74 protein-coding genes, 2 tRNA genes, 1 other RNA gene and 2 pseudogenes are annotated in these 92,435 nt (G+C 59.4%); 34 read left to right on the forward strand and 45 right to left on the reverse strand.

Annotation, left to right across the window (positions count from 1 at the left end; genetic code table 11):
* From GOB90_RS11655 to GOB90_RS11695, 9 genes and pseudogenes are all read right to left on the reverse strand, one after another.
* Positions 1 to 292 (reverse strand): annotated as a pseudogene (locus GOB90_RS11655) (hypothetical protein); the annotation flags it as partial.
* Positions 293 to 364: 72 nt separating this feature from the next.
* Positions 365 to 796 carry a DUF6538 domain-containing protein gene (locus tag GOB90_RS11660; RefSeq protein ID WP_173572067.1) on the reverse strand — a complete coding sequence of 144 codons (432 nt, stop codon included), beginning with the start codon at positions 794 to 796 and terminating at the stop codon, positions 365 to 367.
* 63 nt (positions 797 to 859) lie between these two features.
* Positions 860 to 950, reverse strand: a tRNA-Ser gene (locus GOB90_RS11665).
* Between the two features lie 55 nt (positions 951 to 1,005).
* Positions 1,006 to 1,647, reverse strand: coding sequence for a phosphoribosylanthranilate isomerase (locus GOB90_RS11670; protein WP_146892424.1), 642 nt, complete (start codon positions 1,645 to 1,647; stop codon positions 1,006 to 1,008).
* Complete coding sequence (pyrF, locus tag GOB90_RS11675; protein WP_146892422.1) at positions 1,647 to 2,354, reverse strand: orotidine-5'-phosphate decarboxylase; 708 nt, start codon at positions 2,352 to 2,354, stop codon at positions 1,647 to 1,649. The genes GOB90_RS11670 and pyrF overlap by 1 nt, the downstream gene beginning before the upstream one ends.
* 13 nt (positions 2,355 to 2,367) lie before the next feature.
* On the reverse strand, positions 2,368 to 2,700 hold the full coding sequence (locus tag GOB90_RS11680) for a lipopolysaccharide assembly protein LapA domain-containing protein (protein WP_146892419.1): 333 nt from the start codon (positions 2,698 to 2,700) through the stop codon (positions 2,368 to 2,370).
* Positions 2,701 to 2,901: 201 nt separating this feature from the next.
* The gene (locus tag GOB90_RS11685) at positions 2,902 to 4,359 is read right to left on the reverse strand and encodes a hypothetical protein (protein ID WP_261766030.1); all 1,458 of its coding nucleotides are present in this window, start codon (positions 4,357 to 4,359) and stop codon (positions 2,902 to 2,904) included.
* 1,372 nt (positions 4,360 to 5,731) lie between these two features.
* Positions 5,732 to 6,349 carry a peroxiredoxin gene (locus GOB90_RS11690; RefSeq protein WP_261766029.1) on the reverse strand — a complete coding sequence of 206 codons (618 nt, stop codon included), beginning with the start codon at positions 6,347 to 6,349 and terminating at the stop codon, positions 5,732 to 5,734.
* Between the two features lie 139 nt (positions 6,350 to 6,488).
* Complete coding sequence (locus tag GOB90_RS11695; protein WP_146892417.1) at positions 6,489 to 7,991, reverse strand: lytic transglycosylase domain-containing protein; 1,503 nt, start codon at positions 7,989 to 7,991, stop codon at positions 6,489 to 6,491.
* Between the two features lie 227 nt (positions 7,992 to 8,218).
* Here GOB90_RS11695 and GOB90_RS11700 point away from each other — a divergent pair, with 227 nt between their 5' ends.
* The 4 genes from GOB90_RS11700 to GOB90_RS11715 all read left to right on the forward strand — a co-directional run bounded on the left by GOB90_RS11700 (position 8,219) and on the right by GOB90_RS11715 (position 12,741).
* Positions 8,219 to 9,157, forward strand: coding sequence for an ABC transporter permease (locus tag GOB90_RS11700; RefSeq protein WP_242011979.1), 939 nt, complete (start codon positions 8,219 to 8,221; stop codon positions 9,155 to 9,157).
* A gap of 4 nt (positions 9,158 to 9,161) precedes the next feature.
* Positions 9,162 to 10,004 carry an ABC transporter ATP-binding protein gene (locus GOB90_RS11705; RefSeq protein ID WP_146892412.1) on the forward strand — a complete coding sequence of 281 codons (843 nt, stop codon included), beginning with the start codon at positions 9,162 to 9,164 and terminating at the stop codon, positions 10,002 to 10,004.
* The gene (gene trhO, locus GOB90_RS11710; RefSeq protein WP_146892409.1) at positions 9,997 to 10,938 is read left to right on the forward strand and encodes an oxygen-dependent tRNA uridine(34) hydroxylase TrhO; all 942 of its coding nucleotides are present in this window, start codon (positions 9,997 to 9,999) and stop codon (positions 10,936 to 10,938) included. The genes GOB90_RS11705 and trhO overlap by 8 nt, the downstream gene beginning before the upstream one ends.
* Positions 10,939 to 11,178: 240 nt before the next feature.
* The gene (locus tag GOB90_RS11715) at positions 11,179 to 12,741 is read left to right on the forward strand and encodes a S53 family peptidase (protein WP_146892406.1); all 1,563 of its coding nucleotides are present in this window, start codon (positions 11,179 to 11,181) and stop codon (positions 12,739 to 12,741) included.
* Positions 12,742 to 12,992: 251 nt separating this feature from the next.
* Here the strand turns inward: GOB90_RS11715 and GOB90_RS19800 are convergent, their stop codons facing one another.
* The 11 genes and pseudogenes from GOB90_RS19800 to GOB90_RS11770 form a co-directional block, all read right to left on the reverse strand.
* Complete coding sequence (locus tag GOB90_RS19800) at positions 12,993 to 13,178, reverse strand: transposase (RefSeq protein ID WP_146892426.1); 186 nt, start codon at positions 13,176 to 13,178, stop codon at positions 12,993 to 12,995.
* A 512-nt stretch (positions 13,179 to 13,690) separates the two neighbouring features.
* A complete protein-coding gene (locus GOB90_RS11725) occupies positions 13,691 to 14,218 on the reverse strand; it encodes a hypothetical protein (protein WP_146892399.1) in 528 nt (175 codons plus the stop codon).
* Between the two features lie 163 nt (positions 14,219 to 14,381).
* Entirely contained in the window at positions 14,382 to 15,566 is a 1,185-nt protein-coding gene (gene hemW / locus GOB90_RS11730; RefSeq protein WP_146892397.1) for a radical SAM family heme chaperone HemW, read from the reverse strand.
* A gap of 163 nt (positions 15,567 to 15,729) precedes the next feature.
* Positions 15,730 to 17,787, reverse strand: coding sequence for a potassium transporter Kup (locus GOB90_RS11735; RefSeq protein ID WP_146892395.1), 2,058 nt, complete (start codon positions 17,785 to 17,787; stop codon positions 15,730 to 15,732).
* A gap of 206 nt (positions 17,788 to 17,993) precedes the next feature.
* Complete coding sequence (locus tag GOB90_RS11740) at positions 17,994 to 18,692, reverse strand: YggS family pyridoxal phosphate-dependent enzyme (protein WP_146892392.1); 699 nt, start codon at positions 18,690 to 18,692, stop codon at positions 17,994 to 17,996.
* Positions 18,693 to 19,573: 881 nt separating this feature from the next.
* Complete coding sequence (locus tag GOB90_RS11745) at positions 19,574 to 20,098, reverse strand: RcnB family protein (RefSeq protein WP_173572068.1); 525 nt, start codon at positions 20,096 to 20,098, stop codon at positions 19,574 to 19,576.
* A 143-nt stretch (positions 20,099 to 20,241) separates the two neighbouring features.
* Positions 20,242 to 21,586 (reverse strand): annotated as a pseudogene (locus GOB90_RS19805) (MFS transporter).
* A gap of 275 nt (positions 21,587 to 21,861) precedes the next feature.
* The gene (locus GOB90_RS11755) at positions 21,862 to 23,154 is read right to left on the reverse strand and encodes an NAD(P)/FAD-dependent oxidoreductase (protein WP_146889125.1); all 1,293 of its coding nucleotides are present in this window, start codon (positions 23,152 to 23,154) and stop codon (positions 21,862 to 21,864) included.
* A gap of 248 nt (positions 23,155 to 23,402) precedes the next feature.
* Positions 23,403 to 24,794, reverse strand: coding sequence for an NAD-dependent succinate-semialdehyde dehydrogenase (locus tag GOB90_RS11760; protein WP_146889122.1), 1,392 nt, complete (start codon positions 24,792 to 24,794; stop codon positions 23,403 to 23,405).
* A 239-nt stretch (positions 24,795 to 25,033) separates the two neighbouring features.
* Positions 25,034 to 25,630, reverse strand: coding sequence for a TetR/AcrR family transcriptional regulator (locus GOB90_RS11765; RefSeq protein ID WP_146889119.1), 597 nt, complete (start codon positions 25,628 to 25,630; stop codon positions 25,034 to 25,036).
* Positions 25,631 to 25,999: 369 nt separating this feature from the next.
* Positions 26,000 to 27,622: an ABC-F family ATP-binding cassette domain-containing protein gene (locus GOB90_RS11770; protein ID WP_146889115.1), complete on the reverse strand. Its 1,623-nt coding sequence runs from the start codon at positions 27,620 to 27,622 to the stop codon at positions 26,000 to 26,002.
* A 443-nt stretch (positions 27,623 to 28,065) separates the two neighbouring features.
* Here GOB90_RS11770 and GOB90_RS11780 point away from each other — a divergent pair, with 443 nt between their 5' ends.
* Positions 28,066 to 28,995, forward strand: coding sequence for an alpha/beta hydrolase (locus GOB90_RS11780; protein ID WP_146889111.1), 930 nt, complete (start codon positions 28,066 to 28,068; stop codon positions 28,993 to 28,995).
* Positions 28,996 to 29,133: 138 nt separating this feature from the next.
* On the opposite strand, the gene GOB90_RS11785 is transcribed toward GOB90_RS11780, so the two are convergent.
* Positions 29,134 to 30,144 (reverse strand): AraC family transcriptional regulator, encoded by a 1,011-nt coding sequence (locus GOB90_RS11785; protein ID WP_146889108.1) that lies wholly within the window; start codon positions 30,142 to 30,144, stop codon positions 29,134 to 29,136.
* Between the two features lie 560 nt (positions 30,145 to 30,704).
* On the opposite strand from GOB90_RS11785, the gene GOB90_RS11790 reads away from it, so the two are divergent.
* The 3 genes from GOB90_RS11790 (at position 30,705) to GOB90_RS11800 (ending at position 34,645) form a co-directional block, all read left to right on the forward strand.
* Complete coding sequence (locus GOB90_RS11790) at positions 30,705 to 32,315, forward strand: globin-coupled sensor protein (RefSeq protein ID WP_146889104.1); 1,611 nt, start codon at positions 30,705 to 30,707, stop codon at positions 32,313 to 32,315.
* 397 nt (positions 32,316 to 32,712) lie between these two features.
* The gene (locus GOB90_RS11795) at positions 32,713 to 33,972 is read left to right on the forward strand and encodes an aminopeptidase (protein ID WP_146889100.1); all 1,260 of its coding nucleotides are present in this window, start codon (positions 32,713 to 32,715) and stop codon (positions 33,970 to 33,972) included.
* 142 nt (positions 33,973 to 34,114) lie between these two features.
* On the forward strand, positions 34,115 to 34,645 hold the full coding sequence (locus tag GOB90_RS11800; RefSeq protein ID WP_146889097.1) for a hypothetical protein: 531 nt from the start codon (positions 34,115 to 34,117) through the stop codon (positions 34,643 to 34,645).
* Between the two features lie 108 nt (positions 34,646 to 34,753).
* Here GOB90_RS11800 and GOB90_RS11805 read toward each other — a convergent pair whose 3' ends face one another.
* Positions 34,754 to 35,089: a 4a-hydroxytetrahydrobiopterin dehydratase gene (locus GOB90_RS11805; protein ID WP_146889094.1), complete on the reverse strand. Its 336-nt coding sequence runs from the start codon at positions 35,087 to 35,089 to the stop codon at positions 34,754 to 34,756.
* A 285-nt stretch (positions 35,090 to 35,374) separates the two neighbouring features.
* Here GOB90_RS11805 and GOB90_RS11810 point away from each other — a divergent pair, with 285 nt between their 5' ends.
* Positions 35,375 to 35,863: a DUF523 domain-containing protein gene (locus tag GOB90_RS11810; protein ID WP_146889090.1), complete on the forward strand. Its 489-nt coding sequence runs from the start codon at positions 35,375 to 35,377 to the stop codon at positions 35,861 to 35,863.
* A gap of 64 nt (positions 35,864 to 35,927) precedes the next feature.
* Here the strand turns inward: GOB90_RS11810 and GOB90_RS11815 are convergent, their stop codons facing one another.
* The gene (locus tag GOB90_RS11815) at positions 35,928 to 37,532 is read right to left on the reverse strand and encodes a GH39 family glycosyl hydrolase (protein WP_146889087.1); all 1,605 of its coding nucleotides are present in this window, start codon (positions 37,530 to 37,532) and stop codon (positions 35,928 to 35,930) included.
* Between the two features lie 199 nt (positions 37,533 to 37,731).
* Entirely contained in the window at positions 37,732 to 38,028 is a 297-nt protein-coding gene (locus GOB90_RS11820; RefSeq protein ID WP_146889082.1) for a SelT/SelW/SelH family protein, read from the reverse strand.
* 575 nt (positions 38,029 to 38,603) lie between these two features.
* Here GOB90_RS11820 and GOB90_RS11825 point away from each other — a divergent pair.
* Positions 38,604 to 39,701 carry a glycosyltransferase gene (locus tag GOB90_RS11825; protein ID WP_146889079.1) on the forward strand — a complete coding sequence of 366 codons (1,098 nt, stop codon included), beginning with the start codon at positions 38,604 to 38,606 and terminating at the stop codon, positions 39,699 to 39,701.
* 710 nt (positions 39,702 to 40,411) lie between these two features.
* Here the strand turns inward: GOB90_RS11825 and GOB90_RS11830 are convergent.
* The gene (locus tag GOB90_RS11830; RefSeq protein WP_146889147.1) at positions 40,412 to 41,650 is read right to left on the reverse strand and encodes a multidrug effflux MFS transporter; all 1,239 of its coding nucleotides are present in this window, start codon (positions 41,648 to 41,650) and stop codon (positions 40,412 to 40,414) included.
* Positions 41,651 to 42,049: 399 nt separating this feature from the next.
* Between GOB90_RS11830 and GOB90_RS11835 the strand changes: the two genes are divergently transcribed.
* From GOB90_RS11835 to alr, 5 genes are all read left to right on the forward strand, one after another.
* A complete protein-coding gene (locus GOB90_RS11835; RefSeq protein ID WP_261765973.1) occupies positions 42,050 to 43,231 on the forward strand; it encodes an efflux RND transporter periplasmic adaptor subunit in 1,182 nt (393 codons plus the stop codon).
* The gene (locus GOB90_RS11840) at positions 43,224 to 46,337 is read left to right on the forward strand and encodes an efflux RND transporter permease subunit (RefSeq protein WP_146889076.1); all 3,114 of its coding nucleotides are present in this window, start codon (positions 43,224 to 43,226) and stop codon (positions 46,335 to 46,337) included. The genes GOB90_RS11835 and GOB90_RS11840 overlap by 8 nt, the downstream gene beginning before the upstream one ends.
* On the forward strand, positions 46,330 to 47,910 hold the full coding sequence (locus GOB90_RS11845) for an efflux transporter outer membrane subunit (RefSeq protein WP_146889073.1): 1,581 nt from the start codon (positions 46,330 to 46,332) through the stop codon (positions 47,908 to 47,910). Before GOB90_RS11840 ends, GOB90_RS11845 begins: the two co-directional genes overlap by 8 nt.
* A 465-nt stretch (positions 47,911 to 48,375) precedes the next feature.
* Complete coding sequence (locus GOB90_RS11850; RefSeq protein ID WP_146889070.1) at positions 48,376 to 49,398, forward strand: NAD(P)/FAD-dependent oxidoreductase; 1,023 nt, start codon at positions 48,376 to 48,378, stop codon at positions 49,396 to 49,398.
* A gap of 71 nt (positions 49,399 to 49,469) precedes the next feature.
* Positions 49,470 to 50,606: an alanine racemase gene (gene alr / locus GOB90_RS11855; RefSeq protein ID WP_146889140.1), complete on the forward strand. Its 1,137-nt coding sequence runs from the start codon at positions 49,470 to 49,472 to the stop codon at positions 50,604 to 50,606.
* Here the strand turns inward: alr and GOB90_RS11860 are convergent.
* Entirely contained in the window at positions 50,582 to 51,106 is a 525-nt protein-coding gene (locus GOB90_RS11860; RefSeq protein WP_146889067.1) for a hypothetical protein, read from the reverse strand. The two genes, alr and GOB90_RS11860, sit on opposite strands and share 25 nt — an antisense overlap.
* A gap of 879 nt (positions 51,107 to 51,985) precedes the next feature.
* Here GOB90_RS11860 and GOB90_RS11865 point away from each other — a divergent pair.
* The 3 genes from GOB90_RS11865 to GOB90_RS11875 all read left to right on the forward strand — a co-directional run bounded on the left by GOB90_RS11865 (position 51,986) and on the right by GOB90_RS11875 (position 56,868).
* Positions 51,986 to 54,418, forward strand: coding sequence for a membrane-bound PQQ-dependent dehydrogenase, glucose/quinate/shikimate family (locus GOB90_RS11865; RefSeq protein ID WP_146889064.1), 2,433 nt, complete (start codon positions 51,986 to 51,988; stop codon positions 54,416 to 54,418).
* Positions 54,419 to 54,716: 298 nt separating this feature from the next.
* Positions 54,717 to 55,961, forward strand: a complete 1,245-nt coding sequence (locus GOB90_RS11870) for an MFS transporter (RefSeq protein WP_338077525.1) — start codon at positions 54,717 to 54,719, stop codon at positions 55,959 to 55,961.
* Between the two features lie 112 nt (positions 55,962 to 56,073).
* Positions 56,074 to 56,868: an FkbM family methyltransferase gene (locus tag GOB90_RS11875; RefSeq protein WP_146889058.1), complete on the forward strand. Its 795-nt coding sequence runs from the start codon at positions 56,074 to 56,076 to the stop codon at positions 56,866 to 56,868.
* 34 nt (positions 56,869 to 56,902) lie between these two features.
* Here the strand turns inward: GOB90_RS11875 and GOB90_RS11880 are convergent, their stop codons facing one another.
* Together GOB90_RS11880 and GOB90_RS11885 are read right to left on the reverse strand one after the other, a co-directional pair.
* Positions 56,903 to 57,574, reverse strand: coding sequence for an SOS response-associated peptidase (locus GOB90_RS11880; protein WP_146889055.1), 672 nt, complete (start codon positions 57,572 to 57,574; stop codon positions 56,903 to 56,905).
* Positions 57,575 to 57,655: 81 nt separating this feature from the next.
* Complete coding sequence (locus GOB90_RS11885) at positions 57,656 to 59,791, reverse strand: TonB-dependent receptor (RefSeq protein WP_242011980.1); 2,136 nt, start codon at positions 59,789 to 59,791, stop codon at positions 57,656 to 57,658.
* On the opposite strand from GOB90_RS11885, the gene GOB90_RS11890 reads away from it, so the two are divergent.
* Positions 59,769 to 60,122: a hypothetical protein gene (locus tag GOB90_RS11890; RefSeq protein WP_206752478.1), complete on the forward strand. Its 354-nt coding sequence runs from the start codon at positions 59,769 to 59,771 to the stop codon at positions 60,120 to 60,122. The genes GOB90_RS11885 and GOB90_RS11890 overlap by 23 nt on opposite strands.
* A 356-nt stretch (positions 60,123 to 60,478) precedes the next feature.
* On the opposite strand, the gene GOB90_RS11895 is transcribed toward GOB90_RS11890, so the two are convergent.
* Both GOB90_RS11895 and GOB90_RS11900 read right to left on the reverse strand, forming a co-directional pair.
* Positions 60,479 to 61,891 carry an MFS transporter gene (locus GOB90_RS11895; protein ID WP_146889052.1) on the reverse strand — a complete coding sequence of 471 codons (1,413 nt, stop codon included), beginning with the start codon at positions 61,889 to 61,891 and terminating at the stop codon, positions 60,479 to 60,481.
* A 137-nt stretch (positions 61,892 to 62,028) separates the two neighbouring features.
* Positions 62,029 to 62,487, reverse strand: a complete 459-nt coding sequence (locus tag GOB90_RS11900) for a hypothetical protein (RefSeq protein WP_146889048.1) — start codon at positions 62,485 to 62,487, stop codon at positions 62,029 to 62,031.
* 294 nt (positions 62,488 to 62,781) lie between these two features.
* On the opposite strand from GOB90_RS11900, the gene GOB90_RS11905 reads away from it, so the two are divergent.
* Complete coding sequence (locus GOB90_RS11905; protein ID WP_338077526.1) at positions 62,782 to 64,134, forward strand: D-amino acid dehydrogenase; 1,353 nt, start codon at positions 62,782 to 62,784, stop codon at positions 64,132 to 64,134.
* 63 nt (positions 64,135 to 64,197) lie between these two features.
* On the opposite strand, the gene GOB90_RS11910 is transcribed toward GOB90_RS11905, so the two are convergent.
* The 5 genes from GOB90_RS11910 to efp form a co-directional block, all read right to left on the reverse strand.
* Positions 64,198 to 65,184 (reverse strand): peptidoglycan -binding protein, encoded by a 987-nt coding sequence (locus GOB90_RS11910; protein ID WP_146889043.1) that lies wholly within the window; start codon positions 65,182 to 65,184, stop codon positions 64,198 to 64,200.
* A 10-nt stretch (positions 65,185 to 65,194) separates the two neighbouring features.
* Positions 65,195 to 66,250, reverse strand: coding sequence for a flagellar motor protein MotA (locus GOB90_RS11915; protein ID WP_146889040.1), 1,056 nt, complete (start codon positions 66,248 to 66,250; stop codon positions 65,195 to 65,197).
* 33 nt (positions 66,251 to 66,283) lie between these two features.
* Positions 66,284 to 67,093: an OmpA family protein gene (locus GOB90_RS11920; RefSeq protein ID WP_206752477.1), complete on the reverse strand. Its 810-nt coding sequence runs from the start codon at positions 67,091 to 67,093 to the stop codon at positions 66,284 to 66,286.
* A gap of 131 nt (positions 67,094 to 67,224) precedes the next feature.
* Positions 67,225 to 68,055 carry an inositol monophosphatase family protein gene (locus GOB90_RS11925; RefSeq protein ID WP_173572075.1) on the reverse strand — a complete coding sequence of 277 codons (831 nt, stop codon included), beginning with the start codon at positions 68,053 to 68,055 and terminating at the stop codon, positions 67,225 to 67,227.
* A gap of 93 nt (positions 68,056 to 68,148) precedes the next feature.
* The gene (gene efp / locus GOB90_RS11930) at positions 68,149 to 68,715 is read right to left on the reverse strand and encodes an elongation factor P (RefSeq protein WP_146889031.1); all 567 of its coding nucleotides are present in this window, start codon (positions 68,713 to 68,715) and stop codon (positions 68,149 to 68,151) included.
* Positions 68,716 to 69,090: 375 nt separating this feature from the next.
* On the opposite strand from efp, the gene hisG reads away from it, so the two are divergent.
* The 9 genes from hisG (at position 69,091) to aldA (ending at position 76,291) form a co-directional block, all read left to right on the forward strand.
* Entirely contained in the window at positions 69,091 to 69,777 is a 687-nt protein-coding gene (hisG, locus tag GOB90_RS11935; protein ID WP_146889134.1) for an ATP phosphoribosyltransferase, read from the forward strand.
* A gap of 50 nt (positions 69,778 to 69,827) precedes the next feature.
* Entirely contained in the window at positions 69,828 to 71,132 is a 1,305-nt protein-coding gene (gene hisD, locus GOB90_RS11940) for a histidinol dehydrogenase (RefSeq protein ID WP_146889027.1), read from the forward strand.
* A gap of 112 nt (positions 71,133 to 71,244) precedes the next feature.
* The gene (infA, locus tag GOB90_RS11945; protein WP_146889024.1) at positions 71,245 to 71,463 is read left to right on the forward strand and encodes a translation initiation factor IF-1; all 219 of its coding nucleotides are present in this window, start codon (positions 71,245 to 71,247) and stop codon (positions 71,461 to 71,463) included.
* A gap of 35 nt (positions 71,464 to 71,498) precedes the next feature.
* Positions 71,499 to 72,116, forward strand: coding sequence for a Maf family protein (locus GOB90_RS11950; protein WP_146889131.1), 618 nt, complete (start codon positions 71,499 to 71,501; stop codon positions 72,114 to 72,116).
* Complete coding sequence (locus GOB90_RS11955; protein WP_173572071.1) at positions 72,113 to 73,219, forward strand: ribonuclease E/G; 1,107 nt, start codon at positions 72,113 to 72,115, stop codon at positions 73,217 to 73,219. The genes GOB90_RS11950 and GOB90_RS11955 overlap by 4 nt, the downstream gene beginning before the upstream one ends.
* Positions 73,209 to 73,385: a DNA gyrase inhibitor YacG gene (locus GOB90_RS11960; protein ID WP_173572072.1), complete on the forward strand. Its 177-nt coding sequence runs from the start codon at positions 73,209 to 73,211 to the stop codon at positions 73,383 to 73,385. The genes GOB90_RS11955 and GOB90_RS11960 overlap by 11 nt, the downstream gene beginning before the upstream one ends.
* A gap of 78 nt (positions 73,386 to 73,463) precedes the next feature.
* Positions 73,464 to 73,539 (forward strand) — tRNA-Phe (locus GOB90_RS11965).
* 181 nt (positions 73,540 to 73,720) lie between these two features.
* Entirely contained in the window at positions 73,721 to 74,590 is an 870-nt protein-coding gene (locus GOB90_RS11970; RefSeq protein WP_146889018.1) for a LysR family transcriptional regulator, read from the forward strand.
* 252 nt (positions 74,591 to 74,842) lie between these two features.
* Complete coding sequence (gene aldA, locus GOB90_RS11975; RefSeq protein WP_146889015.1) at positions 74,843 to 76,291, forward strand: aldehyde dehydrogenase; 1,449 nt, start codon at positions 74,843 to 74,845, stop codon at positions 76,289 to 76,291.
* A gap of 283 nt (positions 76,292 to 76,574) precedes the next feature.
* On the opposite strand, the gene GOB90_RS11980 is transcribed toward aldA, so the two are convergent.
* The 4 genes from GOB90_RS11980 to GOB90_RS11995 form a co-directional block, all read right to left on the reverse strand.
* Positions 76,575 to 78,749, reverse strand: coding sequence for a M3 family metallopeptidase (locus tag GOB90_RS11980; RefSeq protein ID WP_146889012.1), 2,175 nt, complete (start codon positions 78,747 to 78,749; stop codon positions 76,575 to 76,577).
* 53 nt (positions 78,750 to 78,802) lie between these two features.
* A complete protein-coding gene (locus GOB90_RS11985; RefSeq protein ID WP_146889009.1) occupies positions 78,803 to 79,003 on the reverse strand; it encodes a hypothetical protein in 201 nt (66 codons plus the stop codon).
* Entirely contained in the window at positions 78,996 to 79,904 is a 909-nt protein-coding gene (thyX, locus tag GOB90_RS11990) for an FAD-dependent thymidylate synthase (RefSeq protein WP_146889006.1), read from the reverse strand. The genes GOB90_RS11985 and thyX overlap by 8 nt, the downstream gene beginning before the upstream one ends.
* A 119-nt stretch (positions 79,905 to 80,023) precedes the next feature.
* Positions 80,024 to 80,596 carry a Dabb family protein gene (locus GOB90_RS11995; protein ID WP_146889002.1) on the reverse strand — a complete coding sequence of 191 codons (573 nt, stop codon included), beginning with the start codon at positions 80,594 to 80,596 and terminating at the stop codon, positions 80,024 to 80,026.
* A 133-nt stretch (positions 80,597 to 80,729) separates the two neighbouring features.
* Between GOB90_RS11995 and ssrA the strand changes: the two genes are divergently transcribed.
* From ssrA to GOB90_RS12015, 4 genes are all read left to right on the forward strand, one after another.
* Positions 80,730 to 81,061: a transfer-messenger RNA gene (ssrA, locus tag GOB90_RS12000) on the forward strand.
* Between the two features lie 169 nt (positions 81,062 to 81,230).
* Positions 81,231 to 81,767, forward strand: coding sequence for an SspB family protein (locus GOB90_RS12005; protein WP_146888999.1), 537 nt, complete (start codon positions 81,231 to 81,233; stop codon positions 81,765 to 81,767).
* A 137-nt stretch (positions 81,768 to 81,904) separates the two neighbouring features.
* Entirely contained in the window at positions 81,905 to 83,533 is a 1,629-nt protein-coding gene (locus GOB90_RS12010) for a fumarate hydratase (protein WP_261765974.1), read from the forward strand.
* A 131-nt stretch (positions 83,534 to 83,664) separates the two neighbouring features.
* Positions 83,665 to 84,057: a VOC family protein gene (locus tag GOB90_RS12015; protein WP_146888992.1), complete on the forward strand. Its 393-nt coding sequence runs from the start codon at positions 83,665 to 83,667 to the stop codon at positions 84,055 to 84,057.
* Between the two features lie 15 nt (positions 84,058 to 84,072).
* Here GOB90_RS12015 and tyrS read toward each other — a convergent pair whose 3' ends face one another.
* Together tyrS and GOB90_RS12025 are read right to left on the reverse strand one after the other, a co-directional pair.
* Entirely contained in the window at positions 84,073 to 85,353 is a 1,281-nt protein-coding gene (tyrS, locus tag GOB90_RS12020; RefSeq protein ID WP_146888989.1) for a tyrosine--tRNA ligase, read from the reverse strand.
* Between the two features lie 155 nt (positions 85,354 to 85,508).
* Entirely contained in the window at positions 85,509 to 86,174 is a 666-nt protein-coding gene (locus GOB90_RS12025) for an alpha/beta hydrolase (RefSeq protein ID WP_146888986.1), read from the reverse strand.
* A gap of 616 nt (positions 86,175 to 86,790) precedes the next feature.
* Between GOB90_RS12025 and GOB90_RS12030 the strand changes: the two genes are divergently transcribed.
* Entirely contained in the window at positions 86,791 to 87,891 is a 1,101-nt protein-coding gene (locus GOB90_RS12030) for a cysteine desulfurase family protein (protein ID WP_146888982.1), read from the forward strand.
* Here the strand turns inward: GOB90_RS12030 and hpnK are convergent, their stop codons facing one another.
* The 4 genes from hpnK to GOB90_RS12050 form a co-directional block, all read right to left on the reverse strand.
* The gene (gene hpnK / locus GOB90_RS12035) at positions 87,892 to 88,737 is read right to left on the reverse strand and encodes a hopanoid biosynthesis-associated protein HpnK (protein WP_146888979.1); all 846 of its coding nucleotides are present in this window, start codon (positions 88,735 to 88,737) and stop codon (positions 87,892 to 87,894) included.
* A gap of 18 nt (positions 88,738 to 88,755) precedes the next feature.
* A complete protein-coding gene (hpnJ, locus tag GOB90_RS12040) occupies positions 88,756 to 90,180 on the reverse strand; it encodes a hopanoid biosynthesis associated radical SAM protein HpnJ (protein WP_146888973.1) in 1,425 nt (474 codons plus the stop codon).
* 175 nt (positions 90,181 to 90,355) lie between these two features.
* Entirely contained in the window at positions 90,356 to 91,549 is a 1,194-nt protein-coding gene (gene hpnI, locus GOB90_RS12045) for a bacteriohopanetetrol glucosamine biosynthesis glycosyltransferase HpnI (protein ID WP_146888970.1), read from the reverse strand.
* An 85-nt stretch (positions 91,550 to 91,634) separates the two neighbouring features.
* The gene (locus GOB90_RS12050) at positions 91,635 to 92,279 is read right to left on the reverse strand and encodes an ABC transporter substrate-binding protein (protein WP_146888967.1); all 645 of its coding nucleotides are present in this window, start codon (positions 92,277 to 92,279) and stop codon (positions 91,635 to 91,637) included.
* Positions 92,280 to 92,435 lie beyond the last annotated feature (156 nt).

The raw sequence follows: 92,435 nt of genomic DNA on the forward strand, positions 1-92,435 counted from the left end.
CCCGTGGCTCAATCTGCTGGATGCCAATAAGCCGGAGGGCGTCCATGGGTGAGGCGTTTGTATTTGATGCGCAAAGCTCTGATGCTCCACACGAATCTCTGGGTGTCTTGGCTTCGATTACATATTCAGCAAAGTGATTGAAAGCAGCCTGATCCATGGCCCTGCTGGCCTTTGAGATCATCCGCTCCCTGTCCTTGTCCCAGCGGTCCAGCAGGCCCCCGAGAGGCGTCAGGGTGCCTTCAATGATCCCCATGGCTGCACGGTAATAACGGCCTCCGGCAGCCGGTGGCATTGCCTCAGCCTTATCCTGCACTTCTCTCTTACAACATCTGCCAGCCGCTCTCTCTCGGTGTCTGGCAGGCCATCATGAGACTGATATGGATTGTCTCTTACTATATACTCCCCGGAGGCAGCTTGCAGGTCCTGCCGGTAAGCCAGCCCGTCCACCAACCACAGCCTGTTCATCCGGTGATGAAGGGCACCAAGCCTCCGTGGGGCACCATTCGCCATGGAGAGGGAGGAGGCCAGCCTGCACCAGCTTTGCATCCAGCTCAGCCCGCATGGTCTCCAGCATCTTCTCCCGGCGTCTGATGGCCTCCCGGTGATCCCTTGTTCCCAGCGTCCTCACGACTTCCCTGCGGATGCCTGACCGGCAGCCCATGACCTTACCGGCATCCTGCCAGCGATCCTGCGGGATAATCAGGCGGGCATAATAACCCTGTCCACGCTTCACCAGATTACGCATATCAACCGCCGCCTCAGTGGTGGACGGTGTAACGTTAGACCTGTAACGCACAGTCACGGCACCTGTAACGTTAACATGCTATAAGTCGCTGATTTCATTGGATTTCCAGCGGTCTGGCGGAGAGAGTGGGATTCGAACCCACGGTACGCTATTAACGCACACACGCTTTCCAAGCGTGCGCCTTAAGCCGCTCGGCCATCTCTCCGACGCTGGGAAGGCTACATACCAGTATCCGGCGCAGACTCAAGAGGAAAACACCATCATCCGGAGACAACCTGACGCGCAGCAATGACGAAGCTTGCGATAGCCGCTGAGTCTTTGACACCTGGAGCGGCCTCGACACCGGATGAGACGTCGACCGCTTTTGCGCCACTTTCGACAATAGCACGCGCCACGTTACCCGGGTTCAGTCCACCAGCCAGAAGCCAGGGAGCCGGTGCTTTCCAGCCATGGGCCAGACCCCACGGAAAGATGGCACCATTGCCACCGGGACGACTGGCTTCAGGAGGAGGGCACGACTCTATAATCAGCGCATCCGCACCGGTTGTCAGCGGCAAATCTGCCTCTGAAGAGACCGGGCAGGACCGCCAGACTTTTCGCCCGAATTTCGTCCGGATCTCACTGGCCCGCTCGGCAGAAGTATAGAGCTGCAAAACATCCAGCGGCACCTCACGCAATGCCTCCGCTATCTCTGCATCGGACGGCTCGACAAACAGCCCTACACACCCTGGAGGCGCAGCGGGTATCCGGACCAGACGAATGAGTTCAGCTGCTCGTGAGAGCGTCACATATCTTGGCGAACGGGTGAAAAAGTTAAAACCCAGCCAGTCGACGCGATGCTCCAAGCATACTCTGACACCAGCCTCATCGGTAAGGCCACAGATTTTGACTTTGACAGTCACTACCCGGCCAGTTCCGCAACTATGGCCGCCGCCGCCGCCGCAGGGTCCTGCGCCTGGGTAATCGGACGACCGACGACAATCCAGTCAGCTCCGGCCTCACGGGCCTCCGCCGGCGTCATCACGCGTTTCTGGTCGCCTGCAACCGCGCCGGAAGGTCGTATCCCGGGTGTGATCAGAACAGGGCTGTCGCCAAATTCGCCACGTAATGCAGCCAGCTCATGTGCGGAACAGATCAGACCATCCGCTCCGTTGTCCAATGCCAGTTCGGCGAGCCGCAGAACCTGAGCATTGACCCCGTCCCGCACGCCTGTTTCAGCGAGAACCTCATCATCGAGACTGGTCAGAACCGTGACCGCCAGCAACAGCGGTTTGCGCCCGGCGGGGAAGTTTTCGTCACATGCTCTGCGGGCCGCCTGCACCATTGTACGCCCGCCGCTGGCATGAATGGTCAGCATCGCGGGATTTATGCGGCTCAGACTGCCAACGGCTGCACCAACGGTGTTGGGAATGTCATGGAACTTGAGATCCAGAAACAGCTGCCTGTTTGCGGCAACCCTGGAGACAGCCTCAAAACCTGCGGCACAGGTAAATTCGAGACCGAGTTTGATCGCGGATACATGGGCGGCGACTGCGTCCGCCCACCGCATCGCCTGAAGCGGATCACACGTATCAAGAGCGGCAATCAGGCGTGTTTTGCGATCTGCCATGACGGCTGAACCTTTATAGCGGCGGCGGAGTCGTCGGAATACTGCCGGGAACCGTCGGCGCTGCCTGCGGCGGCATAGGCCGGGGCGCTTCATGAACCGCCAGGGCCGCCTCCAGTTCGCGCACACGAGCCTCGGCACGCCGTGCGCGCCGCCGCTGCCCCAGCTCAACAATCCACACGGAGAACGCGCCAAGCAGGAAGGACACTACAGCCACGAGCAGGGCTAGGACGCCAATGGAACAGGACCAGCCGTAAGCCAGCAGCCACATTTGCGTGGCCTCCTGGTTGCTCGCCGCAAAGAACACGAGCGCAAGAAGGAACGGAACGATGATGATAAGCCGGATCATACGGGGTTCGTAGCCTTACGAGAGACCAAGAGCAAGAAAATGCGTCTCCTTTCCCATGTCTTTATCAGCCTCGCAGCCGTAAAATTGTGGATACGTCTTTTGCCAACAGAGCCTAGCAAAAATTGCAACTATAGTGCTAATGGAGTCATCAAAGTATTTCGAGAAACGAATAAGTAACTGAGATCAGGAATAGTCTTAAAGTTAGTTCTGGAATGGATAGTATCTGAACGTAACAAATACGGTATTACCGGATGTCATGGGTCTTATTGTTTGTCCGGCATCATCTATTCCCTTAAATGCAAATTTTTTGACGTATGTGTACTGGAGACCTGTCATGACGCTGCCATAGCGACCGTCGAGAAGATGCCACCAGCCACCAAGAGTATAGGAAGCCAGGGTCTGAGTTTCAGCATTGCAGGTGCCCAGCATAATAGCGCAACCGGAGAGATTCGTGGTGGGGGAGCCATAGCCATAATAATTGCCGTCAGCCCCGAGATAAGTAGAGCGACCAGCACTCTCAATGCCGCCATAAGTGTAGAGCAGAATACTGCCTGTCGGGTGCCCGATCAGACCAAGAGAACCATTGATCTGCTTCAGAGGGGAAGGGCCACCCTGACTGTTGAATGTCATGTCAGGAAGCTGGCCAGGCCCGTAGCGACCGATTCCTTCACCAGCCAGGACATCTCCGACCAACTGAATTTTATCTGAAAAAAGGGGAACTGCCATAGAGCCACCGACTCCGCCACCGAATGCGACGTGCGACTTGGCCCGACCACCGTAACCACTCCCTGTAACAGTGACGGTCCGAAACCAGCGGGCAAGGCCGAAAATTTCGTAATGGCCGACCGACGTATCGACGGCACCTTTAAGGACTATATCCGGTGCAACATCCAGGCTGTAATGGGCTTCCGGATCAAGCATACCGGAGCCTGTGCTGTTATAAATAACGTATGGACCAACGGTCTGACCGGCGGCGGCGGGAAGTCTGCTTCCGGATGTGAAAGTCGTATCATCGAAGCCGGTTGTAGCCTGAGGTGCTTCGACGGACAGGCCAAGCCACCATTTACGGTTGAAATCCTTGATGAAACGTACCTGCGGAACGCGGGTGAAAGTCACGCCCGGGATAAGGTTACTGTCGACGACGGGTGGAAGCTGCTCGTGACGTCTCAGCAGAGTTTTTGAATAACCGGTAGCCAGACTCCAGGCCTGACCCGCGAGAAAATGAAGGCCGAGATTATTGTCGTCGGCAGCGATGTAGGCCTGCCGCATACGGGGGACATAACTATTCGTCTGAACACCGTTAGAATTACTGCCAGAGCCGCCGAAATCACCCTCGACATAGGCTTCGACCGTAACATTGTGAGACGGCTTGCCTTCGATAAGCATACTGAAACGGCTGAGCTGAGCTGATGGACGATACTCCGAAACGTGTGCATTCGGATTACCTGAGTAAGGAAAAGAGCCCCAGGGCGTAGCTGGGCCGGCCGTCAGATTTTTATCCCGAAAAATATTCGACATATCAATGAATCCACCAAGTTTGACGGAGACGGACCCTATTCTGAATACAGCAGGTGCCGTGTCGACGCCGGTCTGGGTCAGAAAGGCCGGACTGGACGAAGACAGATTAATATCGGGGACGGCGACTGGTTCACCGGCCACGGTGAAAGGTAATCCTGCAAAAGTGACAGGCGCAGGATCCATATCGGTTGAATATGGCAGAACAGGCTGACCATCAATACGCAATGGCCCGGCGAATCCTTCTGTTTCGCGTTGTGCAAGAACAGGTGTTTCCGAAATAAAGCGAGAACCGGGGTGACCTGCCCTGATATTGCGGCCAGCAGATACGTGCCGTGAAGTGACACGAGAACTTCCCGACGAATGCTGTTGCTGAAGCTGCTTTACCTGATCCTGCAACTGAAGGACCATTTTGCGCAATTGAGCGAGTTCGATGCTGCTGTTATCTGCGCGAGCATAATCAGAACCTGAACCGAGCAGTATTATGCCGAAAAAGAAGAATGGCCCTAATGAGAAGTGCCCGGTAATCACTGACCGGAAGAAACGACGGCGCCTGTTCACCTCGCGATGATCCCCAATGTCTGACTGCTCCGGCCCATTCCGGGGTCAGCCACTGACCGAAAACGAGTTTACCGAAAAATATTCTCACGAAGACGTGTCAATTCCGGAGATCAGATGGGCGATATGGAAAATACGACATCAAGGTAAGTCTTACAAAAAATCTTTTTAAATATACGCTAAATACATAGAGAATTACTTATTATTCAGTGTGGATAATTATAAATATATGGAACTGTCTAGATTAACTCGAAAAATAATCTCATTACCATAATTATACATTTTCTGAAAATTGTATATATCTGCACATCAAAATAAATTAAGAAATTATTTTTCATGAACAAAGGTGTATGTTGAATAAATATGGATTACAGAGTAAAAATATAAGAAAATATACTGTATTGTATTATAATAAATAGAAGAATTTTTTTAAGTATTTTTTAATATTATAGCGAGGACTTTCGGATATTAATTGTAATAATGCTTTAATTTCGTTTTTCTTTGATGAAGTGTGGGTTATTTATCTGGCCAGCAAAAAAATCGATGTGTTGCTCTCTCAATGCAATGGTCAGCGATCTTCTCTGTTCCCATGACAAACCCACTTAATAGAATGTCTGCGTGTTTTTGGAAATTGCTGATCCAGTCCGCCACAATCAGACGAAGACGAACAAGTTATCTCAGGAGGCATCCATCGACTGCCTCCCTTTCTTCTGATACTCGGCTAAAATGCTGGTACACTGCCTTTCGGTATTCATGGTCTCAGGCCTGTTCTGTGCATGTCGCCAGTTAAGTCCGATGATTACGGAGACAATCTGGATGACCGTGAAAAAGCGTCGATCTCATTTCTCTTTATTATAAATGAGAAACTGATTTTCCGTGGATTGCGGCAGTTCTTTTCTGATGTAACGACTGCCGTAAATTGGCGAACTTCGAGCGCATTAATGAACGGTCACCAGCCTTAATTTTTCTGCGCAGTTTTCCACTCACGCACAGCGGCAAGGGCACGACTGACATGTTCGTCAGGAGAGCGATCTGTGTAACTCATCCGGATTTTTCCATCCGGGACAATGACATACGATATGCGGTTTGCGTGAGTGGCACCGACTGTTTTTGCGTCATATTCCGCAGTCACAATGCCTTTGGAATCAGCCGCCACAGGGAATTTGCTCCGACATTCGCTAACTGAAAACCGACGAAGCTTGTCGAGATCATCCATTGATACACCAATGACGGTGGCACCGAGCGCGTGAAACTCATCTGCCGCTTCAGCAAAATCATGAGCTTCAACAGTGCACCCGGGTGTAAAAGCAGCGGGGTAAAAATAAAGCACGACCGGCCCCTTTTTCAACGCCTCTGTCATAGAGAAAGTAAAATCTTTCCCGCCCATGCTTGCCTCAAGTGTAAAGGGGGGCGCCGCCTGCCCGACCGGGAGTTCAGCATGTGCAGATCGGGCGCCCCCGATCATCATGGAAACTAAGGCAGCGGCGACAAGAGGTTTCATAATTGTTTTTCGCTCCAAAGATCCAGACATGGATATTACAGGCGCCAACGATCTGCAGAAGGAACCGTTGCGCACAAGCGAGAAATAGCTCCCGCTCTAGCTTAAGCCGGCCCTGCGGACTCAGATATTTGATGAAATTATAAACTCAATGCCGGCTTCACGCCGCAGTACTGATTTTTTCGTATGATTTGCTTGTTCAGTGAAATGGAGGCCTTTACCGGATCGCTTCCGGTGAGACGATGACGCAGCTAGATGACCCGGCATCAAGTCGGTGACAGGCAGATACAGCTTCCGCCCTTGAAATCCCGGTCAGGCGGGCCCGATACAATTCTCCTCGTGAAATTTTAACGCTCGCAACCTGGGCATGAGCCCCGGAAAGATCGCTGGAAGCACGTGCACGAGCATGAGATGCGGCTTGTTGAGCCAGAGAGGAGGAAGAAAATGCCCCGACCTGAATGGCCCAGTTTCGTGCACCTGCTGCGATGGCCTCATTCCCGCGAGCTAACCCGGTACGAGCGGGACTGGTCGGGACTGGAGTGCTCGCCGCTTCAGCCCGTGAGATGAGCGTGAAACGCGCAGAGCCGGCCCGTGAGGTATGCTGAGGTGCCGGCGCCGCTGCCGGCTGTTTCTGTGTGTCATCAACCTGGCTGGGGGCATCCGCTGATTCTGCAACGCCTACAGGAGTAGTATCTGCAGTCTGAAGGCGGGACTGCCAGACTGCACTGGTCTGTGCCGTCCCGGTCGGGGCGCTGTCGGCGCTATTGCTGCCCGCGTCTCTCGATGCCAGACGGGATTGCCAGGCCGCGCTGACAGACTGAGGTGATTCCGGATTGTGTCCCACGGGAGCCCAGGCGCGCGTATACGTCGGAGCGGCGGGCTGCGAGGCCGGATCTTCCACACCAGCCGACGGTGCTTCCGCTACCTGTACAGGCTGATCAGCGTCAGCGCTGTTACGATGCGCCCAGGCGGAACGAATGCTGTTTGCGCCAGAGGCTGGCATAGCCGCTGAGGCGTAAGCCACATTGCCGGGCGACTCATGACTGGCCACCAGCAGATCAGCTGCGGAGCGGTTAGCAGGCCACGAGCCTGCGATCTGGCGACCGATGGAGGCAACATAATTACGCGTTTCGCGCGGCAAAGTACGATTGTGGCTCAGGAAATCTTCAAGACGACCGGGGCCGGCATTATAGGCGGCCAGAAAGCCAGGAGATCCATAAATATCGTAAAGCTCACGGATATAGGCGGTGCCGGCGAGAATGTTATCATGCGGATCGTAAGGATCATCGCCCAGGTTTTGCTGTCCTTTGATCTCATCGTAGGTCGGAGGCATAAGCTGCATGAGCCCCATGGCACCTGGCGCCGATGTGACGAGCTGCCCGTTATGAAATAATCTGCCGCCGGATTCACGTTGAATAACACCGCGAATCCATAGTTCCGGCACATCGAATCGCTGGGATGCTTCCTGAATATAAGGCCCCCAGGGATCGTCGCCAGAACCTGGCGGAGCATAATATGATTTGGCGTGCGCCCGGTATTGCGCTTCTTCCTGTGCAATCGGAATCTGCATATCTGAACCGGGCGTCTGTCCGGCACAGGCCGAAAGGAGAGCTAGCAAACCCGTGAGAACGGCGACACGAACAGGTCGCAAAGAGCGGATGGCTGGGGTTTCAGACCGGGTCGTCAGAGACTTGCGGCACAATTCAGGCCTTGCATTCATTGATTTATTCGTCCCGTCCGCAAGGCTGAAGCCTCCCGCTCAATTCATTCCATGTGGAAGAATTATCGTCCAACGCCTTCAATTGCACGTATTTTATCTGCGTGCCGTTTCGATATGTCTTCTGACTGACTGGAACATGAAGGTAAATTATGACCCGAACGTGGCAAAGACGGTACCCGGCCACAGCGGTTGCGAGGGCATCCCGGATTGGGTTACGCGGGCACATCATGAACACATCCATCGGCCAGACTGTTATATCAGACGGCAGAGAAGCATCTGCCGCCGCCGCCGTTTTACCTGAGGCCGAAGCAGAGAATGCCGCCATCGGGCACAATATGGGACCTTCCGGTGACGAAGATGAGCCGGTTATCTACCGCTCACGGGTTATACTGGCTTTTGAAGATATTATCGAAGGAGCCCGACTGTGGCGTCTGGCGGTCTCGCTGGGCTGGCTCGATATCAGGCTTCAGTTCCGCGGGTCGACCGTAGGTCCACTGTGGCTGACGCTCGGCACAGCTGTGATGATCGGATCAATGGGCATGATCTACGGTCGGTTGTTCCATCTTGTCCTGCGGGATTACCTGCCATATCTGTCGATTTCGATGATCCTCTGGCAAGTGGGTCTTGCCGGTGTAATGCAGGATGCCTGCACCTGTTTTACCAGCGCAGCGAACTCAATCCGCTCGACACGCCTGCCTTTCTCGCTGCAGGCTTTCCGAACGCTTGTGCGCAGCGCCGTAACATTCAGCTATAATATTGTTGTTCCTATTGCTGTTTATGCGATTTTTGGGTTGCTGCCGGGGCCGGAAGCATTTCTGGCGGTTCCGGGACTGATGATCTGGGCGATAAATGCATTTGCACTCTGTCTGCTTTTTGGCTCGATCGGAGCGCGGTATCGGGATATTCCGCCTATCGTCGCAAGTGGAATACAGGTCGCGTTTTATGTAACGCCGATCATCTGGAACGCGCATCAGCTTGGTAAACGAGGCAACTGGCTGATTCTCAATCCGTTCTATTCGCTGCTTGAAATTGTTCGCGAACCGCTGACGGGTCAGGCGCCCCGTCTGGAAATGTGGATCGTGGCCCTTTCGATCAGTGTCGGGCTATGGATTCTGAGCCTGATGGTCTTTTCGCGTTCGCGCGCGCGTCTTGCATTCTGGATCTGATGCCATGCCTCCCCGTTCCCCGCATTCTTCCGCTGCTTCCAACACGGATCAGGCCATGATCCGCGTCAGCCACCTGACAATCGACTTTCCGATTTTTCATGGTGGGGCGCGGTCACTGAAGAAAACCCTGTTCCGGCGCGCGAAGCGACCGCTGGCAGCGGTGCGCGGACCCCGGACCGGTGGTGAAGTCATAGTCGGCGATAACGGCTCCGGCGTCGTGCATGTCCGGGCTCTTAATGATGTTTCATTCACGATCCGGGGCGGTGAACGTATCGGTCTGATCGGGCATAACGGAGCAGGTAAGAGCACATTGCTTCGGGTCTTGGGGGGGATTTACGTGGCTCATCCGGGGATGGTGACCGTCAAAGGCTCAGTAGAAACACTGATCGACACCAATTCCGGAATGAATCCGGAACTCACCGGCAGGGAAAACATCTTCCTCCAGGCACAACACAAAGGCTTGCGAACGGCAGAGCTGAAACAACTGGAGAAAGACGTCGAAAAGTTTGCGGCACTTGGCGAATTTATGGATTTACCTGTGCGACTCTACTCAAGCGGTATGGCGATACGGCTGGGCTTTGGACTTGCAACGGCGATCGCACCGCAAATCCTGCTGATGGATGAATGGTTCATGGCCGGGGATGCAAAATTTCAGGAAAAAGCGCTTCAGCGTCTGGCAGGTATTGTGCATGGAGCCGAGATTATGGTGATCACGTCGCACTCTCTGTCGATTATTGCCGAATGGTGCACAAGGGTAATCTGGATGGAAGGAGGGCAGGTGCAGATGGATGGTCCGGCAGCGGATGTTCTAGATGCTTACAATCAGGCGATGAACAATCATGGCTGATTCCTCTGTACTTCCTGTACGGGTTGCTGCTCTTTATCGGTTTACGCCATTTAAGGATTGCGCGGAAATCCGCCCGCCTCTGGCAAAGCTATGCTGCTCGCTTGGCGTAAAGGGCATTCTGCTGCTCGCACCGGAAGGAATTAACGGAACAATCGCCGGAAGCGATGATGCGATTGACCGGGTGCTGGCATATCTGCGCAACCTTCCAGGTTGCGCAGACCTGGAAGTGAAAAACTCCCGTGCGGAAAATACGCCATTCCTTCGTATGAAAATCCGGCTGAAACGTGAAATCGTCACGATGGGCGTCGAGGGAATTGATCCCTTAACGGAGGTCGGTGCTTATGTGGAGCCAGCGGACTGGAACGCGCTGATCTCTGACCCTGAGATGATCGTGATTGATACGCGCAATGATTACGAGGTTGCGGTCGGCACTTTCCAGGGAGCGATTGATCCTGACATTGCAACATTTCGGGAATTTCCGGCCTGGTTTCGCGCCAGACGAAAGGAACTGGAAGCCTCAGGGCGAGTGCCAAAAATAGCGATGTTCTGCACGGGGGGCATTCGCTGTGAAAAATCAACCGCCTTTGCCAAAGCAGAAGGTATTGATGAGGTTTTCCATCTTAAAGGCGGCATCCTGAAATATCTGGAGACAATTCCAAAGGAGGAAAGTCTCTGGAATGGTGAATGCTTTGTTTTCGACCAGAGGGTGACAGTAAAACACGGTCTGGAACCAGGTAGTTACGATATTTGTCATGCATGCCGCAGACCAGTGAGCGATGAGGCCAGGGCATCACCCCTGTTTGAGGAAGGAATTAGCTGCCCGGCCTGTCATTCCGAACGCTCGGACCAGCAGCGCCGCCGCTACGCAGACCGCGAGAAACAGACGCGCCTGGCGAAGGTACGAGGCATACGTCATCTGGGGACGAGCGAATAAGCGACCGGATTGCCCTGTCGGAATGGAAAGTGTTCAGGCGGTTCTGTCTGCAGAAATCCCGATAAAATGAACGGTCATCAGGCGCAGACGTTATTATTTTAGTGATGTCCGGTGCCGGGACATTCATGAATGTCCCGGCACCTAATTCAGGCACCTGCCGGGATGACATTTTCTCGTCGTCACACACCGATGCGCGCAGTCATTCAGCAGCCTGAATAAAACAGCGGGGAGACTGGATATATGACGGCTTTCAGGACAGTAAATTTCGCGAAGAGCTTTGCCCGCCCTGTCGCTCACACGCATCCGGATGCGGTTCGTGTTGGCGAAGTTCCGACCGACCTGCCCATTCACCTTACAATCGTCATGAAACCTTCTGTTCCGATTGACCCTGAAGGCATACCGATGAGTCGCGAGGAATTCGCCATACGGCACGCGGCCAGCCCGGATGCAATGGCCCGGGTCGAAGAATACATACAGGCGCACGGTCTAAAGGTAGATGAGGCAGACGCCGCACGTCATATCATTCGTATTTCAGGAACGGTAAAGCAGGCCTGTGCTGCTTTTCAGCCGGAAAAGCTGGGAATGTTTCGTTTCGCGGGCAAGGCAGAACCATGCATGGCCCGGGAGGGCAATCTGTCCCTGCCCGCATCAATCAGTTCTGATATCGTGGCCGTAATGGGATTTGATGAACGCCCTGTCGCACGGGCGCATTTTCGTCGTCGCAAAGAAAGAGCAGGCAACCCGCAGCAGATTGCTTCGGCAGCGCAGGCTGCAATTTCGTGGTCTCCGGTCGCCGTGGCGAAGCATTATGGCTTCCCTGATGATGTAACCGGCGCAGGACAAACGATCGGGCTGATTGAACTGGGTGGTGGATTCACAAGCGAGCAGATGACCTCATATTTGCAAAGTCTGAATATAGGCCGGACAGGGACACTTCTGGCTGTTAGTGTCGATAATTCCACAAACGCACCGGACGGAAATCCGGACGGCGCAGACGGAGAAGTTCAGCTTGATATTGAAGTTGCCGGATCTGTCGCGCCCGGTGCAAATATTGTTGTTTATTTCGGGCCGAATCAGGGAAGTGGCTTCTTTGATGCTCTGAATACTGCCGTGCATGATAGTACAAACAGGCCGTCGGTGATTTCCATAAGCTGGGGTGGACCGGAGAACGGCTGGGTTGCACAGGATATGGATGCGATGGACCAGACCATGCAGGCGGCAGCGGCAATGGGTATTACGGTAACGGTCGCCTCTGGCGATAACGGGGCTTCAGATGGGAGTGACCAGCCTCTGATGGTTGATTTTCCAGCATCCAGCCCACATGCGCTGGGATGCGGTGGTACACATCTTCCCCGGATCGGTGCAGAGACAGTCTGGAATGATGGCACTTCCGGCGGAGCGAGCGGTGGCGGCTACTCGACGCATTTTGACCGACCTGACTGGCAATCCGGAAACAGCAATATCGGTCGCGGAGTACCGGATGTGGCGGGAAATGCTGATCCTGAGAGCGGCTATGACGTTTCGATCGACGGTACGGCGACAGTAATCGGCGGTACAAGCGCGGTGGCCCCTTTGTGGGCGGCCCTGCTTGCGCTTGCTAATCAGAAAAATGGTAATCCTGCCGGGTTTATCAATCCTAAACTTTATGAAACGCCCTCCGCACTTAACGACATCACAGAGGGGAATAACAACGGATACCAGGCCGGAAAAGGCTGGGACCCGGTGACGGGACTTGGAAGTCCCAGAGGCCAGGCTGTCGTAACCATGATCAGGGAAAGCGGTTCAGATCCGGCGACATCCTGATATTACCAGAATGAATACTATCTGATATCATATGGCTGATTCTTCTGTAACGGGCCGTTGGATGTTAGCTCGACAGCTTTGCCCCAGGCTCAGGACTCATTCCTTGAGATAGAAGATAAAGCTTGCTGCGATGCGGATTGCGGACATGAACGTATGAGCGCAGCGATCATATCGTGTTGCGATGCGTCGCCAGTCTTTGAGTTTTGCGAACATGTTTTCGATGAGATGTCGCTTTTTATAAAGGTGCCGGTTTAAACGGGCTTTTCTTTTCTGTTTTTCTTCGGCGGAATACAGGCGGTTATATCCTGCTCTGCGAGGGAGTGTCTGAGCCTGTTGCTGTTGTAGCCCCGGTCTTTGATGACCTCTTCTGTCTCAGCAGGAAGATCTGCCAGCAGAACATCGGCTCCTTTGAAATCACTGATCTGCCCTGCAGTCAGATGAAGGCGCTTCGATCACCCTGACTACTCCTTCAGGGCGGTGAAAATCTGGTTAAAGACACCCAGGCCGCTCAATCGGATGAAAAGTCTTGTGCGGACCATACCCTTTCGGTGCATCTTTCCACTGAAGACCGTTGCGGATCATGTAAATAATCCCGCTCAGTTCAATAAATTAACAAGCTCCGAGCTTGGGTTGTAATTCACATTAATATCCACCCAATTTGTTACCCTGATGCTCCTGTTCGCAAATTGGTCAGAATCCCATATCTCAAATGTTTTTACTGCAGGTCGATGCATTTACTATGTGTCTTCCCGATCTCATGTGGTCCACAGCGGAAGAGTCATTGCACATTTATTCTTTTTTCCGGACTCTGGCAAAATGTTCTCCCAATGACCGTCCAGTATTCGATTTCTTGTCAAACCTAAGCCACGATAACTGCTCTTTCTGTATAGCAATGTTGCTTCATCTCCGGCCAAATTACATGTGTACATGTGCCCTGACTATGAAGGGTTTATCGTAAACCCCGACGAGCCTTGGTCCTTAGCCACTCGAGCTCCAGCACATTCTCCAGACGCCGCCCTTCTTTCGTCGGAAGCAATACTCGCCTATCATTAGGCTCGATGAGACCCCATTGCCTCAGGTCATCCCGAATTTTCATATTATCGTAATCGTATTTATTCTCAATAATCGTTCTGAGCCGCTTAAAAATATGGGCCAGCATTACGAGATCATTTGCGTGGCGAGCTTTACATTTGCGATTCTCTTCCTCTACTGCTGCGGTGGTAGTTTCCTGAGCCGCTTTTGCCTCGACCAGCGGCGTAATCGTATAGCCGAGTATACGGTACCGCTCAGGGTTGTCGTCAGTCACCCAGCTTCTTCCGGTGGGTGGCGTCACCATCCACCCAACCGTCTGTAGCGGAGCAGGGGAATGAGCAGCGTCAACAATAACCGGGCCGTCAGACTTTTGACTTTCTCGTGTCATGTCAGCTGAAAAAACTTCCTTCGGAGGTACATACGAAATGCTAGGAATATGCATCATGAAGCAATTCTGCTAAAAATTGCCGCCTTTCTTTCGTAGCCGATTTTCAAAACCGGGCAATACATTTCGATCTGTTTACTTTATTATTAACCAATCAGCCCAACATGCTTGCATAAATTTGTCAGATTTTTGCCCGCAGCCTTATTGTTTAAGAAATCTGGTCTTATACTACCAATCGCGGAAGGATCGCTTCCAGCCGCAGTCTTCCCTCGGGCGTCGCCCGCAATCTGTCGTTTCTTCGTTCCAGATATCCTTCCTGCAGGCACATCGTGAGAATTTCATCGTCAATTGCTTCGTCGAGAGTCATTCCCGTCCTCGTTCGGAACCATGCTCCCTCTACGCCCTCCGACAGCCGCAGACCCATCAGCAGCATCTCCCGTGCCCGGTCTCCTGTTTCCAGCAACTCAGCATCTGTCTGGCCCGAACCCGTACGTTCCACCAGATCCGCCCAGATTTCCGGTGCCCGATGCCGTCGTGTTGCTCGGAGCTCATTGCTTCGCGTTACGCGTCCGTGTGCTCCTGGCCCGATTCCCAGATAATCTCTGTAATGCCAGTATGTCAGATTATGGCGGCTCTCAGCTCCGGGAGACGCGTAGTTTGACACTTCATACGCCATGAGCCCATGCCGCGCGGCTATCTCACCCGTTTCCGCATAAAGCGCCGCAGCCAGATCCTCGTCTGGCAGTACAATCCTTCCTTGCCGATGCAGCCCCTCAAACCGCGTGCCCTGCTCAATTGTCAGCTGATAAAGCGACACATGATCCGCTACCAGCGTCAGCGCCTGATCCAGTTCTGCACGCCAGTCAGTCAGCGACTGTCCGGGGCGCGCGTAAATCAGATCAAATGTTACCCGCGGGAACAGGCCTCGTGCCATCTCCAGCGCCGAAATTGCCTGCCTTGCTGAATGTTCTCGGCCCAGAAAGGCCAGTGCATCGTCCCGTAACGACTGAATACCGAGTGAAATGCGATTTACTCCCGCATCTCTGAACCCACTCAGACGTTCCGCCTCCACGCTTGTCGGGTTAGCTTCCAGTGTGATTTCAATGTCGAATGCTGCCTTAAACAGTGTTTGAGCATCACTGATCAGGGCTGCCACACCCTCCGGTGGCATCAGCGACGGCGTTCCGCCTCCGAAGAAAATTGAAGTCAGCTTTCGTCGTCCGAGCAGATTTGCTTCGTAAGCCAGTTCCCGCCGCAGTGCCGCAATGAATCGTTCTGTCGGGATTCGTTCCCGGACATGGCTGTTGAAGTCGCAATACGGACATTTGGAGAGGCAGAACGGCCAGTGAATATATAGCGCGAGCGATTCCTCTGCCTGCGCTCGCGGTGGTGAAATCGATGTGATCATGATCAATCCGCCCAATAAGCCCGCGCAGTTCGATTACAGAGCGTTGCCCGCATCAGGTGAAGTTCTTCGCAGGCGCCCGAAACTCGGGACGCAAACAAAAATGGTTTGCGAAGCCCGTGATATTTAGCGGATTTCAGAGCGGGCTCCTGAGCCTTGTCGTCTCTCAGATTGCCACCTTAACACCAAGCTCTACCACACGGTCCATTGGAATCCGGAAGAATTCCGTCGCTGGTGTCGCGTTTCGCGCCATGAACAGAAACAGTGATAGTCTCCATCGCGCCATCTTTGGAATGGAAGAACGTGTCACCAGTTCACGTGAGATGAAGTAGGAGGCCTGCAACGGGTCGAAGTCGACGCCATTGGCCTTAAGTTCCACCAGCGCGCGCGGAATATTTGGCGTCTCCATGAAGCCGTAACGCAGAATAACCCGATACATATCGTGCGCCAGTTCTTCTACGGCCACACGATGTCCGCGATCGGCTTCCGGCTGATCCAGGTTCTCGATTGTTACGAACAGAACGTGATCGTGCAGAACCTTATTGTGTTTCAGGTTATGAAGAAGACATGGCGGTACAAACTCTGGCGTGGCTGTCAGGAAAACGGCCATACCGGGGACGCGAATGGTGCGGGACTGGGGCAGGCGGGCGATGAAGGAGCCCATGGGCAGGCTGTCCTGTCCCTGGCGGGCGATGATGAGGCTGCGGCCGCGTTTCCACGTTGTCATCATGAGGGTGAGGACGCAGCCGAGCATCAGGGGCACCCATCCGCCGTCGGGAATTTTCAGGGCGTTGGCTGAGAAGAACGTTGCGTCGATGAGGAGGAGAGGGGTGAAGGTGGCGAGAGTGGCCTGTTTTGACCAGCCGAAATGGCGGCGGAACACGATGAAGCAGAGGAAGGTTGTGCAGATGAAAGTTCCGGTGACGGCGATTCCGTAGGCGGCGGCGAGGGCATCGGAACTGCGGAAGGCGATGACCAGAAGGATGGCGCCGACGGCGAGGAAGCGGTTGAAGTCGGGCAGGTAGATCTGGCCTTCTTCGTCTGCGTTGGTGTGGACGATGCGCATACGGGGCAGGTAACCGAGCTGGATGAGCTGGCGGCAGACCTGGAAGCCGCCGGAGATTCCGGCCTGGCTGGCGATGACGGTTGCGAAGGTGGCGAGGATGACGAGCGGCACCTGCATGCTGTGTGGTGCGAGCATGAAGAATGGGTTTGCCAGCGCGCCGGGTTCGGAGATGATGAGGGCGCCCTGGCCGAAATAGTTCAGCACCAGCATGGGCAGAACGAAGAAGTTCCAGGCGTAGCGGATGGGTTTGGCGCCGAAATGGCCCATATCGGCGTAGAGGGCTTCCGCGCCGGTGACGCACAGCACGACGGAGCCGAGCGCCATGAAGGACAGCACACCGTGGTGGATGATGAACATCAGCGCGTAGGTTGGCAGCAGCGCGAAGAGGATTCCGGGGTGGTGCAGGATCTGGAAGCCGCCCATCAGGCCCAGTGATCCGAACCAGAGCAGCATGACCGGTCCGAAGATGGCGCCGACTTTGCCGGTGCCCATCCATTGGACGCTGAACAGCCCGATAATGACGGCGATGGCCATGGGGATCACGAAGTCTCTGGCGCCGGGGAGGCTGACTTCGACGCCCTCGATTGCGGAGAGGACGGAGATGGCGGGTGTGATGACGCCGTCGCCGAAGAACAGGCAGGCTCCGGCGATGCCGGTGAGGCCGAGTGCCAGGCGTCCTTTCGGGTTGGAGACGACGCGCTGGGCCAGTGACGCCAGCGCCAGAATGCCGCCTTCGCCGTTATGGTCGGCCCGCATCACCAGCATGACGTATTTGACGGTCACCACGATAATCAGGGTCCAGAAGATCAGGCTGCAAATGCCCATCACTTCTGAATCCTGAATCGGGTGATGGCCGGTTACTACTTCAATGGTGGATCGCAGCGCGTAGAGCGGACTTGTGCCGATATCGCCGTAAACAACACCGAGGACACCCAGGAGGGCTGCAAATCCGACCGGGGCGGCCGCGTGTTGCGGTGCGTCGGCATCGAATTCGGTGATGTGCGGGATGCGCTTTGCCGGCGCGCCCGTGTGCGCGGCATCCGGGTGTTCGGGACCGTGCGCGCCGGCAGTTTTGTCAGCAGCGCCCTTGTCACCTGCGGCGACGCCCGAAATGGACGAAGCCCCGGGATCTCCAGGGGGTGTCGCGGTTTCCGTCATAGTTCAGTCAGACTCCCTCGCGCGGCCATGCAGCGCCCCGGTCCACGCTCGCGGTAAATTGCGCCACGATCGACTTACGGCCAACGGTCCTCTGACGGCAACCCCGGCGTTTCCGTCCGGGCCGTTCCGGTGTGCTACTGCCTGCATTCTCAAAACACGTTCTTCAGTCCTGCCGGGGCACGGCGGACGGGCAACGACTGCGTGCCTTATCCCGGTGGACGGGTTCCGAAAATTGCTGTCCCCACGCGCACCAGGGTTGCGCCTTCCGCAATGGCGAGCGGAAAATCAGCTGACATCCCCATGGAGCGTACCGGCAGACTGTGTTCATCCGCCAGAGAGTGGAGGAATCGGAAATGCGGTGCCGGGTCTTCGCCCGCCGGCGGAATGCACATCAGCCCGCGCAGTCGCGCGCCGAACCGTGTCTGGCAGTCTCGTATGAAGGCGTCGGCTTTTTCGCGCGGGATGCCGAATTTCTGTGGCTCGTCCCCGGTGTTCACTTCGATCAGCAGGTCCGGCAGGTGTCCTTCCTGGTCCGCGGCCCGGGCCAGCGCGTCTGACAGGGCGGGGCGGTCCAGACTTTCGATCACGTCTGCCAGGCGGACTGCTTCCCGCGCCTTGTTGGTTTGCAGGCCGCCGATCAGGTGCAGTTTCAGATCGGGATAGCGCTGGCGGAGCGCCGGAAATTTGGCAGCGGCTTCCTGGACCCGGTTTTCACCGAACACGCGCTGTCCGGCGGCGAGGGCGGTTTCGACGGCTTCCCGCGGGTGGAATTTGGAGACCGCGACGAGGGTAACGGAGGCGGGATCGCGTCCGGCATTCGTGGCGGCTGCGGCGATCTGTGCCCGGACATGTGTAAGCGCGCTGCCGATGGTCGTGTCTGTCGCTGGTGTGGTCTGTTCGTTCATGCCTGGGAGGATGCCTCAGCGGAACGATCGGTCAAGGGATGGTTTTGCAGACGGGGCGGGCGGGTGGGGCAATCCTTTGGGTGGTGGGTCTGGTTTGTCCCGGGACTGGCGGGTTTTTGACCGGAACGGGCGCGGGAGGCTTTCTGGCGGGGGAAGTTTTCCGGAAGGCCGGGGGGTGGTTTCTTTTCGGGTCACGGATTGTTTCGGGCCTGTGTTCCAGGACGGAATCGGTGTGTGCGGGTGGTGGGGCGGCTGAGTTGGGGTGAGGCTGGCGGTGGAATGGCGGCGGAAGAGATTGGGCCGAGACGATCCGCGACTGAGCCTGTCTCTGTGCGGAAAGAAGAAAATTTATTTTGTTCCGGGCGTATTGAGCGGGTGTGGGGACGGACGGGATTCCAGAAAGTTCCGGACAGATATGGTTTGGTTCCGGAATGTTTTCAGGCTGATATCCGGGGCTGGTTTTCAGGCTGTGGGTTTAGGGAGGCTACATTAATGGCCGGGGGCGTGAAGGCTTAAGCGCCGGCACGATGGAATCTCGCGTAATGGTGCCGGGGAGCCGTTCGTCTGCTTCCATGTGTGGGCGTGTCAGGTGATGAACGCGTTGTGGCCGTTTTCTGCGGTCTGTGGTGTGGTGTGGATGTCGGTGGGTTCGTGCGCGGTGCGCGGGCGATCATTGCGAGGCTGAGGGGGCGTTTTCGGTTACAGGCGTGGGAGCCGGGAAGGATGCATGCGGACCGGGGCGGCATTATCTGACGCGGCGCAGCATGCTGTTCGCTTTTGGGGAGGATGTGGGGCAGGTCATCCCGACGGGGGTCGGCTCTGGCTGTGGGGGCGCCTTTTCACGGCGCCCCGCTTTCGCTGTATTCCGTCTCTTTGAAAAATCAGTAGCCGGGAGCGGCCGGATAAGGTGTTGGCGCGACAGGGTACTGGGCTGGTGCGGCAGGGTATGCGCCATAGGGCGTGGCCGCCGGGTAACCGGTTGTGGCCGGGTAGGCGGTGCTGGCTATGACGCTGCTTATGATGCCGGAGGTAACGGCCGCGAGGAGAAAGCTGCCGCCGTAATCTATCCAGCGGTATCCCGGAGGTGGTGCGTACAGGCCACGGTAGCCGCGCCAGTTATCAACGAACACGCCGCCGCCGTTATAGTGGTCTCCGGCACGCCACATGCCGCCGTGCGGGCCGCCGCCGCCGCGAAAGTTGCCACCACCACCGCGCTGACCGCCGCGCCCGCCGCCGCCGCCGCCGCCGTCCCGTCTGCCATCGCCATGGCCACCGTTTTGATGTCCGCTTTGATGTCCGCCGCCGCCGCCACCGCCGGGGCCGCCCTGAGCATTCGCGGCGACGGGAGCTGCGACCATGGTCAGCCCCAGAAGAAGCGCCATGGAGCGTTTCATTTTTATGGACATTAAAATCTCCTTTTCTGCGGAGTCATCAGGCTCTCCTGATGTGGCAAAAATTTGCCTGTCTCGTAACAGATGGCGGAGCTTGTAAGCGCCTCTGCGGAAGGAAGCTATATTTCTGTTTATGTCCGCGTTTCGGGGGCGTTTTTTCAGGCTGTTATCCGGGGTTCCGGCTGGGAATCCGGGCTGTCCGGTTTCCCCGTGTGCCAGGCCAGAAGGCAGAGGCCCTGCATGAACACGGCCCCGGCGGCTGCCAGATGAAGCCGGCGGCGATCCAGAAGGTCAGTTCCGGCGGTTCCGCGATATTGCCGGCGATGTAGTGCCCGCAGGCCAGGAACTGAGCGAGGACAAAGCCGGTCAGGCCCATGGCCAGCTTTGTGACCTATGTGCTGACTGAATACGCCAGCCCCGCGGTGCCTGTCGATGCGCGTGCGTTGCCGGCATCCACGGCTTCGGCCAGCAGCGTGTAATAGAGGGGTGACATCGTGCCCTGTGCCAGGGCCAGAAGTGTGATCGACAGGAAGAAGCCGGCATGGAGGCGCCCGCCGCTGCCATCAGGATAGAGGCGAGGGCCTGCGCGAGCAGGCAGGCGATCCCGGTGCGGACGGCGCCCGGTCGTTCGGTCAGGGGGAGGCAGGCCGGCACGCCGGCGAACAGCAGGATGGTGACAAAGGTAATGATATTGGCGCCCGACTGCTCCGTGCCGACGGGCACGATGCGTGCATAATACAGCGCGAAGCCGAACAGCGCGGCCTGGCCCACGAAATAGAAGAAGGCGAGAAGGTTGCTCAGGACCCAGGGGTGGTTGGCGAGCAGGTTACGCAGCGTGACCAGCAGGTTCTGCCGGACGGGGGGCGGGCGGATATCGCACGACGCATCCGCGCGCCACGCAGAGCCACAGGATGCTGCCGATCACCGGGAGCGCCAGAACGTAGAGCGCCATGCCGTACTGATGCTGCGTCATGCTTTCTGCCGCCGCCGAGCCAGGTGATGGCGGGGGAGGGCCACGAGGAGCGATCCGGCCGGCCTGGCAGCCCGTCATGCGAAAGGCGTTGAGTTCGACGCGATCGGCGGGGGAATGGCTGATCATGACGGCCAGGGCGCCGCAGGGTGTGTTGACGAAGGAATAGATGGCGCCGAACACGATATAGGTCAGTCCGGCCCGGAGGATTTTACCTGTCGGAGACAGAGGCAGGGCGAGAAAGCAGAAGAAGCCGGTTACACCGAACGGGATGGCGAGGGTTCGGATCAGGCGCGGGGGATGAACAGGCCGCCCATACGATCGACGACGTAGCCGGTGGCCGGGTCACAGAAGGCATCGACGACACGGGCGATCAGGAGAATCCAGGACACGGCGACCAGGGGCAGGCCATAGATGTCGGTGTAATAATACATCAGGCAGGACGAGGTCATGCCCTGCATCATATTGGATGAGACGTCTCCGCAGCCCTAGGCCATTTTTTCTTTCAGGGAGAGCTGTCGTCTTTCATCCATGACGTGTGTTGTCCTGAACATTCCGGGGTGTTCTGCTGGTATCACGTGTTGTCGGAATGGAAAACGTGTCGGGGTATTGGAGAGTCTGGTTCTGGTTTGGGGGGCGGAGGTCCCGTCATTACGATAAACTAACAGGTTTTGAGTCTGAGGCTGTTCGGGGGCTGTCTGTCAGAGAACTGAAGTATTCGTCGAAAAGGATGGCAGGCCGTGTCTTAGCTCCGGTCCGCATGCGGGGAGGGGTTTTCCGGTCCACGCCCCTCCGGCCCATGCTGATTTCAGTCCAGTCGGACAGAGGGGCGTACGAATGTTTCCATCCAGTCCGAAAGACATGAGATCAGGCCACGAAAAAGACCAAAAAGGGCGATCTGGTGCTGGCGGTAGAGCATAATATGGGCGAGACGGGCTGACAGGCCGTGTGTAAAGCCTCCGCCCCAGACGGAGCCTCCGGGAAGGGCTGCCCATCCATTATATGTTCCCAGGGCGACGATGGCACCTTTATTCTGAAATACGCAGGAAGAAACAGGCTGTTTCCGTTCTATCCATGCCGGCAGGTGGTGGCCCAGGTGATTTGCCTGTTGCCGGGCGACCTGCGCTGTTGCCGGCAGGGGATCATCTGCGACAAAAGAGCAGTCACCCATGGCAAAGATGTTCTCGTCATCAATGGAACAGAGATTGGGTTTTACGAGTATCTGTCCTGATTTACTAAGGGAAAGGCCGCCATAGGTTTTTGTGACTTCCGGCGCCCTGACACCGGCGGCCCAGACACGCAGCTTGGCGGGAATATGCGTACCGTCTTTGAGGATAAATCCGGTTGCGTCCGCTGCGGCGACCCGGGCGGAAGTTCTGACGGTGACACCAATACGTTCGAGCTGTTCTTTGGCGGCTATGGAGACGGATTCCGGAAAAGCAGGAAGAATACGGGCGCCGGACTGAAGCAGGGTTACCCGGAGCGCGGGAGGTGTTTTTCCAAAGGCATGCAGGCTGAATGAATCGACGATATCAAGAGCTTTGTGAAGTTCGGCGGCGAGCTGCGTGCCGGTTGCGCCTCCGCCGACGATGGCGATATCCAGTTCGGAGCTGTCCGCGAAAGCGCGTAGCAGTTCCATTCTGAATTTCTCGTTGAATGCATTTGCCTCGACCAGATTATCGATGGAGAGGCAGTGTTCGGCGACGCCGGGTGTACCGAAATCATTCGCGCAGCTGCCGATAGCCAGAACAATGGCATCGTAATTCATTGTTCTGCTTTCGAGCACCTGCGTTCCGTCCGAAGCATGGAACGGACTCAGGGTGACTTCTCGTTTCGCGCGGTCGATCGACACGACCTCGCCGGGCCAGAATTCAAAATGATGGCCGCTGGCCTGATTGATGAAGCTGATGCGGTCATTTTCGTTCACAACCGTTCCTGCGGCGAAGCAGTGCAGCATGGGTTTCCAGACATGTGCGAACCCGCGGTCGATCAGGGTTATGCGGGCTTTGCCGGTTTTTCCTAATGACCTGCCAAGCTGGGTGGCAAGCGAAAGCCCGGCTACACCACCGCCGACAATGAGGATTTCGGATTTGGGAGTCATTGTATGCCTCAGGCCTCGTGTAAGTAAGCTCCGGAATAAATATAAATGTATTTATTACATATACTGTATTATATATTTGTTTTTCTGTTCTGATTTATTTCAGTGAAAGTTTATCTGGTGGATTTCATATGATATTTATTACGGAGAGATGGGGGTCAGCGGACCTGTTTAATGAGAAATCCGCTGACAGAATACTGGGTTTTATCGGGGAGCGTGACAGCCCCCCTGTTTTGTCGTGACGCGGTCAGTCAGGCCGGGGCATCGATGTCGACGACGTTAATCAGCTTGTGGTTGACAAACTCCTTAATGCCAAGACCAACAAGCTCGCGGCCGTAACCGGAGCGGGCGATACCTCCAAAGGGAAGATCGGCTTTCGGGATAAGCGGGTGATTGATAAACACCATGCCGGTCCGGATTTTAGCCGCCACGCGGGCGCCTCGCGCCTCGTCGGCGGTAAAGATGGCGCCGCCGAGCCCGTAAGGGGAATCATTGGCGATCTTCACCGCGTGCGCTTCGTCTTTCGCACGATAGAGCTGTGTAACAGGGCCGAAAAATTCCCAGTGCCGGGCTTCGTTGTTTTCGTGCAGGTTGGTCATGAGAAGCGGGCGGAAAAACGCGCCTTTTTCCGGCACCGGGGCACCGATCGGCTCGACTTTAGCGCCGTGTTTTATGGCTTCCGCTACCTGACGTTCGAGATCGTCCTTCGCGCCCTGTGACGACAGCGGTGCAAGTGTGGTTGACGGATCCATAGGATCACCGGCTTTCAGTCCGGCGACGCCTTTTTTATAGAGATCAAGGAAGCGGTCGTAGACTGCGTCATGCACGATGATGCGTTTTGCGGAAACGCAGACCTGGCCGGCATTCCAGTGGCGTCCCGTTACGGCCCATTTCACGGTTTTTTCGAGGTCCGCGTCGTCCAGCACGATGAAGGCGTCCGCGCCGCCGAGTTCCATCGTGGCCTTTTTGAGCGCCTTACCGGCCGTGCCGGCAATGATGACGCCCGCGCCTTCCGACCCTGTCAGCGCGACACCGCAGACGCGGTGATCGTTCAGGATCATTTCCGTATGCGGCCTTGCGGCATAGATGTTGCGGAACAGACCATGCGGCAGGCCGGCTTCCTTCATCAGTTCTTCGCAGATCGCGGCGCATTGTGGCAGGTTAGACGCGTGTTTCAGCAGGACGGCGTTACCGGCCGAAAGCTGCGGCGCGATAATGCGAACGACCTGATAGAAAGGGAAATTCCAGGGTTCAATGGCAAACACGATGCCCAGTGGCTCGTGAACCAGCGTTGCCCTGCCTTCCGCCGGGCTGGCTACGGGCAGGGATTCCGGTTTCAGGAGTTCTTCCGCATATTTCGCGTAGTATTCGAAAATTTCAGCTGAAAGAATAACTTCGCTTTTTGATTCGACGAATGTCTTGCCCATTTCCAGCGTGGCCAGGCGAGCATATTTGTCGATGTCGCGACGCAGGATCGCGGCGGCGGCGTTCATAATCCGGGCGCGTTCAGAGAAAGGCGTGTCACGCCATTTTTCAAAGGCTTCATGGGCTTTGGAAAGAGCGCCTTTGACTTCATCATCGGTTGCGTTCGGGAACGTCTTGACGACTTCGCCCGTGTAGGGATTTGTAGTCGCGTAGGCCATATCTACCTCGTCTGTCTCTTGAATAAAAACGGCGGTATCAGTCGCAGGGGATGTTTACGTCGGGTCGGTATCCGGAAGGGCCGTGACGACGAATGGATCCACCATTTCCGGGTGCCGGGATCGTTACGTATGGTATTTTCATCGTCTTTTTTCCGTACTTATAAACCGACCGGTCGACTATTATTAGACCGGTCGTCTCTGGATTCGGGCCCGCAAAACACCGCGTCCTGCTGACGGTGTCAGGTATGGTCCAGAAATCTGACTGTATCCACCCGAGCATAATCAAATGATCGTGAGCTGTGGGTGATCATCGCCATGAGGGTTGCTCCCAGCCAGAGCTGATAGACCGCGGTTGCCAGGTCATGGGGTTCCATTGAGGAGGCCACGGAGCCGTCGTTCTGACCGGCTTCAACGACCTGTGTGAGACGGTTGACGGCCAGTGTCGTTCCGGTTTTCAGGATGACGCGCATCCGCTCGGACAGGTCCGAGACTTCGGCGCCAAGTTTGACGATCAGACATTTGTCGCCGACCTGACCGTCGGTGTGGGTATCGCGCCAGAACGTGCAGTAGGCGAGCACCTGTTCTCGCCCGGTGCGGCGCGGGACGGCGAACACATCGTCCATTTTATGCACGTAGTTCTCAATGTAGCAGCGGAGAAGTTCCTCGCCGAACGCTTCTTTCGATTCAAAATAATGATAGAAGGAACCTTTCGGAATTCCGGCAACTTCGAGGATCTGGGAAATGCCGACGGCGGAAAAACCGCGAACGGCGACAAGGGGACGTGCGGCTTCCACGATCTGTCTCCGGACGCTGTGCTGTTTTTCTGCGACGGTCATTGCTCCGTCATGGCACAGAGAATATTTCGGTCAAGACCGCTGCGTCCGATGTCACGATGTATCCCTGTTCCGGGCGGTGCGTGTTTTCTGCCAGGATAATTCCGGAAATAAGGTGCGTTGAGATGTTCAGCATCCATGACCGGGAGTCAGCATACCTTGCTTTCCGCCCGATCTGTATAAAATCCTCGTCCGACCGGACGTATATTGGCAAGGTCCGGAGAGTGAGTGTGGCTCTGCCGGACGACAGGCTCTGATAAATAAACAGGTTTCCAAAGGCCTCCGGCCCCTGGTGGGTTTCAGGGCAGAGCCCTGAGAAAGGTAGCCACACTTAGTGCGAACAGAGCCATTTATGTGGACATGGCTTCCGGTTCATTCATGCAGGCCGGGGGCTTCGCGGCCGGTGCGGGTGACGTATTCCGTGTAGCCGCCGTCGTAGCGGTGGAGGCCATCGGGGTTGAGTTCGAGGACACGGTTGGAGAGGGCGGCGAGGAAGTGGCGGTCGTGGGAGACGAAGAGCATGGTGCCTTCGTAATCCTTCAGGGCTGTTATGAGCATTTCTTTTGTGGCGATGTCGAGGTGGTTGGTTGGCTCATCGAGCACGAGGAAGTTCGGGGGATCGAAGAGCATCAGTGCCATGACGAGGCGGGCTTTTTCGCCGCCGGAGAGGACGCGGCAGGTTTTATCGACGTCGTCGCCCGAGAAGCCGAAGCCGCCGGCGAGGGAGCGGAGCGAGCCCTGGCTGGCGAGGGGGAAGGCGTCGTTCAGGGTTTCGAAGACGGTGCGGTCGCCGTCGAGGAGGTCCATGGCGTGCTGGGCGAAGTAGCCGGTTTTCACGCTGCCGCCGAGGGTGACGGTTCCGGCATCCGGCTCTGTTGTGCCGGTGACGAGTTTCAGCAGGGTTGATTTGCCGGCGCCGTTGACGCCGAGGACGCAGCAGCGCTCCTGGCGGCGGATGAGCAGGTCGAGATTTTTATAGATGGTTTTGCTGCCGTAGCTTTTATCGACGCCGCGCAGGCTGGCGACGGCGTCGCCCGAGCGGGGGGGCGGCGGGAAGGTGAAGGCGAGGGTCTGGCGGCGTTTTGGCGGTTCGACGCGGTCGATCTTGTCGAGTTTTTTCACGCGGCTCTGGACCTGGGCGGCGTGGGAGGCGCGGGCCTTGAATCTCTCGATGAATGCGACTTCTTTCGCGAGCATGGCCTGTTGCCGGTCGAACTGGGCCTGCTGCTGTTTTTCGTTCAGGGCCTGCTGCTGTTCGTAGAATTCGTAATCGCCGGAGAAGCTGGTGAGTGTGCCGCCGTCGATTTCGATGACTTTGTTGATGACGCGATTCATGAAGGCGCGGTCATGCGATGTCATGAGCAGGGCGCCGTCGTAACCGGCGAGGAACTGTTCCAGCCAGATCAGGCTTTCGAGATCGAGATGGTTGCTGGGCTCATCGAGCAGCATGACATCCGGTTTCATCAGCAGGATGCGTCCGAGGGCGACGCGCATTTTCCAGCCGCCGGAGAGCCGGTCCACATTGCCGTCCATCATTTCCTGGCTGAATCCGAGGCCGTACAGGACTTCCCGTGCGCGGCCTTCCAGGGCGTAGCCGCCGAGTTCCTCGAACCGGGCCTGGACTTCGCCGAAGCGTTCGAGGATGGCATCGAGTTCGTCGAAGCGGTCCGGGTCGGCCATGGCGGCTTCCAGTCCGGCCAGTTCGGTGCCGATCTGCGCGACGGGGCCGGCGCCGTCCATGACTTCGGCGACCGCGCTTCGTCCGGCCATTTCGCCGACGTCCTGGCTGAAGAAGCCGACTGTGATGCCGCGATCGGTGAGGACCTGTCCTTCATCGGGCTCTTCCTGGCCGGTGATGAGCCGGAAGAGGGTGGTTTTCCCCGCGCCGTTGGGTCCGACCAGCCCGATTTTCTCGCCTTTCTGAAGGGCCGCGGAGGCTTCGATGAAGATCACCCGATGGCCGTTGTGTTTGCTGATATTGTCGAGACGGATCATAGGTCCTCGGGGTGGAAAGGGGGGCGGGGAAGGCGGTTGCGGTCTTATTACGCAGGCTGTGGTCTGCCCGTAAACCGCAGGGGGTCTTGTCTGGCGGTTCATGCCGGGGGTGTCGGGAGAGCCGTTGCGGGCGATCGGGGGCGTGCAGGGAGGTTATGCGGCTCGGGCGGAACTGATCGACTGGTTGAAAAGGTTTTTGATCATGAAAGGGGTTTTTCTGTCCGGTCTGTTCTGGTTTCGCGCTGTGACCTGGCTGTCCGGTGCGGATGTCGGCTGCGGGATGCCGGGACAGTTGCGGCGCTCCGGCGGGGGCTGATAAAGGGCGGAAAGGCGGGTTGAATGAGGGAGCGGAATTCTTCAGACTTCTTTCCGGGGCAGGGCGCGGGTTGTGGGCTGAAAGCTGTCTCTGCGGGCACTGGCGGATGGGGAGACAGGAGCGGGTGATGCGGAAGCCTGGTCGTCGCATCGTTCTGACAGGTTCGCTCGCGGCGCTGGTGGCTGCGCGGGTGGCCCGGGGGGATGCTGTGGATGAGGTGGCTTTATGGCCGGGGGAGCCGCCGGGGGGCGGGGGGCCATCGGGGGCGCCGCGTGTGTCCCGCAACGGGGCGATGAGCGGGATTTCCCGGCCGGGTCTGACGGTCTTTCGGCCGGGCAGGCCCAATGGCGCTGCGGTGCTGATTGCGGCGGGGGGTGGCTACCGGCGGATCGAGATGGGGAGTGAGGCTGTGCCTGCGGCCCGGTGGCTTAACACGCTGGGGATTACGGCTTTTGTGCTGAGCTATCGTCTTCCTGGTGAAGGCTGGGGGGCCGGGCGGCTGGCGCCGTTTCAGGACGCGCGGCGGGCATTGCGGCTTGTTCGTTACCGGGCGGGGGAGTTTCGGGTCGACCCGCAGCGGATCGGGGTTCTGGGGTTTTCGTCCGGGGGGCATCTGATGGGGATGACTGGCACGCGCCCGGAGTGGGATCTTTATGCGCCTGTGGATGCGATCGACACGGTTTCGGATCGGGTGGCGCTCAGTCTGCTGATTTATCCGGTGATTACGCTTGAGCCGCCTTTTGCCGGCACGCGGACGCGGCGCGTGCTTGTCGGGGATGATCCGTCGGTGGCGGAAAGCGCGGCCTGGTCGGTTCAGACTTATGTGCGTCGTGGGGATGCGCCGTTTTTTCTGGTGCAGGCGGCGGATGATCCGGTTGCGGCTCCGGATAATACGAAAATTATGCAAAATGTCTGTCAGGAGCGTGGTGTTTCCGTTGTGCGTCATCTGTTTCCGGCCGGGGGGCATGGGTTCGGGGTCGGGCGTGCCGGGACGCTGACGACGGAATGGCCGGGGATGGCAAACTTATGGATGCGGGGCCATCATTTCATGGAATGATGGTCTGTGCCGGAGCTGTTTTTGCCGGGTGTTATCTGGTTTTTCAGGGCTTTGCTCCGGAGCCGCCAGAGGCCGGTTTTCTGATCGGCGGATCGGGCGCGGGGGCTGTGTTCTTCCGGTGTGAAAGCGGAGAGCCGGTCAGGTTCTGATATTCTCCGGGGCTGGCGCGGGGCGTCGCTTTGAGAGCCGGGTTGGTGAGACGCCATAGGCTTCCCGGAAATAGCGGCTGAACCGGCTGGCGTTTGTGAATCCCCAGCGCATAGCGATGTCCTGCACGGACAGGTGTGAATCATGCAGGAGGTCGGCATGGGCGCGTTCGAGCCGGACCTGTCTCTGATAACCTGTGATTGACGATCCGATAAACCGGCGAAAGCCGTCCTGGAGGGAGCGGAGGCTGACGCCTGTCAGGGCGGCGAGTTCGGTGCCGCTTGAGACGAGTTGCGGGTGATCGCGGATGAAGTCGACGGCCAGTTTGACGTGTCTTGGCGTGATGACCGGAGGCGGCTGGCTGAGGGCGGTGGAGTAAGTATTCGGCCATCTTTCCAGAATGAAATCGACGAGCATTTCATGCACGCGGGTTGCGGTCAGCATGGCTCTGTTCAGTTCGGAAGAAAATCTTTGCGCCGTTATGAAAAACAGCAGGGATCGCAGGGCGGCGACGGGTTCGTTTCGGGTTGGCATCCGGGGGTCGAAGGTCAGTTCGCTGATGGCGGCGCGACCGAGCAGCAGGGAGATTCTGGCGATCAGGAGGGGGCGGTTGATGACGAGGGCGCAATGGGCGTGGTTTCTGGAAACGTCTATTGAACTGGCGGCCATGAAGCTGGCGGCCAGTGCTGTGTCAGGGGTTGCCTGAAGGGACTTTTTTTTGTCGTGAAAGGTCAGGTGTCCCTTTGTGGGGAGGCAGAACAGGATGGCGTCATGCGGCAGTTCGGGGATCAGTGTGAAGCCGCCCTGAAACTGTGTCCGGCTGAATGCGACGCCTGTCACCGCTCCGAAAACGCCGCGTGCTCCGGGGGGAGCATCGGGGGAGGTGGCGTTGATTTTTACGGGGAGGAGGCGCCGGCTGAAGGCGTCTTCCAGTTCCTGTTCGCCCTGAAGCCTGAAGTTGAAAACAGTCTGGCCGGCCTGCGGGCGCCGTCTTTTGGGCATGGGTACCTTTTCCAGGACTTCAGAGGAGTAAGTGGTCAGGCGTGTGATTTTTGCGGGCGGGTTTTCGGGGGGTGCTGCCTGGATGAGGGCTGTTTCATATTCCGGTGCTGAAATTTCCGTAAATCAGTATCAGGAGTTTTTATAATATCGCGGGCGGTTTAGTATTGCCGGAATGGCTTCCTGCAACAGAACGGTACTTATATATGATAACCATTAAGGCCGTTATGCTTAAAACACAGTTCAGTTCGCCCATAGGACGTTTTGCGCAGAAACAGTACATAACGCGCAGTAATCTTTTCCTGCTCCAACGCAATCAGCGGCTTCATTAAGTAAGCGATAACGCTTCTCGCCAAGACTGATGCGCGGTCAGAATGGCCGGAAGGGAGCTTTCAGCATGTCTCAGTCTGTCGCAGGGATATGATGTCACGGGCAAAGGCGCGCGGGCAGGCGGGCGCGCGCGCATTGCTGCCGGGAAGAAGGCGCCGCGCTCTTTGCTGAAGAGCGGAGACAGAAAAAGCAGATAATATCGAATATCTCCGGCAGATCAGGTGAAAAATTCTATGTCAAACTCATTACGGCCCCAAATAGATTCCGCGAAGCAGGATTCCGCTGAGAGGGCGGTAAGCGAGCGTCTGAGTTTCATGCAGATGACACCGGCGAGCTGTGCCGCGATCCGTTCTCTGAAGCCGCTTGTGCAGAGGGAACTGCCGGTTGCGCTCGATAAATTTTATGCGCAGGTCCGCAAGACTCCTGAAACCATGAAATTCTTTTCGTCGGAGCAGGACATCAGGCGGGCGAGGGCCGCGCAGGCCGGGCACTGGGACAATATTTCCGAAGGTGATTTCAGTCAGGATTATGCGGCGCGGTCGCAGACGGTTGGTCTGGTTCATGCGCGGATCGGGCTGGAGCCGCGATGGTATATGGGCGGGTACGCCATTATCCTGGATCATCTTATCAACAGTGCCGTCAAAGAGATTTTTCCGAAAAGCCGTTTTCTGTCAAAGCCGGTGATGACATCGGAGCAGTTTGGAGAGGCGCTGGGCAGTCTGGCGAAAGCTGTGCTGCTCGATATGGATCTTGCTCTGTCCGTCTATATTGAGGAGGCTGAAAAAGCCCGGCAGCGTGGTCAGGAAAGTGCTATTGCCGAGGAGCAGAAGCGTGTTTCCGATAGTTTCGGGGAGGCGATGGCGGGGGTGGCCCGTAAGGATCTGACCTGCGAGATTACCGGTGATCTGCCGGCGTCCTATCAGCCTCTGCGGGTTAATTTTAACAATTCGGTGCAGACTCTGCGTGAGTCGCTTCAGTCCGTGGCACAGGTTTCCGGCTCGATTGAGGCTGCTGTTGGTGAAATCAGCAGAGCGGCGCAGGATCTGTCGAAGCGCACGCTTCAGCAGGCGGAATCGGTGGAAAAAACCGCGTCCACGCTGGATCAGATTACGATTGCCGTGCGTTCGACCGCGAAGCGCGCGGAGGATGTGGGGGGGCTGGTCAAGCGGTCCCAGGCGAATGCGGAGCGGTCGGCGCGGGTTGTTCAGGAAGCGGTTGAGACCATGAGCGCTATTGAGCGGTCTTCGCAGGCGATCGGCAGCATTACCGACATGATGGATGAGATTGCTTTTCAGACGAATCTGCTGGCGCTGAATGCGGGCGTGGAGGCGGCCCGCGCGGGGACGACCGGCAAGGGGTTTGCGGTCATTGCGGCGGAGGTGCGTGTTCTTGCCCAGCGGTCTGCCGATGCGGCGAAGGAAATCAAGGGTCTGATCGGGCAGGCGCGTGAAGAGGTGCGGTCCGGTGTGGAGCTTGTTGGCGAGACGGGGACCGTTCTGAAAACGATCATCGGGGATGTTGGCGAAATTAACGAGCACATTTCGGCCATTGTCGAGGCGGCGCGCGATCAGGCGAGCGGGTTGCAGGATGTTAACGCGGCGGTGGCGGCCATTGACCATAATACGCAGCAGAATACCGGCGTGGTTGAGCAGACCTCCGCCGCGAGCCGGAATCTTGCGGAAGAGGTTGTGGAACTGAGTGCCATGCTTGGCACATTCCGCCTGCATGACACGGGTCTGCCGGGGCATATCCGTGATCTGACCTCGACGCGGGCTTTGTCCGGCAACGGGCGGCCGGCGGGTGCCGGCGTTTCCGCGCGATCGCAGAACTGTCCGGCGCAGTAACGGGGGAAAGCGCGGGACCGGATTTCTTCATGTTGCCGGTTATGTTTTCCCGCTGAGGCGGGGCTGGTTTCGTGACGGTTTCCGGATGCGGTGTGTGGCGGGGGTGTCAGGCGCCGCGCCCGGCTGTTTCAGCTGGCGGTCTGTCCTGTTTCATGTCCGTGATGTTCCGGCGGACAGGTTGATCGGAAATTGTTGTTGTGGACGTTCTGGCGGAGGTGTGGTTCCGGCACTGGAACCGTTTTTCGACAGACCTTCACACTGCGGACATGTCTCTCATTCTGCTGCCGGGTTGCGCTTTTCCGGCCCGGGTGCTCACTTTGGCTTCTGTCATCACAGCGGTTTAACCGGCTTCCGGTCGGGTAATCCGCTGCGAAATGTCAAACGGGAGCCCTTTTTCATGGTCACACTCTGTCCTGTCGAGAAACGCGTTGAAGCCGGGATCGACAGGCTTGCTCAGGCTGCTGTTCATGTCGGGCTGAATGTCCGGCATGGTCAGCAGGTGATTGTTACGGCGCCTCTCGACGCTGTTCCGCTTGTCAGGCAGATCACGAAACACGCCTATAAGGCGGGTGCTTCGCTTGTCACGACGTTTTATTCCGATGATGAGTCGGCGCTGGCCCGTTTTGGCAATGCGGCGGAAGATACGTTCGATACGGCGGCGACCTGGCTGGCCGACGGTATGGCGACCGGGTTTCGTGAGGGCGCGGCCCGGATGGCTGTTACAGGCGGGAATCCGGCGCTTCTTAGCGGTCAGAATCCGGATCTGGTGTCCCGTGCCAGTCGTGCGGCTTCGATTGCTAACCGGCCGGCGCTTGAGATCATCACCGGGTTTGCCGTCAACTGGAACATCGTTGCCGCCGCGACACCGGCCTGGGCGGCGCTGGTCTTTCCCGGGGAGCCGGAGGTGGTGGCCGTGCCGAAGCTCTGGGAGGCGATCTTCGCGGCGTCGCGGATCAATGGCGATAATCCGATTGCTGACTGGGCGGAGCATAATGAGCAGCTTCACCGACGCGCGGATTATCTGAATGACCGCCGTTTCGACGCTCTGCATTTCACCGGTCCGGGGACCGATCTGACGATCGGACTGGCTGACGGGCACCTCTGGGCGGGCGGGTCCAGCAAGGCGAAGAACGGCATCGTCTGTAATCCGAACATTCCGACCGAAGAGGTGTTTACCACGCCGCATCGTTTGCAGGTTGAGGGATATGTTCGCAGCACGAAGCCACTGTCCTATCAGGGCACGCTGATCGAGGGGATTGAGGTTCGCTTTGAGGGCGGGCGGATTGTCGAGGCTCATGCTTCGAAAGGTGAAAGCGTGCTCGGGCGTGTTCTTGACACCGATGAGGGGGCGCGACGGCTGGGTGAGGTGGCGCTTGTGCCGCATTCCTCGCCGATTTCGCAGAGTGGTCTGCTCTTTCAGAACACGCTGTTCGATGAGAATGCGTCCAGCCACATTGCTCTGGGGCAGGCCTATTCCGAGTGTATGACGGATGATGGTGGCAAGACGCCGGAGGATCTGGCGCGGCGCGGGGCCAACAGCAGTCTGATCCATATTGACTGGATGATTGGCTCCGGCGAGGTCAGTGTCAGTGGTCTGGATGCCGCGGGTGGCTCGGTGCCTCTGATGCGTGCCGGGGAGTGGGTCACCTCTGTGTGAGGGGCGGCCCCCGGTCTGTTCCCGGCTGACATGCGATGTCCGGGACATTGCGATATACTGTCGGTGCTGTGCGGGGATTTGCAATGTCCCGGGTGAACAGGGCAGATAAACACCAACGGATCAATCAGGAGCCTGATATTTCATGATCATACAGAGTTTCGCACCACGCCGCGCTGCATCGGCTCTTGCGCTTGTCGTGTTGCTCATGTCCTCCACCGCCGGCATGGCGCAGGATGCATCGCAACAGCAGCCGGCGGCCGTGCAGCCCACGGCTGAGGAAATGGCTCAGATGCGTAAGGACGTGCAGACGGCGGCTTCCTATCGTCTGCCGCCTGATTTCATACCGCGCATGACCAGCACGTTGCAGGCTCTTCGTGCTTCGGGGCTTCAGCCGCCGCCTCCGGCCGGCCATCTGTCGCTGGATGCGACCATTGAGCGCATCAACGGGGTGCAGGGGCTTGATCCTTTTCTGAAGGCGCATGGTTTTACGGCGCGCGACTTCGTGCTGGGTCTTACCTGTTTTGGAATGACCGTTGCGCTGACGCAGAACCCGCAGGCGCAGAGCTCGCCGCAGGCTCCGAAACTGAATCCTGCCAATGTGGCGCTGGTCAACTCCAGCCCCGAGGGGGTTCAGGCGCTGATGCAGGAAATGAATACGACGCCGCAGAAATAGACCGGTCCGAAACGTGGCTGTTTTATGCTGAAGGTTTTGTCGGGCAGCATAAAACAGGCGTCTGTATTTTGCGGACGGAGAACAGGAGCGGGGCTGCGGGCGGAGGGATTATTCCCGGGTCAGTCGGCTGACTTTGGCTGCCATGATAAAATCGTTCTCGTGCAGCCCTTTTATTTTGTGGGTGGAGAATGAAACCGTTGCGTAGCCCCAGCCGAATGAAATATCGGGGTGATGGTCTTCTTCTTCCGCCAGGGCTCCGACCTGATTGACGAAAGCCAGCGCGGCGGCGAAATCGGGAAATCTGAAATGTCGTTCGATCCGCGTGGCGTTGTCCTGAAGTGACCAGTCCTGTGTCCGGGCGAGCCATGCTTCGGCTTCGTTCCGGCTCAGCGGCGTGGCGCCTTCGCTACAGGGCGCGCATTTTTTCTTTGTAAGATCAGACATCCGTTTTTCTCCTTCGGGCAGACGGACAATGTCGGCAGTCCTGTCGCAGTAACGGCAGTTGCGGGGACGGGGTTCCGTGTGCTGTTTGCGTCCGGCTTTCCGTGTGTCATGAGGGGGTGTTTGCTGTCCTGCCGTGTGACGATATTGCTCTGACCGGTTATGGCTGTTCTGAAAACGACTGGTCGGGGAGGGATGAAATGTGTCGGGGTCAGGGATTTTCCGTAGATCAGAAATTGGGCCGGAGCGTATGAAGGCCGGTTTGTGCCGGCGGGGAACTGTTCTCTGATGCGGAAAATCCTTGTCAGCGCCTGCCTGTCTGGCCAGCCTGTCCGCTATAATGGCACCGCGAAATCCGTCCGTCATCCGGCGCTGGATCGGTGGCGGGCCGAGGGGCGGCTTGTTTTCGTGTGTCCGGAACTCAGCGCGGGCTTCAGTGTTCCGCGTTCGCCCGCGGAAATTGCCGGTGGCTGTTCCGGGGAAGCTGTTCTCGACGGGGCGGCCTGCATTGTCACTGATGGGGGTGAGGATGTGACGGATCTCTTTATTGCCGGCGCGCGGAAGGCGCTTGCTCTGGCGCTCGACTGTAACTGTGCTTTTGCCATTCTTACGGATGGCAGCCCGTCCTGCGGGAGTTCGTATATTTACGATGGCAGTTTTTCAGGCAGGGTTCATCCGGGGGCGGGTGTCACCACGGCGTTGCTTCGGCGGAACGGGATCGAGGTGTTTCATCATACCGCTATTGATGCGTTGCAAAGAAGGCTGAGCGCGGCCTGAGCCGGTTTATCGGGTTGATATTTCTTATATTTCCTTTTCTGAAAAGGAAATTTTGGCGGGAGTTTCAGTTCAGGCTGCTGCGTTCCACTTCCAGCAACGCCAGCCCCTGTGACGGGACGGCGATATCGATGCCGCTTTCGGGGATGACGATGTCCTGCCCGGTATCCGGGGCGGCTGCCCGGATCAGTTCTTTCTGTTGCGCCGGTGTGGGCACGGCGGGTTCGCCGAGACGTTTCCAGGCGGGCATGACGTTGCCGTGCGCCTGATCGACACGCCATATTCGTGCTGTGACACGGGTCGGGGCGGACCGGAGGCGGAGATGAAAGATCCTGTTCTTTCCATCGGATGTTATGTGCTGGCCGGGAAGGTCGGGCGGGCCGTAATTCCATAAAGCGACATCGAGACGGCCGTCCGCATTTCGTGTGATCAGGGCGGAATCACTGCTTTCCGGCAGGCGGCGTTCGCCGAGTTTGTGCAGAAGAGCGAAGGCATGAAAAGCCGGTTTTGGGATTCCCTGTTCGGACACGACGCCGAAGACGCCGGGGAGTTCGGCGCGGGGGATGCCCTGTTCCTCGAAATTATCGGAGAATGTCCAGTAACTCATCATCGCGGTCAGGCCGTCGCAGTCATGCGCGGTCTGGGCCAGCCACGCGCCGAGATAAGGGCTGGCGGACAGGCCATCATCCGAATTCCAGTCGGCTCCGAATTCGGAAATGATGAGGGGCAGGCGCGACTGTCTGGCGGCGCGCTGAAGTTCGGCGACATGGGCTGTGGCCGCGCACACCATATGCGCCGGTGTTTTCTGTGCGTCGGGAACCGGCACGCGGTCGGGCGGATCGTTGGCGTAAACATGAGTTGAGAGAAAATCTATGGGGCTGTGTGCCGCTGTGACATGCGCCAGGAACTCGGGCACCCAGCTTGTCGTGGCTGTGGCCGGTCCGCCGACTTTCAGTTGCGGGTCAGTGGCTTTGATCGCGCGGGCGGTGTGATCGTAGAGTGTGAAATAGGTCTCCATCTGGGGATTGCCGCCCCAGGAGGCCTGGTTCGGCTCGTTCCAGACTTCGAAATACCAGTGACGGACCTCGTTTTTTCCGTAGCGGGTCTCGACATGGCGGGTAAAGGCCCGGATCAGGTCATCCCACTGCGCGTAATCCGCCGGGGGCGACACGTTGGCGCGGTACCAGAATGTCCCGCTGCTGTAATCGGTTACGCGGTGCAACTGCTGAGCTTCCGGCTGCAACGGCTGTAGCCCGCCGCGTCTGCGAAATGAATCCGAGCCCAGCAGGCCTGGCATATAGCCGATTTCCACGAAGGGTCGCACGCCACGGGCGAGCAGGGCGTCATACACCTGATCGATATAGCGGAAATTATAGACGGGCCGTCCGTTGTTATCGAGCGAGACGAGGCCCATTTCGTCGCCGAAGACGCCGTGGAAGCGGACGTAGTTAAAGTGCGTTATGCTTTTTACCAGCGACAGGTTCTTCAGGTAGTTTTCGCGCAGGCCGAGGACGGCCCGGCCCGATCCGAACATTTCTTCCCAGAAATGCGGAAATGGCTTTCCGGGTTGCCGGGGGTCGATCACGATATTGTCTGTCTGCGCCCGGGCCGGTTGTGCCTGTGTGGCGGCGGCTGAGAGCAGAAGCAGATATAAAAAACGTTTTCCGGTCATGATGATCGGCAGATCCCTTGCGATGGACACCGGTACGGATCGTCAGGCGCTGCCGGAGAGAGAGCGCCTGAACCTGTTATTTGCAGTTCCGGTTCGTAAAACGGCTGACACCGGCGTGACTCTGTTCAGACCACAAAAATGCCTGTCTGGCAAAAAGGGGTGGTCGGGTTTCCGGGATCGGGGGTTCTGTTTTGCGGGCTTATCGGTCCACATGTCCGAGATCGCGTTCGGGGGAGATGACATCGCGGACCCGTTGTTTCAACTCTTTCGGTCCCGGGAAACCACCATCGCGCTTTCGCTCCCATATGAGGGTGTCGCCGACGTGGATTTCGAACACGCCGCCTGTATCCGGGATCAGCGCCACTTCGCCCAGCGCCTGTCCGAAGGTTGAGAGCAGTTCCTGCGCCATCCATCCGGAGCGCAGGAGCCAGTTGCATTGCGTGCAGTAACGGATGGAAACCCGGGGGCCGCTTTCAGGATTTATGCTGTCTGTCATGGCTCTGCCGCCTTCATTGCTGAGATGTGGTTTTTTACAGATTGGCGCCGGCCCGGGTTCTGTCCCTGTAACCCGACAGGGAGCGGCATGCCCCTGCACTTCGATCTGTTTATAAATAAACAGACAGGTCTGGAAATGGTTCTGTTGTCGTCAGGCTCAGGAATGTTAATCTATTGCTTTGAGCCATGAGCGGCGATTTACAGGTGAGGACAGCCTGCGGGCGGGCTGTCTGAGTATCGGACGCTGGAGTGGGCCGGGTGGTTCGCCGGTGCCGCCGCATGAAAGTCTGTGAACCGTGCATCACATTATCGCGGTGGGAAACCTCTTCCCGCGCCGGGGGGCTCCCGGAGTTTTCTGATGAGCGCATCTGTCATGATATTTTCTTTGTGGACCGGATTTTTTACTGGTTTGCTTTGAGCCGGAGGGGGGTGTGCTGTTTCAGTATTAATTGATGACCACCAGTTTTATCTTTTTGTTCTCCGTAGTGTTGAAAGTTCTGTATAGGCAGGTTGTGGTCATTGACTTGGAAATGTATTTATTCATAGTGGTTAATTGATTTTTATTAGAGGCTACTGATGATAAATGTATTTGTTCAGCTTAGCTATGGGTATGGCGGCAGGAATTGGAATGAACAATTCCGGAACAAAAAAATACTGGGGACTAATGAGCCTTATGCCTATGGATATTACAGAGGTAGTTCTGACGATATCAGGGTTACCTATTCTGAAGATATTCAAAAAGAAACATTTTTTCAGAAATATATTCGTTATGCCGCGAGGCTTGTATTTGGATTTGATTTTATGCAGGTCTGGAGAAACCGCGGAAAGATTCGGTCCGGTACGGATGTGGTCTGGACCTATAATGAGTCCCAGATGCTGGGGGTCATGCTTCTGAAAAAACTGATGCGGCTGAACAGGATAAAAGTTATCGGACAGAGCGTGTGGCTGATCGATAAATGGCCAGAAAACCGGCTGAGGCAGAAATTCTATCGCTGGCTGCTGAAGGATGTGGATGTAATGACATTCAACAGCCGGATGAACTCCGACATAGCAAAAAAAATGTTTCCTCACAATCGAGTAGAATTTACGAAATTCGGCATACGATGTGACGAGATGTTACCATATGTCAGAAAAGAAGTCGGAAACATCATCGCTGTGGGAAATGATCGCAGCCGGGACTGGGCGACGCTTGCCGCCTGCGCGACCCGGATGCCGGGGGAGGAGTTCCTTCTGGCAACGCAGAATGCGGATGCGATCGCAATTGCCGGGCAACACGCCAATATGCAAATTGCCAGTTTAAAGACAAACGATGAAATGTCTTCATTTTATAATAAATCAATTATGGTCATTGTGCCGCTGAAAGATAATAAATATGTAAGCGGACTTACTGTCGTTGAAGAATCCGGTGTTATGGGGGTGCCTTGTATTGTAACTGATACAGGGGGGCTCAGGGATTACTTTACGGACGATATGGTATATTTTGTTCCCGTGGGAGACGAGCAGGCGCTGGGCCGGGCGATACAGGATCTTGTGCAGGACGAGGAAAAGCGTGGCCGCATGGTGAAGAATATACAGGAATATATGCGCACGTCACTGAACAGCCAGACATATGTGGACGAATATGTTCAGATTACCCGGCAGCTCGTGCCGGGTTCAGGGGCTGCTAAATCATAGAACTGACCGGTGAGTCACGGGGGCGCATGCGGAGCGTCTGTGGATGAACTGTTTTTGCTGACTGACGGCCAGGTGGGGTAGCTTGAGCCGTTATTGCCTGCCGGTTCACGGGGGTCTTTGGGTGGATTTTTGTGGTCCTGACTCCTGACGGAGCGGGCCTGGTCTGCCGATGTATCTGATGATCGGCGCGATCTGTGCTTACAGCACGCTGGCCCGTAGTGTGTGTCCCGGCTTAAAAGGGATTTTTTTCTGCTATGTCAGGTGGACAGAAGGCAGGCTGAGTTCAAAGTCGCACGCTGTCTGTGATGTTCAGGGGCGATCTGTCCGACTTTAGCTGACTGTGCAGGAAGGGCCGGTGATTTCCGAAGGTGCGGGCGTTCTGCTGGCCGGTCTGCGGGCTGAGGCATCAGAAGTCGTCGGGGATCGGGGTTATGACAGTAGCAAAATCAGACTGTTTCTCGCGGAGCTGAATATCGCAGTCTGTTTTTCGCCAGAGAGAAACCGGACATCAAAGCGGTTTTATTGCCGATATTTGTATAAAAAGCGTCGTTCACATCGGGAACATGTTCGCAGGGGTCAAAGCCTGGCGACGTATTGCCGCAGGTTATGACGGACGCGCATGTGCAGTCATGGCGGCAATCCGTGGCGCAAAAGCTTCGTACTCTGTCTGAAGGAATGAATCCTGAGGCTGGCGCGGGCGGGTCCTGTTTTTATTCGGTCATTTCCGCGCACCAGCGGCGGCGCAGCGTGTTGGCGATCAGCATCATGACCGGTCCCAGGGCCATGACGGCGGCCATCGGGACCACGGAACTGGTTGGCATGAATCCCATCAGGAGGCCGCTGACGGCGCCGATGGTGAACTGCATTGTCCCCAGCATGGCCGAAGCACTGCCGGCGTGTGCGCCATGATGATGGAACGCCAGGACCGTTGCGTTGGCGCCGACGAATCCCAGCGCGGCGTTGACGCCCATGATCAGTGCGCCGATCAGGAGCGGATGCGCCGGTGTGGCGATGCCGGTGGCGGTGAGCAGCAGGAAGAGTCCGGCCATCAGTGCCGTGCCGTAAATGCCGGCCTGCATCAGGGAGGCCAGTCTGACCTTATGGACCAGCCGCCCGCTGACCTGGGTTGAGGCGATGAACACCGCCGCGTTGGCGCCGAAGAACAGGGCGTATTGCTGTGGTGTGAAGCCGAGCAGGTGTTCGAACACGACCGGGGAGCCGCCGAGATAGGCGAACATGACGAACGTGCCGGCGCTGGCGATCAGGGCGTTGAGGACGAAATGGGGTTCTTTCAGGATTGTTATGTAGCGTGCGAGGATTGCCATGGGAGGCAGGCGCAGGCGCCTTGACAGGGGCAGGGTGTCCGGGAGCAGGAACCAGATCGCCGCGATGGCCAGGAGGCCGTAGATCACCGCGATCCAGAAAATCCAGCGCCAGACGCCGACGGCCAGGACCAGGCCGCCGAGCGAGGGGGCCAGGATTGGCGCCACGCCAAAGATCAGGGTCAGCTGGGTCATGATTCTGGCGCCTTCGCGGCCTGTCGCGACGTCCCGGATGAAGGCCCGCGGCACGACGCTGCCGGCCGAGCCGCCGACTGCGGCGAGGAAGCGGAACAGGCAGAACGCCCGGTAGTCTCCGGTCATGGCGCATCCGGCCGAGGCCAGGGTGTAGATTCCCATGCCGAGCAGGAGGGGCACCCGGCGTCCGAACCGGTCCGAGAGTGGCCCGCAGGAGAACTGCCCGACCGCGAGTCCGGCGAACCAGGTTGCGAGGGTGAACTGCGCCGAGCCCGGGCCGCCCCCGAGGTCGCGATCGAGCTGCGGGAAGGCCGGGAGATACATATCTGTTGAAATCGGCCCGATCGCCGTTATCAGGCCGAGCAGGGCAATCAGATAGAACGGCAGACGACCGGTGGTTTGAATCGTCTGGAGCGCGAGCGCGGGCGACATGTTTCGACCTGTCATGAAAGGCGAAAGGGGAAAGGCGGTCATTCACCTGTTTTTGTCCTGCTGTCCACGGGCTTTACGCGTGCGGGAGGCCCCTGGTGTCGCATGGCAGATCAGAAGACGGTGAGGGGTGTGATGACCGGTCTCTTCTGTTTCAGTTGAAGATCGACATAAAAATTTAAAAAATGTATCGCTCCGTATCGCCTGAAACGGGTGTCAGGCCGTTGCAGAGTCGGCGTGGCTGTTTTAGGTGCAGGTCTCTCAGGCGCAATCGGCGGCCCGACCGCCGTGGCGCACTTTTTCGTGGCACCGGAGGACGCGGGCGGATTGCCATATTATCTTCACGATGGCGGTGCATGTTGCCTGAAATCCATTCCGACCTCAGGGACAGCGTGTCTGCCCGTGGCTGATGACTCCCGGACCCTGATGTCGCTCCATGTCGCTTTTTCCGTATTCCGGGCGTTGTGCCGGCCTGCTGTCGCGGTGCTGCCGGTTCTGATCGGTCTGGCTTTTGCCGGCGCCGGCCATTCCGCGCGGGGGGCTGACAGCGCGCCGGCGCCGGTTCCGGACGTGCAGCATCGTCCCAACGGGCTGCTGGCGGTTGAGCCGGGTTCTCCGGTGGATAAGCGGCTGGTTGTCGGCCCTGTCAGCATGAGCCGGTGGGATCGTGGCACGACGTCGCCCGGGACCATCGTGGCCGAACCTTCCCGGAACGTAACGGTGCTGCCGCCGTCCGCCGGTCGCATTATCGATATGACCGTGAAGATTGGCGATCATGTTCAGGTCGGCGATGAGCTGGCGCATATTCTGTCCGCCGATGTGGCTCAGGCGACGGCGGATGAGATCAGGGCCAGGGCGGATCTCGATCTGGCCCGCCGGACGTTTAAGCGCAATCAGGGCGTTCTCTCTGCGGGTGGCGGGACGGCGAAGGACCTCGACTCGGCGAGGGCGGCTCTGACCGAAGCGGAGGCGGAGGAGGACCGCGCCCAGACGAAGCTGGACGCGCTGTCGGCGAGCACCACGGACAGCGGGGTGATGACCCTGAAATCGCCGATCGAGGGCGATGTCAGCATTGTGAACGCCACGGCGGGCGTGAACATCACCGACATCACGCAGCCGCTTGTGGTTGTCACCAGCATTGATGAAGTCTGGGCGGTGGCGGATGTGCCGGAGCGCGATATTGCCGGTCTGGCTCTCGGGCAGCCGGTCAATCTGACGATGCCGGCGTTTCCGGGCAAAATCTTTCATTCCACCGTGTCGGGCATTACGCCGATCATGCAGCCCGACTCGCAGGTTCTGGATGTGCGCGTCATTCTGCCCAATCTGGACGGCAAGCTGCATCCGAACATGTATGCCAGCATGACCGTTATGGAGCCGGAGCCGCCGACGCTTTCGGTGCCGCAATCCGCTCTGCTGATGAACAACGATGCGGTGACCGTTTTTGTGGAAGTGAGGCCGCACACATTCGAGCGGCGTTCCGTGCGGATTATTTATGACGATGGCGATAACTGCCGCGTTCTTTCCGGGCTGAGTGCCGGCGAGAGGATTGTGACCTCGGGCGCTATCCTGCTCAACGATGATTAACGCGATCATTGCAGGCTGCCTGCGTCAGCGCCGGATAGTCTTTCTCGGCGCCATCATCCTGGCTGTCTGGGGCGTTATTTCCTGGCGCAACATTGCTGTTGAGGCTTATCCGGATCTGTCCGCCGTTACCGTGATGGTGACGACGCAGGTTCCGGGGCTGGCTGCCGAGGAGATCGAGCAGCAGATTACCATTCCGCTGGAGCGTCAGCTGGCCAGCACGCCCGGGCTGGTGGATACGCGCTCATCCAGTACGTTTGGTCTGTCGCTGATTACGCTGATTTTCAAAGACAGCACGGATGTTTATTTCGCCCGGCAGCGCGTGACCGAGCAGCTGGCTCAGGTGACGGTGCCTTATGGCGCGACGCCGGGGCTCGGTCCGGTGACCAGTCCGTCCGGGGAAATCTACCGCTACACGCTGGAATCCGATCGCGCCAATCTCATGCAGCTTTCCGAGCTTCAGCGCTGGGTGGTGATGCCGGCCCTGTTGCAGATTCCCGGTGTGGCGACGGTCAACAATTTTGGCGGGTTCACCAAGGAATATCAGCTGGTTCTCAAGCCCGGGGCGCTTCAGCGCTACAATATCGGGCTCAACGACGTTCTGACCGCAATCCAGAGCAATAATGCCAATGCCGGCGGGGGGCGTGTGACGCGCGGGGATCAGTCCTACGTGGTTCGTGGCAACGGGCTGGTGCGTAATCTCGACGACATGAGCAATATCGCTGTGATCCAGCGGCATGGTATTCCGGTTCTGCTGCGTGATCTCGGGCAGCTTCAGCTCGGGCATCAGGTTCGCGAGGGGATTCTGGGCAAGGACAGCAATCCCGACACCATTGAGGGCATCGTGCAGATGCTCACCGGCCAGAATGCGTCTCTGGTGCTGAAGAATGTTCATCAGCAGGTTGCGGTTCTGCAGAAGCAGCTTGATCCGATGGGGGTGAGGATCGTCCCCTATATCGACCGCGATACGCTTGTGAACGCCACCACTGACAAGGTGATGGACACGGTTTTCAAGGGTGTCGGGCTTGTCATTATCGTGCTGCTGATTTTCCTGGGCAGCCCGCGCAGCGCGCTGGTGGCCGCGATCACCATTCCGCTGGCGCTGGCTTTTGTGTTCGTTGTGATGAATGCGCTCGGGATGGCGGCCAATCTGTTTTCTCTGGGGGCGATTGATTTCGGCGTTGTCGTGGATGGCGCCATTGTCATCACCGAGGCCATTCTCCGGTTGCGGGAGGAGCGCCCGACGGAGGTGATTGAACTGAAGGACGTTCTGACGCTGACGAATCAGATCGGGCGTTCGATTCTGTTTTCCACGTTGATTATCATTGTGGCTTACAGCCCGCTTTTCGCGTTCGAGGGGTCCGAGGGGAAGCTCTTTCGCCCGATGGCCTATACGGTCAGCTTCGCGCTGTTCGGCGCATTGCTGAGTGCCACCATGCTGACGCCGGCGCTGGCGTGGCTTGCGATGCGTAAGCCGCACCGGCTGTTTCACAACAGGCCGCTGGAGTGGCTGCACCGGCAGTATCGTCACTGGCTCGGTCATTTTGTTGATCGTCCTTTGCTGGCTTATGCCGGCGGCGGGATTGCGTTCGCGCTTGTCGTCATTCTCGGGATGACGGTTGGCCGGGAGTTTCTGCCGGAGCTTGATGAGGGGGCGCTCTGGCTTCAGGTTGAGCTGCCTTCGGGCATTTCGCTGGACAAGGCCAGCGAGATTGCCAGTGAGATCCGCAGGGCCATTCATTCGTTTTCAGAGACGTCCTATGCCATTACGCAGCTTGGCCGTAACGATTCCGGCACTGATCCGTGGACGCCGTCGCATATCGAGATGCCGGTTGGTCTGAGGCCGTACAGCACCTGGCCGAAGGGAGAGACCAAGGCGCAGTTCGAGCAGAAGCTGCGGCAGCGGCTGCATCAGATTCCGGGGATCAGTTTCGACATCAGCCAGCCGATCGAAGACGGGATGAACGATCTGGTCGGTGGCGCGCATTCGCCACTTGTTCTGCGTGTTTACGGGGAGGATTTCCGTGAGATGCGGCGGGTTGGCGAGGACATTGTGCGCCAGCTGAAGACCGTGTCCGGGACGACGGATGCCTCGATCTTTCAGGGGCCGGAGATTCCGGAGCTTTCCATTGTTGCCGACCGGCCGGCGATGTCGCGCTATGGCGTTAAAATTTCCGATGTCATGAATGTCGTTCAGAACGGCATTGGCGATGCGGCTGTTTCACAGCTTTATATCGGTGACCGCACCTACAATATGACGGTTCGTTTCCAGACCGACGAGACCCGCAATCTTCAGTTGCTGGCTCATCTGCCGCTGACCGGCTCTTCGGGCGCCGAGATTCCGCTGGAGGCGCTGGCGAAGATTGCTCTGGAAACCGGACAGTCCAATATTTCGCATGAATACAATCACCGGCAGATCACGATCCGGGTGAACAATGGCAGTCGCCCGCTGTCCCAGTATCTGCCGGACGCGCAGGCGCATATTGATCGTTTCGTTCATTTCGACGCGTCGAAATATCGTCTTGAGTGGGCGGGTACTTTTCAGCAGGAGCAGCGTGCTCAGGCGCGTCTGACGATTGCGCTGGCGATTATGTTCGCGGCCATGCTGGTTCTGCTGTTCGGGGAGTTCCGGCTGTTTCGGCAGGCGGTGCTGGTTCTTGCCGTGGTTCCGCTTGCCACTCTGGGTGGTCTGGTGGCGCTGCATGTGCGGGGCGAGACGCTGAATGTGGCCACGACTGTCGGGTTCATCGCGCTGTTTGGCGTTGCGATTCAGAACGGTATTATCATGGTGTCCAACATCAACCGTCATCGGTCAGATGGTATGGCGTTGCGGGATGCGGTGATCGAGGGGGCGGGCGAGCGTTTCCGGCCGGTTCTGATGACGGCGACGGTGGCGTCGGTCGGCATGTTGCCTGCGGCGATTGCGACCGGCATCGGCACCGATGTTCAGCGTGGTCTGGCCACGGTGGTGGTTGGTGGTCTCGGGATCGCCACGGTTCTGACGCTCTTTATTCTGCCGACTTATTATGCCGAGCTTGAGGCCTGGGTTGAGAAGCGCGATGCCCGGAAACAGAATACAGCCTCGTCGGGAGACAGCAGGGATGACTGAGCAGGGCAGGGGCGTTGTGAAGGGCGGGGGCCGGAGGGGTTCGGGCCGGGTCGGGCTGTTCCTTGGGGGGGCGGCTGTGCTTTCCGGCTGTGCTGTTGGTCCTGACTTTCATCGTCCGGCTGCGCCGCGGACGCATTATGTTCAGGGAGGTGTGACGGCGGCCACCACCGATGTTCCGGCGGTGCCGCAGGGCGCGGCCCAGACGTTTACGGCGGGGGCTGACATTCCCGCCGACTGGTGGACGCTGTTTCATTATCCGGAGCTTGACCGGCTGGTCCGGCATGTTCTGGAGCGCAGTCCGACGCTGGAGGCGGCGACGAAAGCGCTTCTGGCCTCGCAGCAGGATAAGAAAGCCAGCGAGAGTGCGCTGTATCCGTCGGTCAGCGGCATGTATAATCCGGCGCGCTTCAAGACCTCGCGCGCCTATTCGAACGTGCCGCTGGCGGATAACTGGAATTATACGATCCACACGGCGCAGCTGAACATTTCCTATTCGCCGGATCTCTGGGGCGGGGTGCGGCGACAGGTGGAATCGGCAAAAGCGCAGCGGGATGCTCAGCGTTACCAGCTTGAGGCGACCTGGCTCACGCTCACCAGCTCGGCTGTCAACGCCGCTATTTCCTATGCCATGGTGCGGGAGCAGATCCGCACGACGCAGGAGATGATTGCCGCTCAGGAACGTATTCTGAATTCGACGATTGCCCAGCAGGCGTTAGGCAACATGTCGGGCAATGATGTTGCGATGCAGCGCACGCTTCTGGCTCAGACCAGAGCGGGTCTGCCTGATCTCCGGCAGACGCTTGCGACGCTGCATGACGAGATTGCGGCGCTGGCGAACGATATGCCGGACGCGCCGACGCCGGAGTTCGAGCTTGACCGGTTTCATCTGCCGGAGAATCTGCCTGTCAGTCTGCCGGCGCAGCTGATCGATCAGCGGCCTGACATCCGCACGGCGCAGGAGTATTTCCATTCCGCCTGTGCGCTGGTGGGTGTTGCCGTTGCCAATCGTCTGCCGAATGTTCAGCTTGGCTTCTCTCCGGGGTTTGCGGCCGCGACCATCTCGCAGATGGCTGTGCCGGGTTATGGCCAGTGGACTCTGGGCGCGATGCTTACCCAGCCGCTGTTTGATGGTTTTCAGCTTCAGCATCAGGAAAAGGGCGCCCGTCTGCGTTACGATCAGGCGGCGGCGCAGTATCGCTCGACCATTGCGAGTGCGGTGCAGGATGTCGCGGACAGTCTCAATGCTGTTCACAACGATGCGGAGGCGCTGACCCAGGCCAGCGAAGCGGCTTCCCAGGCGGGCCGCACCGCGACCATTTCTCAGGTGGAAACGAAACTTGGCGCGCTCAGTCAGGTGGCGCTTCTGAATGTGCAGACGAGTTCGCTTCAGACGCGGCTCAGTCTGGTTGAAGCCCGTGCGGCGCGGCTTTCCGACACTGTTGGACTTTTCCAGTCTCTTGGGGGCGGGTGGTGGAACCGGACCGATGATCCGGCCAATAGCCGTGCTGCCGGTGGTTCCGGAAAAGCGCCGGTGGCGGCTTCGTCTTCCCGCGTTATTGCAACGCATGGGTAGCGGGCGGGGGTTTTCGGGGGCGGACTGAATTTCGCGCGTGGTTGTTGCGCGGGCATCTGTCGTGCGAAATGTTCCGGCTGTGGCAGCGGTGTTCCGGAATCTGCCGCGCAGTGGCGGCTATGTCCTGGCTGGAATCTGCGGTGTCATGTCGGAGGCCTTGTTCGGTGGGGGTTCGAAAATGGGCTTTTCGGCGTCCGGGTTTACGGAAAGGCAGGTTTCCGTCCTCTGTCAGACTGGCATCCGGAGGCAGGTCGTTGCAGATCAGGTGACGTTTGGGGGGTGATCGCCGGTGTCGTGAGGCTGGCGGCCCTGCCCGGTCTTTCCCGGCTCGTGGTTTCCGGCGGATGAATGGTCGGGCCTGTGCCGGGGCATTGCCTCCCGTCGCTGTCTGTCGCAAATATTCCGCACCGGATCACAATTCACGGCCTCTGACCGGGGCTGCACAGCACACAGGAGGCCCGCTGCATGGCAGGCGAGACCATCATAACGGACGTTGCGATCATCGGCGCGGGGCCGACCGGTCTGTTCGCGGCTTTTGAATGCGGCATGCTGAAGCTGAGCAGCATTCTGATTGATGCGCTTGCCGATATTGGCGGCCAGTGTACTGCGCTCTATCCGGAAAAGCCGATTTACGACATTCCGGCGCTGCCTGCTGTTGAAGGTGCGCGTCTGATCGAAAATCTTGCTGAGCAGATTGAGCCGTTCAACATTCCTCGTCTTCTCGGCCGGCGGGTTGAGACGCTGGAGGGGCATCGGGGCGGCTTTACGCTCGGGACCGGCAAGGGTGACATCATTCATGCCAGGGCGGTGATTATCGCGGCGGGCGCCGGGGCTTTTGGTCCCAACCGGCCGCCGCTTGAGGGGCTTGAGGCTTATGAGGCCACGGGCGGTGTGCAGTATTACGTTCGTCGTCGGGCTGATTTCGCTGACAAGACACTTGTGATTGCGGGGGGCGGGGATTCGGCGCTTGACTGGGCGCTGTCTCTTCGCGAGGTCGCGCGGAAGATATATCTTGTGCATCGTCGCGATAAATTCCGCGCCGCGCCGGAGAGTCTTCGTCAGCTTGAAGAGGCGGTGGCGAAAGGTGAAATCGAGAAAATCACGCCTTATCAGCTGAAGTCGCTGAAAGGCGAGGAGGGGCGGCTTTCCGGGGTTGAACTGGCCACTCTGGATGGCGAGAGCCGCGTTCTGGATGCGGACCATCTGCTGGCTTTCTTCGGTCTGGCCACCGATCTCGGCCCTGTCGCGCAGTGGGGCATGGACCAGATCCGCTCCACGATTCCGGTTACGCCTTCCTCCTGTGAAACCAGTCTGCCGGGCGTGTTCGCCATTGGCGATGTTGCCACTTATCCGGGTAAGCTCAAGCTCATTCTTCAGGGGTTCAGCGAAGCTGCGATGGCGGTTCATGCGATCTATCCGATCGTTAACCCGGAGCAGGCTCTGCATTTCGAATACTCGACCAGCAAAGGTGTTCCGGACACGAAATGAGCGGGTGGCGCCTGCGTCCGGAGGCGCTATACTCCGGCGCCTGAGAGTGGATGCGGAGGCGGGGCGCGGAGATGGATGTGGCAGCACAATGGGCCGGTGGTGCCCTGACGATTGACCTCAGCGCCATTGCCGCCAATTACCGCCTGCTTTCCGGCATTGTGGCACGGAACGGGGCGAAAACGGTCTGTGGCGCTGCCATTAAAGCGGATGCTTACGGGCTTGGCGCCGACCGGGTGGCTCCGGTTCTTGAGCGGGCCGGATGTCGTCATTTCTTTGTCGCGCATCTTTCTGAAGGTGCTTCGATCCGCGACACGATTTCCAGGGATATTCCTGTTTTTGTTCTGCATGGGCCGCCGCCGGGCACGTCCGGGGATCTGCTGGAAGCGGGTCTGACGCCTGTTCTGAACAGTCCGGAGCAGCTTGAGGAGTGGCGGGCGCTGGCGGCAAGGCGCGGGAAGGCGCTTCCGGCGGCGATTCAGCTTGATTCCGGCATGGCGCGTTTTGGTCTGACGGCGGAGACGCTCGAGGCGCTGGCTGACGATTCCGACAGTTATGCCGGGATCGATCCTGTGCTGGTCATGAGCCATCTGGCCTGTGCCGACGTCCCCGGGCATCCTGCCAACAGGGACCAGCTTGTCGCTTTTCGCCGGCTCAGTGCCCTGCTGCCGCGGGCGCCCCGGAGTCTGGCCGCGTCTTCCGGTATTTTCCTTGGTTCTGACTGGTATTTCGATCTTGTTCGCCCCGGCGCCGCGCTCTACGGCATCAATCCCTGCCCTGGTCGGCCTGGCCCGATGAGGCCGGTTGTGCGTCTTCAGGCGCGGGTTATTCAGACGCGCAGCATTCCGGAAGGTCAGTCCGTGGGGTATGGCGCCCTGTTTACGGCTTCGCGTCCGACGCGGGTGGCTCTGCTGGGCATCGGGTATGGCGACGGGTTCCATCGTTCTGCTTCCAGTCGGGGGCGGGCTGTTCTGCCTTCACATCCGGATGTCCGGCTTCCCATCATTGGCCGTGTTTCCATGGATTCGCTGGCTGTCGATATCACCGATCTTGGCGATATTCCGGTTCCGCCGGGCACGGCTCTGGATCTGATAGGGCCGCATAATACGCTCGAAGAGGCGGCAGAGGCTGCGGGCACGATCGGGTATGAACTGCTGACGGATCTGGGGGGGCGCTATCACCGCAGCTATATCGATGTGGCAGCGGACTGAGCGTTATTATCGGGGATGCTGGCGGGGTTCGGGGCCGGATTTGTATTCGTTCTGATCTGGTCGGATGTTTGCGGGATATTCTGGTATGGGGACTGTTCGGGGCCGGATTGCGTGAAGTCCGTTGGCGCCGGTCTTTGCAGGAGTGAATCCGTTCGGGACCGAAACTGACATTTCGGGTTGAGCGGCAGGCCGGCCTGTGCCCAGGCGTTGAGTGCGAGATTTCTGATTTCTTCAGTCAGGTCATTCTGTTTTTTGAGCATCCGCGCATAATGGCGTTCCTGGACATGGGCGATTTTTCTGTCATCCGTCCAGATGTCCATGGTGATGTGATGGACAATCCTGTGCCGGTCGCCGCGCTCTGAAAGCACGAAAAGATAAGCAGAAAAAACTCTGCCATCCGGAGAGGGCGTGTCGGACAGGCAGGTCAGGGCACGCAGGGCCATGTCTTTTTCCCGGTCGAATGCGGAGACCGAGCCGAAAGTTTCCACCCTGAGTTTCATGAGCCCGGCCGGTGTTAAAACTGTGTCGGTCTGATCCTTTTGGTCTGGCAGGGGGGAGCAGCCGGACAGGCTCGCAAAACTGCAGATGAGCAGGCAGAGACTGAGAACCGGGCGTATTTTCAGGACATGTGGGCGCACAAAAAACTCTGTTGTTACGGGGGAGGATGAAAATCCGGCGTGTCCTGTCCCGTGGTCTTCGGGGTTTTGTTGTCCGGGGTTTTACCATCCGGCGGCGTGAATTCAAAAAGGGTAACACCGGGGGGCTGTTCGGGTTGTATGTCAGTGGGGGATTTAAGTGACTGGCTCGGGATTGCGCGTGGACGGAGTGGATGTCCGGGATTTGAGGGGCTGTCAAAAAACTGAAAAAAACTCTTCCATTTCCTGGCGGAACCTGTGTAGCCTCGGTGTCAGGGCGGAGGGATAATCTCCCGTAAGTCTCTACTGAGAGCCGTCCTGCTGTTAGTCCAGAGTATGGAGGTCCATCATGTTTGACCCTGCTGCTCAGACCAGAAGGTCTCTGGTCAGACACACCCGAATAACCGGGACTACTGTAAAAAATGTTGCCTGTGGGAGCCCTGCCTTCGATGGCTGTCTGCATTCGGGGGTGCCTCCGCGATGAGGCTCTGACCCGGCTTTTTTCTTTCTGAAAACTCCTGACGCATCACAGTCTTTTTCGAAAGGCTGTGATGTTTTTGTTTTCGGGCGGGAGATTGTGGGGATCGGAGTGGCAAAGTTTCGTGCGGTGTGGGGCCGGAAGCCGGCCTGGTGCGCGATGTGCGGGATTTTCTTTGTCCCGGCGGGCAACTTTACGACACAAATGTGGTTGATACTCCAGGCGGGCTGACGCACCTGCATGAAAACAGGCCTGGAGAAAGCGTCTTGCTGCGATCGCGATCCGTACCTCTTTTATTGCGTATCACGGGTATTCTGCTGGGTTTTTATGGACTCGCCCTTGCTATGCCGGGATTCTGGCTCATCGGTCTGGGGGACAGTGGATATTATGCCGTCGCCGGGATGCTTATCCTGTGCAGTGGCGCTCTTATCGCTGCTGCCCGTCGTGCCGGCATCGTACTTTACGCCATTGTTCTGGCTGTCACGCTCCTGTGGGCGGTTTCCCGTGTCGGACTCGATGGCTGGCGTCTGATTCCGCCGCTCGCTCTGCCGTCCGCCATTGGATTTTGGGTGTTCAGTCCCTGGATTGGCGGGCGGCTGATCGACAGGCAGGGGCAGAGTCGTGTCAATGTCTGTGTTGTAAGCGGTATTTCGGGCTGCGCCGCTCTTTTTGCTTTTATGTTTATCTGCGGGTGGACGATCACGGCTTCCCGCACCGTTCAGTATAATCCCTTTCCGCAGCAGCGGTTCACCGGTGATATCATCGACGGTGAATCGCTGGTGAATAACCAGTGGCGCATGACGGGAGGCACGTCTGCCGGAGACCGTTTCGGGACTGCCGCTCAGATCACACCGGAAAATGCACATATGCTGGGGAGAGCATGGGTTTTTCATACGGGTGATCTTCCGCGATCCGGTGAGAATGCCCGTGGGCGCGAGTTCAGCTTTGAGGCTACCCCGCTGAAGGTCGGGGATAATCTTGTTTTCTGCACGCCTCATCGCGACGTCGTGGCGCTGGATGCCACCACCGGAAAGCAGGTCTGGCGATACACGCCCGGCGGAAACTACGGACAGAATATCTATCAGGCTTGCCGGGGTGTTTCCTATTTCGAGGCGCCGGCGGGTGTGCCCTGTCCGCACCGGATCATTTCGACAGGCGCCGGTTCGCCGCCGACTCTTTTTGCGCTGGATGCCGATACCGGGCATCTCTGCGCCGCTTTTGGACATAACGGCACTGTTGATCTGAGCCAGGGCATGGGGATCATGCCCGCCGGATTTCATTTCATTACGTCACCGCCGATGGTTATGAACAGCCGCATCATGCTCAGCGGCTGGGTTTATGACAATCAGACCGTTGATGAACCTTCCGGTGTCATCCGCGCTTTCGACGCTGTGACCGGCCAGCTTGTCTGGGGATGGGACGTGGGGCACACGCCTGCGAACCGGCCGCTGAATCCCGGCGAGATTTTCACGCGTGGCACGCCAAATGGCTGGGGGGTTTATACCGCCGATCCGGCGCTGAACACGGTTTATGTACCCCTTGGGATTGCGACGCCCGATTATTACGGCGTTAAACGACGTTCCTTCGACGAGCAGTACGATACGTCTCTTGTCGCGATTGACATCACCTCGGGCGAAGAGCGCTGGCATTTTCAGACCGTGCATCACGATCTTTGGGATTTCGATCTTCCCGTTGGGCCTTCGCTTGTCGATCTGCCCGATGCGGATGGACGGATGACACCGGTGCTGGTGCAGACGACCAAGCAGGGGGAGCTTTTCGTGCTTGATCGCCGGACCGGGAAACCTTTTTACCGTGTTGAGGAAAAGCCTGTTCCCGGCGGGACGATTCCCGAAGAGCGCTATTCTCCGACCCAGCCTTATTCGCCTGACATTCCGAACCTTCGTCGTGCCGATCCGACAACGGACGATCTGTGGGGCGTCACGCCTTTCGATCAGATGGCGTGTCGTATCGCTTACAAAAAGATGAGCTTTCACGGGCTGTTTACGCCGCCAGGTCTTCAGGGGACTCTCGGGTTTCCGGCCTTTGACGGTGTTGATGACTGGTATGGCGCGACTATTGATCCCACGCGCGGGGTGCTCTACGTCAACACCACCTACATTCCCTTTCGGATGCAGCTTGTTCCGCATGACAAAGCGCTGAAAGAAGGTCTGTTCAAACCGTGGAGCGGATGGAAACAGCCTTATCCGGAGCCGATTTTTACTGACAATCCGCAGCATGGTTTGCCCTATGCCGCGGTTATCGAGCCCTGGCTGGGTCTGTTTGGCGCGCCGTGCCTGGCACCGCCATGGGGGCGCACGCAGGCCATCGACCTTGTTCATCATCGTATGATCTGGGAACGCGCGCTTGGCACCACGAAGAATGTCGGGCCGGCCAGTATGCTGCGTATGCCGGTCGGGTTGCCGACCGGGATTTTCAGTATGGGGGGTACTCTGACCACCGCGACCGGGCTTGTGTTCATGGGCGCCACCGCGGATCAGGGATTTCGCGTTCTCGACGGTCGTAACGGCGCTGTTCTCTATGAGACCGAACTCGATGCCGGTGGCAATGCGACACCGATGACGTATATGGGCCGCGATGGTCGTCAGTATGTCGTGCTGGCCGTGGGTGGTCATGGTGGTCTCAAAACGCGCAATGGCGATGAAGTTGTGGCATTCGCTCTGCCTGCGCGGCGTGAGTAATGTGATCGGGCCGGTTAATTATTGTTCTGTCGGATGAAAGGCGGGTATCATGCGGTGCCCTGTACTGTTTCCGGTATGGGGGAGCCGCGATGTGGAGGCGGCATCAGTCAGGGTCTCTCCATCTTTCGTGCCGGCGTTTTTTCGCATGATGTCGCGGCCCCGTTTCGCCTGATGGCGACCAGCATGCAGGATGATCCGAATGTCCGGTTTTTCAGTTTTCAGTTTTCGTATCCGGGCACGGCCCTGAGTGTCCGTTTCTGAAACGGCGACCGGCCGGGGTGTTTCGCGGCGGGACCAGGTGTCTGCGTCCGGACTGAGCGGGAGGACTTTTCCGATCCGCTATGTTGTTCTGGGTCTTCTGATCGCCGCGGGCTGCATCAGCTACATCGATCGCACCGCCATGGCGGCGGCCAATGTCGATATCGCGCGTGAATTCGGTCTTTCCTTTACAGAGCTTGGGGTTCTTCTTTCTTCCTTTGCTTCCGCCTATCTCATCTGTCAGATCCCGGCGGGTCTGCTTGCGGATCGTGTCGGGGGGCGCTGGCTTCTGTTTGCCTGTCTGCTGCTGTGGAGTGCCGCTCAGTGGCTTTCCGCGCTGGCCGGGAGTGTGCAGGATCTTCTGATCGCCCGGTGCCTGCTCGGCGTGAGCGAAGCGCCGGTTTTTCTTGTCGGGACACGGCTTATCACCCGGTATTTCGAGCCCGACCGGCGGGCGACACCTGTGGCCTGTCTGAACGCGTCCTCCTCGCTGGGGCAGGTTATTGGTCCGATGATGCTGGGCGCTGTTTCCGGGGCTTTTGGCTGGCGGGCCATGTTCGTCTTTGTTGGTGGTCTGAGCGCGGTTCTGGCTCTTTTGTGGATCGGCATTTACCGCAACCCGAAAGCGGGTGTTCCGGCAGAGGCGGGAGTGGAACCGGTTCGGGCGGAAAAGGTGATTCACGAACTGCGGCGGCTTCTCTCCTTTCGTACGAGCTGGGCGCTGGCGGGTGGTTTTGTCGGTGTGATCTATCTGCAATGGCTTTATGCCGCGTGGTTGCCGACGTATTTCCAGACCACCCGGCACTTTACCGTTTCCCAGGCCGGTTATCTTTCCTCTGTTCCGCAATTTGCCGGTTTTATCGGCGGTCTTGCGGGCGGGGTCGTGACGGATCGCCTGGCCTGCCGGGGCTGGTCTCCGGCCCGGGCCTGCCGGACGCCGCTGGTGATTGCGCTGCTTGTCGCCGCCGCGACGACGATGCTGGCCCCGTTCTGCGCCACGACGACACTTTCCGTGTTTGTCATGTCGGTTTCGCTGTTCGCGACAGGGATCGCCATGACCGCCGGATGGACGCTTGGGACGGTGCTGATCGACGAAAGATCGGTGGCTACGCTTGAAGCCATTCAGAACATGGGTGGCTCGTTCGGCGCGGTGATGGCGCCGGTTCTGACGGGGGCGGCTGTTCAGCATTCCGGTTCTTTTGTTCTGGCTATGGGGGTGGCCGGTGTGATTACGATGGGTTCGGCGGCGCTTTACCGCTGGGGAACGAGCGTGCGCATCGTCTGAAGGGCGGAACCTGAAGACGGGTTGTGCGTCAGGAAAGGAGCACTGTCTGCCGATGGCGTGTCCCTGCGCGCCCGCTACAGACTGGTAAACGAGTCCACGGAGCAGACTGGCCATGCATGATGGCGATTTTTCCTCTGATCCGCGCCTTGTGGTCGTTGATATTGGTGCTTCGGGCGGGTTGCAGGACAAGTGGGCGAGGCAGCCTGGCCGGATCAGGCCTGTGCTGTTCGAGCCAAATGCCACCGAGGCCGCACGGATAAGGGATTCTCTGAAGCACATACCGGGTGCTCTGGTGGTTGAGCGCGGGCTGGCGGCCCGGTCCGGGGAGTTCAGTCTTACGATTGGCAGGCATTATGGCTGCACGTCCCTGCTGAAGGCAGATCCTGAAGTTCTGGTGGGGTATTCGATCGCTCCGCTCTATGAGGCTGCTGGCACGGCTCAGGTAAGATGCGATCGTTATGACACGCTGCACGTTGCCGGCGAGGTTCCGGTGCCGGATGTGATCAAGCTGGATGTTGAGGGCTATGAATACGAAGTGCTGCTGGGTTTCGGCGGTCTGCTCGACCGGTGTCTCGGGCTGGAGGTGGAGGCGTGGCTGACGCCGGTTTACCGGAATACGAAACTTCTTCATGAGCTCGTCGATTATCTGCGGCAGTTCGGATTTGTCCTGCGGCGGTTCGAGCCGATCAACGCGTTTGACAGCGATCTGATTCTGGGGGATGCGTTTTTCACGCTGAACAGAGCGCGCGTCGCGCGGCTGGACCCGGACAGACAGGAAAAGTTCTCGATTCTTCTGGAAACATGGAAACTTCCGGATTATTCGGATGCCAGCAAAACCCATGTTCCGGGAGGTGGCGGCAACCGGTCGCGGCTCAGGACGTTCCTGTCTGCTTTTCGCCGGTCCTGATCGCGGGCTGGCTGTGTTTTCCGAAAAACAGATTCTATCTGAGCAGCGAGTCTGTCTGGCTGTCTTCTTTTCTCCCCAGGGCGACAATTTCCAGTTTTTTCGGGTCGAGTGGTCGCTGGAGTTCCCGTGCGATGTCTGTCGGTCCGGTCAGCCACAGTTCAAACTCTTCCGGTTCCGTCAGGATCACCGGCATGGCCCTCGGGTGGACCGGGGCCACGACCGGATTTGCCTCCGTTGTCAGAAAGCCGAACAGGTCAGCGTTGATTTCGCCTTCCTTCACTTTTCGGACGGATGTCCGGTTTGTCCAGAGTCCGGCAAAGAAATGGAGCGGCCGGTCCGGTCCATCGGCAAACCAGACGGGTCGGGTGGTGCCGTCAGGCAGGCGTTCCATTTCGGAAAAGGAGGTGAATGGCACGAGGCATCGGTGTTCGGTGCCGAGCCAGCGGCGCCAGTGAGGCGATGAGAGATTGCGGATATTCGTCACGCCCCGGTCGACCGTGCGCCCCTGGAGGGCGAAGGCGGGAGACGGCATGCCCCAGCGCGCCAGGGTCAGTTCGCGTCCTTCGGGTCCCTCTCTGACGATGGGGGCGGCCGTATCGGGCCAGATGGCCGGCATGGACGGGAGGTTGCCGGTACGGTCTGTCCGGGCGCGGGACAGTTTCCTGATCGCGTCCTGCGTTGCGGTCATGCTGTAGAGGTTACACATGATGCGGGTCCGTTCCGGTCATCCTGTTCAGGTGCGGGGAGAGGGGCGGGATCGTCTTCATCTCTGTTATGACATGGGGTTTCAGAAATCGGCGCTTACGGTTCCGAAGAACTGTCGCGGGGCGCCCATAAGGAAATAATTATAGCCTGTGTTCGTGAAGTTGTTGCCCAGTTCGCTTGTTGTGGCGACGTAGGTTTTGTTGAACAGGTTGTAGATATTGAAGCTGACTGCAAAATTCTTCATGAAGCCATATGTGCCGAAATTATATCTGCCGCCGAAATTCGCCAGGAAATAGCCGGGAACATGCAGATCATTCGTGTAGGTCAGTTGCCGGCTGGAGAGATAGTTTCCGTCCAGATGCACGTTCAGATGATGCCAGTCATAGGCAATGCTGCCTTTATACATCATCGTCGGGTAGTTCGGGACCAGCTTGCCCCGGGTTGGTTCGAGGCCGGACGATGTCATCACGTTCTGATTGTAGGTGGAGTGAGCATAGGAAAACGAATTGTACAGCGTCAGACCGTTGACCGGATGTGCGGTCATGCTGACTTCGGCGCCGTTGGTCGTTACGCCGCCGACGTTCTGCACGGCGGTCACGGGGTTGATGCCGGAACCGCTGGAAATGAGCTGAAGCCGGTTGGAGAAATTGACCCGGTAGAGCGACACGAGGGCGCTCAGTTTTGGCGTGACGTAGCGATAGCCGAGTTCATAGACCCAGTCCGTTTCCGGCCTCAGATGCGATCTGGTGCTCTGGAACGCGGCCTGAGACGCGGTCCAGGGGGTGGCGGAGACATTGGTGTTGTATCCGTCCTCCGGATAGGCCCGCATATTGTGGGACACATCGAAAAACGCCTCATGATGCGGCAGGAAGCGCCAGTTGGCGGAGACCTGAGGCAGAAACGCGCTGGAGGCTGTCAGATGTCCCTGCGCGATCTGGCCTCCGTTGAGCGCGGCGTGCTGTGTCGGGACATGGTTGCCTGCCGAGACGATCATGGATTTGAAGCCGGCATTGACTGTCAGATTGCGCGTGATCCGGAAGGTATCCTGCAGGTGGAACGTGAACGTGTTGGTATGGAAGACTTCCTGCCACGGGTTGGCAAAAACATTGTGCGGGAAGCCATCTGTCGGGTTTCCGGGTGTGCCTTCTCCCAGGAGCGGCACCTCTGAAAAGTAGCGGCCTTCCGTGAACTGTCCGTATTCATACCAGACGCCGGCTTTGATTGTATGCCGTGCGATACGGCGGGTCAGCGCGGTTGTGAAGCCGCCCCGTTCAATGCCCGGATTCTGAATCCGCTGTGACAGCGGCGCGCCGTTTGGGGACGGCATATAGGGCGTGGTCCATGTGCTGTATCCGCTGTCGCCGTGACCATAGACGGTTGTTGTCCAGTTCAGGTTGGGGGTCAGATTTTCGTTCAGTGTGAGTCCGCCCAGATAATCCATCCGGTTTGCTGTTCCGGCATAATAGGACGCATCCAGAGGGTCGGCTGCTTTTGAGTATCCCGCCGGATAATGTCCCTGCGCCGCATGATAGGCGGCGGCGTAATTCGGGTAGTAATTTGCAAGATCCGGCCCGAACACCTGAAGATTATTCATCGTCATGTCCTGGTAATCGAACTGCTGCGTTGAACTCCAGTCGAAAAACACTTTGAGCGAGGACTCATGTGCCAGGGGCTGCACGAATTTTGCGTTGACCTGATCCGAGTAGTCGTAGCCATGACCTTTCCACAGATCCATGTCCGTCCGGGCGTAGGAAACGTAAAACCGCGAGCCGGTCCGGTTCAGATCGCCGCTGTTGAGGCGGATGAAGGTCCGGAATGTTGCGTTGCTGCCGAAGGTCTGTTCGACGGTTCCGCCGCGCTCGTGCGAGGGATCGATGGACCGGAACTGGATTGCGCCGCCGAGATTGCTGCTGGACGCGACATCGATTGCGCCGGCGCCCTGCGACACATCCACGCCGGCGATGTTGTCCGTGCTGAGCGCCCGGGTGATGCTCAGGCCGTTATAGTTATTGAACTGCTGGTCGCCGAGCGGGATGCCGTCGAGTGTAAAACCGAGCTGCGCCTGTGAGAAGCCGCGCATGAACAGTGTGCTGGAATATTCGTATGCGCCGAACGGGTCGGCTGACTGATAAAGCACGCCGGGGAGCTGACCGAGCACTTTCATCGGCGATGTGCCTGGCACGCTCTGGTGCATCATGGTGGAGGTGACGCTTGTCATCTGCCGTGTCGAACCGTGGCCAAAGATGGAGATTTCTTCTCTGGCCGTTGCCGGGGCCGCTGCCGGGGCGGATGTCGCGCGGGGTTGTCCGGTGGTTTTTCCGGATCGTGTCGCGGGAGGTCCGGGTGCCTTGGTTTTTGTGGTCGGGTCGCTTGTGGCGGGTGGTGTGTGGCCGCGCGCGCCGGGGGTGTTTGTTGCGGCCTGGGCGGGCAGGGTGATGATGGCCAGTGTTGAGGTCAGCAGGACGGAGCGCGTAAGGCGGGCGTTTTGCCGGGGGGAAGGCGATATGACACCGGGGCGCCTGTTCCTGAACTGCATCACTTCACCATAATTTTTCGATGTACAGGCACACGATCATAATTCACGTTTTAAATGCGTTTTATGAGGACGGATCTGCTCGTTTTGTGGCCTCTTCTTAACGACGTTCCCGGGTTTACGTCTGGCGGTCCCGGAATGTTCCGCCAGAGCGGGTGTTTTTCTGAGAAAAATTCATCTGTCATGCGTTGGTTCCGTTCGGGTTGACTGTTGATGTGTGATTTTTCCACGGACCCGGCCGGGGTCGCGGCCCCGGCACGCCGGTCCGCTGGTTTCCAGAGGCTTTGGTCTTTGGCGGGGTCAGGGCAAAGCCCTGAGAAAGGCAGGGACACTTAACGGGACCGGAGCCGGCGCGACGGAAGCAGGACGTCCTCACGCCCGTCCGCTGATCTCGTTTCCCAGGTTTTCTGGCATTTTCGCGAACCCGATTGCCCCGATCAGCGCGACGATGGCGCTTACCAGAAACGCGATGTGCAGTTCGGGCAGTCCCAGATGCGCGTGTCCATAGACTGACTGCGCCACGGACAGGCAGAAGGCCATCACCGGAACGCCGGCGGCCGAGGCGGCCTGCTGCAGGATGGAAGACATGCCCGCCGCCGCGCGTCGTTCTTCGGATGATACGTCCGCGAACATCATCGTGGACAGGCCGGTGAGCTGCATCGAGCGTGTTGCGCCGGCAAAAACAAGTGTTATCATCAGAAGGAACCGGGACTCGTGCGGGCTGGTGAAGACGCAGGCCAGCATTGACAGGGCTGCCAGAAATCCGTTGAAGAACAGGATATTCCGGAAGCCGAACCGTCGTAAAATTCTTGATGTGAACGGTTTCAGTCCGAGATTCGCGCAGAAATAGCCGAGCATCCAGCTTCCGGCGACGGCCGGGGACAATCCGAACCCGACCTGGAACAGCAGAGGCAGCAGGAACGGCGCGGAGGAAAACAGGCACCGGAACAGGATTCCCGGAAACAGCGTTGCGAATCTCATGCTCGGGCGTTTCAGGGGTTCCAGTGACAGGATCGGGGTTTCATGCGCCCGCAGATGTCTTATTGCGAACAGGCCGGTGATGATGCCGGCGATCATAAGGCCGATTGCCACGATCCGTTCGCTTCCGGGCTGAGGGGAGCGCTGGAATCCGGCCAGGAGGCAGGTCAGTCCGGTTGCGCAGAGGGCCAGTCCTTTCCAGTCCAGCGGCGGCGCCTCTTCCGGTGGCGTTGGGGGGACGATGCGCAGAATGGCGAAAGCGGCGATCAGTCCGACCGGCAGATTGAGCCAGAAATTCCACTGCCATCCGATTGTCTGCGTAATATATCCGCCGAGGACCGGGCCGATGACCGGCGCGGACAGGGCTGGCCATACCGTGACCGACTGTGCCCGCATCAGTTCGGATTTTGGCGTGTAGCGCAGCATGATCGACATGCCGACCGGGCTCATCACCGCCGCCGCCAGGCCCTGACAGATCCGGGCCAGGACGAATCCTGACAGTCCGCGCGCCAGTCCGCACCAGACGGAGGCTGCTGTGAACACCAGCATGGCCACGACCATCACCCGGCGTTCGCCTGCCTTCATCGCCATCCAGGAGGCGAGGGGGGACATGGCCGCCGAGGCCAGCATATACGCCGTGATTCCCATCGACAGGTCGAGTGCTGTCACGCCGAAGGACCGGGCCATTTGCGGCAGGGAGGTGTTGATGATGGCCCCGTCCAGGTTCTGCATGAATGCGGCGAGGGCCAGGACCAGGGCGATGGCGGGCGAATAGCGCCGCGCGGGCGCGGCGGAAGGTTCAGTCATCGGGGGAGAGTGCCGTATTTACAGGTGGAGACAAAGCCGCGTTGTTCAGAATTCTGGCCGGAACCGGTGCCCGGAGGCCGGGCGCTGAAAGAGCAGGCCTTTCCGGGCCGGATGTGTCGCACCGGGGAACATCGTTTTCAGCGCGTTAAGGTGTTTTCCTTCCGCGTTTCCATTACTTTGTTCAGGCGGTCGCGGTAGCGCATGTAGCTGCCTTTCGGTGCGCATCCCATATCTTCAAGGTCTTCGAGGGCCACGCTTTTGTTCAGCCACTCGTTGACTTCTTTGAAGTCGAGCGCGGCCGGAATTTTCTGGTTATCGAAGATCACCGGTTCGGAGCCGGGCGTGACACCAAAGGAGGAGAATGTCGTCGCGCCGTCGCCTGTCACTTCGCCGCAGATGGTACCCTTTCCGGCGGTGCGGACTTTACGGAAGCGGGTCTCCTGCGGGGTCTTGTAGTGTTGCGCGACGGCATGGATGGCCGTTTGCGCGGCGGTGTCCTTACCGCTGCCATCCGTCACGCTCTGAGCCAGTGCCGGGACTGTTCCGCTGACTGCCAGGGCCAGTGCGAGACCGTAAAGACTGAACTGCCGTTTCACATTGCTCTCCTTAACTTGCTGGTCCCGGCGTGTGCCCTGAAAGCCGGAACGTCAAGTCTGGCCGGGAGTTTGGTGGCGTTGTGTCAGTGTGATGCAACTTTGGGGGCGTTGTGCCGGGGGTTTTTGTTCTGTTGCTGTTTTTCTCACGGGGCTGCCCTGAGACCCGTCAAAGGCCGGGGGCCTTTGGAAACCCGTTTGTTTATCAGCGGATCGGGGTGCGGGGGCTGTGGGCTCTGTCGGGTTCGGGCGGAGCCGCCGGGGTGTGACTGCGCGTGGATATTTCCGGTGAGGTCTGTGTGCTGGACGCTTCCGGTCCCCGGGCTTAATCAGGGTTCGGTATTTTTGCTGCGTCCAAACAGTCGCCGAAAGGAAAGTTCTGTGAAAGTTATCGTCCTTGGTGCCGGGGTCATTGGTGTCACGACGGCCTGGTATCTGGCGAAACTCGGACACGAGGTTGAAGTGATCGACCGCCAGCCTGCCGCTGGTCTCGAAACATCCTTTGCCAATGCCGGGCAGGTTTCTCCGGGGTATTCGACGCCCTGGGCCGCGCCGGGTCTGCCGCTCCGGGCGCTGAAATGGATGCTCGGCCGGCACAGTCCGCTCGTGATCCGACCGCAGGCGGTCGATATGGCCATGCTTCGCTGGATCGGTAATCTCCTGCGGAATTGCAATGAGTATGACTACGACATCAATAAATCCCGGATGCTTCGGATTGCAGAATACAGTCGTGACTGTCTTGCTGCCCTGCGGAAGGAGACCGGGATCACCTATGACGACCGGCAGAAAGGTCTGATCCAGCTGTTCCGCACGGACGCTCAGGTCGCCCATGCCAGGGACGACATGCGTTTGCTCAGTGAAAGCGGGATTCCGCATCAGCTCTTTAGCGTCGAGCAGATTCTCGAACGCGAGCCGGGGCTTGGGGGCGCGAAGGCTCTGCTGAAGGGAGGGCTTTATCTTCCCGGTGACGAATCGGGTGACGCGCATATGTTCACGCAGCGTCTCGCGCAGGAGGCGGAAGAGCTTGGCGTGACCTTCCGCTATGAGACGACCATTGAGGCGCTCGATGCGTCCGCCGACAGTGTTTATGGCGTCCGCACCAGCGAGGGGCGCTTTACGGCCGATGCGTATGTGATGGCGACGGGCAGTTACGCGCCGGGGATTCTGCGGCCTCTGGGTATTCGTCTGCCGGTATATCCGGTCAAAGGCTATTCCCTGACATTGCCGCTGACCGATGAGAGCCGCGCGCCGGTCTCCACCGTCAACGATGAGACGTACAAGGTTGCCATCACCCGGCTTGGCGACCGTATTCGCATCGGCGGGACGGCGGAGCTGGCGGGATTCGATCTGCGCCTGCGTCCGGCCCGTCGGGAGATTCTCAAAATATCCTTTTCGGAGCTTTACGGCGGCGGCGATCTTTCCCAGGCCGTTTACTGGGCTGGTCTGCGCCCGAATACGCCGGACGGGACGCCGGTTGTCGGGCCGTCAAAAAAATTCGGCAATCTGTGGCTCAACACGGGTCATGGCACGCTTGGCTGGACGATGGCGGCCGGTTCAGGGCGTATTCTTGCCGATCAGATCCATGGCCGGAAGCCCGATATTCCGGCGCTCGATCTGTCCGTCGACCGGTATGCGCGGGCGTTTGCCTGACAGATTTTTATCTGGCTGAGGGAGTGCTGACTGCCCCGGACGCCGGTGACGTCCGGGGGCTGTCTATCGGTCTGTCAGGCGGAATTCGATCCGGCGGTTTTTTGCGAAATCCGCGACCGAGGTTCCGCTTGTCAGCGGCTGGTAATCGGCAAAGCCGGTTGCCGCGAGATGTTTCGGGTCGACGCCTTCCGCGATCAGCAGCTTTACCACGGTGATGGCCCGCGCCGACGACAGTTCCCAGTTGCTTGGAAACGCCGTGTGGATCGGCTGTTTGTCGGCGTGACCGTCCACCCGGAGAATCCAGGGCACGTCGGTCGGGATTTGTGCTGAAACCTGGCGGAAGGTTTTTGCCAGCGTTCTGATTTCCTTCGCGCCCTGGGGTGTGAGATCGGCGCTGCCGGTCGGGAACAGCACTTCGCTCTGGAAGACGAAGCGGTCGCCGACGATCTGCACGCCTTTCTGGTTTTTCAGCACATCGCGCAGGCGTCCGAAGAATTCCGAGCGGTAGCGTTTGAGCTGTTCGACCTTATCGGCCAGCGCGATGTTCAGCCGGTTGCCGAGATCGGCGATTTTCGCATCGCGGTCCATGACATCTTTTTTCGAGACGTCCAGGGCCTGGGCGATGGCTGTCAGCTGGGCGTTCAGGGCTGAGAGCTGGTCGTTCAGCGCCAGAACCTTCTGCTCGGCTGTCTGATCCAGTTCGTTTGCGTGCTGTGTCGCCGCCCGGGCCTGGGCGAGCTGGCTTCCGAGCGCCGCCGCCGCCGCTGTGTCTTTGTCATGCTGCTCTGTCAGCACGGCGAGGTTGCCGCGCAGGTCCTTTGTCAGCCCGCGTTCCAGCGCCAGCATCCGGGTGAGTTCGGTGGCCTGCACCTGCAACCGGTCCAGCACCTGTTCGCGCCGGTTCAGCGCCACGGACAGGAAGGCCTGTCCCAGCACGAAGACCAGCAGCACGAAGATCACCACCATCAGCAGGGTGGAGAGCGCATCCACATAGCCAGGCCAGGCGTTCAGCCCGGCGTGACTGGTCCGTCCGCGACGTCCGGGGCGCATATCCGCCCCCTCAGCGCGGGTTCTGCTCGTTCGCCGCGGCAACTGTCCGGGCGACGAGACGAAGATCACTGCGAATGTCGGTCAGGCTCTGCTGCCGCCCGCGCTCGCTCTCGGAGATCAGCTGTGTCAGCAGGGATTCGATGTTTCGCATATGGGTGAGGGTCTGTCGCGACTCTTCGCTTTCATGGCCGCTGGCCAGCGTGCCGAGATGCGAGCTCAGGCGGGTCAGCACCTGTGTCTGCTGCGCCTGCCGTTCTTCGCCGGCCCGGAGCACGGTTTGCAGGGTTGCCAGGTTTTCGGCGGTCTGTTCGAGCAGGGCCTGGACGTAGGCCGGAATGTTTCCGTCGCCTTCGACATTGCCCATTGTCGAGGAGAAGCGGGTCAGGCTGGCCAGCCATTCTTCGAGGTCGTTGAAGAAGCGGTTCTGCGCCTGGCCGGCTGTCAGGTCGAGGAAGCCGAGGACCAGCGCGCTTGCCAGGCCGAAGAGGGAGCCGGAGAATGCCGTGCCCATGCCATGCAGCGGTCTGGCGAGGCCGGCCTTGAGCTGATCGAACATGGCGGTGATGTCGCCGCTGCCGACGGTCATGCCTGAGATGACGTCCGCGATGGCGCCGACGGTCAGCAGGAGGCCGTAGAACGTGCCGAGGAGGCCGAGGAAGATCAGCAGGCTGGTCAGGTAGCGCGAGACCTCGCGCCCTTCCTCCAGGCGTCCGGACAGGCTGTCGAGCAGGGACTGCATCGCGGGGGTGGAGAGGGCGAACCGGTTTCGGCCTGACTGTGACGCCATCGCGGTGGCCACGGCCGTCAGCATTTTCGGTGGCTCGGGCTGCGCCAGTCCGTCGCGGTGCTGGCGGGCGGTTTCGGCCCATTTCACTTCGGGCAGCAGCCGCAGCACCAGGCGGATATTCCAGGCGATGCCGATGGCCAGAATGACCAGGATCAGCCCGTCGAGAGCCGGATTGTTGAAGAAAGCTGTGAGGAGCGGGTGCCAGAGGAGGGCGGCCACGACGGCGACGCATCCGAGGAACGCGATCATCCGCAGAAGATAGATCGTTGGTTTTGTCATCGAATGCCTTGGGGCGTGAGAATCAGGAAACCGTTACGGTACTGCGTCCGAACGGCGGATGTCTACTCGATCCGCAGGGTTGAGGAGGTCGGTTTTCGACGAGGAGCCGATGACGCGCACGTAAATCCGTGTTGAAGGGATGCCGGCGTTCATCAGGACCGCGCGCACGACCAGCCCGCGGCTCAGCGACATGCGGCGCGGGCGGGAGGGGTCGTTCGTGGCGTCGCTCGAGGTCGCATCGACCATCACCCGTGTTTCGGGGCGCTCTTTCAGGGACTGCACGACGGCCAGGATGGCGGCCCGTGTCTCGGTGTTCAGCTTCGCGGAATCGGGTGCGAACGTGATCCGCATGCCGCCGGTGATCGGTGAGGCGATCCCGACGGCGTCTTTTTCCGGCGCCGGGTCGGGAGGCATCGGGAAGGGGTGCAGTTCGACCGGGATCGGTGGCGGTGTCAGCACGGGCAGGGGCGGCGGGGCGGGTGGAATGGTGGGGGACGGCGGCGGTTTTCCGGGATGTGCCGGTGTTGCGGTCCGGCTGCCTGTGGTTCCGGCTGTTGCGGCAGTCGCGGGGGAGGTTGTGGCGGCGGGTTTCGCGGTCTCGTGAGAGTTGCGGGGGGGTGTTTTCGCGCGATCCCGCGTGTGCGGGGAGGTTTTCTGCGTGTTGTTTGCCGCCGGGGCGGGCTTTTTCGCGGGGGTGATCGAATCGAGCGCGCTCGTATCCGTTGTCACCTGGGCGAGGGCGGGCCCGGAAAAGGGCGTCACGCAGGCCGTGGCGAGGCCGGTGAGGCTTATGACCAGCCGCATCCGGGGAGAGAAGGCACGCTGAAGGGAAGGGGCGGACAACAGGAACATAGGTGCGGACCCTACGGCAGATTAAGGCTGCTGCAAAAACGGCCGCCCGGTTGTGCGGAACAACCTGCCGGCGGTCGTCTGAAATCGTGCCGGCACGCTGTGGCCCGGCGTCAGCGGGAGGTTCAGCCCTTTGCTGTCAGGCTGTCCTCGACGATGGCGCGCAGTTTGCCGTGCAGATGCGTATTGCCGGCCACGATCATCACGTCGTCGGGGAGATCGTTGAGGTCCGTGCCGTCCGGCGCGGTGCAGAAGCCGCCGGCTTCACGCACGATCAGGGCGCCGGCCGCGCAGTCCCACGGGCGGATGCCGAGTTCCCAGTAGCCTTCGTACCGACCGGCGGCGACCCAGGCGAGGTCCAGCGCGGCGGCTCCGAAGCGGCGGATACCGGCCACCTGTGGCATCAGCGTGCCCATGGCGCGGGCGAAGGGCATGCGCAGACGGGCGGGCACTTTCGCAAAGGGAATCCCGGTGGCAAAGAGGGATTCCAGCATGTCGCGGCGGGCGGAAACGCGGATGCGGCGGTCGTTCAGAAACGCGCCGGCTCCTTTTTCGGCCCAGAACATTTCGTTCGCGGCGGGGTTGTAGACCAGCCCGGCGACGATTTCGACGGAGCCGTCCTGTTGGCGTTTCTGGAGTCCGATCGAAATGGCCCAGTGGGGCAGGCCGTGGAGAAAGTTCGTGGTGCCGTCGAGCGGATCGACCACCCAGCGCCAGTCCCACTTGTCGCCGCCGCTTGCGCCGGATTCTTCCATGAGGAACGCGTAGCCGGGACGGGCGCGTTCCAGTTCCTCGCGGATGGTCCGTTCGGCCCGGATGTCTGCCTGTGAGACGAAGTCACCGGGTCCTTTGATGCTGACCTGGAGCTGCTCGACTTCGTTGAAATCGCGCAGGAGACGCCGCGCGGCCTTTTCGGCTGCGTTCTGCATCACGGTCATCACGGCGGAAAGACGCATAGCCACGGTATTTTGTCCTGAGAAAGATCTGGAAGGTCAGAAGCCGCCGGTTCCCTCGGGGGGCCGGCGGTGCAGGCGCGTATCGCGTCCGGATCAGGACTTCGCGCGCTCGACGTAGCTGGCGTCATCGGTGCGGACGACCACTCTCTCGCCGGCTTCGATAAACGGCGGGACCATTGTTTTGACGCCGTTCGACAGGATCGCGGGCTTGTAGGAAGAGCTGGCGGTCTGGCCTTTGACGACGGGATCGGCCTCGACGATTTCGAGCGTGACCTGCGGCGGCAGGGTCACGGCGACCGGATCGCCTTCCACGAGGTTCAGGTTCAGCACCATGTTGTCCTGCAGGAACGGCGCCTGGTCGCCCAGCAGATCCACGGGGATCATGAACTGTTCGAAGGTTTCCGGGTCCATCAGCACCAGCGTGTCGCCGTCGGAGTAGGAATAGTTGTATTCCTTGTCCTCGGTGATCAGGCGTTCGACGGTGTCGGCGGTGCGCCACCGTTCGTTGGTTTTGTTGCCGGTCTTCAGATCACGCATTTCGACCTGAATGAACGCACCGCCCTTACCCGGGGTGATGATCTGCTGCTTGAGGACCGTCCAGCGACGGCCATCATGTTCGATGACCTGTCCGGCGCGGATCAGGTTCGCCTGTTGTTTCATAACGTGTCCCTGGAAGAGGAATGGCGGGGATCAGAGGCGGGCTTCTAACGCTCGTGGGCGCGAAGAGCAAGGCTGACGGGGCTTTTCGCGCGTCTGAACTGCCGGAAAGGCGCGGGATAAAGCCTCGGAACAGGGGCGTTTTCCGCCGCTTCGGGGGCATGACAAATGTGTGACAGCGTCTGCCGCGCGCCGATATGCCGATCCGCCCTTTGGCGCGGGCGCTTCCTTATGATAAGTCCGCGCTGGTTTTAACGGCCTCTTCAGACAGTATGGCCACCTCTGGCCCGGAACAGGCCTCCGGAGTGCATGATGACCGCGGACCGCAATTCAGACCTGGCCCTGTGCGAAGCCGGTGACGCAGCAGCGTCTCCGGATATGAGCGGAGCCCCGTCGCGGCATCATCATGCCGGCACGAAACCGCTGGTTCTGGCGCTGCCGAAAGGCCGCATTCTGAAGGGTGCGGCGCCGCTGCTGGCCCGGGCCGGGATTGTTCCGGATGCTGACTGTCTGGATGAGAGCAGCAGGCGGCTGCGGTTCGGCACCAGTGATCCGATGCTGGACGTTGTCCGCGTGCGTTCCTTCGATGTGGCCACTTTCGTTGCGCAGGGCGGCGCCCAGCTTGGGATCTGCGGCGCTGACGTGCTGATGGAGTTCGATTATCCGGAACTTTATGCGCCGCTCGATCTCGGCATCGGGGGTTGTCGCGTTTCGGTTGCCCGGCCGGTGACGGACGATCCGGACGAGGACTGGCAGCGCTATTCCGAGCTGCGTGTCGCGACAAAATATCCGGCCATCACCCGGCGGCATTTCGCGACGCGGGGCATCAATGCCGACATCGTGCATCTGCACGGGGCGATGGAGCTGGCGCCGATGCTCGGTCTGTCGCGGCTGATTGTCGATCTCGTGGATACCGGCTCGACGTTGCGGGCCAATGGTCTGCGCGAGGTCGAGACCATCGCGCATATTACGAGTCGCCTGGTGGTGAACCGTACTGCGATGAAAACCAGGCCTGAGGCCGTCACCGGGCTGATTGCCCGTTTCCGCGCCGCTCTGGCGGGATGAGGACCGGGGCCTGGCGGCTTCCTGATGCGTGAGTGAGAAGAGATAACGTCATGAAACGTCTCGATACCCGTTCGGCAGATTTCGAAGCCGGTTTTGCGTCCCTTCTTGACACCCGCGAGACGGAAAGCGGGCGGGTGGATGCGCCTGTGACCGCCATTCTCGCTGCCGTGCGGGAAAAGGGTGACGAGGCTGTCTGCGATTATACGGCGCGGTTCGATCGTCTTGAGCTGACGCCGGAGCGGATGCGGATCACGGCTGATGAAATGATGGCGGCGGTGGCGCTTGTGCCGGGGGATCAGCTTGCCGCGCTGGATGTTGCCGCCACCCGGATCGAGCGTTTTCATCGCGCGCAGATGCCGCAGGACATGCGCTTTACCGACGAGGAAGGGCTGACGCTGGGGCAGCGGTGGACGTCGCTCGACGCGGTTGGTCTGTATGTGCCGGGCGGAAAGGCGGCGTATCCGTCGTCCGTTCTGATGAATGCGCTTCCGGCCCGTGTGGCCGGGGTTGCCCGGCTGGCGATGTGTGTGCCGACGCCGGGCGGGGTGCTGAATCCTCTGGTGCTGGCGGCGGCGCGGAGGGCGGGTGTTGACGAGATTTACCGGATCGGGGGTGCTCAGGCGGTTGGCGCGATGGCGTTCGGCACGAAGACGATTGCGCCCGTTGACCGGATTGTGGGGCCAGGCAATGCCTGGGTGGCGGAGGCCAAGCGCCAGGTGTTCGGGCGGGTTGGAATCGACAGTATTGCCGGGCCGTCCGAGGTGGTGGTTGTGGCGGACGGGAAGAACGATCCGCGTCTGGTGGCGCTCGATCTTCTGGCTCAGGCCGAGCATGACGAACTCGCGCAGTCGATTCTGATCACGGATGATGCGGCGTTTGCCGATCGGGTTGCCGGCGCCGTTGAGCAGGAACTGAAGACGCTTTCCAGGGCGGAGATCGCGCGGGCAAGCTGGCGCGATTTCGGGGCGGTGATTGTGGTGTCGTCCTGGTCCGGGGCGGCTGACCTCATCAACCGGATCGCGCCGGAGCATCTTGAGATTATGCTGGACGATCCCGCTGCGCTGTTCGCGCAGGTCCGGCATGCCGGGGCTGCTTTTCTGGGGCGTTTCTGTCCGGAGGCCGTGGGCGATTATGTTGGCGGTCCCAACCATGTTCTGCCGACATCCCGCACGGCGCGGTTCGCTTCCGGGCTGTCGGTGTATGATTTTCTCAAGCGCACGACCTTTATCGAAGGTGACCGGACGGCGCTGGAGCGGGTTGGTCCCGCCGGTGTGGTTCTGGCGACGGCGGAGGGGCTGGAGGCGCATGCTCTCAGCATTTCGGCGCGACTCGCTTCCGGTCACAATCCTGAGTAAAAGCGGCGTTTACGGCTTAAACCTTGACCGGAGCGGCACCCGGTCTGCATAACGCCGCGGTATTTGCCTCCATCAATCACACGGATGACGCACAGAATGAATAAAGCTTACCATGTCTAAAGAAGACATGATCGAATTCAGCGGGACCGTTACGGAACTGCTTCCCAACGCCATGTTTCGCGTCAAACTTGACAACGAGCACATGATTCTTGCCCACACGAGCGGGAAAATGCGCAAAAACCGCATTCGCGTTCTCGCGGGCGACCGGGTGAGCGTTGAAATGACGCCTTATGACCTGACCAAGGGTCGCATTACCTTCCGGTTCAAGTAAACCGCGTGCCGCGAGCGGAAAAAGGCCCGGTCGCTGTGCCGGGGGCGGGTTCCGTTGCGCGTCCGGCTCTTGTGCTGGCGTCGGCCTCCCCCCGGCGACTGGACCTGCTGCGGCAGATCGGCCTGGTTCCGGACCGGATCGATGTTCCGGACATTGATGAGACGCCGGGGCCGCATGAGCTTCCGCGCCCTTATGCGGAGCGTCTGGCGCGTGAGAAGGCCCGGATCGTGGCGGAGCGTACGCGCGATCCGGCGCTGATCATTGCCGCTGATACCGTAGTGAGTCTCGGGCGCCGTATTCTGCCGAAAGCGGAAGATCGCAAGACGGCGGAGGATTGCCTGCGACGGCTGTCCGGGCGGCGTCACACCGTTATTACCGCTGTGGCCGTGCAGCCGGGGCCGGACTGGCCGGAGGGTCGGGCCGGGCTGCGGGTTGTCGAGACGGTGGTTGCGTTTTCGCGTCTGACCGACCGGCAGATCGGGGCGCTGCTTGATGCGGGGGACTGGCAGGGGAAGGCGGGGGGCTATGCTCTTCAGGGGCATGCCGCGTCCTGCATCCGGTTTGTTTCCGGGAGTGCGTCCGCCGTGATTGGTCTGCCTCTCTTTGAGACGGCGCAGCTTCTCCGGGGGCAGAAAGGCGAGTGGCTTCCATGAAGGGCGCGCTCCGCGTTGCCTGTTCGCCAGGCGAAGCGCGGATCGCGGCTATGGAAGACGGCGTGCTGCGGGATTTCGCGATCTGGACGCCGGGTCATCCTGACGGGGTGGGGGATCTGTATCGCGGGCGGGTGAGCAGCCGCGTTCCCGCGATGGGCGGTGCTTTTGTCACATTGGGCGGCAAGGAGGGCGACGGGTTTCTGTCGGACCGGGACGGGGCTGCCGGGCTGGACGAGGGGGCTCCCGTCGTCGTTCGGGTGATCCGCGCCGGTATGTCGGGCAAGGGGCCGAGGCTGCGGGCTGAGGAGGGTCTCGCGCTGGCGGAAGGTGAGGCCACCGGCCTGCTGAAGCGGGGAGCGTCGCCGCTTGAGGATCTTGCCGCGCGCTGGCAGGGGCCGATTCTGGTCGATCATCCGGCGTTCGCGGCCCGGATTCCGGCTGGTCTGCGGGACCGTGTCGAGCGTGTTCGCGTGGCCTGGGATGATGATATTCACGATGCGGTCGCCACGCTGACCAGTTCTGAAATTGCGTTGCCCGGTGGGATGCGGGCGACGATCACGCCGACGCCGGCGCTGGTGGCGATCGACATGGACAGTGGTTCGTCATCGGGGGCGGCGCAGGCGAAGCAGACGGCGCAGTTTGCGGCGAACCGGGATGCGTTTCCCGAACTGTTCCGGCAGATTCGTCTGCGGAATCTGTCCGGTGCGATTCTGATTGATCCGGCGGGGCTGAATACGCGCAAGCGTCAGGCGCTGCGGGAGCCGGTTGAAGAGGCATTGCGGGCTGATCCGCTTCGTCCGCGGTGTCTGGGCATCACGGCTCTGGGGCTGGTCGAGATTGTGAGATCCCGGGTGCATCCGCCGCTTTATGAGATTCTGGCCGGTGCTCATGGCCAGGCCATGCAGGCGCTGCGTCATCTGGCTGGCAGGGGGGTGTCGAGGCCGGGCGGGCGTTCTTATGTGAGGGCCGGTCTCGGTGTAAGCCGGGCGCTTGAAGACGATTCTCTGGCGCGGGAGGATGCTGTTTCCTGGTGTGGTTATGCGCCTGATGTTCGTGCCGATCCGTCGCTGCCGTTTCTGTCGTGGGTGATCGATGATGAGTAAGAAGCAGGTCTGTCCGGTCTGCCGGAAGCCTTCGGTGGCTGAATTCCGGCCCTTTTGTTCGCGTCGTTGCGCGGATATTGATCTCGGGCGCTGGTTTTCGGAAGATTACCGTGTGCCTGGTCCGGCTGTTGATGAAGCTGAAGAGCCCCGTCCGGACGAAGAATAAGCGAGACCGGTCTTGATCCTGGCTCCGGATCGGGTTACACGCTCGCCATCGCGCGATGGTTCAGACTGTCCGCTCGGTGCCCAAGTAGCTCAGTTGGTAGAGCATGCGACTGAAAATCGCAGTGTCGGTGGTTCGATTCCGCCCTTGGGCACCACTTTTCCAGGAAAAATCAGAGCTTTCTGGTCAGAGATATGCTGACCCGGCAGCCGTGTGTCCGTCTGGCTCGTTTCTTCCTGGTATGTGACGGTTCTCTGCGCTGAATTTGCGTATTTAAGAGACATAGTCCAGCGGCATTTGTACCAGTCAGAACAATGTCGGAGGGAGGCGATAAGGCCATGGATGCTCTCAGGCTTTCTCAGTTGCAGTTTTTCTGTGCGATTATTGAGGAGGGGTCGATTGTTGCGGCGGCCCGGCGGATGAACTGTGTGGCGTCCAACATTACGGCGCGGCTGAAGGAGCTTGAGCTGCTGCTGGGGCAGCAGTTGTTTGAGAGGGAGAAGGGGCGGCTGGCTGTCACGCCTTCGGGGCGTCTGTTTTATCGGGAGGCGCGGGAACTGGTCGCGCAGGCGCATCGGCTGTCGCATATGTTCGAGCCGGACGTGCCGCGCGGGATTCTTGCTGTTGGCGCGCTTGATGTTGCGATGAGAAGCTTTCTGCCGGAGCGTGTGCCGGCTTTTCTCCGGGCTCATCCGCGCATGGAGCTTAATCTTCTGATCCGGCCCAGTTACACGCTGGAGCGGATGCTGGCGGACGGGGAGATTGATCTGGCGCTTACGGATGGGCCGGTGGTTCATTCGCTGCTGGACAGTTGTTTTGCGTTTGATGAGCCGTTGCGGCTGGTGGTTCCGCCTCATATCGGGGCGCTTGAGGACATCGACTGGGCATCCACCAGGGTCTTTCTTTTCAACACGGACTGTTTTTATCGCAGGCGTTTCGAGGCATGGCTGAGAGACCGGGGGATTCACGATCCTGTGGTGCAGACGGTTGAGTCTTACGATGTGATCCGGGCGTGTGTGCATGCGGGGCTGGGGATTTCGTGTTTTCCGCATTGCATGTTGCGGGATGATACGGGGGGGATTCGGGTGCTGGCTCCGGACGATCTGCGACCTGGTCCGGTTTATTTCGTGTGGCGGCGTGATGGCGTCAGTGAGCCGCTGACGCGGTTTGTGGCGTCCATGACGGAGGGTGGCCAGCGTTCTTCGTGAGGTATCGGGCTCTGCCCGCGCCCGGCAGGGACCGCAGGCCCCTGCACCCCGGTTTGTTGAGAATTGAAAAGTTTCCGAAGGCCGGGGCCTTTGGCGGGTTTCAGGGCAAAGCTCTGAGAAGACAGCTGCGCTTACCGGTGGGTAATGCTTTAGGTGCTCACAAAAAATGAATGAGTTTTTCATTTATCGTTTCTTTTAATAATCTCATGTCGGTCGGATAGTGCTTTCAGCCTTTTTTATCGGGAGAGAGAGATGTCGACCGGAACGACCTGGAATCAGTTTATCAATAATGCGTGGGTGAAGCCTGCGTCCGGCTCTTACCTGTCCGTGGAAAACCCGGCGACCGGCGAGAAACTTGCTGAAGTCGCGAAGGGGGATGTGAAGGACGTTGATCGCGCCGTTGCGGCGGCGAAGGCGGCTTTTGCGGCCTGGGCCCGCAAAACGGCGAGTGAGCGGGCGGATTATCTTTATGCTCTGAACCGGCTTGTCGAGCGGGATAAGGAAGAGCTGGCGGCGACCATTACGGCGGAAATGGGCAAGCCTCTGAAGGAGGCGCGGGTTGAGGTCGGGTTTGCGATCGGTCTGATCCGGTTTGCGGCAGAGAACACGCGTCGTCTTCAGGGGGAAATCATTCCGGGCGAGATGGTGGATGAGAAGATCCTGATCGACCGGGTGCCGCACGGTGTCATCGGGGGGATTGCCGCGTGGAATTTCCCGCTGGCGCTGACGGCGCGGAAGATTGCGCCGGCTGTTGCGGCGGGTAACACGATTGTTATCAAGCCGCATGAGCTGACGCCGCTGGCCAGTCTGAAGCTGGCGAAGCTGGTTGAAGAGGCGAAGTTCCCGGCTGGCGTGATCAATATCGTCACGGGTGACGGGCCGGATGTGGGTGTTCCGCTGGTGGCTCACAAAGATACGAAGCTGATCACCATGACCGGTTCGACGCCGGCGGGTAAGAAGATCATGGCGGCGGCGGCTGAGCATCTCAAGGAGGTCCGGCTGGAACTCGGGGGGAAGGCGCCGTTCATTGTCATGGACGATGCTGATATCGATCAGGCTGTGGAAGCGGCTGTCAGCGCGCGCTTCTCCAACAGCGGGCAGGTCTGCACCTGTAATGAGCGGACTTATGTTCATGAGGGAGTTTATGATGCCTTCGCGGCTAAGCTGCGGGACCGGATTGCGAAACTGAAAGTCGGAGACCCGACAGATCCTGCAACCGATATGGGACCGAAGGTCAGCCTGGCTGAGCTGAAGAAAGTTCATGAAATGGTTGAGAAGGCTGTTTCGCAGGGGGCCAGAGTGGAGCTGGGCGGAAAGCGTCTTGAAGGCGGTGTTTACGATAAGGGCGTGTTTTATGCGCCAACTTTGCTGACGGGCGTTACGCAGGACATGGACATTGTTCATAACGAGATCTTTGGTCCTGTGCTGCCGCTGCTTCGGGTGAAGGATTTTGACGATGCGCTGGAGAAGGCCAATGACTGCCGTTACGGGTTGTCGGCTTATCTTTTCACGAAGGATCTCGGGAACATTCTGCGGATGACGCGGGAGCTTGAGTTCGGTGAGGTTTATGTGAACCGTGGCGCCGGGGAAGAGCCGCAGGGGTTTCATCATGGTTATAAGGAGAGTGGCCTTGGTGGTGAGGACGGTCAGCACGGGCTGGAAGCCTATGTGCAGACGAAGACGATCTATCTGAACGCCTGAAGTCCTGGACCGGGGTTTTTCAGGGCTCTGCCCTGAAACCCGCCAAAGGCCGGGGGGCTTTGGAAGGCGGTTTGTTTATCAATAATCGGGGTGCAGGGGCCTGTGGTCCCTGCCGGGTTCGGGCAGAGCCCGGGAAGAAAAATCTGTGTATATGCCGGGCAGATCCGTAAGGGATCTGTCCGGTTTTTTACGTTTTACCAGTATGTTGGGGGCTTTGCCCCGAACCTCACAAAGGAACGTGGTCCCTTTGATCACGGTTTGTGAACCGGGCGGGAGTTTTTGTTCAGTTGTCGCCGGGGAGCAGGGCGCGGTGTTGCAGCATCGGGGTGATGTCGGGGGCTTTGCCGTAAAAGGCCTCGAACATTGGCTCGTAATCCTGCGTGTGACCCTGCGACAGAATCATGTCGCGGAAGCGCTGGCCGTTTTCGCGTGTCAGGCCGCCGTGCGTGCGGAACCAGGCGAAGACGTCGTCATCCAGCATTTCGGTCCACAGGTAAGCGTAATAGCCGGACGCGTAGCCGTTGGCCCAGATATGCAGGAAGTAGCTTGAGCGGTAGCGCGGCGGAACATCCGTTGTGTCCAGACCGGTTTTTGCGAGTGCCTGTGCCTCGAAGCGGTCCACGTCCTGCTTTGGCGTGCCGGCGGGAAGGGTATGCCAGTCCATATCGAGTTCGGCGGCGGCGATGATTTCGCCGAGGGCGTATCCCTGATTGAAGCGGGCGGCGCGCTTGATGCTGTCGATCAGAACGGCGGGCATGGGCGCGCCGGTTGTGACATTGCGGGCGTAATGCGCGAGGACTTCCGGATCGAGCGCCCAGTGTTCGTTGAACTGGGAGGGAAACTCCACGAAGTCGCGCGCGACGGAGGTGCCGGAGACCATCGGGTAGGTCTGGTTTGCGAACAGGCCGTGCAGTCCGTGGCCGAATTCATGAAACATGGTGGTCACGTCTTCGAACGTGATCAGAGCGGGCTGGCCTTTGGCCGGTTTTGGCAGATTGGCGATATTGTAGATGACCGGTTTCGTGCCGAGCAGTTTTGACTGCCCGACGAGATTGGACATCCAGGCGCCGCCGCTTTTGTTGTCACGTTTGAAGTAGTCAAAATAGGCGAGGCCGAGCGGCGATCCGTCCTTGTCGAAAACTTCGAAGACCATGACATCCGGGTTCCAGACCGGGAGATCGTGCCGTTCTTTGAAGGTGATGCCGTAGAGCCGGGTCGCGGCGTAGAAAACGCCGTCCCGCAGAACGGTATTCAGCTCGAAATAGGGTTTGACGGCGTTTTCATCGAGATTGAAGCGTTTGCTGCGTATTTTATCCGCGTAAAAGTTCCAGTCCCATGGCGCGAGGGTGAAGTTCTGGCCGGCGGCTTTGATTTCCGACTGAATATCGCCGGCTTCGCGCTTCTGTTCGGCGAGCGTGGCGGGGACGAGTTGTGAGATGAACTGGTGGACCGCCCGGGGTGTTTTCGCCATCTGGTCGTAGAGCACGTAGGAGGCGTAATCCGGATATCCGAGCAGGGCTGCTTTCTGCGCGCGGAGGCGGGCGATGGTCGCGATGGTGCCGCGTGTATCGTTGCTGTCGTTTTTTTCTGTGCGGGTCAGGCTCTGTTCGAACAGTCCGTGCCGGGTGTCGCGCTGTGTCAGGGAGGCGAGGCCGGGCTGCTGGGTTGTGTTCTGGAGGGGGATGACCCATTTGCCGGTCAGTTTGCGATCTTCGGCGGCCTTTGCCGCGGCGGCGAGGCTGGCATTGTCAAAGCCGGCGAGGGCGCTTTTATTGTCTGTGACAAAGGCGCCGGCTTTCGTGCCGGCGAGAAGTTTTTGCTGGAATGTGGTTTCCAGCGTCGCCAGTTGTTCGTTCAGGACGCGCAGTTTCTGTTTGTCCGCGTCTGACAGCTGAGCGCCGGCATGAATGAAGGCCTGATAATAAAGGGTCAGGACCTGGAGCTGCTCGGTGTTGAGGCCGGATGTCGCGCGCTGGTTGTAAAGTGCTTTCACGCGGGAAAAGAGTTTCGGATTGAGGTAGATCGCGTCTTCATGCGCGCTGAGTTTCGGGGCTTCGGCTTCCTGCACCTTGTCGAGGACCGGGTTGGTGTCGGCGCTGTAGACGCAGCTGAACGTGTTGTTGACCCGGTCCAGCATTCTGCCGGAGCGTTCGAGCGCGGCGATTGTGTTTTCGAACGTAGGCTGCTCGGCGCTGGTGGCGATTTTTTCGACTTCGGCGCGCTGTTCGGCCATGCCCTGTTCGAAGGCGGGCTGATAGTCGGCGTCGTGAATCCGATCGAAGGGCGGGGTCTGGTAGGGCAGGGGGCTGGCTGAGGCTAACGGGCTGGCGGCCAGGGTGGCGTGTGTCAGGCCGAGCGATGCGATCAGCGCGCAGGGTGCCGCCAGTTGCCGGACTGCGGAGAGGGCAGACAGTCCGGGGAGGCGGTTTCGGCGGGGGGCGGGACGCGGTGTGTTCATAACACAATCGCTACGATTATCTGTCGGCGCGGGTCAAGCGGACGCGGGGCGTGTCAGGGTGGGGACGGCCGGGGCAGTAAGGCGGAAGCCGGAATGTCGTGGTGAGGCGGCGGCAGGACGAATGCGAGGACGGCCCATATGGCGACGAGCAGTCCCGCGATAATGACGAACGGGGTGAAGGTCGGTAGTTTTACCGGCTGCCGGGTGGCGCTGCTGTTTTGCGCTTCGGTGAAAACGGAGCCGGGCTCATCCATGCAGCGTGGCCTGGAATTCGTCCCATTCGCGCCGGGACAGGCGGGAATCTGCCTGTGTCACGGTTTCTCCCGCGAGCATTCTGCGGAGGATCGAGAGCATTGTGGCGGAGAAGGTGACGGCGCCGACGCGGTATTCCGTGAAAGCGGCTGCCGTGACGGGCACCCAGGCGCGGAGGATGTCGAGCATCGTTTCGGCGTAGGTCCGGATTTCGTACTGGGCGTGCGGGTCGATCCGCAGTGACAGGAAGTGCATGAGATTGTGCAGATCCACCTTCCAGTACCACTGGGTATAGGTGTTCAGCGTCAGGTTCATGCGGGCCAGCTCGCGGGCCAGGCCAGGACCGTTTTCGGTATCCAGCAGGGATTCGTAGGTGTTGTAGGTACGGTTGGCGTCATCGCGGAGCAGGTTCAGCACGTCATGGGCGGTATCGGCGTCCAGCACCTCGCCGCGTCCCTGACGGTTGCTGGCGCTCTGGGCGGCCATATGCTCGGGGGCGGGGAGGTAGAACTCCTTGTCGAGGATGGAGTAGCGGGCCGAGTATTCGTTCACGTTGGCGGTGCGGTGCCTGATCCACTGGCGGGCGATGAAGATCGGCAGTTTGATGTGGAATTTGATTTCGCACATTTCGAACGGGGTCGAATGGTGGTGCCGCATCAGGTAGCGGATCAGCCCGGCGTCTTCGGAGACCTTGCGCGTGCCGCGTCCGTAGGAGACGCGGGCGGCCTGCACGATGGCGGAATCGTCGCCCATGTAGTCGATGACGCGCACGAAGCCGTGGTCCAGCACCGGGAAGGCTTTGAACAGCATGTCTTCGAGGGCTGGCACGGTCGGGCGGCGTGTTGGTGCGGATTCCCGGGCGTGGGCTTCGATTTCGGCTTGCTGGGCGTCGGTCAGGGGCATGGCTGGGGACTGGGCTTTCGGATCGGTAACGCGGGCAGGACGGGCCGGACGGTGTCAGGACCATTTGTGTGTTTAGATACCATCGCTGAACGGAACAAGAAGAAGGCCGGAACTGTTGTTCATTTCGGTGCGGATGTGGCGTCCACGGGGAAGTCGAACACGACGGCCTGCTTCAGAAAAGGGGCGACGCGCTCTTTATAGCGTTCGTGGGCGGGATCGAAAAATGCGGGGTCGGTCACGGTGGGGGTACCGACGTAAAAATTGCGGTCGCCCTGTGAGCGGAAGGTCACGAGGAATCCGAGTTCCAGGCCCTGATCTGCCCCTTCGCCGCTGTCCTGGATGCCGGTTTCCAGGGACTGGATAACGGGCGTTCCGTCCGGGCGTTTCGACAGCTTCACCAGGTCCCGGAAGCCATTGATGACGGTGGCGCGCTGGGTAGCGGTGACGTCCGGGCGCAGCCGGAACATGACCATGTGGCGCACTGTGCCGGGGCGGAAACCGGCGGATGTGAAGCGGGCGGTGCCGACTTCGTCCATGAGTTTGCGGGCGGCCCGGGCAGCGGCGTCGGGCGGCGCGGATTCGGATGCTGTGCCGGTTTGCGGCTCTGCTCTGGCCGCATTGTGCCGGAGCAGACCGAAAACGGCGATCAGGGCGCCGGCTGTCACGATGGCGAGGTGTGGAAAATGTTTCATGACACTCCTTATTCGCGGAAAGAGCCGGTGATCTCCGGTGCCGGCGGTCTGTCGGCCCCGGGTGGCTGCCCGGGGTTCCGGCGGGTCGGGATGGATATTCCGGTGCGGTTACCACAGGACGGGGCTGTTTCCGATGCTTGCGGCGGCGCGGCGGAACACCTATATGTATCCGTGCAGGGGAAGCTTCGGCTTCCTGGCTATGGCGATAAACGGAACGTAGAATAAGCGTTGTGGACCCGGGGGCGGTACCCGGCGTCTCCACCAGGTTTCTTCCGGCTTTGCGGTCGGGGGATATGGGGACGAAACAGGCTCGACACGCGTGGTAAAACCGTTCCTTTTGCCCGGCATTGTACCACCGTCATCGGGCTAAATCACAAGTGCCAACGATAACTCTGAGGTGCTCGCTGTCGCTGCATAAGCGATAAGCGCGGTTCGGGAGGGCACCGGGCAACAGAAGCCCTCCCACCTCGGTTTCCCTGACATCACCCTTCTGTGACATAATGTGGACGGGTGCTGCTTGCGTTCGTTGTTTCTTTGCAGCATCCCTCATCGAAGGATGCAGCAGGGGGCAGAGGCGCCGGACGTGACGTTGGGTGCCGGTCTCGAAAACCAGGCAGAAAACGGGGGTTTTTCCATGACCGACAATCACGACGACGGCGGATCTGACGGTGGGCTTCCGGAAAGTTTACTGCCGTATGAACTGTGGATGGAAGACGCTTATCGCGATGTGATGCTGCGTGCGCTCGAACATGTGAGCCGTGAAGGGCTTGCGGGCGGGCATCATTTCTATCTGTCTTTCCGCACCGACTGGCCTGGTGTGGAGATTCCAGCCCGTCTTCGCGCACAGTATCCGCATGAGATGACGATCGTGCTGCAACATCAGTTCTGGGATCTGAACGTGGACAGAGCCGGACAGTGCATCTCGGTTGGCCTTTCTTTCGGTGGGGTCGGTTCGATACTCGTGATTCCGCTGGCAGCTGTCACCGGTTTCGCTGATCCGCATATTCAGCTTTCCATGCGGTTCAGCACAGATGACGAGCCCGGTGATATCGGGGCTCCCGCGGTGCCTGATGCTCCCCCGGAAGAGGAGGAGCCGCAGGCTGCGCCGCCATCTGATGCCGCAGTCGTGAGTCTCGATGCGTTTCGTAAAAAGGGCCCGAATCCGCGCTGACGCAAGTCACGCCAGACGTATCGTCCGTCCGGGAGACCGAGAACATGACTGTTGAGACCGCTGATCTGAAAGCTTCAGCCGCGAAAGACTCCGGAGCGAAGCCGAAGGAGTCCGGCGCTGCCGGGAAGGCGCCCGCAATCAGGCCGTTTGCCTATGCGCCGCTGTTTCAGCTTGGCACGGACGACACGCCTTATCGCAGGCTGGATATTGGTGGTGTGACGGCCTCGGAATCTGGCGGGAAAACGGTGCTTCATATTGAGCCCGCGACGCTGGCTGCGCTGGCTGGGGAAGCGTTTAACGATGTTGCGCATCTGCTGCGTCCGGCTCATCTCGCGTCGCTGGCGAAAATTCTGAAAGACCCGGAGGCGTCGGACAACGACAAGTTCGTGGCGCTCGATCTGCTGAAAAATGCCTGTATTGCCGCGGGCGGGGCTCTGCCGATGTGTCAGGACACCGGGACCGCCATTGTTGTCGGGAAAAAGGGACAGCGCGTCTGGGTGGACGGGAATGACGAGGAATCGTTCGCGCGGGGTGTCTATGAGACCTACACGACGACGGCGCTGCGTTATTCGCAGATGGCGCCGCTGACGACGTTTGAAGAGAAAAACACCGGGACCAATCTGCCGGTTCAGGTCGATATCGCGGCGAATCCCGGCACTTATCATCCTGAACAGTATGATTTGCTTTTTGTCGCCAAGGGTGGCGGGTCGGCGAACAAGACGTTCCTGTTTCAGGAAACGCGGGCGTTGATTTCCAGTAAGGACAATCTGCTGAAATGGCTGGAAGGCAAGCTTCGCAGCCTCGGCACGTCGGCCTGTCCGCCTTATCATCTGGCGATCGTGCTGGGCGGCCTGTCGGCTGAGCAGACGCTGAAAACCGTTAAGATGGCGTCCACGCATTATTACGATTCCCTTCCGACGCAGGGGAATGAGAACGCTCAGGCATTCCGGGACAGGGATCTTGAGGCCGAGGTGCTGAAGCTGACGCAGAAGCTCGGGATTGGCGCCCAGTTTGGCGGCAAGTATTTCTGTCATGATGTGCGGGTCATCCGTCTGCCGCGACACGGCGCTTCGTTTCCGGTCGGGATTGGCGTGTCCTGCTCGGCGGATCGTCAGGCTAAGGCTTATATCACGGCAGAAGGCGTGTTTCTGGAGCAGCTGGAGCGTGATCCGGCCCGTTTCCTGCCGGAGACGACGGATGAGCATCTTGGCGGTGAGGAGGTTAAAATTGACCTCAACCGTCCGATGGATGAGATCCGCCGGGAGCTGTCGAAATATCCCGTGAAAACGCGGCTGTCGCTGACCGGCACGATGGTGGTGGCCCGCGATATTGCTCATGCGAAGTTCCGGGAGCGGCTGGAGCGTGGCGAGGGGCTGCCGCAGTATCTCAAGGATCATCCGGTTTATTATGCCGGGCCTGCGAAGACGCCGGCCGGGATGCCGACGGGCTCTTTCGGGCCGACGACGGCGGGGCGCATGGATTCCTATGTGGCGGAACTGCAGAAAGCGGGCGGGTCTTATGTCATGCTGGCGAAAGGGAATCGCTCGAAGGCGGTGAAGGACGCCTGCCAGACTTATGGTGGCTTCTATCTGGGGTCCGTTGGTGGCCCGGCGGCGCGGCTGGCGAAGGACTGCATCCGCAAGGTTGAGGTTCTGGAATATCCGGAGCTGGGGATGGAAGCGGTCTGGAAAATCGAGGTTGAGGATTTTCCGGCGTTTATTGTGATCGACGACAAGGGCAACGATTTCTATGCCGGTCTGACCTGAGTCCGCCGGCGGGGAAAACCTGTCCGGGGGGTTGCTTTTCTCCCTGTACAGGGCACCCATAGGACGCATGAGGACATGGATCGGCGTGCGGTCCGTGTCTTGAGGATATGGTCCTGGAAGGTGCTGCTTTCATGCGTTTTACTGTCGATCGGCTGGATCATGTGGTGCTGACAGTTCGTGATGTGGAGGTTTCCGCGTCGTGGTACCAGCGTGTGCTTGGCATGGAGATGGAGGAGTACGGCCGGCATAACCGGACGGCGCTGAAATTCGGCGGGCAGAAGCTGAATTTGCGGCCCGAGGGTAAGGCTGGCTGGGAGACGGCGGATTTCGCCACTTGCGGGTCGAACGATCTGTGTTTCATCACCGCCGTTGCGAGTGAGGATGTGGTCGAGCATCTGAAGAACTGTGGTGTTGTGGTCGTGACCGGTCCTGTCGCGCGGCTTGGGGCGCTGGGGCCGATTACTTCGGTTTATTGTCACGACCCTGATAAGAATCTGATCGAGATCGCATCTTATCAGGGGTGAGCGTGCGTTGCGGGTTCAGGCTTCCGGGCGGATCAGCAGATGGTGTTTTCGGCCTGATGACAGTTTGATGGCCCCGTCGGTGGCGTCTTTTAGTGTGATGATCTGAGCTTCATCGGTGATTACGATGTCGTTGACGCGGGCGCCTCCGCCCCGGATCAGGCGGCGTGCCTCGCCATTGCTGGCCGCCAGTCCGGCATCGACGAACAGGCGGAAGGCGGGGAGGCCGGCTTCGAGCGCTGCGCGGGGCAGGGTTTTCGAGGGCAGGGCCGTGGCGCTCTGGCCGGACTCAAAGACTTTCCGCGCGGTTTCGGCGGCTTCTTCGGCGGCCGGGCGGCCATGGCACAGGGCGGTTGCTTCTGTTGCGAGGATTTTTTTGGCTTCGTTGATGTCCGCGCCCTGAAGCGCGCCGAGGCGGTCGCACTCTTCGACCGGGAGATCGGTGAACAGCTTGAGGAAGCGTCCGACATCGGCGTCTTCGGTGTTGCGCCAGAACTGCCAGTATTCGAACACGGGCAGTTTCTCCGCCGAGAGCCAGACGGCGCCGCTGGCGCTTTTGCCCATTTTGGCGCCCGACGCCGTTGTGAGGAGGGGGGCTGTCAGGCCGAAGACCTGCCGGCTGTCCGTGCGGCGCACGAGGTCGATCCCTGAGACGATATTGCCCCACTGGTCCGAGCCGCCCATTTGCAGGGTGACGCCGTGCCGTCGGCTGAGTTCCCGGAAATCGAAGGATTGCAGGATGGAGTAGTTGAATTCCAGGAAGGTGAGGCCCTGCTCGCGTTCCAGTCTTGAGCGCACGGAGTCGAAGGACAGCATCCGGTTGATGGAGAAATGCACGCCGACTTCGCGCAGGAGTTCAATGTAGGAGAGCTTGTCGAGCCAGTCAGCGTTATTGGCGAGAATCGCGTCGGACGGGCCGTTGCCGAATGACATCATCTGCTTCAGGCTGCGTTCGATCCCCGCGATGTTATGGCTGATCGTGTCCTCGCTCATCAGGGAGCGGGCTTCCTCGCGAAATGACGGATCGCCGATTTTCGCCGTGCCGCCGCCCAGCAGCGCCACGGGCCGGTGGCCATGTTTTTGCAGGAGCCGGAGCAGCATGATCTGGGTTGCGGAGCCCACATGCAGGCTGTCCGCCGTGGGGTCGAAGCCGATATAGCCTGTGACCGGGCCGGCGAGCATGGCGGCATCGAGCGCTTCGGCGTCGGTACACTGGAAGATGAAGCCGCGTGCTTCCGCTTCCTGCATGAAGCTGCTGCGGAAGGGGCCGCTCGTCCGGGCATCGGTCTGTTGTGTCATTGCAAGATCCTGTTCGTCTGGCGCGGCGATGCTTTACCATGAAGCGGGGGCCGGGCGGAACCGATGCGGGTGACGGGTCAGGCCGTTCTGAGGTTGCTGATCATAAAAAAGGCCGGTCACGGGTGTGACCGGCCTTTTTCTGAAGAAGGGCGAGATTAGTCGGCGGCCAGCGCCATTGTGCGGCGCGCCATCTTCGTCGTGACGTGATCTTCCAGGGCTTCGACGACCTGATCGGCCTGTTTGGCGAAGATATGATCCGCGTCGGCGAAGATGCGGTAATCCACCTGGACGTTCTTCTGCGTGTTGAGCTTATCCACCAGCTTGTGGATTGCGGGCTCGGGGGCGAGGTCGTCCTTGCCGCCGGCGATCATCAGGCCGCCGCAGGGGCAGGGGGCGAGGAACCCGAAATCGTAATGCGCGGCGGGAGGTGCCACGCTGATCCAGCCGGTAATTTCCGGGCGGCGCATGAGCAGCTGCATACCGACGAAAGCGCCGAAGGAGTAACCGGCGATCCAGAGGGCGCCGGCGTTCGGGTTGACGGCCTGCATCCAGTCCAGGGCGGCTGCCGCGTCGGAAATTTCACCAATACCGCCGTCATAGCGGCCCTGGGAGCGCCCGACGCCGCGCGAATTGTAGCGCATCACGGAGAAACCCATTTTCTCGAATGACCGGTACATCGCGTAGGTGATGCGATTGTTCATCGTGCCGCCGTGCAGCGGGTGCGGATGAAGCACGAGCGCGAGCGGCGCATTGGGCTCGCCTGAGTGGTGATAACGTCCTTCAAGGCGCCCGTCCGGGCCGGCGAACATAACCTCTGGCATTAGGTTTCCGCGTTCTCTGGCGCCGTCCCCTGGCATGACGGTCGCCTGTTTAATGATCATCCGGTCGGGTGTGATGCCTCACCACCCCGCACGGGTCGAAAAATGTCTCTCGGGGAGACTAAAGCCCGGTAACTGAATGTAAGAATTTACCGGGGTCGATTATTGTCAGATGATATCGGGACGTTTATTATATCCTATAGACGGCGCGTCGCGAGGATAACCGTTTCGCACAGAGCGAAGCCGTGTGTTGCGCTTACCGCAGGTCCCAATGGTAACTGCCTGACGATACGTGAAAAACAGGGAACGACGGGCCGGAGCGGCCGGTGTTCTGAGTGGCGCTTCCGGCGACGGCACCTGGAGAGAATCGGATGCTGAAGCTGATTGACTCAACCGTGTGACCGATCATTAATAGGCTCCCCCGTCTCAAAGGCGCGGTAAAACGTATTGTCCGTGCCGTTCAGTGACACTGCTGATGCTTTTTCATCGAATCGTGTCTCGGCGGCCACATATAGCGGCGGGAACGTGCATATTGCCACTGAAATCGTACAATTGTGGAAATTGCTCTGTTCGCGCCGGGCTGGCCGCGGACTTTTTTGCTGCGTTCTGACGGTCTGAAATGATTTATCTGGATGCAAATGCGACCGAGCCGGTTCGTCCGGAAAGTGCTGCCGCTGTTGCGGAGGCGCTGCGGACAGTTGGCAATCCCAGTTCCCCGCATCGGGCCGGACGGGCGGCGCGCGCTCTTCTGGATCGGTCCAGGCGTGTGATGTGCGCCCATACAGGTGTGTCCGAAGAGAATTGTGTGTTCACCTCCGGCGGGACGGAGGCGAATGTTCTGGCGGTAAGGGGGGTTGGCGCGGGGCGTCGTCTGCTTCTGGGGGCCACGGAGCATGATGCCGTGCGGCAGGCGCCGCAGCACCCTGTCGGGGCCGGGGATATGATTCCGGTGCTGGCGAATGGCGTGATCGATTGCGGGGCGCTTGAAGAACGGCTGGCTTCGTCACCGGCTGAGACGCTGGTCTGCGTGATGCTGGCCAATAATGAGACAGGGGTTATCAATCCGGTTTCGGAAATTTCCCGGCTCTGCCGGAAAGCCGGTGCAAAGCTGCATGTTGACGCGGTTCAGGCGGCGGGACGGCTGCCCGTGGATATATCGGCGCTTGGCGCGGACAGTATTGCCGTTTCGGGTCATAAATTCGGCGGACCCAAGGGTGCGGGGGCGTTGCTTCTGGCGGGTTCCGGGGCTGTTGTTCTGCCGCCGCTGCTTGCGGGCGGGGGGCAGGAGCGCGGGCGTCGGGGCGGGACGCCGGCTTTGCCTGCGATTGCTGGGATGGCGGCGGCTTTTGAGGCCGCGCTTGCCGCTCCGCGCGATCTGTCGGCGCTGCGGGATGCCATTGAGGCGGCGGCGTTGCATTCGGGGGCGGTTGTCTGCGGGGAGGGCGCGCCGCGCCTGGGGAATACGAGCTGTCTTGTTCTGCCCTGGATGAAGGGGGAAGCGCAGCTTATCGCGCTTGATCTCGACGGATTCTGTGTCTCCGCCGGGGCTGCGTGTTCATCGGGCAAGGTTGCGGCGTCGCATGTGCTTCAGGCGATGGGTTTTGGCGACCGGGCGGGGAATGCCATCCGCGTGTCGTTGCCCTGGAATGTCGAGGCTGATGTGGCTGAGCTGTTTTCGGCGGCTTACGAGCGGATGGTGGCCCGGCGGCGACCGGCGTGACTAGCTGAGGTCGCTCCAGCCGATTAGTTTTGTTGAGGAATGTCTGAGGCCGGCCTGGAAGCCCGGGCTGCACAGGGCGGCAAGCTCGGCTTCGTGTTCATAGGTCGGCATCAGGCGCTGAAGCAGGGCGTTTTTAGCCGTGGCGGGGTGGAAGTAGATTTCCGAGACGCCTTCCGGCAGATGAGCGGCCAGAGCGGCGACGCGGTCGGTGGTCATGTGTCCGCTCCAGGCGATGCCGAAACACCAGTCATTCGTCACCATGCCGGCCTTGTGGGCCTGATGACGGAGCAGGGCGGTCCAGCGTCTGAGCGCGGCGTCACCCAGCGTGTCCGTATAGGTGCCGGCGGCGTAAAGCGGTTCCGGCGGCTCCAGCGGCACGCGGATGGCGCGCAGGCCGAAACGCTTTCCCGTTTCGATCAGGAGCTTTCCGACAGTCGGGTGCAGATGCATATGTTTATGGGCGTTTGCGTGATCGAGCGTCAGGCCGGTCCGGACGAAGGCGGCCATCTGCGCTTCGATTTCGGCGGCGAGCTGGCGCCGGACGGCCGGGCGGAAGAAATACTCGATGCCGAGTTTCAGCTGATCGGAGGGAAACTGGCCGTCCGGTCCGACGAGCAGGGGGATCTGACGGGGTGGCAGGACCGCAGGCCCTTCGATGACCACGAGATGGAGCCCGACCCGGAGGTCCGGCAGGCGCTTTGCCCGCGCGACGGCATCTTCCACGGCCGGGCCGGCCACCATCAGGCTGGCCGTGGATAATACGCCGTCGCGGTGTGCGATCTCGATCGCCTCGTTGACCTCGACGGAGAGGCCAAAATCGTCAGCGGAGATGATCGCACGTTTCATGGGGCGGAGGGCCTGAAGCTACGCGGCGTTGCGGTCGCGGAGGAAGTGGAAGAACTCCACGCCTTCGCGCAGGCGGCGCTTCATCATCTGCGGGCTGCGCACCATTTCGCTCACGATGGAGGCGATTTTCGGCGCCCGGAAGTAGAACTTCCGATAGAAATCCTCGACGCTGCTGAAGATTTCCGTGTGCGACAGATGTGGATAGTGCAGCGGGGCCATCTGGACGCCGTTCTCGTCGATCAGGTCGGCGTGCTCGGAATCGAACCAGCCGTTTTCCATCGCCTGCCGGTGAAGTGCCGTGCCCGGATAGGGGGCCGCGAGGGAGACCTGGAGAGTATGCGGATTGATCTCGGTGGCGAATTTGATCGTCTCCTGGATCGTTTCCTTTGTCTCACCGGGCAGGCCGACGATGAATGTGCCGTGAATTTTGATGCCGAGTTCGTGGCAGTTCTTCGTGAATTCGCGGGCGACTTCGATCCGCATGCCTTTTTTGATGTTGTGCAGGATCTGCTGGTTGCCGCTTTCGTAGCCGACGAGCAGCAGGCGCAGGCCGTTATCCTTCAGCACTTTGAGGGTCTCGCGGGGCACGTTGGCTTTTGCGTTGCAGGACCATGTGACGCCCATTTTGCCGAGCTCTTTCGCGATAGCTTCGGCGCGTGGCAGATCGTCGGTGAAGGTGTCGTCGTCGAAGAAGAATTCTTTGACCTGCGGGAAATACTGGCGGGCCAGGCGGATTTCGGCGGCGACATGCTGCGGGCTGCGGGTGCGGTAATGATGGCCGCCGACGGTCTGCGGCCACAGGCAGAAGGTGCAGCGCGATTTACAGCCGCGTCCCGTATAGATGGAGATATACGGGTGCATCAGGTAGCCGATGAAGTAGTCTTCGATACGGAGATCGCGTTTATAGACTTCGGTGACGAAGGGCAGGCTGTCCATGTTTTCGATCATGGCGCGGTCGCGGTTGTTGACGATGACGCCTTCGCTGTTGCGCCATGAGATGCCGTCGACATCCTTGAAGTCCCGGCCTTCGGCGATTTCCTTGATGGTGAAATCGAACTCGTTGCGGGCGACGAAATCGACCGGGGCGCCTTTCAGCAGGCTTTCTTCCGGCTGGACCGCGACTTTCGCGCCGACGAAGCCGATCTTCAGGTTGGGATTCACGTCCTTGAGCATCTGCGCCACCTGAACATCCTTCGAGAAGGAAGGGGTGGACGTGTGGATCACGACGAGATCACGGTTTTTCGCATCGGCCAGAACGGGTTCCATGGTCAGCCCCGCCGGGGGGGCATCGATCAGGCGGCTGCCCTCGACCAGCGCCGCGGGCTGGGCGAGCCATGTCGGGTACCAGAAGGATTTGATTTCGCGTTTTGCCTGGTAGCGCGATCCGGCACCGCCGTCGAAGCCATCGAATGTAGGAGGTTGCAGAAACAGGGTCTTCATCATGGCGTGCAATCCTTACCAGGCGGTATCGAAACAGAGAAAAGTTTCAGACGGGTATCGCTCTCAACATCGGGTGGCAATAGTCCTGACTCAATAGCAGCCGGGCTGTTCAGGGCAGAACCGTATGGCTGTCATGTGGAATGTCGCCGGATAACGTCTTGTGGTGGTGAAGTTGTGTCTAGTGTCGCTCGGCATGAGGGAGCGGGGTAACAAGTGGAGAGACCGGTGTCTGTGGCTGCGGAATATGGGGCGCCACATGCATTGTGTGGCCGCGCCAGTCGACGCGTGTGCCTGTCATGCTGCCCATCATGATGGCGGCGGAAAGCCAGTCCCGGAAGGGGAGCATCAGGAGAGGAAGCAGGGAACGCTGACCGACCGTGCGGTCCATGACGAAGGCGCAGATGGCGCGGAAGATCCACCCGCAGACAAATGTCACGAGCGGCCAGACGGCATGTGGCTGGAGCGATACGGCTGCGGTCAGCCAGAAAAGCGGCAACTGGATGGACGAGGCGAGATAGCCGCCCGGTGCGAGCGCCCGGACGGTCCGGCCCCAGCGGAGTTCGTGGCTGAGCAGGTCAGCGAAGGTTTTTTCGCCGATTGTCGTCCAGGTCATACATCCGGCGATTCCGATATTCTCGCCCCGTGCCCGGACGAGGCGCCCGAGGACGGCATCGTCCGCGACGTGATCGACCAGGGCTTCGAACCCGCCGACTTCCGCCAGGACGGTTCTGGTCAGGGCCATGGTTGCGCCCAGGCAGTCCTGGCGACCGAGATAGCGGGACAGCAGCACGCCGGGCAGAAAATTATGATTGATCTGACAGGCGGCGAGGAGTCTTGGGAAGGTGTTTGTTGCCGGCAGACCGGCATAGAGCGTTGTCACCAGGCCGGTATCCGGCTTTTTCAGGCTGGCGACGACCTGACGAAGGTAGTCCGGGCCGACGTGGATATCGGAATCGGATACGACGAGAATGTCATGCTTTGCCGTTGGCAGCATGTTGATCAGGTTGCTGACCTTACGATTCTCGCCGTGCATCGCGCCGTTGACGACCAGGCTCATCTCGATGCCCGGATGACGGGCTTTCAGTCTTTCCACGAGGCATATGGCGGGGTCATTAGCCCGCTGGACACCAAAAACAATCTGAAAAACGGGGTAATTCAGGGTGCAGAAGCTCTCGAGCGCCTGCTCCAGCAAAGGCTCATCGCCGTGCAGCGGCTTGAGGATTGTGACGGGCGGCAGGCCGGGCTCGGACTGACATTTCCGTTCCCGCGCGCAGAATCGCGCGACGAGAATGGTCCCGAGGGCGGCCTGTATGCAGCCGGTCACGCCGAGCAGAGTACAGGCGACCGCAGAGAGTGAAAAAACTGGGAGCATCAGATCCGTCGTATAGCCGCCGTATTCTCCCTTCCGCGCGGGAAGTAAAAGCAGTGCGCGGAACTGAGCGACCGGTGCATGCGGTTTACTCCTCGGAGAAAGTCTTAACTTTCTTATTCAGTACAGCGATCAGACCGCTGACGCCACCCGATGAAAGCGTTGAGCCGAAATCAGAGCGCTGAGCTGCGGCCTGGCTGATATGTCCGTCCAGGAGAACATCGACGATTTTCCATGCGCCACCTTCCTGATGCAGGATGTAGTCGATCTCGGTGCCGGGCATATTTTCAGCTGACCCTATATGCGTCGTCACGATTTTATTGCCGCCCACCGGTGAATTACGGATGTCGGGCGACTGGGTGAATTTTGCGCCGGAGCCTTTTTTGAAGCTGGAGAGATAGCGCGCCACTGTATATTCGCGGAACACGGACAGGAGTTTCTGGCGGTCATCGGCCGAAAGCTGCAGGTAGCGCGCGGCGCCGACGGACGACCGGAGCACGGTTTCAAGGTCGTAAGCCTGATCGACGACAGGGCCGAGTGTCTGTGAGCGCGCGTCGAACGAGCCCGCGCCTGACTGCTGGATTGTGTTCAGAGCCTGGTCGAGGGCGGCGACCGGGGCCGAGACGGCGTCCGTGGCCTGTGCGTGTGCCGGCGCGGGCAGGCTGACCGTAAACAGAGACAGGGCTGCACCGAAGAGGAGTGCGGATGAGAGCGGGCGACGAGCCTTGATCATTACTTTATTCCTGAAGCCATTCTCGAAGAAAGAGTTGCCGCACTGTTCTCGCTGACACCGAGAGCAGCGAGTGCGGTGTGCACGATGTCGGGTGCGTTGAGTTTTGCGACGTTATACTGCTCGAACTGCGTATCGTGGTCGATGAAGCGGTCTGGC

It is taken from the genome of Acetobacter oeni (assembly GCF_011516825.1).
In the GTDB taxonomy this organism is placed as follows: Bacteria; Pseudomonadota; Alphaproteobacteria; order Acetobacterales; family Acetobacteraceae; genus Acetobacter; species Acetobacter oeni.

Excerpts from the sequence above, each read along its gene's own strand:
- pyrF (WP_146892422.1), bottom strand. The coding sequence starts at position 2,354 with ATGGCAGATCGCAAAACACGCCTGATTGCCGCTCTTGATACGTGTGAT.
- GOB90_RS11680 (WP_146892419.1), bottom strand. The coding sequence starts at position 2,700 with ATGATCCGGCTTATCATCATCGTTCCGTTCCTTCTTGCGCTCGTGTTC.
- GOB90_RS11695 (WP_146892417.1), bottom strand. The coding sequence starts at position 7,991 with ATGAATGCAAGGCCTGAATTGTGCCGCAAGTCTCTGACGACCCGGTCT.
- GOB90_RS11700 (WP_242011979.1), top strand. The coding sequence starts at position 8,219 with ATGAACACATCCATCGGCCAGACTGTTATATCAGACGGCAGAGAAGCA.
- GOB90_RS11705 (WP_146892412.1), top strand. The coding sequence starts at position 9,162 with ATGCCTCCCCGTTCCCCGCATTCTTCCGCTGCTTCCAACACGGATCAG.
- trhO (WP_146892409.1), top strand. The coding sequence starts at position 9,997 with ATGGCTGATTCCTCTGTACTTCCTGTACGGGTTGCTGCTCTTTATCGG.
- GOB90_RS11715 (WP_146892406.1), top strand. The coding sequence starts at position 11,179 with ATGACGGCTTTCAGGACAGTAAATTTCGCGAAGAGCTTTGCCCGCCCT.
- GOB90_RS11725 (WP_146892399.1), bottom strand. The coding sequence starts at position 14,218 with ATGATGCATATTCCTAGCATTTCGTATGTACCTCCGAAGGAAGTTTTT.
- hemW (WP_146892397.1), bottom strand. The coding sequence starts at position 15,566 with ATGATCACATCGATTTCACCACCGCGAGCGCAGGCAGAGGAATCGCTC.
- GOB90_RS11735 (WP_146892395.1), bottom strand. The coding sequence starts at position 17,787 with ATGACGGAAACCGCGACACCCCCTGGAGATCCCGGGGCTTCGTCCATT.
- GOB90_RS11740 (WP_146892392.1), bottom strand. The coding sequence starts at position 18,692 with ATGAACGAACAGACCACACCAGCGACAGACACGACCATCGGCAGCGCG.
- GOB90_RS11745 (WP_173572068.1), bottom strand. The coding sequence starts at position 20,098 with ATGTCCATAAAAATGAAACGCTCCATGGCGCTTCTTCTGGGGCTGACC.
- GOB90_RS11755 (WP_146889125.1), bottom strand. The coding sequence starts at position 23,154 with ATGACTCCCAAATCCGAAATCCTCATTGTCGGCGGTGGTGTAGCCGGG.
- GOB90_RS11760 (WP_146889122.1), bottom strand. The coding sequence starts at position 24,794 with ATGGCCTACGCGACTACAAATCCCTACACGGGCGAAGTCGTCAAGACG.
- GOB90_RS11765 (WP_146889119.1), bottom strand. The coding sequence starts at position 25,630 with ATGACCGTCGCAGAAAAACAGCACAGCGTCCGGAGACAGATCGTGGAA.
- GOB90_RS11770 (WP_146889115.1), bottom strand. The coding sequence starts at position 27,622 with ATGATCCGTCTCGACAATATCAGCAAACACAACGGCCATCGGGTGATC.
- GOB90_RS11780 (WP_146889111.1), top strand. The coding sequence starts at position 28,066 with ATGCGGAAGCCTGGTCGTCGCATCGTTCTGACAGGTTCGCTCGCGGCG.
- GOB90_RS11785 (WP_146889108.1), bottom strand. The coding sequence starts at position 30,144 with ATGCCCAAAAGACGGCGCCCGCAGGCCGGCCAGACTGTTTTCAACTTC.
- GOB90_RS11790 (WP_146889104.1), top strand. The coding sequence starts at position 30,705 with ATGTCAAACTCATTACGGCCCCAAATAGATTCCGCGAAGCAGGATTCC.
- GOB90_RS11795 (WP_146889100.1), top strand. The coding sequence starts at position 32,713 with ATGGTCACACTCTGTCCTGTCGAGAAACGCGTTGAAGCCGGGATCGAC.
- GOB90_RS11800 (WP_146889097.1), top strand. The coding sequence starts at position 34,115 with ATGATCATACAGAGTTTCGCACCACGCCGCGCTGCATCGGCTCTTGCG.
- GOB90_RS11805 (WP_146889094.1), bottom strand. The coding sequence starts at position 35,089 with ATGTCTGATCTTACAAAGAAAAAATGCGCGCCCTGTAGCGAAGGCGCC.
- GOB90_RS11810 (WP_146889090.1), top strand. The coding sequence starts at position 35,375 with ATGCGGAAAATCCTTGTCAGCGCCTGCCTGTCTGGCCAGCCTGTCCGC.
- GOB90_RS11815 (WP_146889087.1), bottom strand. The coding sequence starts at position 37,532 with ATGACCGGAAAACGTTTTTTATATCTGCTTCTGCTCTCAGCCGCCGCC.
- GOB90_RS11820 (WP_146889082.1), bottom strand. The coding sequence starts at position 38,028 with ATGACAGACAGCATAAATCCTGAAAGCGGCCCCCGGGTTTCCATCCGT.
- GOB90_RS11825 (WP_146889079.1), top strand. The coding sequence starts at position 38,604 with ATGATAAATGTATTTGTTCAGCTTAGCTATGGGTATGGCGGCAGGAAT.
- GOB90_RS11830 (WP_146889147.1), bottom strand. The coding sequence starts at position 41,650 with ATGTCGCCCGCGCTCGCGCTCCAGACGATTCAAACCACCGGTCGTCTG.
- GOB90_RS11840 (WP_146889076.1), top strand. The coding sequence starts at position 43,224 with ATGATTAACGCGATCATTGCAGGCTGCCTGCGTCAGCGCCGGATAGTC.
- GOB90_RS11845 (WP_146889073.1), top strand. The coding sequence starts at position 46,330 with ATGACTGAGCAGGGCAGGGGCGTTGTGAAGGGCGGGGGCCGGAGGGGT.
- GOB90_RS11850 (WP_146889070.1), top strand. The coding sequence starts at position 48,376 with ATGGCAGGCGAGACCATCATAACGGACGTTGCGATCATCGGCGCGGGG.
- alr (WP_146889140.1), top strand. The coding sequence starts at position 49,470 with ATGGATGTGGCAGCACAATGGGCCGGTGGTGCCCTGACGATTGACCTC.
- GOB90_RS11860 (WP_146889067.1), bottom strand. The coding sequence starts at position 51,106 with ATGAAACTCAGGGTGGAAACTTTCGGCTCGGTCTCCGCATTCGACCGG.
- GOB90_RS11875 (WP_146889058.1), top strand. The coding sequence starts at position 56,074 with ATGCATGATGGCGATTTTTCCTCTGATCCGCGCCTTGTGGTCGTTGAT.
- GOB90_RS11880 (WP_146889055.1), bottom strand. The coding sequence starts at position 57,574 with ATGTGTAACCTCTACAGCATGACCGCAACGCAGGACGCGATCAGGAAA.
- GOB90_RS11890 (WP_206752478.1), top strand. The coding sequence starts at position 59,769 with ATGGTGGAGGTGACGCTTGTCATCTGCCGTGTCGAACCGTGGCCAAAG.
- GOB90_RS11885 (WP_242011980.1), bottom strand. The coding sequence starts at position 59,791 with ATGACAAGCGTCACCTCCACCATGATGCACCAGAGCGTGCCAGGCACA.
- GOB90_RS11895 (WP_146889052.1), bottom strand. The coding sequence starts at position 61,891 with ATGACTGAACCTTCCGCCGCGCCCGCGCGGCGCTATTCGCCCGCCATC.
- GOB90_RS11910 (WP_146889043.1), bottom strand. The coding sequence starts at position 65,184 with ATGCGCCCCGGACGTCGCGGACGGACCAGTCACGCCGGGCTGAACGCC.
- GOB90_RS11915 (WP_146889040.1), bottom strand. The coding sequence starts at position 66,250 with ATGACAAAACCAACGATCTATCTTCTGCGGATGATCGCGTTCCTCGGA.
- GOB90_RS11925 (WP_173572075.1), bottom strand. The coding sequence starts at position 68,055 with ATGCGTCTTTCCGCCGTGATGACCGTGATGCAGAACGCAGCCGAAAAG.
- efp (WP_146889031.1), bottom strand. The coding sequence starts at position 68,715 with ATGAAACAACAGGCGAACCTGATCCGCGCCGGACAGGTCATCGAACAT.
- hisG (WP_146889134.1), top strand. The coding sequence starts at position 69,091 with ATGAGCGGAGCCCCGTCGCGGCATCATCATGCCGGCACGAAACCGCTG.
- hisD (WP_146889027.1), top strand. The coding sequence starts at position 69,828 with ATGAAACGTCTCGATACCCGTTCGGCAGATTTCGAAGCCGGTTTTGCG.
- infA (WP_146889024.1), top strand. The coding sequence starts at position 71,245 with ATGTCTAAAGAAGACATGATCGAATTCAGCGGGACCGTTACGGAACTG.
- GOB90_RS11955 (WP_173572071.1), top strand. The coding sequence starts at position 72,113 with ATGAAGGGCGCGCTCCGCGTTGCCTGTTCGCCAGGCGAAGCGCGGATC.
- GOB90_RS11960 (WP_173572072.1), top strand. The coding sequence starts at position 73,209 with ATGATGAGTAAGAAGCAGGTCTGTCCGGTCTGCCGGAAGCCTTCGGTG.
- GOB90_RS11970 (WP_146889018.1), top strand. The coding sequence starts at position 73,721 with ATGGATGCTCTCAGGCTTTCTCAGTTGCAGTTTTTCTGTGCGATTATT.
- aldA (WP_146889015.1), top strand. The coding sequence starts at position 74,843 with ATGTCGACCGGAACGACCTGGAATCAGTTTATCAATAATGCGTGGGTG.
- GOB90_RS11980 (WP_146889012.1), bottom strand. The coding sequence starts at position 78,749 with ATGAACACACCGCGTCCCGCCCCCCGCCGAAACCGCCTCCCCGGACTG.
- GOB90_RS11985 (WP_146889009.1), bottom strand. The coding sequence starts at position 79,003 with ATGGATGAGCCCGGCTCCGTTTTCACCGAAGCGCAAAACAGCAGCGCC.
- thyX (WP_146889006.1), bottom strand. The coding sequence starts at position 79,904 with ATGCCCCTGACCGACGCCCAGCAAGCCGAAATCGAAGCCCACGCCCGG.
- GOB90_RS11995 (WP_146889002.1), bottom strand. The coding sequence starts at position 80,596 with ATGAAACATTTTCCACACCTCGCCATCGTGACAGCCGGCGCCCTGATC.
- GOB90_RS12005 (WP_146888999.1), top strand. The coding sequence starts at position 81,231 with ATGACCGACAATCACGACGACGGCGGATCTGACGGTGGGCTTCCGGAA.
- GOB90_RS12015 (WP_146888992.1), top strand. The coding sequence starts at position 83,665 with ATGCGTTTTACTGTCGATCGGCTGGATCATGTGGTGCTGACAGTTCGT.
- tyrS (WP_146888989.1), bottom strand. The coding sequence starts at position 85,353 with ATGACACAACAGACCGATGCCCGGACGAGCGGCCCCTTCCGCAGCAGC.
- GOB90_RS12025 (WP_146888986.1), bottom strand. The coding sequence starts at position 86,174 with ATGCCAGAGGTTATGTTCGCCGGCCCGGACGGGCGCCTTGAAGGACGT.
- GOB90_RS12030 (WP_146888982.1), top strand. The coding sequence starts at position 86,791 with ATGATTTATCTGGATGCAAATGCGACCGAGCCGGTTCGTCCGGAAAGT.
- hpnK (WP_146888979.1), bottom strand. The coding sequence starts at position 88,737 with ATGAAACGTGCGATCATCTCCGCTGACGATTTTGGCCTCTCCGTCGAG.
- hpnJ (WP_146888973.1), bottom strand. The coding sequence starts at position 90,180 with ATGATGAAGACCCTGTTTCTGCAACCTCCTACATTCGATGGCTTCGAC.
- hpnI (WP_146888970.1), bottom strand. The coding sequence starts at position 91,549 with ATGCTCCCAGTTTTTTCACTCTCTGCGGTCGCCTGTACTCTGCTCGGC.
- GOB90_RS12050 (WP_146888967.1), bottom strand. The coding sequence starts at position 92,279 with ATGATCAAGGCTCGTCGCCCGCTCTCATCCGCACTCCTCTTCGGTGCA.